This window comes from Silvimonas sp. JCM 19000 (assembly GCF_054652575.1).
Window position 1 is genome coordinate 1 of record NZ_BAAIHC010000003.1, and the last position, 115,343, is coordinate 115,343.

At 60.4% G+C, this 115,343-nt stretch carries 99 protein-coding genes and 1 riboswitch (1 of these 100 running past the window's edge); of the genes, 49 read left to right on the forward strand and 50 right to left on the reverse strand.

The features are described 5' to 3' along the window. Nucleotides 1–346 precede the first annotated feature (346 nt). Nucleotides 347–1,399, reverse strand: coding sequence for an FUSC family protein (locus ACYQ1A_RS03810; RefSeq protein ID WP_062222682.1), 1,053 nt, complete (start codon nt 1,397–1,399; stop codon nt 347–349). Nucleotides 1,400–1,616: 217 nt separating this feature from the next. On the opposite strand from ACYQ1A_RS03810, the gene murB reads away from it, so the two are divergent. After that, nucleotides 1,617–2,630, forward strand: a complete 1,014-nt coding sequence (gene murB / locus ACYQ1A_RS03815; RefSeq protein WP_499360351.1) for a UDP-N-acetylmuramate dehydrogenase — start codon at nt 1,617–1,619, stop codon at nt 2,628–2,630. A gap of 10 nt (nt 2,631–2,640) precedes the next feature. Here the strand turns inward: murB and mpl are convergent, their stop codons facing one another. Beyond that, on the reverse strand, nt 2,641–4,020 hold the full coding sequence (gene mpl / locus ACYQ1A_RS03820) for a UDP-N-acetylmuramate:L-alanyl-gamma-D-glutamyl-meso-diaminopimelate ligase (protein ID WP_499360732.1): 1,380 nt from the start codon (nt 4,018–4,020) through the stop codon (nt 2,641–2,643). A gap of 86 nt (nt 4,021–4,106) precedes the next feature. Here mpl and ACYQ1A_RS03825 point away from each other — a divergent pair, with 86 nt between their 5' ends. Then, a complete protein-coding gene (locus tag ACYQ1A_RS03825; RefSeq protein ID WP_499360354.1) occupies nt 4,107–5,093 on the forward strand; it encodes a GGDEF domain-containing protein in 987 nt (328 codons plus the stop codon). 58 nt (nt 5,094–5,151) lie between these two features. Here the strand turns inward: ACYQ1A_RS03825 and ACYQ1A_RS03830 are convergent, their stop codons facing one another. From ACYQ1A_RS03830 to def, 9 genes are all read right to left on the reverse strand, one after another. Continuing rightward, nucleotides 5,152–6,606, reverse strand: coding sequence for a TrkH family potassium uptake protein (locus tag ACYQ1A_RS03830; protein ID WP_499360356.1), 1,455 nt, complete (start codon nt 6,604–6,606; stop codon nt 5,152–5,154). Further along, entirely contained in the window at nt 6,606–7,985 is a 1,380-nt protein-coding gene (trkA, locus tag ACYQ1A_RS03835) for a Trk system potassium transporter TrkA (RefSeq protein ID WP_499360358.1), read from the reverse strand. The genes ACYQ1A_RS03830 and trkA overlap by 1 nt, the downstream gene beginning before the upstream one ends. 102 nt (nt 7,986–8,087) lie before the next feature. Next, nucleotides 8,088–9,395, reverse strand: coding sequence for a sigma-54-dependent transcriptional regulator (locus ACYQ1A_RS03840; RefSeq protein WP_499360359.1), 1,308 nt, complete (start codon nt 9,393–9,395; stop codon nt 8,088–8,090). After that, entirely contained in the window at nt 9,392–11,527 is a 2,136-nt protein-coding gene (locus ACYQ1A_RS03845) for a sensor histidine kinase (protein ID WP_499360360.1), read from the reverse strand. Before ACYQ1A_RS03845 ends, ACYQ1A_RS03840 begins: the two co-directional genes overlap by 4 nt. Then, the gene (locus ACYQ1A_RS03850) at nt 11,527–12,066 is read right to left on the reverse strand and encodes a DUF4390 domain-containing protein (protein ID WP_499360362.1); all 540 of its coding nucleotides are present in this window, start codon (nt 12,064–12,066) and stop codon (nt 11,527–11,529) included. The genes ACYQ1A_RS03845 and ACYQ1A_RS03850 overlap by 1 nt, the downstream gene beginning before the upstream one ends. 64 nt (nt 12,067–12,130) lie before the next feature. Continuing rightward, nucleotides 12,131–13,405, reverse strand: a complete 1,275-nt coding sequence (gene rsmB, locus ACYQ1A_RS03855; protein ID WP_499360364.1) for a 16S rRNA (cytosine(967)-C(5))-methyltransferase RsmB — start codon at nt 13,403–13,405, stop codon at nt 12,131–12,133. A gap of 2 nt (nt 13,406–13,407) precedes the next feature. After that, nucleotides 13,408–14,274 (reverse strand): zinc metalloprotease HtpX, encoded by an 867-nt coding sequence (htpX, locus tag ACYQ1A_RS03860; RefSeq protein WP_062222671.1) that lies wholly within the window; start codon nt 14,272–14,274, stop codon nt 13,408–13,410. Between the two features lie 201 nt (nt 14,275–14,475). After that, on the reverse strand, nt 14,476–15,402 hold the full coding sequence (fmt, locus tag ACYQ1A_RS03865) for a methionyl-tRNA formyltransferase (protein WP_499360366.1): 927 nt from the start codon (nt 15,400–15,402) through the stop codon (nt 14,476–14,478). A gap of 112 nt (nt 15,403–15,514) precedes the next feature. After that, nucleotides 15,515–16,018: a peptide deformylase gene (gene def, locus ACYQ1A_RS03870; RefSeq protein ID WP_499360368.1), complete on the reverse strand. Its 504-nt coding sequence runs from the start codon at nt 16,016–16,018 to the stop codon at nt 15,515–15,517. A 172-nt stretch (nt 16,019–16,190) separates the two neighbouring features. Between def and ACYQ1A_RS03875 the strand changes: the two genes are divergently transcribed. The 5 genes from ACYQ1A_RS03875 to ACYQ1A_RS03895 all read left to right on the forward strand — a co-directional run bounded on the left by ACYQ1A_RS03875 (nt 16,191) and on the right by ACYQ1A_RS03895 (nt 23,960). After that, on the forward strand, nt 16,191–17,243 hold the full coding sequence (locus ACYQ1A_RS03875) for a LysM peptidoglycan-binding domain-containing protein (RefSeq protein ID WP_499360370.1): 1,053 nt from the start codon (nt 16,191–16,193) through the stop codon (nt 17,241–17,243). A gap of 44 nt (nt 17,244–17,287) precedes the next feature. Continuing rightward, nucleotides 17,288–18,352 carry a DNA-processing protein DprA gene (gene dprA, locus ACYQ1A_RS03880; RefSeq protein WP_499360371.1) on the forward strand — a complete coding sequence of 355 codons (1,065 nt, stop codon included), beginning with the start codon at nt 17,288–17,290 and terminating at the stop codon, nt 18,350–18,352. Nucleotides 18,353–18,424: 72 nt separating this feature from the next. Beyond that, nucleotides 18,425–18,913 carry a DUF494 family protein gene (locus ACYQ1A_RS03885; RefSeq protein ID WP_499360373.1) on the forward strand — a complete coding sequence of 163 codons (489 nt, stop codon included), beginning with the start codon at nt 18,425–18,427 and terminating at the stop codon, nt 18,911–18,913. A 44-nt stretch (nt 18,914–18,957) separates the two neighbouring features. Then, a complete protein-coding gene (topA, locus tag ACYQ1A_RS03890) occupies nt 18,958–21,246 on the forward strand; it encodes a type I DNA topoisomerase (protein ID WP_053939788.1) in 2,289 nt (762 codons plus the stop codon). 95 nt (nt 21,247–21,341) lie between these two features. Next, a complete protein-coding gene (locus ACYQ1A_RS03895; RefSeq protein WP_499360376.1) occupies nt 21,342–23,960 on the forward strand; it encodes a sensor domain-containing phosphodiesterase in 2,619 nt (872 codons plus the stop codon). Nucleotides 23,961–24,687: 727 nt separating this feature from the next. Here the strand turns inward: ACYQ1A_RS03895 and groL are convergent. The 3 genes from groL to ACYQ1A_RS03910 form a co-directional block, all read right to left on the reverse strand. After that, nucleotides 24,688–26,328 carry a chaperonin GroEL gene (gene groL / locus ACYQ1A_RS03900; protein WP_499360378.1) on the reverse strand — a complete coding sequence of 547 codons (1,641 nt, stop codon included), beginning with the start codon at nt 26,326–26,328 and terminating at the stop codon, nt 24,688–24,690. A 65-nt stretch (nt 26,329–26,393) separates the two neighbouring features. Next, entirely contained in the window at nt 26,394–26,684 is a 291-nt protein-coding gene (locus ACYQ1A_RS03905) for a co-chaperone GroES (RefSeq protein WP_499360381.1), read from the reverse strand. Nucleotides 26,685–27,077: 393 nt separating this feature from the next. Next, nucleotides 27,078–27,839 carry an alpha/beta fold hydrolase gene (locus ACYQ1A_RS03910; protein ID WP_499360382.1) on the reverse strand — a complete coding sequence of 254 codons (762 nt, stop codon included), beginning with the start codon at nt 27,837–27,839 and terminating at the stop codon, nt 27,078–27,080. Between the two features lie 124 nt (nt 27,840–27,963). Between ACYQ1A_RS03910 and ACYQ1A_RS03915 the strand changes: the two genes are divergently transcribed. Then, nucleotides 27,964–29,427 (forward strand): HD domain-containing phosphohydrolase, encoded by a 1,464-nt coding sequence (locus tag ACYQ1A_RS03915; protein ID WP_499360384.1) that lies wholly within the window; start codon nt 27,964–27,966, stop codon nt 29,425–29,427. Nucleotides 29,428–29,514: 87 nt separating this feature from the next. On the opposite strand, the gene ACYQ1A_RS03920 is transcribed toward ACYQ1A_RS03915, so the two are convergent. Continuing rightward, the gene (locus ACYQ1A_RS03920; RefSeq protein ID WP_499360385.1) at nt 29,515–29,748 is read right to left on the reverse strand and encodes a hypothetical protein; all 234 of its coding nucleotides are present in this window, start codon (nt 29,746–29,748) and stop codon (nt 29,515–29,517) included. 118 nt (nt 29,749–29,866) lie between these two features. After that, the gene (locus tag ACYQ1A_RS03925) at nt 29,867–30,847 is read right to left on the reverse strand and encodes a helix-turn-helix domain-containing protein (RefSeq protein WP_499360387.1); all 981 of its coding nucleotides are present in this window, start codon (nt 30,845–30,847) and stop codon (nt 29,867–29,869) included. A gap of 265 nt (nt 30,848–31,112) precedes the next feature. Here ACYQ1A_RS03925 and eat point away from each other — a divergent pair, with 265 nt between their 5' ends. The 11 genes from eat to ACYQ1A_RS03980 all read left to right on the forward strand — a co-directional run bounded on the left by eat (nt 31,113) and on the right by ACYQ1A_RS03980 (nt 43,893). Continuing rightward, nucleotides 31,113–32,492, forward strand: coding sequence for an ethanolamine permease (eat, locus tag ACYQ1A_RS03930; protein ID WP_499360389.1), 1,380 nt, complete (start codon nt 31,113–31,115; stop codon nt 32,490–32,492). A gap of 289 nt (nt 32,493–32,781) precedes the next feature. Further along, the gene (locus ACYQ1A_RS03935; protein ID WP_499360391.1) at nt 32,782–34,173 is read left to right on the forward strand and encodes an ethanolamine ammonia-lyase subunit EutB; all 1,392 of its coding nucleotides are present in this window, start codon (nt 32,782–32,784) and stop codon (nt 34,171–34,173) included. Next, nucleotides 34,173–35,030: an ethanolamine ammonia-lyase subunit EutC gene (gene eutC, locus ACYQ1A_RS03940; protein ID WP_499360392.1), complete on the forward strand. Its 858-nt coding sequence runs from the start codon at nt 34,173–34,175 to the stop codon at nt 35,028–35,030. Before ACYQ1A_RS03935 ends, eutC begins: the two co-directional genes overlap by 1 nt. A 144-nt stretch (nt 35,031–35,174) precedes the next feature. Then, on the forward strand, nt 35,175–35,870 hold the full coding sequence (locus tag ACYQ1A_RS03945) for a response regulator transcription factor (RefSeq protein ID WP_499360393.1): 696 nt from the start codon (nt 35,175–35,177) through the stop codon (nt 35,868–35,870). Further along, a complete protein-coding gene (locus ACYQ1A_RS03950) occupies nt 35,867–37,249 on the forward strand; it encodes a HAMP domain-containing sensor histidine kinase (RefSeq protein ID WP_499360394.1) in 1,383 nt (460 codons plus the stop codon). The genes ACYQ1A_RS03945 and ACYQ1A_RS03950 overlap by 4 nt, the downstream gene beginning before the upstream one ends. Before the next feature lie 95 nt (nt 37,250–37,344). Further along, a complete protein-coding gene (locus ACYQ1A_RS03955; RefSeq protein WP_499360396.1) occupies nt 37,345–39,576 on the forward strand; it encodes a TonB-dependent siderophore receptor in 2,232 nt (743 codons plus the stop codon). After that, entirely contained in the window at nt 39,576–40,493 is a 918-nt protein-coding gene (locus ACYQ1A_RS03960; protein ID WP_499360397.1) for an alpha/beta hydrolase, read from the forward strand. Before ACYQ1A_RS03955 ends, ACYQ1A_RS03960 begins: the two co-directional genes overlap by 1 nt. Nucleotides 40,494–40,858: 365 nt before the next feature. Then, nucleotides 40,859–41,599, forward strand: coding sequence for a prolipoprotein diacylglyceryl transferase family protein (locus ACYQ1A_RS03965; RefSeq protein ID WP_499360399.1), 741 nt, complete (start codon nt 40,859–40,861; stop codon nt 41,597–41,599). A gap of 91 nt (nt 41,600–41,690) precedes the next feature. Then, nucleotides 41,691–43,136: a radical SAM protein gene (locus tag ACYQ1A_RS03970; protein ID WP_499360400.1), complete on the forward strand. Its 1,446-nt coding sequence runs from the start codon at nt 41,691–41,693 to the stop codon at nt 43,134–43,136. Further along, complete coding sequence (locus ACYQ1A_RS03975; RefSeq protein WP_499360402.1) at nt 43,129–43,401, forward strand: hypothetical protein; 273 nt, start codon at nt 43,129–43,131, stop codon at nt 43,399–43,401. Before ACYQ1A_RS03970 ends, ACYQ1A_RS03975 begins: the two co-directional genes overlap by 8 nt. Nucleotides 43,402–43,554: 153 nt before the next feature. Further along, a complete protein-coding gene (locus ACYQ1A_RS03980) occupies nt 43,555–43,893 on the forward strand; it encodes a DMT family transporter (RefSeq protein WP_499360404.1) in 339 nt (112 codons plus the stop codon). Nucleotides 43,894–43,945: 52 nt separating this feature from the next. On the opposite strand, the gene ACYQ1A_RS03985 is transcribed toward ACYQ1A_RS03980, so the two are convergent. Then, nucleotides 43,946–44,854 (reverse strand): LysR family transcriptional regulator, encoded by a 909-nt coding sequence (locus ACYQ1A_RS03985; protein WP_499360407.1) that lies wholly within the window; start codon nt 44,852–44,854, stop codon nt 43,946–43,948. 304 nt (nt 44,855–45,158) lie between these two features. On the opposite strand from ACYQ1A_RS03985, the gene ACYQ1A_RS03990 reads away from it, so the two are divergent. Both ACYQ1A_RS03990 and ACYQ1A_RS03995 read left to right on the forward strand, forming a co-directional pair. Continuing rightward, nucleotides 45,159–45,725, forward strand: a complete 567-nt coding sequence (locus ACYQ1A_RS03990) for a UbiX family flavin prenyltransferase (RefSeq protein WP_499360409.1) — start codon at nt 45,159–45,161, stop codon at nt 45,723–45,725. Between the two features lie 54 nt (nt 45,726–45,779). Beyond that, the gene (locus tag ACYQ1A_RS03995) at nt 45,780–46,220 is read left to right on the forward strand and encodes a hypothetical protein (RefSeq protein WP_499360412.1); all 441 of its coding nucleotides are present in this window, start codon (nt 45,780–45,782) and stop codon (nt 46,218–46,220) included. A gap of 4 nt (nt 46,221–46,224) precedes the next feature. Here ACYQ1A_RS03995 and ACYQ1A_RS04000 read toward each other — a convergent pair whose 3' ends face one another. Continuing rightward, complete coding sequence (locus tag ACYQ1A_RS04000) at nt 46,225–47,748, reverse strand: SulP family inorganic anion transporter (protein ID WP_499360413.1); 1,524 nt, start codon at nt 47,746–47,748, stop codon at nt 46,225–46,227. A gap of 142 nt (nt 47,749–47,890) precedes the next feature. Here ACYQ1A_RS04000 and ybiA point away from each other — a divergent pair, with 142 nt between their 5' ends. Further along, complete coding sequence (gene ybiA / locus ACYQ1A_RS04005) at nt 47,891–48,466, forward strand: riboflavin biosynthesis intermediates N-glycosidase (RefSeq protein WP_499360415.1); 576 nt, start codon at nt 47,891–47,893, stop codon at nt 48,464–48,466. 59 nt (nt 48,467–48,525) lie between these two features. Continuing rightward, nucleotides 48,526–49,428, forward strand: a complete 903-nt coding sequence (locus ACYQ1A_RS04010; RefSeq protein WP_499360417.1) for a phytanoyl-CoA dioxygenase family protein — start codon at nt 48,526–48,528, stop codon at nt 49,426–49,428. 52 nt (nt 49,429–49,480) lie between these two features. Here ACYQ1A_RS04010 and ACYQ1A_RS04015 read toward each other — a convergent pair whose 3' ends face one another. After that, nucleotides 49,481–50,221: an SDR family oxidoreductase gene (locus tag ACYQ1A_RS04015; protein WP_499360419.1), complete on the reverse strand. Its 741-nt coding sequence runs from the start codon at nt 50,219–50,221 to the stop codon at nt 49,481–49,483. A gap of 187 nt (nt 50,222–50,408) precedes the next feature. Next, the gene (locus tag ACYQ1A_RS04020) at nt 50,409–51,278 is read right to left on the reverse strand and encodes a LysR family transcriptional regulator (protein ID WP_499360420.1); all 870 of its coding nucleotides are present in this window, start codon (nt 51,276–51,278) and stop codon (nt 50,409–50,411) included. 112 nt (nt 51,279–51,390) lie between these two features. On the opposite strand from ACYQ1A_RS04020, the gene ACYQ1A_RS04025 reads away from it, so the two are divergent. The 5 genes from ACYQ1A_RS04025 (at nt 51,391) to ACYQ1A_RS04045 (ending at nt 56,880) form a co-directional block, all read left to right on the forward strand. Beyond that, nucleotides 51,391–52,824 carry a glycoside hydrolase family 1 protein gene (locus ACYQ1A_RS04025; RefSeq protein WP_499360421.1) on the forward strand — a complete coding sequence of 478 codons (1,434 nt, stop codon included), beginning with the start codon at nt 51,391–51,393 and terminating at the stop codon, nt 52,822–52,824. A gap of 234 nt (nt 52,825–53,058) precedes the next feature. Further along, entirely contained in the window at nt 53,059–53,607 is a 549-nt protein-coding gene (locus ACYQ1A_RS04030) for a hypothetical protein (RefSeq protein WP_499360423.1), read from the forward strand. A gap of 5 nt (nt 53,608–53,612) precedes the next feature. Beyond that, nucleotides 53,613–53,867, forward strand: a complete 255-nt coding sequence (locus ACYQ1A_RS04035; protein ID WP_499360425.1) for a hypothetical protein — start codon at nt 53,613–53,615, stop codon at nt 53,865–53,867. A 156-nt stretch (nt 53,868–54,023) separates the two neighbouring features. Continuing rightward, nucleotides 54,024–54,110, forward strand: a riboswitch (cyclic di-GMP riboswitch). 89 nt (nt 54,111–54,199) lie between these two features. Next, nucleotides 54,200–56,584 (forward strand): hypothetical protein, encoded by a 2,385-nt coding sequence (locus tag ACYQ1A_RS04040; RefSeq protein WP_499360426.1) that lies wholly within the window; start codon nt 54,200–54,202, stop codon nt 56,582–56,584. 83 nt (nt 56,585–56,667) lie between these two features. Next, a complete protein-coding gene (locus tag ACYQ1A_RS04045; protein WP_499360427.1) occupies nt 56,668–56,880 on the forward strand; it encodes a hypothetical protein in 213 nt (70 codons plus the stop codon). 10 nt (nt 56,881–56,890) lie between these two features. On the opposite strand, the gene ACYQ1A_RS04050 is transcribed toward ACYQ1A_RS04045, so the two are convergent. Beyond that, complete coding sequence (locus ACYQ1A_RS04050; RefSeq protein ID WP_499360428.1) at nt 56,891–57,499, reverse strand: glutathione S-transferase; 609 nt, start codon at nt 57,497–57,499, stop codon at nt 56,891–56,893. Between the two features lie 148 nt (nt 57,500–57,647). Here ACYQ1A_RS04050 and ACYQ1A_RS04055 point away from each other — a divergent pair, with 148 nt between their 5' ends. Beyond that, the gene (locus tag ACYQ1A_RS04055) at nt 57,648–58,538 is read left to right on the forward strand and encodes a LysR substrate-binding domain-containing protein (protein ID WP_499360429.1); all 891 of its coding nucleotides are present in this window, start codon (nt 57,648–57,650) and stop codon (nt 58,536–58,538) included. A gap of 136 nt (nt 58,539–58,674) precedes the next feature. Here the strand turns inward: ACYQ1A_RS04055 and ACYQ1A_RS04060 are convergent, their stop codons facing one another. Further along, complete coding sequence (locus ACYQ1A_RS04060) at nt 58,675–59,511, reverse strand: oxidoreductase (RefSeq protein WP_062223602.1); 837 nt, start codon at nt 59,509–59,511, stop codon at nt 58,675–58,677. 159 nt (nt 59,512–59,670) lie between these two features. Between ACYQ1A_RS04060 and ACYQ1A_RS04065 the strand changes: the two genes are divergently transcribed. From ACYQ1A_RS04065 to fusA, 3 genes are all read left to right on the forward strand, one after another. Then, on the forward strand, nt 59,671–60,564 hold the full coding sequence (locus ACYQ1A_RS04065; RefSeq protein ID WP_499360431.1) for an AraC family transcriptional regulator: 894 nt from the start codon (nt 59,671–59,673) through the stop codon (nt 60,562–60,564). A 236-nt stretch (nt 60,565–60,800) separates the two neighbouring features. Continuing rightward, nucleotides 60,801–61,028 (forward strand): hypothetical protein, encoded by a 228-nt coding sequence (locus ACYQ1A_RS04070; RefSeq protein WP_499360432.1) that lies wholly within the window; start codon nt 60,801–60,803, stop codon nt 61,026–61,028. A gap of 464 nt (nt 61,029–61,492) precedes the next feature. Further along, nucleotides 61,493–63,508: an elongation factor G gene (gene fusA, locus ACYQ1A_RS04075; RefSeq protein WP_499360433.1), complete on the forward strand. Its 2,016-nt coding sequence runs from the start codon at nt 61,493–61,495 to the stop codon at nt 63,506–63,508. 103 nt (nt 63,509–63,611) lie between these two features. Here the strand turns inward: fusA and pta are convergent, their stop codons facing one another. Further along, nucleotides 63,612–65,660 carry a phosphate acetyltransferase gene (gene pta / locus ACYQ1A_RS04080; RefSeq protein ID WP_499360435.1) on the reverse strand — a complete coding sequence of 683 codons (2,049 nt, stop codon included), beginning with the start codon at nt 65,658–65,660 and terminating at the stop codon, nt 63,612–63,614. A 919-nt stretch (nt 65,661–66,579) separates the two neighbouring features. On the opposite strand from pta, the gene ACYQ1A_RS04085 reads away from it, so the two are divergent. The 12 genes from ACYQ1A_RS04085 (at nt 66,580) to ACYQ1A_RS04140 (ending at nt 82,821) form a co-directional block, all read left to right on the forward strand. Then, a complete protein-coding gene (locus tag ACYQ1A_RS04085) occupies nt 66,580–69,147 on the forward strand; it encodes a TonB-dependent receptor (protein ID WP_499360437.1) in 2,568 nt (855 codons plus the stop codon). Nucleotides 69,148–69,375: 228 nt separating this feature from the next. Then, nucleotides 69,376–70,041 carry an energy transducer TonB gene (locus ACYQ1A_RS04090; protein WP_499360438.1) on the forward strand — a complete coding sequence of 222 codons (666 nt, stop codon included), beginning with the start codon at nt 69,376–69,378 and terminating at the stop codon, nt 70,039–70,041. 56 nt (nt 70,042–70,097) lie between these two features. After that, a complete protein-coding gene (locus tag ACYQ1A_RS04095) occupies nt 70,098–70,838 on the forward strand; it encodes a MotA/TolQ/ExbB proton channel family protein (RefSeq protein WP_062223458.1) in 741 nt (246 codons plus the stop codon). A 6-nt stretch (nt 70,839–70,844) separates the two neighbouring features. Then, entirely contained in the window at nt 70,845–71,276 is a 432-nt protein-coding gene (locus ACYQ1A_RS04100) for an ExbD/TolR family protein (protein WP_053937218.1), read from the forward strand. A gap of 45 nt (nt 71,277–71,321) precedes the next feature. Continuing rightward, nucleotides 71,322–71,744, forward strand: a complete 423-nt coding sequence (locus ACYQ1A_RS04105; RefSeq protein ID WP_499360440.1) for an ExbD/TolR family protein — start codon at nt 71,322–71,324, stop codon at nt 71,742–71,744. 275 nt (nt 71,745–72,019) lie between these two features. Then, nucleotides 72,020–73,819, forward strand: coding sequence for an ABC transporter substrate-binding protein (locus ACYQ1A_RS04110; RefSeq protein WP_499360441.1), 1,800 nt, complete (start codon nt 72,020–72,022; stop codon nt 73,817–73,819). Between the two features lie 12 nt (nt 73,820–73,831). Beyond that, nucleotides 73,832–74,770 carry an ABC transporter permease gene (locus tag ACYQ1A_RS04115; protein WP_062223452.1) on the forward strand — a complete coding sequence of 313 codons (939 nt, stop codon included), beginning with the start codon at nt 73,832–73,834 and terminating at the stop codon, nt 74,768–74,770. Between the two features lie 14 nt (nt 74,771–74,784). Further along, nucleotides 74,785–75,849 carry an ABC transporter permease gene (locus ACYQ1A_RS04120; RefSeq protein WP_499360442.1) on the forward strand — a complete coding sequence of 355 codons (1,065 nt, stop codon included), beginning with the start codon at nt 74,785–74,787 and terminating at the stop codon, nt 75,847–75,849. 10 nt (nt 75,850–75,859) lie between these two features. Beyond that, entirely contained in the window at nt 75,860–77,560 is a 1,701-nt protein-coding gene (locus ACYQ1A_RS04125) for an ABC transporter ATP-binding protein (RefSeq protein ID WP_499360444.1), read from the forward strand. Nucleotides 77,561–77,660: 100 nt separating this feature from the next. Beyond that, on the forward strand, nt 77,661–79,688 hold the full coding sequence (locus ACYQ1A_RS04130; protein ID WP_499360445.1) for a M13 family metallopeptidase: 2,028 nt from the start codon (nt 77,661–77,663) through the stop codon (nt 79,686–79,688). Between the two features lie 18 nt (nt 79,689–79,706). After that, complete coding sequence (locus ACYQ1A_RS04135; protein ID WP_499360446.1) at nt 79,707–80,630, forward strand: hypothetical protein; 924 nt, start codon at nt 79,707–79,709, stop codon at nt 80,628–80,630. 148 nt (nt 80,631–80,778) lie between these two features. Then, nucleotides 80,779–82,821 carry a M3 family metallopeptidase gene (locus ACYQ1A_RS04140; RefSeq protein ID WP_499360448.1) on the forward strand — a complete coding sequence of 681 codons (2,043 nt, stop codon included), beginning with the start codon at nt 80,779–80,781 and terminating at the stop codon, nt 82,819–82,821. Nucleotides 82,822–82,924: 103 nt separating this feature from the next. Here the strand turns inward: ACYQ1A_RS04140 and rsgA are convergent, their stop codons facing one another. Next, a complete protein-coding gene (gene rsgA / locus ACYQ1A_RS04145) occupies nt 82,925–83,995 on the reverse strand; it encodes a ribosome small subunit-dependent GTPase A (RefSeq protein ID WP_499360450.1) in 1,071 nt (356 codons plus the stop codon). 393 nt (nt 83,996–84,388) lie between these two features. Then, on the reverse strand, nt 84,389–84,607 hold the full coding sequence (locus ACYQ1A_RS04150) for a DUF1653 domain-containing protein (RefSeq protein WP_499360451.1): 219 nt from the start codon (nt 84,605–84,607) through the stop codon (nt 84,389–84,391). Between the two features lie 242 nt (nt 84,608–84,849). Here ACYQ1A_RS04150 and ACYQ1A_RS04155 point away from each other — a divergent pair, with 242 nt between their 5' ends. After that, entirely contained in the window at nt 84,850–85,542 is a 693-nt protein-coding gene (locus ACYQ1A_RS04155) for a type VI secretion system tube protein Hcp (RefSeq protein ID WP_499360452.1), read from the forward strand. Nucleotides 85,543–85,584: 42 nt separating this feature from the next. Here the strand turns inward: ACYQ1A_RS04155 and ACYQ1A_RS04160 are convergent, their stop codons facing one another. The 5 genes from ACYQ1A_RS04160 to ACYQ1A_RS04180 form a co-directional block, all read right to left on the reverse strand. After that, complete coding sequence (locus ACYQ1A_RS04160) at nt 85,585–85,788, reverse strand: hypothetical protein (RefSeq protein ID WP_499360454.1); 204 nt, start codon at nt 85,786–85,788, stop codon at nt 85,585–85,587. A 520-nt stretch (nt 85,789–86,308) separates the two neighbouring features. Then, complete coding sequence (locus ACYQ1A_RS04165; protein ID WP_499360456.1) at nt 86,309–87,751, reverse strand: aminotransferase-like domain-containing protein; 1,443 nt, start codon at nt 87,749–87,751, stop codon at nt 86,309–86,311. Nucleotides 87,752–87,867: 116 nt separating this feature from the next. Then, entirely contained in the window at nt 87,868–88,566 is a 699-nt protein-coding gene (locus ACYQ1A_RS04170; protein ID WP_499360458.1) for a GNAT family N-acetyltransferase, read from the reverse strand. Between the two features lie 98 nt (nt 88,567–88,664). Beyond that, nucleotides 88,665–89,744 (reverse strand): calcium:cation antiporter, encoded by a 1,080-nt coding sequence (locus tag ACYQ1A_RS04175; protein ID WP_499360460.1) that lies wholly within the window; start codon nt 89,742–89,744, stop codon nt 88,665–88,667. Nucleotides 89,745–89,898: 154 nt separating this feature from the next. Next, nucleotides 89,899–91,989, reverse strand: a complete 2,091-nt coding sequence (locus tag ACYQ1A_RS04180) for an ATP-dependent helicase (protein WP_499360462.1) — start codon at nt 91,987–91,989, stop codon at nt 89,899–89,901. Nucleotides 91,990–92,204: 215 nt separating this feature from the next. Between ACYQ1A_RS04180 and ACYQ1A_RS04185 the strand changes: the two genes are divergently transcribed. Further along, complete coding sequence (locus tag ACYQ1A_RS04185) at nt 92,205–93,539, forward strand: DUF6445 family protein (protein ID WP_499360464.1); 1,335 nt, start codon at nt 92,205–92,207, stop codon at nt 93,537–93,539. Nucleotides 93,540–93,587: 48 nt separating this feature from the next. Here the strand turns inward: ACYQ1A_RS04185 and ACYQ1A_RS04190 are convergent, their stop codons facing one another. From ACYQ1A_RS04190 to ACYQ1A_RS04255, 14 genes are all read right to left on the reverse strand, one after another. Continuing rightward, nucleotides 93,588–94,475 carry a tyrosine recombinase XerC gene (locus ACYQ1A_RS04190; RefSeq protein ID WP_499360466.1) on the reverse strand — a complete coding sequence of 296 codons (888 nt, stop codon included), beginning with the start codon at nt 94,473–94,475 and terminating at the stop codon, nt 93,588–93,590. A gap of 5 nt (nt 94,476–94,480) precedes the next feature. Beyond that, on the reverse strand, nt 94,481–95,170 hold the full coding sequence (locus ACYQ1A_RS04195; RefSeq protein WP_499360468.1) for a DUF484 family protein: 690 nt from the start codon (nt 95,168–95,170) through the stop codon (nt 94,481–94,483). A 39-nt stretch (nt 95,171–95,209) separates the two neighbouring features. Further along, nucleotides 95,210–96,040, reverse strand: coding sequence for a diaminopimelate epimerase (dapF, locus tag ACYQ1A_RS04200; RefSeq protein ID WP_062222652.1), 831 nt, complete (start codon nt 96,038–96,040; stop codon nt 95,210–95,212). Nucleotides 96,041–96,107: 67 nt separating this feature from the next. Beyond that, the gene (locus ACYQ1A_RS04205; protein WP_062222650.1) at nt 96,108–96,521 is read right to left on the reverse strand and encodes a CoA-binding protein; all 414 of its coding nucleotides are present in this window, start codon (nt 96,519–96,521) and stop codon (nt 96,108–96,110) included. A gap of 32 nt (nt 96,522–96,553) precedes the next feature. Next, a complete protein-coding gene (locus ACYQ1A_RS04210) occupies nt 96,554–96,937 on the reverse strand; it encodes a Rid family detoxifying hydrolase (RefSeq protein ID WP_062222648.1) in 384 nt (127 codons plus the stop codon). A gap of 90 nt (nt 96,938–97,027) precedes the next feature. After that, nucleotides 97,028–97,744 carry an aspartate/glutamate racemase family protein gene (locus ACYQ1A_RS04215; protein ID WP_062222646.1) on the reverse strand — a complete coding sequence of 239 codons (717 nt, stop codon included), beginning with the start codon at nt 97,742–97,744 and terminating at the stop codon, nt 97,028–97,030. 72 nt (nt 97,745–97,816) lie between these two features. Next, complete coding sequence (hemW, locus tag ACYQ1A_RS04220; protein WP_499360472.1) at nt 97,817–99,010, reverse strand: radical SAM family heme chaperone HemW; 1,194 nt, start codon at nt 99,008–99,010, stop codon at nt 97,817–97,819. A 60-nt stretch (nt 99,011–99,070) separates the two neighbouring features. Continuing rightward, nucleotides 99,071–99,814 (reverse strand): metallophosphoesterase family protein, encoded by a 744-nt coding sequence (locus tag ACYQ1A_RS04225; protein WP_499360474.1) that lies wholly within the window; start codon nt 99,812–99,814, stop codon nt 99,071–99,073. Nucleotides 99,815–99,837: 23 nt separating this feature from the next. Beyond that, nucleotides 99,838–100,059 (reverse strand): hypothetical protein, encoded by a 222-nt coding sequence (locus ACYQ1A_RS04230; RefSeq protein ID WP_053937198.1) that lies wholly within the window; start codon nt 100,057–100,059, stop codon nt 99,838–99,840. 3 nt (nt 100,060–100,062) lie between these two features. Continuing rightward, complete coding sequence (gene rdgB / locus ACYQ1A_RS04235) at nt 100,063–100,656, reverse strand: RdgB/HAM1 family non-canonical purine NTP pyrophosphatase (RefSeq protein ID WP_499360476.1); 594 nt, start codon at nt 100,654–100,656, stop codon at nt 100,063–100,065. Nucleotides 100,657–100,760: 104 nt separating this feature from the next. After that, nucleotides 100,761–101,813 carry a tRNA dihydrouridine(20/20a) synthase DusA gene (gene dusA / locus ACYQ1A_RS04240; RefSeq protein WP_499360478.1) on the reverse strand — a complete coding sequence of 351 codons (1,053 nt, stop codon included), beginning with the start codon at nt 101,811–101,813 and terminating at the stop codon, nt 100,761–100,763. 174 nt (nt 101,814–101,987) lie between these two features. After that, nucleotides 101,988–102,704, reverse strand: coding sequence for a ribonuclease PH (gene rph / locus ACYQ1A_RS04245; RefSeq protein ID WP_499360479.1), 717 nt, complete (start codon nt 102,702–102,704; stop codon nt 101,988–101,990). Nucleotides 102,705–102,804: 100 nt separating this feature from the next. Then, entirely contained in the window at nt 102,805–103,716 is a 912-nt protein-coding gene (locus tag ACYQ1A_RS04250; RefSeq protein ID WP_499360481.1) for a PP2C family protein-serine/threonine phosphatase, read from the reverse strand. Beyond that, nucleotides 103,713–104,681, reverse strand: a complete 969-nt coding sequence (locus tag ACYQ1A_RS04255) for a serine/threonine protein kinase (RefSeq protein ID WP_499360483.1) — start codon at nt 104,679–104,681, stop codon at nt 103,713–103,715. The genes ACYQ1A_RS04250 and ACYQ1A_RS04255 overlap by 4 nt, the downstream gene beginning before the upstream one ends. A gap of 208 nt (nt 104,682–104,889) precedes the next feature. Here ACYQ1A_RS04255 and ACYQ1A_RS04260 point away from each other — a divergent pair, with 208 nt between their 5' ends. Further along, entirely contained in the window at nt 104,890–105,744 is an 855-nt protein-coding gene (locus ACYQ1A_RS04260) for a YicC/YloC family endoribonuclease (RefSeq protein WP_499360485.1), read from the forward strand. Between the two features lie 214 nt (nt 105,745–105,958). Beyond that, nucleotides 105,959–106,876: a DUF2628 domain-containing protein gene (locus tag ACYQ1A_RS04265; RefSeq protein ID WP_499360486.1), complete on the forward strand. Its 918-nt coding sequence runs from the start codon at nt 105,959–105,961 to the stop codon at nt 106,874–106,876. 52 nt (nt 106,877–106,928) lie between these two features. Here ACYQ1A_RS04265 and ACYQ1A_RS04270 read toward each other — a convergent pair whose 3' ends face one another. The 4 genes from ACYQ1A_RS04270 to gmk all read right to left on the reverse strand — a co-directional run bounded on the left by ACYQ1A_RS04270 (nt 106,929) and on the right by gmk (nt 111,384). Beyond that, nucleotides 106,929–107,852, reverse strand: coding sequence for a DMT family transporter (locus ACYQ1A_RS04270; protein ID WP_499360488.1), 924 nt, complete (start codon nt 107,850–107,852; stop codon nt 106,929–106,931). 350 nt (nt 107,853–108,202) lie between these two features. Then, on the reverse strand, nt 108,203–110,404 hold the full coding sequence (locus ACYQ1A_RS04275; protein ID WP_499360490.1) for a RelA/SpoT family protein: 2,202 nt from the start codon (nt 110,402–110,404) through the stop codon (nt 108,203–108,205). Nucleotides 110,405–110,478: 74 nt separating this feature from the next. Further along, nucleotides 110,479–110,685 carry a DNA-directed RNA polymerase subunit omega gene (gene rpoZ / locus ACYQ1A_RS04280; RefSeq protein ID WP_062221929.1) on the reverse strand — a complete coding sequence of 69 codons (207 nt, stop codon included), beginning with the start codon at nt 110,683–110,685 and terminating at the stop codon, nt 110,479–110,481. An 84-nt stretch (nt 110,686–110,769) separates the two neighbouring features. Then, a complete protein-coding gene (gene gmk / locus ACYQ1A_RS04285; protein ID WP_062221938.1) occupies nt 110,770–111,384 on the reverse strand; it encodes a guanylate kinase in 615 nt (204 codons plus the stop codon). A gap of 863 nt (nt 111,385–112,247) precedes the next feature. Between gmk and ACYQ1A_RS04290 the strand changes: the two genes are divergently transcribed. After that, nucleotides 112,248–113,540: a carbohydrate porin gene (locus ACYQ1A_RS04290; protein WP_499360493.1), complete on the forward strand. Its 1,293-nt coding sequence runs from the start codon at nt 112,248–112,250 to the stop codon at nt 113,538–113,540. Between the two features lie 605 nt (nt 113,541–114,145). Here ACYQ1A_RS04290 and ACYQ1A_RS04295 read toward each other — a convergent pair. After that, nucleotides 114,146–115,126 (reverse strand): aldo/keto reductase, encoded by a 981-nt coding sequence (locus ACYQ1A_RS04295; protein WP_062221923.1) that lies wholly within the window; start codon nt 115,124–115,126, stop codon nt 114,146–114,148. 179 nt (nt 115,127–115,305) lie between these two features. After that, nucleotides 115,306–115,343 carry the final stretch of an ABC transporter ATP-binding protein gene (locus ACYQ1A_RS04300; protein WP_499360495.1) on the reverse strand. Its footprint extends 1,093 nt past the window's final position, so only the last 38 of its 1,131 coding nucleotides appear in the window; its start codon lies off the right edge, out of view — the gene reads right to left on this strand; it ends in the stop codon at nt 115,306–115,308.

Consider the following 115,343-nt stretch of genomic DNA (forward strand, 5'->3'; position numbering starts at 1 on the left):
GTAGGTCAAAAACCGAAACGGACCGTCTGTTACTTCAATGGCCCAGCTGCCGCTCCGCGGACGCGACGCTCAGTCGGAGCCCCTGCGGGTCTCCTACCTTCGCGCGCTCAGGAAATGGCGCTGGTTTGCTAGCGCCGCTGCCTCGTTGCTACGCAACATCGGGTGGGCGTGGTTACTGAGCCGTGACAGTGAATAAGCGGTGGGCGTGCTTAACGCTTTGCTGCATAGGGTGGGTCGTGACCCACCACCCAAAGTCATCAAGCAGAACGCCATTGCTGGGCATCGCAATCGCTGCGCCACGTTCCTGACCACACATGGCCCCACTGACTAGTGCGATCGCCATACCCTAAAACTTCATCGGCTTCGGTCGCCGTTGCCGTGCTTCCCATTGTTCGATGCGCGGTAGCAGGCGGATATAGATGGCTGAGCCCAGGCCGCAAATTGCGCAGGCAATGATCGTGTTTTCGATCCGCGCCCAGGCAAACTCGGGCAAGCGCGCTTGTTGCACCAGGCCGAAGTCGAGCAGGATCATCACCAGCGCCGTAATCGGAATCACCGTCACCCAGTAATTCCGCGCTTGCGCCGCGGGTGTAACCGCGCCCATCAGCGTCACGATCAAGGCCAGTGCCCATTCGTTTTGCACGAAGTGGATGACCAGCGCGCCAAACACCACCCCGATCAAGGAACCCACCAGACGCTGGATGAGGCGGTGCACGCTATGGAACACGTCGTAGACCGTCACGATGGTGATGGTCAGCGGAATCCAGTAAAAGCGCATCAAGCCCAGCGACTGGCCCAGCAAGTAGCCGGTGACCACCAGCAGCGTAAAGTACAGCGCAAATGCGCCATTGTTATGCCGGCGCCGCATCAAATGGCGCGCCGCTTCGCGCAGCATCGGCGCAGTCTGGTATTCGGGTTCTTTAAATAGATTGAGCGTTAACAGCACCGCCAGGATGCCGGACAGCCCGCCGACGATGACATAAGTGCCGCACAACGGCGGCAAATGGGGCGCGCTGTCGCCAAACAGGAAAGCCACCAGCCAGTATTTGCCGATAAATTCGACGGACCCGCCCGCGCCCTGCAGCCAGCCTGCGAACAGGGCAAAGCCGCATAACAGCGCCAACGACGCACCTGGCACCGCATGCCCGGCCACGCCCGCGATGCCGGCCAGCAACATGCCCAGCGTCATATAGATAATCGCAGCAATGCGTTCGCTGGTTTCGCCGCCGTAATCGACAAACAAGGTGTAATACGCGGTGACGCCGCCATACACCGCGGGCAGAAACTCGCCGCGTCCGAGGGCAATCAGCAGCGGCAGGCCGACCGCGATGGCGCCGCGGATGACCTTGCGACGATTGATGGGCGTGTTGGCGAGCACGAGCGATGGATGCAACGGCATGACTAGCCTGTAATAAGTGATAAGCGCAAAGAGGCCCGCCAATGTAGTCGAGCTACGGCGGCCGCGCAGCCGTAAATATGCCATTTACTTGGCGTGCCGTCGCGGGGCGTAACGGGGCAGCCGCGTTTGTGCGCGCCATCAAGCGGCATCGGGGCCCACGCGGCACTCCCGCAAGGCTTACCTTATGCGGGATAATCGCGTTTTTCCAGGATACGCCATGCCGCTCGCCACTTCGTCCGACCTGACCGCGCTCAACACTCTGGGCCTGCACGCTCACGCCGATTACCTGTATCGCATGAGCGCGCCGGATGATTTGCTGGCCTTGCTGGCGGATCCGACCTTGCGCCACTTGCCGCGTTACGTGCTGGGCGGCGGCAGCAATCTGGTTTTGCCGGCACGTGTGCCTGGCGTGGTGTTGAAGGTGGAAGTGCCCGGCCGCGCGATCATTGCGCAAGACGCCGAGGCGACCTATGTACGCGCCGGTGGCGGCGAAAACTGGCATGAGTTTGTGCAATGGACCTTGGCGCAAGGCCTGGCCGGGCTGGAGAACCTGTCCTTGATTCCCGGCACCGTGGGTGCAGCACCGATCCAGAACATTGGCGCGTATGGCGTGGAAGTTAAAGACACCCTGCATGCCGTGCATGCGCTCGATCTGACCACGGGCGCGCCACGCGTGTTCAGTCGCGCAGAATGCGCGTTTGCCTATCGTGATAGCGTGTTCAAACACGCTGAGGCCGGGCGCTGGGTGATTGTGGCGGTGGAGTTTCGCTTGCCGCGGCAGGCAAAGTTGCACACAGCCTATGGCGATATCGAACGCGAACTCGCTGTGCTGGGGCTGCAGGCTACGCCGCAACATGTTGCTCAGGCGGTCATCAGCGTGCGGCACAAAAAGTTGCCCGATCCCGCGCAGATCGGCAATGCCGGCAGCTTTTTCAAGAACCCCATCGTGCCAAGCACCCAACGCGATGCCTTGCTGGCGCAATGGCCGGAACTGGTCAGTTATGCCGCAGGGGAGGGCCACGCCAAGCTGGCGGCAGGCTGGCTGATTGAGCGTGCGGGCTGGAAAGGCAAGCGCATCGGCCCGGTTGGCATGTACGAGAAGCAGGCGCTGGTGTTGGTCAATCACGGCGGCGCGGCGCGGGCCGACGTAAATGCAGTAGTGGCGCAGGTACAGCGCGATGTGCAAGACCGGTTTGGCGTGCTGCTCGAAGCCGAACCGGTCTTCTGGTAGCGCGCGCCGACTATTCGCTACGTGATTTGAGCGCAGCCAGCAATTTGCCGTGGATGCCGCCAAAGCCGCCGTTGCTCATCACCAGAATCTGATCGCCTGCTTGCGCATGAGCGATGACGTCGGCCACCAGCGCGTCCAGATCCTGATGGCTGTGCGCTTTGCTACCCAGCGGTGCCAGCGCTTGTGCCGGATCCCAGCCCAGGTTGGCACCGTAGCAAAACACCAGATCGGCATCGACCAGGCTAACGGGCAATTGCGCTTTCATCGTGCCCAGCTTCATGGTGTTGGAGCGCGGCTCCAGCACCGCCAGGATGCGTGCGCTGCCCACTTTGCGCCGCAGGCCAGCCAATGTGGTGGCGATGGCGGTGGGATGGTGGGCAAAATCGTCATAGACCGTGACGCCGTCGATTTCACCTTTGATTTCCATGCGGCGCTTGACGTTAAGGAAGCTCCCCAGCGCGGCAATCGATTCGGCCACCGGCACGCCCACGTGGCGGGCCGCAGCGATGGCGGCCAGCGCGTTCATGCGGTTGTGCTCGCCCAGCAGCGTCCATTCCACCCGGCCTTGTCTGGCGCCATTGAACAGCACATCAAATTGCTGGCCATCGTCGTTATCGGCTTGCCAGCCACTGCCGTCGCCAAAGCGCTCGACTTCGCTCCAGCAACCGCGCTGCAGTACGCGCGCCAGACTGGCTTCCGCGCCATTGACCACCACACGGCCATTGCCCGGCACGGTGCGCACCAGATGGTGGAACTGGGTTTCGATGGCGGCCAGGTCGGCAAAGATATCGGCGTGATCAAATTCAAGATTGTTGAGGATGGCCGTGCGCGGACGGTAGTGGACAAACTTGGAGCGTTTGTCGAAAAAAGCGGTGTCGTATTCGTCGGCTTCAATCACAAAGAAGGGCGACTGGCCGCCGGCTTCCTGGCGCGGCTCGCCCGGCAAGCGCGCAGACACGCCAAAGTTCTCCGGCACGCCGCCAACCAGGAAGCCCGGCGCCAGACCGGCGTAGTCCAGAATCCACGCCAGCATCGACGTAGTCGTGGTCTTGCCGTGCGTGCCCGCCACGGCCAGCACCCAGCGTCCCTGCAGAATATGATCGCGCAGCCATTCCGGACCCGAGGTATAGGGCAGGCCGCGATTAAGGATTTCCTCCATCAGCGGATTGCCGCGCGTAACCACGTTGCCCACCACGTATAGATCGGCGCCCAGGTTGATCTGCTCGGGCGACCAGCCCTCCACCAGTTCAATACCGAGGGCATTGAGCTGATCCGACATCGGCGGATACACCCCGGCATCGCAGCCGGTAACGGTGTGACCCGCGGCGCGTGCCAATGCGGCGATGCCGCCCATGAAAGTACCGCAAATGCCCAGAATGTGGATATGCATGATCTTGTGTTGTGTATTCAAATCAAAGTGGTTCCGCGCTGGTCGCTGCCGGGGCGCTTGCGTACAATCGGGCTTCAAGAAAAAACATGTCAAAAGCCACCATGCCCATCCCGCCCTCGGTCAATCCGGTTGAAATTGCCCGTATTGCCCTGAAGCGACTTGCTGAACGCGGCATGCCGCCCACGCCGGAAAATTACGCGCAATTCTACAACGCGATTGTCACGATTAAGTCGCCCGAAGAAAAAACCAATGATGAATTGCAGCAAGCCTGGCAGATTTTGTGTCGGCTGGACGATGCGGTCAGCGATACGCGGGATACCACCGAGCAATTGCTGAGCTCACTGGCGGAAGGCGGCGACACCATGGCTAACCGGCTGGGCGAGCTGAAACAAACACGCCAGGCCCATCTGACCCGCGCCCAGGCGCCCGAAGAAACGCATAACAAACTCGAAGAATTGCTCGACGATATTATTCATTCGACCAGCAATATTCATTCGACCGTCAAATCCTCGCATATCGACCTGGCCGCTATCCGCGAGTCGGTACGCCATATTGAGGAAGACCTGGCGCATAACCGCAAAATGCTGGAGCTGGACCCGCTCACCGGCTCGCTCAATCGCCAGGGCTTTGATCATCTGTTATCCAACGAATGCAAGCGCGCCCGCCGTAGCGGCGCCCGGCTGACCGTGGTGATTTTTGATCTGGACGATTTCAAATTAATCAACGATCGCCACGGCCATCTGGTCGGCGATCAGGTGTTGGTGCATATGGCCAACCTGGCCAAAGCCGTGTTGCGCGAGACCGATACCCTGGTGCGTTATGGCGGCGAAGAATTTCTGGTCATGCTGCCCGAGACCGATCATCGCGGCGCGCAATATGTAATTGATCGTTTGCGCGTGGTGGCCAACAAATCGCCGTTCATGCACAAGAGCCAGCGCATCGAGGTAACGTTCTCCTCCGGGATTGCCACGCTCAAAGACGATGAGAACGGACGCGCGCTGGTATTACGTGCGGATGAGGCGTTGTATCGGGCCAAACATAGCGGGCGTGGCCGGATTGAAGTGGCGGACTGAGCGCCCCGGATGGTGCTGGCTGATAAAAAAACGGACTCCTGGTGGAGTCCGTTTTTTATTAGCTGCGCCAGAATTGCGGCGTTAACAAAATCAGCACCGAAAAGATTTCCAGCCGACCAATCAGCATCGCCGCCGTGCATACCCAGATTTGCGGCTGGGTAAAGATGGCGAAATTGCCCGATGGCCCGATTTCGCCCAGGCCCGGCCCGGCATTGTTAATGCTGGCAATGACGGCGCTAAAGCTGGTCAGAAAATCCAGCCCGCTAAGCAAGAGCGCAAAGGTAAACACCACCACGCAAATAAAGTAGAGCGCGATAAAACCCAGCACCGAAAAGATCACCGGCGTAGGCACGGCCATGCCATTAACCCGCATCGGGCGCACCGCGTTGGGGTGCAAGAGCGTGGTGAACTGGCGGCCAGCTTCTTTAATCAGGATGAGCGCGCGGAACATCTTGATGCCGCCGCCCACCGAGCCCGCGCAGCAAATAAAGCAGGACAACAGCAGCATCAGCAGCGGCACAAAAATCGGCCAGCTGCCAAAGTCCTGGGTGGCAAAACCGCAGGCAGTGCCGATCGAGACCAGGTTGAAGGCCACATGACGCAACGCGGTCAGGTAATCAGGATAAGTGCCTTGCCATTCCAGATAGCCCGACAAGCCCAGCGCTGCCGCCAGCAACACGGCCAACATCGCGCGTAATTCGCCGTCACGCCAATACGCCAACAAAGAGCGGCGGCTGATGGCCAGATAATGCGTGGCAAAGTTGGTGGCGCCCAGCAGCATGAACAGGATAAGGATGCCTTCGATGGCGGGCGAATCAAAATAAGCGACATTGCTGGTATGCGTGGACAAGCCGCCCAGCGAAATCGCTGCCATGGCGTGGCAGACCGCATCAAACCAGCTCATGCCCGCTGACTTGAGCAGCAGCATGCAGAGGATGGTCAGACCGGCGTAGACCAGCCACAGATTGCGCGCTGTCTCGCGGATGCGCGGCTTAAGGCGCGTGTCCTTGATCGGGCCGGGCGTCTCGGCCTTGAACAATTGCATACCGCCGATGCCCAGCAAGGGCAGGATGGCAACGGCCAACACGATAATCCCCATGCCGCCGATCCAGTTGAGCATATGCCGCCACAGGTTGAGCGACAGCGGCAGGCTGTCGAGATCGCGAATCACGGTGGAGCCGGTGGTGGTCAGGCCGGACATGCCTTCAAAATAGGCATAGGTAAACGGCAGCTGCGTGCTGTACAGCATCAGTGGCACGCAGGCGGCCAGCGGTAGCAACACCCACAGCCCGGTGACCAGCAAAAACCCGTCGCGCGCCGCCAGTTCGCGCCGGAACGGCGAGGTTAGCGCCATCACCGCAATGCTGCTGCCCGCCAGCAAGGCCAGCGCGTGCACAAACGGCATCAAGCCCTGGTCGTGATTGAACCAGGCCAGGGCAATCGGCGCCAGCAAGGTGAACGAGAACAACAGCGCAATGCGCGACAGGATGTGCAGCGTGGGCAGAAAGCGCATCAGAAGAACCCTACCTTGACCGCAAACAAGCGCTCGACATCGCGCGTGTCGTCTTTGTCGTGCACAAACAGAATGCAGCGGTCATTGGCTTCGATCACGGTGTCGTGGTGCACCATGATGACCTTGCCTTCGCGCACGATGGCGGCGAGAAAGGCATGCGCGGGCATACGCAACTCGTCCACGCGCCGACCGATGACGCGCGATACCGATTTATTGCCATGCACCACCAGCTCGACCGCCTCGGCCGCGCCGCGGCGCAATGGCTGCACCGCCGTGATATCGCCCTGGCGCGCTTCTGCCAACAGCGAGCCGATGGTGAGCTGGGCCGGGGACAGCGCGACATCGATGCGGCTGTCCTGCAGCAAATCGACATAACGCGAACGGTTGATGATGGCGATGACCTTGCGCGCCCCCATTTGCCGCGCCAGCAAGCCGGACATGATGTTGTCTTCGTCGTCCGAGGTCAGCGCCAGATAAAGGTCAGTTTGTGCAATCTGTTCCGAATCGAGCAGCGTTTCGCTGGTGGCGTCACCATGCAGCACCAGCGTGCGTGCCAACTCGGTGCCCAGCCATTCCGAGCGTACCGCACTGCTTTCCAGCACCTTGACTTGATAATCTTTCTGCAACGCTTTGGCGAGGCGGAAACCCACGTTGCCGCCGCCGGCAATCAGGATACGTTCGATCGGCCGCTCTTGCGTGTGCAGCGCTTCGATCACCTTGCGCATTTTTTTGGTGGGCGCCAGCACAAAGACTTCGTCGCCAGCATGCAGCACGGTGTCGCCATCGGGACGGATATAGCGGTTGTCGCGATAGACCCCGACCACACGCCGATCTACATCGCCCAGCACGCTATTGAATTCCTGTAGCGATTTGTCGCACATGGGCGCATTGGCCGTTACGCGCACCACCACCATCTGCACCAGCTTCTCGGCAAAATCCAGGACCTGCAAGGCCTCGGGCATCTTGATCAGCCGCACCAGGTAGTCGGTTACGATCTGCGCCGGGGTGATGACCTGGCTGATGGCAAAGCCGACGTCTTCGGACAGCATTTCTTCAAACGCGAGGATTTCGGTATTGCGGATGCGGGCAATGCGGGTGGGCACACGAAATAACTGATAGGCCATTTTGCAGGCCACCATATTCAGCTCATCGGTGGGGGTGACGGCCAGTAATAACTCGGCGTCTTCGGCGCCAGCCTCGCGCAAGACCTGCGGGTTGATGGCCGAGCCCTGAACCGCGCGTAAATCAAGGCGGGAACTCAGCGGTTTGAGATTGGCGGGGTTGTCATCGACGATGGTGACATTGTGGTGTTCAAACACCAGCTGTTCGGCCACGGTAGCGCCGACCCGGCCGGCGCCGAGAATCAGGATATTGGACACGTTGCAGCGTCTCTTGGGCTAGGTGCATGAAAAAACGGGAAGCTGCAATGCAACTTCCCGTTCAGACTAGCACAGCGCCAGCAGGCTGGCGGCCGTGTGCGATCAGTCTTCCTCGATCACTTTGTTCTTTTTGGGCATGGTCACACCCAACTGCTTGAGCTTGCGATACAAGTGCGTGCGTTCCAGCCCGATACGCTCGGCCACGCGGCTCATATTGCCGCCGGAAAGCTCGATCTGGCGCTCGAGATAATACTTTTCGAACTGATCGCGCGCTTCACGCAATGGCAGATTCATATCTACCGCCGACAAGGCCGGGGCCGGGGCAGCAATCTGTGCCGCGACACCATCTACGCCAGGCGAAAACTGCGACAGGATGCGCGACACCGGATTGATATCGATCTCGCCATCGCGGCAAGACAAGGCCAGACTTTTGACCACATTGGTCAGCTCGTCCAGGTTGCCGGGCCAGTCCTGTTGCGCCAGTAATTGCAGCGCGCCATGGCTGAACCGACGCGGACCCAGTTTGTGCTGGGCCACGGTATCGGCCAGGATCGATTCGGCAATCCGTGGAATATCTTCTTTGTGTTCGCGCAAGCCCGGCACCGGCACGATCCACTGCGACAACTGGCGGAACAGCTCGGGGTCAAGATCGCCACTCAGTTGATCGAGCGGACGGCTGCTGGCCGAAACCAGGCGCACTTTCATTTTCTCAAGCTTGCCCAGCACCGATTTCAGGCCCGCCTGCGCCCGCGTATCCAGATAAGCCAGATCGCGCAGGAACAAGGTGCCGCCGGATGCTTTGTTCAGCAGCTCTTGCGGTGCCAGCGCGAATTCTTCATTCGAGAACGGCGCCACAAACGGCTTGCCATCGGGCGTCATATAACGACCACAGAACTCGAAGCCGACGCCGGGTGGGCCGATCAACAGCACCGGGGCGTTTTGCGTTTGCGCGGCCTGCAGCATGCGCGTGAGTTCGCGGATATGTTCGCTCTCGCCCAGTTTGCTCAGGGTGACGACCGGTCGGGGCGCCTCCTGAACCAGGTTGACGGCGCGTTTGACCGTCGCCAGCAACTTGGCAAGGCCAATGGGTTTTTCAAGGAAGTCCAACGCGCCGATCCGCGTGGCTTCTACTGCAGTGTCGATCGTGGCGTGCCCCGACATCATCACCACTGGCATGGTCAGCTGCCCATTGCGGGCCCATTCCTTCAGCAGGGTGACGCCGTCGGTATCCGGCATCCAGATGTCCAGCAATACAAGGCGCGGCTGCGCCTGATTGCGCAGACGCCGGGCCGCCTCGGCGTTTTCCGCCACGGCGACGCTATAACCTTCGTCTTGCAGAATTTCCGATAACAACTCACGAATGCCGATTTCATCATCGACAACCAGAATGTCCTGACTATGCAACTTCAATCCTCCACCAGCGGCAGATCAATACGAACATAGGCGCCGCCACCATCACGGTTTCCCGCCTGAATACGACCGTGGTGCTCATCAATGATTTTTTTAACTATCGCCAGACCTAAGCCTGTGCCCTTTTGTTTTGTCGTTATGTATGGCTCGAACACGCGTGGGAGTATATCGGGTTGAAAGCCGTTTCCACTGTCTTCCACTACGAGTCGGGCAAATTTATCGGTTTTTACCAGCCGAACGCAAATGCGAGGGGCGGTTTTTTCAGGATGAGCGGTCACTGCGGTGACCGCATCCTGCGCGTTCTGTAACAAGTTGTGGATGACCTGGCGCAAATGCGTGGCGTCCCCCAGCACTTCGAGCGCACCTTCTGCGGTGTCTTCCACGCGTACCGGCACTGCAGCGGCTTCATACAGTACCAGTATTTCGTGCAGCAATTCGCGCAGATCCAAGGGCTTCTTCTTGCCGGTGGGTTTGCGCGAGTAATCGCGGAACGCATCCACCATCTGTTTTAGTGCAGAAACCTGCTTAACAATAGTCTGTGTATTGCGTGCCAGCATGTCCTGGCCCGCCGGGTCGAGCTTGTCGGCCAGCTTCAGGCCCAGGCGTTCGGCGGCCAGCTGGATCGGCGTAAGCGGGTTCTTGATTTCGTGTGCCAGCCGCCGTGCCACTTCGCCCCAGGCCGCATCGCGCTGGGCCGAGATCAGATCGGTAATGTCATCAAACACCACCAGGTAACCGCTGGCGGCGCCCTCGGTCACTTTGAGGCGGGTGCCGCGCATTTGCAGAATGCGATTCTGTTCGGCTACTTCCACTTCTTGCTGCCAGTGTTCTTCGGTGCCGGTAAAGCCGGAAATCATTTGCTGGCTAAGCGTGGCCAGCGCGGGATACACACTGGGCCAGCGTTCTAACGGCAGCGTGCGCAATTGCGCCGGGTCGATACTCAGAATGCGCAAAGCGCTCTGGTTGGTCGATGCCAACACCCATTGATCGTTAAACGACAATACCCCGGCCGTTAGCGAACCGAGCATGGCTTCGAGATAGGCATTGGCGGCTTCCTGCTCGGCCTGGTGCTGTTCCAGCGAGGCGCGCGCATCGGCCAGTTGCCGTGTCATACGGTTAAACGAGTGCGTGAGAATGCCGAGCTCATCGCGACTGATCACCGGCTGCCGCTGCGAATAATCGCCCGCCGCAACGGCGCGCGTGGCCTCGGCCAGCACCGAAAGCGGCGCCGCCAGTTTGTCAGATAGATAAATCGCCAAGGCCACGGCACCGAGCAGGGCCATCAACAAGGCCAGCGTCAGTGTCAGGCTATAGATGAGCTTGAGGCCCTGGCGCGATTGCGAGAGCTGTTTGTAATCGGCACGGACCTGTTCGACCAGCTCGGCGTCTTCGGCCAGCGCTTTCGGGATGGGTTGGCGTAGCTGCAGAATCCGTGCGCGCTCGGACAAACCGGTGTCATGCACCGGTATCATCACCCGCATCATCAAGCCCTGATCGCTATCGGTCTCCAGCGTTTTGACCGGCGCCTGCATCGCCTGACGCAGCTGGCTGCGCTCCGGAATAGTCGGAAACAAACCGGCGTTTTCATTACCGATGTGGGCAAGGGTCTGGCCGGTTTCGTCAAACAGGCTGATTTCCTGCACCCCGATCTGATCCCGCAAACGGGTCAGTCGCGATAGCACTGCTGAGCCGTTCTCGTCATGGATTTCCAGCGCAATGACGCGCGCTTTGCGTAGCAGATCGGTTTGCTGGAAATCGATGGCGTTATGGCCCAGGTTAAGGCCGCGATCCAGCGCCTTTTCCACCCGGACGTCAAACCAGGTTTCGATCGAGCGATTCAGAAACTGCACCGACAGCGTATACACCAGCGCTCCGGGTAATACCGCTACCAGCGAAAACATCAAGACCATGCGCAGCGTCAGGCGCGAGCCAAACACTTTGCCTTTGACTGCCTTGAGCAACTGACGCAAACGCAGGCCAACCAGCACGATCATGCTGACCAGCATCAGGCCATTGATCGCCAGCAGACCTTGGTAATAGCGGGCAAACGCCGAGGTATTGCCCGAGGCGGTCGCCAGCAAAAACAGCAGGATGGTGCCCAGCGACCCCAGAATAAGCAGGCTACGCCGCATCAGTGCGTATCCTCCTCGTTATGCAGGCTGAAGTCGGTCCATTGCGATTCCAGCTGCCAGTCGCTATGGCCCAACGCAGTCAGCTGAAAAGTTTTGGGCAACTGCGACATATCCAGGCGCAAGCGCATACGGCCTGCCAGGTCGTCTTTATCGCGTGCCAGCGAGGTGTCTTGCAGCACGCCCCAGTCACGCAACACGCCGAGCGCAGCCAGTGCCTGGTCGAGCGAGCTGAAGCTGCGATAAAAGCTGCCCAGATGCAGCCGGTACTGGCGCGACAAGGCGTGATAGCTCAGGCGGTAAGTCAGCGTGGCGGTGGGGGCAAACCAGTCAGAAAGCTGGCGATACCACGAATAGGTGCGCGGGCGCGTCAGCTGGAATTCATAGACGAAGGGCAGGCTCAAGCCATTGGCGAGCGCGTCTTCAAGGGTGGGGGTAAGGGTGACGATAAAGCGGCCGGACAGCTCGATCTGGTTTTCGCCATAGGCGGCGGCAGTCTGCGTGGCCTTGATGGTGCCGGGCTCAGCCCAGGCCGTCGGCATCCCCGTCACCATCAAAAGCCAGACCAGCAGCAAGCCGCACCACGAACGGGTGCGGCGTGACCACTTAGCGGGCTTTTTGAAAAAGGGCGTAATAAAAACCATCGTGCTCCGGGTTCGGCAAGAGCTGACCGTCGTCGGCTGTTCCCACGTTCACCGGCAGGCGCTGTGCATCGGCGTTACGCGCCGCGAAGGCAGCTGCCTGATCCTTGTTCTCAGCCGGGAATATCGAGCACGTAGCATAGAGGAGTTTGCCGCCCGGAGCCACCAAACCCCACAGCGCATCCAGCATTACGGCTTGTTGTTGCGCAAACTGGACAATATCTTCCGGCCGCCGCAACCATTTGATATCCGGATGACGGCGTGCCACGCCACTGGCCGAGCACGGCACGTCGGCCAGCACGCGATCAAACGGCGTGCCATCCCACCATTCTTTGGGGCGCGAGGCGTCGCCGCGCACCAGTTTTGCCGACAGACCCAGGCGTTGCAGATTGTCGCCCACGCGCGTCAAGCGCTGGGCATCGCTATCAACAGCGGTGAGGTCGAGCGTGGCGGTTTCCAGCAAATGCCCGGTTTTGCCGCCCGGTGCGGAACACGCGTCCAGCACGCGCATGCCGTCGTGCACATCCAGCAACTGAGCGGCATATTGCGCGCCCAGATCTTGCACCGAAACCAGGCCATCAAAAAAGCCAGGCAAGCGATCAACGCCAACGGGATAACGCAGGCGGATGGCGTCTTTGCCGGTTACCGTGGCTTCGAGGCTGGCTTCGGCCAACAGCGCCATATATTGCTCCACGCTGCTGCGATGCCGATTTACGCGCAGGGTGAGCGGCGGATGCTGGTTGCCGGCGTTGAGAATGCTTTCCCAATGCTCGGGCCAGGCTTCACGCATGGCATTGACCCACCATTGCGGATGCGACCACTTGCCATAATCGTTATGGCGCGCTTCGTTCAGGATGGTGTCGCGACGGCGCAAAAAGTTACGCAGGATGGCATTGACCAGGCCTTTGCCCTGGCCCGAGCCGGTATGCGACGCCACTTTGACGGCATGGTCGACCACGCTGTAGGGCGCTGCACGGGTGAACTGCAACTGATACAGGCACACCAGCAACAAGGCTTTGAGCGCCGGTTCATGCACCGGTTTGTTCAGCAGCAATTTGAGCGTGTTATCGAGCAGGCCGAAGTGGCGCAGCGTGCCGTAGCTCAGGTCCTGAATGGCACCGCGTTGTTGCGGGCGCAAATCAGGCATGGCCTTCCAGAGCTCGCTCAGCGCCTCAGTCAGGGTTTGCCCGGCCAGCACGGCGCTCAGCGATTGGGATGCGTATTTTTGCGTTGCGAACATACTTACTCGTGGTTGATCAGGATTTCGCCGCGCGCGATGGCCTGCAAGCGCGCAATGCGCTCTTCGGTGCGCGGATGGGTACGGAACAGATCAGACAATCCACCGCCATGCAGCGGGTTCATGATCATCATCTGCGCCGTGGCAGGATGTGCTTCGGCAACGGGCATCGGAATGCCCGAAGCATAGTATTCGATCTTGCGTAGCGCTTCGGCCAGGGCCAGCGGATCGCCAGAGATCCGCGCGCCGCCTGCGTCAGCGCCAAATTCACGCGCCCGCGAGATGGCCATCTGGATCACCGACGCCGCCAGCGGCGCCAGGATGGCCACCGCAATCCCGACGACGGGATTCACCGAGCGGCCGTTCTCATCGCGCCCGCCAAAGAACATGGCAAAGTTGGCCAGCGCCGAAATTGCCCCGGCCATGGTGGCGCTGATGGTCGAAATCAGAATATCGCGGTGTTTGACGTGCGCCAGTTCATGCGCCATCACACCGCGCAATTCGCGGTGCGACAACATGCGCATGATGCCGGTGGTACATGCCACGGCGGCATTTTCCGGGTTGCGGCCGGTGGCAAAGGCATTGGGTTGGTCCTCTTCAATCACATACACCCGGGGCATGGGCAGATTGGCGTTGGCCGCCAGTTCGCGCACCATTGCTACCAGCTCGGGTGCGGTGTGGTCGTCGACGGGGTGCGCGTTATACATGCGCAACACCATCTTGTCGGAATTCCAGTAGGCAAACAGATTCATGCCGCCGCCAAACAGCAACGCCAGCAACATGCCGCTGCGGCCGCCAATCAAACCACCGATCAGTCCGAACAGCGCCACGATCGCGGCCATCAGCATGGTCGTTTTAATCCAGTTATTCATATGAGCCTCGAGTGCCCGGGGGAGACCGGCGCAAGTTGACAGTGCCTGCCTTTACGCAGTGCGAAGGCGAGCGATTTTTTTCTGGGCTGTCGTACGCTGCGGCGCACCACAGCCTTCAGCATAGATTGCCTTGGTCAGGAAAAATTCAACGATTGCCCATCGGTATGCTGCAATGCGTTGCACTGCAGCAGCGAGTTTGCCTTAGCTGCCCAGTACGCTGCCCAGCGGCAGGGCGTTGCCAGCCAGAAACGCCGCCGCATCCATGCGTTTGCTACCGGCTTTCTGCAATTCGGTTACGGCCAGCGCAGCGTCGCCGCAGGCTACAACTACGCCGTCTTTGCTGGCAGCAAGCACTGTGCCAGGCGTACCGCTGGCGCTGACTGGCGTAGCGCGCCACAGCTTGAGTGGCTCGCCGGCCCAGGTGGTTTGCGCCGAAGGGAAGGGATTGAAGGCGCGGATCATGCGGTCCAGCGTCAGGGCGGGCAGGGTCCAGTCGATTGCCGATTCTTCTTTGCGCAATTTTTCGGCATAGGTCACGCCGTCTACGGGCTGCGGCTGGCGTTGTTGTTGCAGGGCGGGTAGATCGGCCAGTGCGGCGACGATGGCGCTGGCACCGGCTGCGGCCAGTTTGTCGTGCAGGCTGGCGGCGTTGTCAGTCGGCAAAATCGCCACCGGATGCATGCTGAGCATGTCGCCGGTATCCAGCCCCGCGTCCATTTGCATGATGGTGATGCCGGTTTCGGCATCGCCCGCCAGAATGGCACGCTGGATCGGCGCTGCACCACGCCAGCGCGGCAGCAAAGAGCCGTGGATATTCAGGCAACCCAGGCGTGGGATATCCAGCACCGCTTGCGGCAGGATCAGGCCGTAGGCCGCCACCACCATCAAATCAGCGCCGACCGCATGCAAGGGCGCTTGCTGCTCAGCGCTGCGTAACTTCTCGGGTTGATACACCGGCAGATTGTGTTGCAGTGCCACTTGCTTGACCGCCGAGGGGGTCAGCTTCATGCCGCGGCCCGCGGGGCGGTCGGGTTGAGTCAGCACCATGGCGATCTCGTGGCCCGCTTCGATCAGCGCTTTAAGCGCGCTGGCGGCAAATTCGGGCGTACCGGCAAAAATCAGTTTCATGCTGCATGACTCCAGGCAGGGCAGGGTATTTCAGGTTCCGGGCGGGCGGTACGAAATGCAACGGCCGGGCGCGCAGATGAATGCGGCCCGGCCGTTGTATTTTTGATCGCAATCAGACGTTGGCGCGTTGCGATTTTTTCAGCTTCTGCACAATGCGGTTAAGCTTGAGCCGCGACAGTTTTTCTACAAATACTTTGCCTTCCAGATGATCCATTTCGTGCTGGATGCAAACTGCCAGTAAGCCATCGGCAGATAATTTGAATTCTTTACCGTTGCGATCAAGCGCAGAAACGCGAATGTGTTCAGCGCGTTGCACTTCTTCGTAAATACCTGGAACAGAAAGGCAACCCTCTTCCGAATTGCAGCTGCCGTCCATCTCAAGAATCCGGGGGTTGATCAGGACAAGCAAATCATCTTTGCTTTCAGAAATATCAATTGTGATAAGACGTTCATGCACATTGACCTGCGTGGCGGCAAGGCCGATGCCAGGTGCGGCGTACATGGTTTCCGCCATATCATCGATCAGTTGTTGCAGTTTGTCGTCAAACACGGTGACCGGTTTTGCCACCGTGTGTAAACGATCATCGGGATACTGCAGGATATTCAGGATTGCCATGTTTGCTTGCGGCTCAAAAAGTTTGTATGCAGAATCTGCTGCGATTCGAATCAAATATGAAGAAACAACTTACCGCTCAGGGTTTTAATAGTTGTTTCCCCGGAACCGCGATACCTTGCGGCTCCCCGATTTTTCATCCGGCAATACGTTGCCAGATTTGATGGGTTTGACCATGCGTAAAACAATTATATCTCTACTTTTCGCCATCAGCGGTGTCGCTGGTCTGGCGCATGCCGATACGCTGGCGATGCAAGACAACGCACCCGACCGGTATGTGGTGGTCAAGGGCGATACCTTGTGGGCGATTTCGGGGCATTTTCTCAAGCAACCGTGGCGCTGGCCCGAAATCTGGCAACTGAACAAGGAAGAGATCAAAAACCCGCACTGGATCTATCCAGGCGACGTGGTCTTGCTCGACCGCACGGGTGGCACACCGCGTTTGCGTTTGCTTAAAGGCTCAACTGGGGGCGCTCGCAACGAAGTCAAGTTGTCGCCGTCGGGTCGGATTACCCCGCTGGATAACAACGCCGTGCCCAGCATCCCGTTGTTGGCCATCCGTCCCTTCCTTAACAAGCCGCTGGTTATCGAAGAAAACGAGCTGCTGAACGCACCGCGCGTGGCGGCCGGCCCGGATGAGCGTGTGGTATTTGCCGTCGGCGACCGCGTATACGCAGTGAATCTGAACGGCAAGGAAGGCGAAATCTGGCAAGCCTATCGCCCCGGGGCGCCGTTGATTGATCCGGATGATCCCGAGCACAAACGCGTGATCGGGCATCAGGTGGATTATCTGGGCGACCTGCGTCTGGAGAAGAGTGCCGACGTCTCTACCCTGCACGTGTTGTCGTCGAAAGAAGAAATCGGCGAGGGCGCCCGACTGGTGCGCGCCACTGAAGAAACCTATATGAACTACGCGCCGCATGCGCCGGCGCAAAAAGTAACGGGCAAAGTGGTTTCCGCCTACGGCGGTGTGGCCGACGCAGGCCCCTACACCACGCTGGTGATTAACCGTGGTTCGGCCGACGGGCTGGATATCGGTTCGGTCATGGTCACCTGGAAAGCCGGGCGGCCCATCAAGAAAGAAGACAAGAACGAGCCGGATCGCGTTACGCCGCCGGAACAAAGTGGCAACTTGTTCGTCTACCGCGTGTTCCCGCACTTTTCTTACGGACTGTTGATGGATAGCACGTTGCCTGTAAATGTGGCCGATGAGGTGACATCGCCTTGACGCACGACGACGCGGACCTGGCCGCCTGGCTACGGTTCGCGCTTGTGCCCGGTATCGGGTTACGCCGCCAGCTGATTCTGTTGCAAGCCCTGGGCTCGCCGCAGAATGTGCTGGCGGCGTCGTTTGGAACGCTCAGCAAAACGCTGGCCGAACCGGATAAGGCACAAGCCTTTATTGATTTTGCCGCTGGCCCCGAACCGGCGCTGGTGGCGCAGACGCGCGCATGGCTGGCCCAGCAGGGCCACCGCATGGTGTGTCTGGGCGATGACGCCTATCCCCCACAATTCCTGGAATTACCCGACGCACCGCTGTTCTTCTTTTGCAAAGGGCGCGTCGAGCTGTTGGCGCAGCCAGCGCTGGCCATCGTGGGCAGTCGCAATGCCACGCCGGGCGCTATCGAAAATGCTGAGCGCTTTGCCGAAACGCTGAGCGCGTCCGGCATGACCGTGGTCAGCGGCATGGCCGCCGGCATCGATGCCGCGGCGCATCGCGGTGGCTTGCGGGGGCAGGGCAGCACCATCGCCTTTGTCGGCACCGGGCTGGACCGGGTTTATCCCGCCAGCAACCGGCAACTGGCGCACGACATCGCTGCCGCTGGTCTGATCGTTTCTGAATTCATGTTGGGCGAAGGCCCGATCAAAGATCATTTTCCCCGCCGTAATCGCTTGATTGCTGCATTGGCGCGCGGTTGCCTGGTGGTGGAGGCGGCCATGGGCTCGGGGTCTTTGATTACCGCACGCCAGGCCAACGAGATGGGACGCGAGGTGTTTGCCATCCCCGGATCCATCCATTCGCCGCTGGCCAAGGGTTGTCACTATCTAATAAAGCAAGGCGCCAAACTGGTCGAGAGCGCCGAGGACATCATGGGCGAGCTGGCCTGGGACAGCGGCGCAGTACAGACCGCATTAGTGCCTGCCCAGCCCGCACCCGCGCTTGATGCTACCGAGCAGAAAGTACTCCAGGCCGCCGGTTTTGACCCGGTCGACGTCGACACGCTGGGCTTGCGCGTCGGCTTGACGCCGGATCGGCTGTGCGCAATCCTCCTCGCTCTGGAAATGAAAGGCGCCCTGTTTACGCTGCCGGGAAACCGGTATCAGCGACGAGCCTGAACCCACCTGGAACCCGGTCTTGCGGAAAGCAGCAACTTGAATTGATGTTGTGCTGCCTTCAGTTTCCGGGTAGTGATTAAAAAAGACGTCGAGGTTGCTCAGGTTTATATGCTGGAAGTGCTTGCTTATCTTTTTGAACAGTTTTATCAGTCCGAAAGCGAACCGGATGTGTCGCTACTGGCCACCAAACTGGCCAGTGCCGGCTTTGAACAGGATGACATTGCGCAAGCGTTGACCTGGCTGGCCGAGCTGAATCGGGTCGATACCGGGCGCTATGCCGCGCTGGGCGATTTGCCGTTGCGGCATCTGCACCCGGCCGAGCTGGCCCGCTTTGATGAAGAAGCGCTGGCTTACTGGTTATACCTGCAACAAGCCCGTGTACTGGGCAGCGCCGAGCGCGAGCTGGCGCTGGATCTGGTGATGGGCGCGGCGCCTGGCGAAATTTCGCAAGAACGGTTGCAGTTGATTGTATTGATGGTCGTCTGGCGCAAGCGTGATGAACTGTCTAACCTGCTGATCGAAGAAATCCTGTTTGGCCGCGAAGGCTTTGTGCAGCACTAAGCGCACCGCGCGGCCCTGACCCACCCTGAACGTAACGGGAAATCATGCCCGCCAATCTGTTGATTGTAGAGTCGCCCTCCAAGGCGAAAACGCTGAAGAAATATCTGGGCAACGATTTTGAAATCCTTGCGTCGTACGGTCACGTCCGTGGCCTGGTGCGCAAGGATGGCTCGGTCGATACCGAGCATGACTTCAAGATGAAATACCAGGTTATCGACAAGAACAAAAAGCATGTCGATGCCATTTGTGCCGCCGTTAAAGATGCGCAGAACGTGTTTCTGGCAACTGACCCGGATCGCGAAGGTGAAGCGATCTCGTGGCACATCATGGAAATCCTGAAAGGTAAAAAGCTCACCACCAAAGACCGCACTTTCAAGCGCGTGGTGTTTCACGAGATTACCGAATCGGCCGTTAAAAACGCCGTGGCCAACCCGCGCGACATCGACGCCAATATGGTCGATGCGCAGCAGGCGCGTAGCGCGCTGGATTATCTGGTGGGCTTTAACCTGTCGCCGCTGCTGTGGCGCAAGGTGCGTTCCGGCTTGTCCGCCGGCCGCGTACAAAGCCCTGCGCTGCGCCTGATTTGCGAGCGTGAGCTGGAAATCCGCGCCTTTACCGCGCAGGAATACTGGACCATCCATCTCGACAGCCACAAGGCGCGCACCAAATTCAGCGCGCGTCTGTCGCAATGGCAAGGCAAAAAGCTCGATCAGTTTGATATCCCCAGCGAGACCTCGCAGGCCGATATCCTGAAAGCGCTGGAAGGCAAAGATGCCCGCGTTGCCAGCGTCGAGAAGAAAAAGAAATCGCGCAGCCCGGCCGCGCCGTTTACCACCTCCACGCTGCAACAAGAGGCCGTGCGCAAGCTGGGCATGACCACTGACCGCGCCATGCGCACTGCGCAACAGCTGTATGAAGGCGTGGATGTAGGCCAGGGCACGGTGGGTCTGATTACTTATATGCGTACTGACTCGGTGGCTTTGGCCAACGAAGCGCTGGACGAAATCCGCGGTTACATCGAAAGCAGCTTCGACAAGGATTACTTGCCGAACGCGCCGGTGACGTACAAAAACAAGGCCAAAAACGCACAAGAGGCGCACGAGGCCGTACGTCCGACGTCGATTCTGCGTACGCCTGACCAGGTCAAGCCCTACCTGTCGGCCGACCAGTTCAAGCTGTACCAGATGATCTGGAAGCGCACACTGGCGTGCCAGATGACGCCAGCGCGCTTTGATACCGTGGGTGTGGATATTCAGGTGGGCACGGAGGCCGTGTTCCGTGCTTCGGGCCAGACGCTGGTGTTCCCCGGCTTTATTGCCGTGTACCAGGAAGATCAGGATGACGTCGAGTCGGATGACGAAGACGAAGCCCGTCTGCCCGCGCTGGAAGAAGGCGAAGCACTGCCGGTGGATAAACTGAGCGGCGAGCAGCATTTTACCCAGCCGCCACCGCGTTATTCCGAAGCCAGCCTGGTTAAATCGCTGGAAGAATTCGGCATCGGCCGTCCGTCTACCTACGCGTCCATCATCAAGACGCTGAAGGATCGCGAGTACGTTGATCTGGATAAAAAGCGTTTTATCCCGACCGACACCGGCGAAGTGGTCAACAAGTTTCTGACCGACCACTTTACCCAGTACGTGGATTACAACTTCACTGCGCGGCTGGAAGATCAGCTGGATGAAATCTCCAACGGCACGCGCCAATGGATTCCGGTGCTGGATGAGTTCTGGACTCGCTTCCATCAACAAGTGGAAGAAAAACAGGGCTTGTCGCGCAAGGAAGTGACGCAGGAAGAGCTGGACGAAGCCTGCCCCAAATGCGGCAACAAGCTGGCGATTCGTCTGGGCAAGCGCGGTCGCTTTATCGGTTGCACCACCTATCCGGAATGCGATTACACCCGCAATCTGAATGAAGATGCCGATACCGCGCCGACCGAGCCCGAAGTGGTGGAAGGCCGCGTGTGCCCGGAAGACGGCGGCACGCTGATCATCAAGACCGGCCGTTACGGCAAGTTTATCGGTTGCGCCAACTACCCGAAGTGCAAGCACATCGAGCCGTTGGAAAAACCGAAAGACACTGGCGTGGAATGTCCGGTGTGCAACAAAGGCACGTTGACCGAAAAGAAAAGCCGCTACGGCAAGCTGTTCTATTCGTGCTCAACCTACCCCAAGTGCACATATGCAACATGGAATCCGCCCATCGCCGAGACCTGCCCGAAATGCCAGTGGCCGGTGCTGACGCTCAAGACCACCAAGCGTCGCGGCCTGGAAAAAGTGTGCCCGCAGAAGGAATGTGGCTACGCCGAACAGGTTTCTCCGCCGGACGCGAATTGACGCGGTAATTTTTACCCGCCAGACTCGCACCATCGAAATACGGATTAATACAAACGGCACCCTTATCCGGGTGCCGTTTTTATCCAGGTACGCAGATGGTCAAACCAGAATGGCTGGATGTGGATCCCCCCGGGCTGATGCTGGAGCGCGACGCCGGACTGTATCAGGCGTACTTCAACGCATTTGATCGGGTAGTGGGCCAACTCCTGGCCAACGAAGAGGGCGGCGGCATGACCGGCGCCCTTGCCGCTTTAGCCGACGTGACCCGCGCCAGCGTGGTCAGCTTGTATCTCAATACCCCCGACCGTAGCCGCCACGCCCGCTTGATGGCGGTGTGGCGTGATCAAGCCTGTCGCATTGCCGCTAGCACGCCGGAACACCTGCGCGTGATCGATTACCGCAGCTACGCGCTGATGGCCGATACGCTCACGGTAGGGATGGTGCTGAACAAATCGCTGCTCGAACTGCCCCTGGCCGAACAAATGTGGCTGGCGCAACTGGGCGCGCGCCGCTTGCTGTGTATTCCGCTGCTTGATCGCGGCGAGATGTTCGGCTTTTTGTGTTTCCTCGACGAAGACGAGCGCCGCGAGCGCAGCCGCGAAGAACTGCATTTGTTGTCGATGCTGGGCAATCATGTGGCGCAAGCGCTGGTGCGTTTGCGTACTGAAGATGCCCTGGTCGCCAACCAGCAACGCCTGCGCGCCCTGGTCGGTGCCACCGAGGACATGGTGTTCGAGCTGATGCCCGACGCCACCATCGGCCAGGTCTGGTCCAGTCATCCGGCCTTGCCGTCGCCCGACGCGCTGGCCGGCAAAATCCTGTTTGATGTTTTCCCCGCCGCGATGGCTGGCGAGCTGGAACGTGCGCTGACCATGGCGCTATCCACCCGCCGCACCCAGCAATGCAACTGTACGGTGCCCGGCATGACCGGGCCGGTCCATCTGTTGCTGCGCTTGCAGCCGGTGACGCTGGGCGAAGCGCGGGTGGTGGTGCTGGCGCACGACGTAACGACGCTGATGCGTGAGAGCGCCCAGCGCAAAGCCATGGCCGACACGCTGAATCTGCTGGAAGAAGCCGTGGTCGATCTCAGCCCGTGCGGCGATTTGCTGGATACCTCTCCGGCATGGGCGCGCTTGCGTGGCATGGATAGCCGCTTGCTGGCGGGCGAAATCGGCAAATCGTTGCATACCTGGATTTTTCCGGAAGACTCTGCCCGCGTGGCGGTGGCACTGCAGAAGTTGTCTGCGAGCGCGGATGTCACGCATATCCGTTTCCGGCTGGTACAAGCCTGCGGTGATCTGCTCTGGGTGGAGGCGCGGCTGATTGCCCAGCGCGATCATGCGGGCGTGTTGGAAGGGCTGCGCGGGGTATTGCGCGATGTGACCGTGGCGCATATGAACGAGCAGCACATTACGCAACTGGCGTTGTATGACGGTCTGACCCGACTGCCCAATCGCTTGATGCTGGATGAACAGCTGCACCAGGCCATCGAACGGGCGCGCCGCGACAACACCAAAGTGGCACTGGGTTTTCTGGATCTGGATCACTTCAAGCAAATCAACGACGCCTTTGGCCATCGCACCGGCGACCAGTTGCTGTGCGGCGTGGCCAAACAGCTGAAAGAAGCGCTGCGTGAGCAAGATACGCTGGCGCGTTGGGGCGGCGATGAGTTTGTAGTGCTGATTCCCGATCTGCCCGATACCGGCCATCTTAAAGAAATTACCGAACGTATCCGCAACACTGCACGCCAGGGCATGGCGCTGGAAGGGCTGGAAGCGCGCCCGACCATCAGTGCCGGTTTCGCGGTCTTTCCCGACAACGCCACGTCGGGCGAAGAATTGCTGTCGGCGGCCGACCACACCATGTATCACGCCAAGCACGCGGGCCGGAACAACGTGTGTTTCTACGGCGATATCCTGCATCTGAAGTCGATCGGGCGGGAACATGTCGCCATCCAGGCGCGCTTGTCCGACGCCATCCGCCATGGCGCCTTGCAGGTGTTTTACCAGCCTATCGTGAGCGCCCGCACGGGCGAGGTGTATGCGGTTGAGGCTTTGGCGCGCTGGAAAGACGGCAATGGCTGGATCAGCCCCGAGCTGTTTATTCCGATGGCGGAAAAGGTCGGCCTGATTCAGGAATTGTCCAGCGTGGTGGCCGAGCAAGCATTTGCCCAGCTACGCATCTGGCGCAATCACGGCCTATCGCAAAAGCTGATGCTCAATGTGTCGCGCACGCAGCTGTTTACCCCACAATTTGTCAGCGGCCTGATCGAGCGGCTAAACCAGCATCGCTTGCGCCCGGAAGACGTGATTATCGAAATCACCGAATCGGTGGCACTGACGGATTACGCGCGTCAGGTCAAACATCTGCGCCAGTTGATGGCGGCGGGGTTCCAGTTGGCGATTGATGATTTCGGCACGGGCTATTCGTCGCTGTCGCAATTGCATGACATGCCAGCCAGCGTGATCAAGGTGGATGTCTCCTTCGCCCAGCGACTGGACACCGACGCGGGCCGCCGCGTGATGCAGGCCATCGTGCAACTGGCGCAGGGACTGCAGCTCAAGATCATCGTCGAAGGCGTGGAAAGCCTGGAAGTCAGCCATTTTCTGCGCGATCTGGGCGTGGATTTCTTGCAAGGCTTTCACTTCAGCGAACCCGTACCCGCTGGCGTCGCCGAACTGTGGATGCGCTTGGGGCTCGCCAACAAGGCATAGGGTGGGTCATGACCCACCATTCAAAGCCGCCGATGCGCACCTCGCTGGTCGAAGTTTTCGCTTTGCCTGGCGTCCTGGACTCACAAAGCAAAGCCATTTGATGAGAGTCGTCTGGTATCTAATCTCTTGATGGCTTTGCCAGGTGGGTCACGACCCACCCTATAACTGCTCGGATTAGCCAGGCATAGGGTGGGTCATGACCCACCATTCAAAGCCGCCGATGCGCACCTCGCTGGTCGAAGTTTTCGCTTTGCCTGGCGTCCTTGACTCACAAAGCAAAGCCATTTGATGAGAGTCGTCTGGTATCAAATCTCTTGATGGCTTTGCCAGGTGGGTCACGACCCACCCTATAACTGCTCGGATTAGCCAGGCATAGGGTGGGTCATGACCCACCATTCAAGGCCGCCGCTGCGCACATCGCTGGTCGAAGTTTCCGCTTTGCCCGGCGTCCTTGACTCACAAAGCAAAGCCATTCGATGCGAATCGTCTGGTATCAAATCTCTTGATGACTTTGCTTGGTGGGTCACGACCCACCCTATGCATGGTGGATAAATCGCCGGTAGGGTGCGTTACCCGAAGGGCAACGCACATTTCGGGGCCAACGGCCCCGTACGGGGCCAACCCAGCATCCATGGCATACCCCAACGGTCCCCGACCCCAAACGCAAACAAAAAAAAAGGCCTTCCGAAGAAGGCCTTTTTCCATGGTGTTGCCAGAGAAGCCGGACTTAGAAGTCCATGCCGCCCATGCCACCCATACCGCCGCCGCCCGGCATGGCCGGAGCGTCGTCTTTCGGCAGCTCAGCCACCATTGCGTCGGTGGTCAGCAGCAGACCAGCGATCGATGCAGCGTGTTGCAGTGCCGAACGCGTTACCTTGGCCGGATCCAGCACGCCGATGGCAACCAGATCACCGTATTCGCCGGTAGCGGCGTTGTAACCGAAGTTACCGGTGCCTTCCACCACGCGGTTAACCACCACGCTCGGCTCGTCGCCAGCGTTGGCCACGATCTGACGCAGCGGTGCTTCGATGGCTTTCAGCACGATCTTGATACCAGCGTCTTGATCGGCGTTCAGGCCCTTCAGCTCGCCCAGGTTGGCACGGGCACGCAGCAGCGCAACACCGCCGCCAGGCACAATGCCTTCTTCCACTGCAGCACGGGTGGCGTGCAGGGCATCTTCAACGCGGGCTTTCTTCTCTTTCATTTCGACTTCAGTCGCAGCGCCAACCTTGATCACTGCAACGCCGCCGGCCAGCTTGGCCACGCGTTCTTGCAGTTTTTCACGGTCGTAATCGCTGCTGGCTTCTTCGATCTGGCTACGGATCTGGCCAACGCGGGCCTTGATCGTGTCTTCCGAACCTGCGCCGTCGATGATGGTGGTGTTTTCTTTACCCACTTCGATGCGCTTGGCCTGGCCCAGCTCAGCCAGCGTGGTCTTCTCGAGCGTCAGACCCACTTCTTCAGCGATCACGGTACCGCCAGTCAGGATGGCGATATCTTCCAGCATGGCTTTACGACGATCACCAAAGCCCGGTGCCTTGACAGCAACAGTCTTCAGAATGCCGCGGATGTTGTTGACCACCAGGGTAGCCAGCGCTTCGCCATCGACATCTTCAGCGATGATCAGCAGCGGGCGGCCCGACTTGGCCACTTGTTCCAGCACCGGCAGCAGATCACGGATGTTGCTGATTTTCTTGTCGAACAGCAGCACAAACGGATTGTCCAGCAGGGCAATCTGTTTTTCCGGGTTGTTGATGAAGTACGGGCTCAGGTAGCCGCGGTCGAATTGCATACCTTCAACCACTGCCAGTTCGTCTTCGAGGCCGGAACCGTCTTCAATGGTGATGACGCCTTCCTTGCCCACTTTGTCCATTGCTTCAGCAATCTTGGCGCCGACGATTTCGTCGCTGTTGGCCGAGATGGAACCGACTTGCGCGATTTCCTTGCTGGTGGTGGTCGGCTTGGCAATCTTCTTCAGTTCTTCAACCAGAGCGATCACAGCCTTGTCGATACCGCGCTTCAGATCGGTCGGGTTGAAACCGGCGGCCACGTACTTCAGGCCTTCGTTAACAATGCCTTGCGCCAGCACGGTGGCGGTGGTGGTGCCATCGCCTGCGATATCGGAAGTCTTGGAGGCAACTTCTTTAACCAGTTGCGCGCCCATGTTTTCGAACTTGTCTTTCAGTTCGATTTCTTTAGCTACCGACACACCGTCTTTGGTGATGGTCGGGGCGCCAAAGCTGCGCTCCAGCACCACGTTACGGCCTTTCGGGCCCAGCGTTACCTTGACTGCATCGGCGAGGATGTTTACGCCAGCGACCATGCGCGAACGCGCGGAATCACCAAACTTGACTTCTTTAGCTGCCATTATTTATTACTCCTGCAAATCTGGAAGGGAATAGCGGGGTACTACGCGACTGCCACGGCGGGCAATCAGCCTTCGAGTACACCGAAGATGTCTTCTTCGCGAACAACCAGCAGTTCTTCGCCATCAACCTTGACGGTCTGGCCGCTGTATTTGCCGAGGATGACCTTATCGCCAACCTTCACCGACAGTTCACGCACAGAACCGTTGTCCAGCACTTTGCCAGTGCCGATCGCGATAACCTCGCCCAGATCAGGCTTCTCGGCCGCAGCGCCCGGCAACACGATACCGGATGCGGTTTTTTCTTCGGCTTCTACACGCTTGATCACAACGCGGTCATGCAAAGGACGGATCTTCATCGTTCACTCTCCTGTTCAGAAATCCTGAGGCCATGAAATGTTAGAAGGGGCCTGCAAGGCCCCGTTAGCACTCCCGACTAACGAGTGCCAATAATAGTGATGGACTGTAACCTTTTCAAGGCCGGAAAGCGTTTTAGTGCGAGGCGGTAGGGGCGGCGGGAGCGAATACCGTGGCAACGGCCGGGCTCTACCGGATGGCCGAGGCCGTTTCAAAATTAATCAGGGCATAGTACGGCTGCCTTGATGTGTGGCCCGGCGGCTCGGGCCACAGCGGTGCCAATGGGTTGCGGGCTGGTGCAGCAGCGGGATGCTGGCGCTCGATCTCGCTGACCGCCGCGCAAACAAAAAGGCGGACCGCAGCGGTCCGCCTTTGTGGTATCCAGGGGCACTGGTTTATTGCGCCGCCACGCTTTGCACCGCCTCAATAATCACCTTGGCCACTTCTTCCGGATGCGACTGCTGCGGCACATGGCTCGACGGCAGGGTGGTGGTCTTTGCATTCAGCTTTTTGGCGTAATCGCGTTCCAGGTCTGGCTGGATCATGCGGTCGTTGGACGACACGATGTACCAGTTGGGGCGGGTGCTCCAGGCGGCGGCGGTGACTTTTTCGCCAAACGCTTTGGCGGCGATCGGGCCTTGGGTGGCGGCCATCACGTCGGTGCGGCTACGCGGCAGATCCTGGGCAAAGTAGTTGGCCACGCCGTCGGCCGACAGCGACAGATAACCGCTGGCATCGGCTTGCAGATGCTTGATGCCTTCCGGCACCGGGTATTGTTTGCCTTGGTCAGCGGTGGATTGGCCGGCGTCCGGGGCGAAGGCGGCGACGTAGACCAGCGCGGCTACTTTCGGGTCGTTACCGGCCTGGGTGATGACGGTGCCGCCCCAGGAATGGCCCACCAGCACCACGCGGCCGGGGGCGTTGGCGATGGCGCGTTGGGCGGCGGTGACGTCGCCTTGCAGTGAGTCCAGGCTGTTTTGCACCGCGGTCACCTTGATGCCTTTGGCTTGCAGATAAGGGATCACGTGGGACCAATCCGAGCCATCGGCAAATGCGCCGTGTACGATCACGACGGTGGGGGTTTCAGCGGCATGGGCAACGCCAGCAGAGAGGGCAAAAGTGGCAACAGCAGCGGCAATCAGTTTACGAGCAGTCATGATCAATCTCCGAGGTATGGGTTGGTTTGCAGCACAGGACCAAGTATCCGCAGCACGCGGGTGGGCGAACATCGGTCGGATATCCGATGCAGCCCGGCCGCGCGCCATGACCCGGGCGGACTAGATGCAGTCGATCACCTTTGAACCTGCCGCGCTGATCCCGGCGCGCGATGCCATTGCTGCCATCGCGTTTATCGGCGACCTCAGCATGGGCCGCGCCACCGACCAGTCACCCCGTACGGCGTGGCTGGCGATGGCGTTAGCGCGGGTGGCGGGCTGCACCGAAGACGAAATCGTCGCGGTAGAGATTGCCGCCTTGTTGCGCTGGTCCGGCTGCACCGCCAACGCAGCGGGCTTTGAACGCATCCTGGGCGATGACGTGGCCGGGCGCGAAGCGATGATGGCGCTGACCTTGCCCGCGCTGACTGCCGCCGCACAAAGCCAGATGCCCGAGATGGCGCAAATCCATTGCGAAGTCGCCGGTGATATCGCACGCATGCTCGACCTCGGTCCCCTGATCGAAACCGCCTTGCGCCACACCTTTGAGCGTTACGACGGCAGCGGTTTGCCAGGCGTCTTGCGCGGCGATGATGTGCCGCGCGCTACCTATCTGGTGGCGCTGGCAGCTGACCTGGAAATCCTGAGTCGTGCCCATGGTTTGCCGCGTGCCTTGCAATTGATCACCGAGCGCGCGGGCCATGTTTATCCGGCAGGATTGGCGGATTTGCTGATGCGGCATGCGGCGCAATGGCTGGCGCAGCTGGACGGCTTTAGCGCGCAAGGCAAGATGCTGCCGCCGGCGCTGGGCAGCACCACGCAGCCGGTGCCACTGGAATTGGTGGCCGATATTGCGGATCTGAAGCTGCCATGGCTGGCCGGGTATTCGCGCCAGGTGGCGACGCTGGCGCAAGCGGTGGCGCAGCAGATCGGTCTTGAAGCCGCGGTGGCGCAGCGTATCTACCGCGCTGGCTTGATCCACAATATTGGTCGCGCCGCCTTGCCCAATGCCTTATGGAATGCCGCGGGGCCGCTCGCTTATGCCGCATGGGAACGCGTGCGGCTGGTGCCGTACTGGACGCGCCGTGCCGCGCAACACACGGCCGCGCTGGCGGCCGAAGCCGAACTGGCGTCGTACGCGTATGAACGGCTGGATGGCAGCGGTTATTTTCGCTGCGTCAGTGGCGAGGCGATTCCCACCGAACGCCGCATCCTGGCCGCTGCGGTGGCGTGGTGTGCACTGGTGGCGCGGCGGCCCTGGCGCGCCGCGCATTCGGCCACCGAAGCCACCGCATTGCTGCGGGCCGAAGCGCAGGCCGGGCGCCTGGACGGGGTGATCGTCGAGGCGCTGATTGCCCACACCACCGGCAAAACCAGCCCGCCCGCGCGCAAGCCCGCTGCCTTGTTATCCGAGCGCGAAACCGACGTGCTACGCCGCATCAGCCTGGGCGAAAGCAATAAAGAAGTGGCGCGCGCGCTGGTGATCAGCCCCAGCACCGTACGCACGCATATGGAAAGCATCTTTCGCAAACTGGAATGCAGTACGCGCGCCGCGGCCACCTTAAAGGCGTTTACCCTGGGCGTGTTGTAAACGCCGGAGCGTGCGCCAAGCGGGCCGGGACTGAACAAGCAGAAGAGGGGACACGCGCGGCCAGGCTGGCGGCGCGTTGGGGCTGGATTATTTGGTGGCGAGCAATTCGGCGCTGATTTTGCGGTCCGTGGTGTATTTCATGTACAGCTCGCCGCATTCCGGGCAAGTGGCCACGGTTTCCCATTCTTCCATCGCACTGGCCAGACGCCCTTCCAGCGTGGCGCCACAACAGGGCACCCGGTACGAAACCAGCCTGATGCCGCGCTGGCGCAGCTTGAAGTTTTGCTCGAGATACTTGGCTTTGGTTTCTTTGATCGACATGCGGCTGCTCTTTATCGGGGTGACTTCAAAACGCGCAAATAGCGTTTCTGCGCCGCGATTATAAGTGCGTTTGCCGTGCCCCACGGCAGCGATCAGACCAGGTGCGCATTCCCCGGCCTCACGCCAGTAGCTTGAGGGCACTGGAGGGCGAGGCCCCGAACAGCTTTTTGTAGTCGCACGAGAACTGGCTGAAGTTCTTGAACCCCCATGCCGCCGCCACGTCGCCAACCCGTACTTCGGGGCTGGCGTGGGTGAGTTGGCGCCGCACTTCGTTCAGCCGCAGATAGCGCAAATAGGCCATCGGGCTGATACCGAGCACATCTTCAAAACAATATTGCAGGGTACGGCGGCTGACGTAGAGCTGTTCGCACAGCATGGGCACGGTGACGGTCACATCCTGCTGGCTGAGCACCAGTTCATGCGCGTCGCGCACAATGCGGCGGCGGCGCGCCAGGCTGGCGCAGGCTTCGGCCTCGGGGGCGCTGGTGTCGAGCAAAGCCAGCAGGGCGCTGATGACGTGATCGGCTTGCGCGGCCAGCGCAGCCTCGGTTTCGTGCATGGCCAGCAAGCCTTGTATGGTCTGGCGACAGGTTTGCAACGCGGCGTGGTCCACCTGTAATAACTCGGCGCTGGCAAGGCGGCTGGTTTCGATGGTGCAGCGCTGTTGGGCGGCGGCCGCCAGCAAGGTGCTGCGCTGGATGACGATGCCGAGGATTTCATGCGCGTCCGGCGTGGTCAGTTCAAACGGATGATGGCCGGGCCGCGTCATCACGCGGTCGTCGCCCACCGGCCGCCCATTGATGCGCATGCCGCGCGTTTGCGCTTCGATGCCAAACCAGAACGCATCGGGCCGCACGCTACAGGCTTGATGCAGCGCGCAGCTGTTGCGCTCACGAAAAATCTGCACGTCTTGATTGCGCCATTCATCCAGCACGCCGCAAAAACGCCCGGCGGTGATCTGGTCATAGCGCTGCTCCCAATCGGTCAGATTGTGGGCTTGTTCGTCCACATCATGCGCAACGATGGTGCGCCGCGCGGCCGGGTTGGCGCCGATGTGGGCAAAGTCCGGCCGGGCCAGAAACATCGCGTTATGGGTCATGGCTGCTGCGCCTCCCGCTGCAGGCAAGCACAGCAAACGTGGGCCGTGGGCCGGGTTTGTCATGTTTGCCGATTTTCGATAACGGCCGGTTTTTGCCCGACGCTATATTCGTTGCCGAGGGCAATCACAACGTAGACAAGCAAGCGTTGTGCCCGCGTCAGCCGTTGATTTTTAAAGCGTTGTTACAAGGCAGGCAGAGCATCAGGGCGGGTACGGCCGCCTGGCGCTGCCGCATCCAATCCGGGTATCGCACAGGGAGCTTGCAATGGAAGGTTCAGCATCCGGTCTCAGACCCGTTCTGAGCACGTGGCAGTTATGGGGGATCGCCGTCGGGTTGGTGATCTCGGGCGAATATTTTGGCTGGAGTTATGGCTGGGCGTCGGCCGGCACCTTGGGGTTTACCGTCACCGCGTTGTTTATCGCGGCGATGTATGCCACGTTTATTTTCAGCTTTACCGAACTGACCACGTCCATCCCGCATGCGGGCGGTCCGTTTGCCTATAGCAAGCGCGCGTTTGGCGCCACCGGCGGTTATCTGGCGGGCGCGGCCACGCTGATCGAGTTTGTATTTGCGCCCCCGGCCATTGCCCTGGCCATCGGCGCTTATCTCAACGTGCAATTCCCCAGCATCGATCCCAAACATGCGGCGGTGGGCGCATATCTGATCTTTATGGCGCTCAATATCATCGGCGTGCAGGTGGCGGCGACGTTTGAGCTGTGCGTTACCGTGCTGGCCATCTTTGAGCTGCTGGTGTTTATGGGCGTGGTCTCGCCGGGCTTCTCCACCGCCAATTTTGTTAAAGGCGGCTGGTCGGGCGCGGATCATTTCTCGCTGGCGTCCATCCCCGGCATGTTTGCGGCGATTCCGTTTGCCATCTGGTTTTTTCTGGCGATTGAAGGCGTGGCCATGGCGGCGGAAGAAGCCAAAGACCCCAAGCGTTCAATCCCGATTGCCTATATCGCAGGCATTCTGACGCTGGTGGCATTGGCGATTGGCGTGATGTTGTTTGCCGGTGGCGCGGGCGACTGGACCAAGCTCTCCAATATCAATGACCCGTTGCCGCAAGCGATGAAATTGATTGTGGGCGCGCACAGCAACTGGCTGCATATGCTGGTGTGGCTGGGGTTGTTTGGCCTGGTGGCGTCGTTCCACGGCATTATCATCGGCTACTCGCGCCAGATTTTTGCGCTGTCCCGTGAGGGCTTTTTGCCAGGGTATTTTGCCAAAGTGCATCCGCGCTTCAAGACGCCGCATCGCGCGATCATCGCCGGTGGCGTGGTCGGCATTGCGGCCATCTTCAGCGATTCGCTGATCACGCTGGGCGGGCAAACGCTAACGGCCAATATCGTCACGATGTCAGTGTTTGGTGCGATCCTGATGTACATCCTGAGCATGCTCAGTCTGTTTAAACTGCGCCGGACTGAAGCAGGGCTGGCGCGGCCGTTCCGCGCACCGCTGTACCCGTACTTCCCCGCGTTTGCCTTGTTTGGCGCGGTGGTGTGCATGGTGACCATGATCTACTACAACGCGTTGATCTTTGGCTTGTTTGTGCTGTTCCTGGCACTGGGCTACGGCTACTTCTTGATGACCGGCAAACACCGCGCCAACGCGCTGTACGCCGCCACCGTGCCCACGGCACCATAACCAGCCCGCGCTGCATCGGGTGGGGCCAGACCCACCCGATGCCACGCTTGTTGTTAGGGTGGGTCTAGACCCACCCCACAAAGCCGATGAGAGATTTGCTGCATTAGCGTTTTTGTCGGATGGCTTTGGCTGGTGGGTCTAGACCCACCCTATGCCACGTTTGTTAAATAGGGTGGGTCTGGACCCACCGCACAAAGCCAAAGAGAGATTCGCAGCGTTAGCGTTTTTGCCGGATGGCTTTGGCTGGTGGGTCTTGACCCACCCTATGCCAGCGTAGTGAGGGGGTTCAATGCCGCAGTTCAGTCATACCGTGGGCCCGATCACGCATCAGTTTGCGGATCTGCCAGACCTGCTGGCCAAAGCCACGCCGTTGCGCTCGGGCGATCTGCTGGCGGGGGTGGCGGCGCAGAGCGCCGAGCAACGCGTGGTGGCGCAAATGGCCTTGGCCGAGCTGCCGCTGCGCGCCTTCCTCGAGCACGTGCTGGTGCCCTACGAAACCGATGAAATCACCCGCCTGATCATCGACGAACACGACGCCCACGCCTTCGCCGCCATCAGCCATTTAACCGTCGGCGACTTTCGCAACTGGTTGCTGCACGACGCCACCACCAGCGACGTGCTGGCCGCCGCCGCACCGGGCATCACCCCCGAAATGGCCGCCGCCGTCAGCAAGATCATGCGCAACCAGGATCTGATTCTGGTGGCTAAAAAGTGCCGCGTGGTCACCGCGTTTCGCGACACCATCGGGCTGGAGGGGCGCCTCGCCACGCGTTTGCAACCCAATCACCCCACCGACGACGCCAGTGGCATTGCTGCCAGCTTGCTCGATGGTTTGCTCTATGGCTGCGGCGACGCGGTTTTCGGCATCAACCCGGCCACCGACAACGTGCCGCAAGTGATCAACCTGGTCAGCATGATGGCCGAGATCATCAGCCGGTATCAGATCCCCACGCAGTCGTGCGTGCTGACCCACGTCACCAACACCATCGCCGCCATCGAACGCGGCGCGCCGGTGGATCTGGTGTTTCAGTCAATTGCTGGCACCGAGGCCGCCAACCGCAGCTTCGGCATTGATCTGGCGCTGCTGGGCGAGGCGCGTAGCGCGGCTTTGTCGCTGCAACGCGGCACGGTGGGCGATAACGTCATGTATTTCGAAACCGGCCAGGGCAGCGCCTTGTCCGCCAACGCGCATTTTGGCGTCGACCAGCAAACCTGCGAGGCGCGCGCCTATGCCGTGGCGCGCAAGTTCAAGCCGCTGCTGGTCAATACCGTGGTCGGCTTTATCGGCCCCGAATATTTGTACGACGGCAAACAGATTATCCGCGCCGGTCTGGAAGACCATTTCTGCGCCAAATTGCTCGGCCTGCCGATGGGCTGCGACGTGTGTTACACCAACCACGCCGAGGCCGACCAGAACGATATGGACAACCTGCTGACGCTGCTGGCCACGGCTGGCTGCAATTTTGTGATGGGCATACCGGGCTCGGACGACATCATGCTCAATTACCAGACCACCTCATTCCACGATGCTTTGTATGTGCGCCGCGTACTCGGCCTGCGTCCCGCGCCGGAATTTGAAGCGTGGCTGCAGCAAACGCAAATCTTTAGCAATGACGCGCTGTTCCGCCTGCACGATGGCTTGCCCCCGGTGTTTGGCGACGCGCTACGCAGGCTGGCCTGATGATGTCTGATCCCCACTGTGTGAAAGATCCGCTGACCTCGCCGGTCACCGACAATCCGTGGCAAACGTTGCGGCGCTTTACCTCGGCGCGCATTGCGCTGGGCCGCGCCGGCGTCAGCTTGCCCACGCAACCGCAACTGGCGTTTCAGCTCGCGCATGCGCAAGCGCGCGATGCTGTGCATCTGGCGCTGGATGCCGAGGGTTTGCAGCAACAATTGAGGGATGCCAACATCCCCGGCGCGGCCGACAGCCATATCCTGCATAGCGCGGCGGCGGATCGATTGACGTATCTGCAACGGCCCGATTGGGGACGACGGCTAGGCGAAGCATCGCGCCAGGCCTTGCTGGCGGCGACCGCGGACGACGATGCCGCATACGACATCGGCTTTGTCATCGCCGATGGGCTATCCGCGCTGGCCATCGCCAACAACGCCGTGCCGTTTCTGGCCACCTTGCAGCAAAGAATCGCCGCGCGCGGCTGGCGGCAAGCGCCCCTCGCCATCGTGCGCCAGGGCCGGGTGGCGGTGGGCGATGAAGTGGGCAGTTTGCTGCGCACCCGACTGGTGGTGGTGCTGATCGGTGAACGTCCGGGCCTGAGCTCGCCCGATAGCATGGGCCTGTACATCAGCTGGATGCCGCGTGTGGGCATGAGCGATGCCGAGCGCAACTGTATTTCCAATGTCCGTCCCGGCGGTATGCGCTACGACGAAGCCGCGTTCCGCCTTGACTATCTGCTCAACGAATCACTGCAACGCCAGCTCACCGGCGTGCAGCTCAAGGACGAAAGCGCCAGCGCGCCGCTGCTGGAAAACACCGGCGCCGTCCCCGCGCTCAGCCTGTCATTTCTGACTCCCTGAACGCTGGCGGCCGGGCTGGCGGATGTTGCGATGGCCGGATCAGGCGGCTGCCGCATTGCCTGCACGCGCGGCAAATGAGAAGATTCGGCAATTGGGAATCATTATCAATTGCAAACTTCATCTTCTCCATCCCCCGCCCGCGTCTTGTTGATCGAAGACGACAGCGCCCTGCGCGACCATCTGCAGCAGCATCTGCAACGGCGCGGCTTTGCCGTGCGTACCGCCGCGCGGGGCGATGACGGCCTGGCGCTGGCCTTGCAGATTCCGCTCGATCTGGTGTTGCTCGACATCATGCTGCCCGGTGCCAACGGCTTGGCGGTGCTGCAACAACTGCGCGGCCAGCGCGGCACGCCGGTGATGTTGATGTCGGCGCTGGGGGCAGAGCAGGATCGCATTAGCGGCTTTAGCCAGGGCGCCGACGATTATCTACCCAAGCCCTTCAGCCTGGCCGAACTGGACGCGCGGATCGATGCCTTGTTGCGGCGGGTGGCGCTGGATCGGCGCGCCAGCGTGGCCGCGCCTGGCGTGGCGCCAGAACCCTCTGCCGCATTCAGGTTCGACACCACGGCGCAAGACGTGCTGTGCCATGGCCGCGCCGCCGGGCTGACTGGATCGGAATTCCGCCTGCTGCTCACTTTGCATGAACACCTCGGCGAGGCGCTGAGCAAAGCGTTTCTGTACCAGCGCGTGCTGCATCGCGGCTACACCCGGCTGGATCGCGGGCTGGATGTGCATGTCTGCAATGTGCGGCGCAAACTGGCCGCCATCTCGGCCGATCATATGCAGATCCAGGCCGTGCGCGGCCAGGGTTATGTGCTGACCGTGCAAGCCGCCGCATGAAGCTGGGCCGCCATCCTTTGTTATGGAAGCTGGCGCTGTTGCAGGTCGGGTTTTGCTTGCTGCTGGTGTGGCTGGTGTGGGGGTGGGGGACTTCGGTCGAACGCAGCACGTATTTTCTGGAACCGGGCGATCAAGCCGCGCTAGCGCATTACGCGGTCGAGGCCGAACAGATCGCCGCCAGCCACGACCGCAATGCCGTCGAGGCGTGGCGCCAGCAATTGCAACGGCGCGAACACACCTGGGTGGCGGTGCTGGATGCGCGTTTGCAGAGCCTGGGCACACAGCCGCTCACTGATCGCGAAATGAGCCATCTGACCTTTATGCGCAAGTTGACCTGGCCGATGAGCAAACGCCTGGACGCCGAATTGCCCTATGTCAGCATTGCCTTTGCGCAAGCGCCCGCAGCGGGGCGGCTGGTTATCCAGCTACCACAACGCTTGTTACCGCCCGGGCTGACGCCCAGCACCCATCTGTTTACCCACGGCATCGTGCCCGCCGTGCTGGCGCTGGCTTTGGGCCTGGCGCTGTATCGGCATCTGGTGGTGCCGCTCACCGAATTGCGCGAACGCGCCAATGCATTGCGCTCCGGTGATCTGGCGCCGCTGGCGGGCAGCGCCGTGGCCCGGCGGCACGATGAGCTGGGCGAGCTGGCGCGTGCCTACGAACATATGGCCGAGCGTTTGCGCCTGAGCCTGGAGCAACAGCGCCAGTTGCTGCGCACCTTGTCCCATGAAATCCGTACGCCGCTGGTGCGGCTGCAAGTCGCCAGCGAAAGTGATCTCTCCGTGGCCGTCTTGCAGCAACGCGTCAGCAAAGAAGTCGACGATATGCAACGTCTGGTCGAAGACGCGCTGAACCTGGCCTGGCTCGACGCAGAAAAACCGCAACTGAAGGCTGAAAGCGTGGTGGTCGCATCGGTGTGGGAGGCCTTGGCGCAAGACGTGCATTTCGAGACCGGCCGCCCGCTGGCCACGCTGGTGTGCGAGCTTGGCGCTGATTGCACGGTGCATGCGCACCTCGATAGCCTGGCCCAAGCCATCGACAACATCCTGCGCAACGCGGTGCGTCATTCGCCGCCGGACGCCCCGATCCGCCTGAGTGGCCAACGCGAGGGCGCTTGCTGGCATCTGTGCATCGAAGACCAGGGCCCGGGTGTGGCCGAAGCCGATCTGGAACGCATCTTTACGCCGTTCTTGCGACTGGACGGCACGCCCGGCCACGGTTTCGGTCTGGGCTTGAGCATAGCGCGGCGGGCGATCGCCTTGCAGTCCGGGCAGTTGTGGGCGGCCCGGGGTGCGGCCGGTTTGCAAATGCATATGCGCCTGCCCGCCGCCTCGGCTGCCCCCGCGCTGGCTGCGCCCGCTACCAGAAATGTTTAGAAAGTTAATCTGCTTGTGGCGTAGATGAGAATAATTATCATATGCGGTCTTCAGGGCTTGCTGCCGTAAGCCCTCCTGCACTCCGGAGACCGATCATGCGCCGTTTACCCAGCCTTTCCTTACTCAGCCTTAGCCTGTACAGCGTCTTGCCGCTGTACAGCCATGCCGCCGCCGTGGAGGCATCCGCCCCGGCGCAGCTGGAGGAAGTCAAGGTGATCGGCACCGCCGAAGAAGAAAGTAAACAGATGCCGGGCGTATCGGTGATTACTGCCGAAGACATCCAGAAACGCCCGCCGGCCAATGATCTGTCCGAAATCATCCGCACCATGCCCGGCGTCAATCTGACCGGCAATTCCAGCAGCGGCCAGCGCGGCAATAATCGCCAGATTGATATCCGCGGCATGGGCCCGGAAAACACGCTGATCCTGATCGATGGCAAGCCGGTGTCCAGCCGCAATTCGGTGCGCTATGGTTGGCGCGGCGAGCGCGATAGCCGCGGCGATACCAACTGGGTGCCCGCCGAAGAAGTCGAACGCATCGAGGTGATCCGGGGCCCGGCCGCCGCGCGCTATGGCAATGGCGCGGCCGGTGGCGTGATCAACATCATTACCAAAGCGGCCAGCAAAACCACGCAAGGCCAGGTCACGCTGTACCACTCGTTTGCCCAACACAGCGAAGAGGGCGATTCAGAACGCGCCGACTTTGGCCTGAGCGGCCCGATTTCGGACATGCTCAGCTATCGCATCTACGGCAATATCGCCAAGACCGACGCCGACGCCGCCGATATCAACGCGGGCCACGAATCTGCCCGCACCGGTAACCAGGCCGGCACATTGCCCGCCGGGCGCGAAGGGGTACGCAATCGCGATATCAACGCGCAACTGAACCTCAAGATTACGCCGGAGCAATCGTTGCAACTGGATGCCGGTTATAGCCGCCAGGGCAATATCTATACCGGCGATACGCAGAACACCAACACCAATGCCAACGTCACCAAACTGCTGGGTGATGAAACCAATATTCTGTACCGCGATACCTATGCGCTGACGCATCGCGGCAAATACGACTTCGGCACTGAGCTCAGCTATGTGCAGTATGAAAAAACCCGCAACACGCGGGTGGCAGAAGGGCTGGCGGGCGGTACTGAAGGCATCTTCTCGGGCACCGGCTACAACACCGCCGTGCTGCGTAATACCACCGTGCACAGCGAAATCAACGTGCCGTTCAAGGCATGGGTGGAGCAAATGGCCACTGTCGGCGCGGAATGGGTCGATCAGAAACTGGATGACCCCAGCTCCAACACCCAAACCACCACCGCTGGCGGCAGTGTGGCCGGGCTGACCAGTAGCGGCCGCAGCAGCAGTTCCTCCGCAAAAATCGCCTCGGTGTTTGTGGAAGACAACGCTGAACTGCGTCCCGGCACCATGCTGACGCCTGGCCTGCGCTTTGATCACCATGACATCGTCGGCAATAACTGGAGCCCGTCGCTGAATCTGTCGCAAGTATTGAGCGACGATTTCACGCTGAAAGCCGGTATCGCCAAGGCCTACAAAGCGCCCAATCTGTACCAGCTCAACCCCAACTATCTGTTGTACAGCAATGGCCAGGGTTGCTATGGCCAGACCAGTGCTTGCTATCTGCAAGGCAATGCCGACCTGAAAGCCGAGAACAGCATCAACAAGGAACTGGGCATCGAGTACCGCAAGAATGGCGTGGTCGCGGGCATTACGTATTTCCGCAACAATTACAAGAACAAGATCGAAGCGGGGCTGGTGCCGGTGGGTACGGCGGTGGGGGGCACCGGCAGTACCGCCAATGCCAGCATCTTCAAATGGGAAAACGTGCCCAAAGCGCTGGTCGAAGGCCTGGAAGGCACATACACGCAGCCGTTCGGGGATCAGATCAAATGGAGCAATAACTTCACTTACATGATCGTCTCGGAGAACAAACAAACCGGCGACGTGCTGTCGGTGACGCCCAAATACACGCTCAACTCCATGCTGGACTGGCAAGTGCGCGAGAACCTGTCCAGCCAGGCCAGCCTGACGTGGTACGGCAAACAAGTGCCCAAAAAATACGATTACCACGGCAATCCGGTCACCGGCACCGCCACGACTGAGCTGTCGCCGTATGCGCTGGTGGGGCTGAGCGCCACCTACAAATTCAACAAGCATCTCAGCTTGACCGGCGGCATCGATAACCTGTTCGACAAGCGCTTGTGGCGCGCGGGCAATGCGCAGGGCGTCACCAATATTGCGGGTGCGGGCGCCGCCACCTATAACCAGTCCGGCCGCACCTTCTACACCAGCCTGACGGCGGCGCTGTAATGCGCGCGCTCCAGTGGCTGGGGCTGGCGGTGGCGCTGGCCGGTGGCGTGGCGGCCGCCAAACCGTCGCCCGAACAGATGTTGATGAACGCGCCGGTGCTGCGCCAGGCCAGCGCGTATCACTTCAGCAGCTTTGATGTCGATTCGGCCGATGGCCAACGCCATTACCGCATCTGGCTGGGCCAGCCTGGCCGCGTCAACGCGCAAACGCCGGTGCTGTACCTGCTGGATGGCAACGCCGCGATGACGGCGCTGGATGTACCGCTGCTCAACCAGTTGGCGCAGCGGCCCGCGCCGCCGGTGCTGGTGGCGCTGGGTTACGCCACGCCCCAGCGCATCGACCGCAACGGCCGCACCATGGATTACACGCCGCGCGTGGGCAGCGGCGAGCAACACGATCCGCTGACCAATCTGCCCAGCGGCGGCGCGGACGCCTTTCTTGAGCTGCTGCGCACGCGCATCCAGCCGCAGGTTAACCAGCGGCTGCTCCTCACACCGCAACAGACCGCCTTGTGGGGACATTCGTACGGCGGCCTGCTGGTGCTGCATACGCTGTTTACCCAGCCTGGCCTGTTTACGCGTTATGCCGCCGCCAGCCCGTCGCTGTGGTGGCACGACGGTGCGGTGGTCGCCGAATTGCCGGGGCTGGCGCAACGGCTGCACGGCGCCACGCCGAGCCTGCTGCTGATGCGCGGCGACGCCGAACCCGCCAGCCCGACCGCAGCATCCACCCCGGACGTGGCGGCCGATGCTGCGGCAAAAGCGCTGGTGCAATCGTTGCAGCAAGTGGATGGGTTGCAACTGCGCTACCAGACCTTTCCTGGCCTGAGCCACGGGCCGATGCTGCCGGCGTCGCTACGAGCTACGCTGGACTGGATTAGCGCGGCGGCCAATCCAGGCGCTAACCAAGCGTTCTGATATTAGCCGGGCACCGCAGCAAGACCAGCCCAATACCCCAAGCAGCGCCAGGCCGTGGCCTCGCTAACCGGTGAAGCGCCATCGCTGGCTATTTGCGTGAGGTTCAAGCACATCGCCGCAGAGCGGAGCGTGGTCTTGAAGCCAACACCGGCAAGGCGGACAGCCTTCGGTAACGCGCCCTGGCGTATTGCACCACCGGCGCCCAATGTCGTGGTCGCAACCGAGGCTTGCGAGCAACACGCGGTCATCGCCGGTTTCCTTTTGTATCAACAAGAGGTGGACAATGCGGCGGGCGGCATTTGCCGTCCCCGTTCAACGCAGGCGCCCGTTACTTGCTCTCCTTCTACACCCCGTTGGCGCCTGTTATGGCGCATCTGGTTCATACCGTGTTCGAAACGCTGGCGATGATGCTGGGTGCGCGGTTTTATCTGCGTTTGCGCCGGGCCGAAAGCGCTGATGTGGCCTTGTTGCAAGGACGCAATTACGCGGTACTGGCGGGATGTCTGGCAGGCGCGGCCTTGGGCAACAAGCTGGCGTTCTGGTTTGATGAGCCACAACGGTGGCCCGCCGATGGCACGCTGCAGACCTTTTTGCTGGGCGGCCAATCGATAGTGGGCGGGCTGCTCGGCGGGCTGGTGGGTGTTGAAGTCGCCAAGTTGTTCAGCAAAGACCGACGCTCCACCGGCGATCACTTTGTTTATCCCATCCTGCTGGGCATCATGATCGGCCGTATTGGTTGTTATCTGGCCGGGCTGAATGACGACACTTACGGTCTGCCCACCACGCTGTGGTGGGGCATGGACTTTGGCGATGGCATTGCCCGTCATCCCACTCAGCTTTACGAGATCCTGTTCGCGGGCCTGTTGTGGCTGCTGTTACGCCGCTATCAACCCGCCCTGGCGCGCGTGCCGGGCTTGCGTTTCAAGCTGATGCTGGCGACGTATCTGTTGTGGCGATTGCTGGTGGATGGCATCAAGCCGGTGTTCTATCCGTGGGCTTGGGGACTGTCGGGGATACAGTGGATTTGTTTAATCGGCCTGCTGGCGTATGCACCGCTGGTGCTGCGTGCCGTGCTGCAATGGCAGCGCATGGCGGTGCGGATATGAGCCGGACGTCTGCGCAGCGTCGACTTCGCCAGGCGCAAGCCTGGACCGGGCGCTTTAACGCGCCCGCATTCTGATCAGGACTTCTGGCCCTATGGCAAAAAATCGCCCGTACACCTTTTACGACACCACCAGCTCGGTCTGCACCACCTGTTTGCGTCAGGTCGAAGCCAAAATCCTGTTCAAGAACAATCACGTCTATATGGACAAATGGTGTCCGGCGCATGGTACAGAACGGGTGCTGATGTCCGATGACGTGGCCTGGTATCGTGCCTGCCGCGAGGTCTACGTCAAACAGCCGGAAATGCCGCAGCAGTTCAACACGCCCATGCAATACGGCTGCCCCTACGATTGCGGCTTGTGCCCGGACCATATGCAGCATTCCTGTCTGTCGATTATTGAATTGACCGACCAGTGCAATCTGCAATGCCCCACCTGCTATGCCGGTTCGGGTCCGCACGTGGAGCAGCACCACAGTTTTGAAGACATCGTGCGCATGCTCGACGCGGTGGTCGCCAACGAGGGTGAGCCCGACGTGGTGCAGTTGTCGGGCGGCGAACCGACTTTGCATCCGCGTTTTTTCGATATTCTGGACGAGGCACGCCAACGGCCGATCCGCCATCTGATGATCAATACCAACGGCATCAAACTGGCGCGTGACCCGGAATTTTGTGAACGCCTGGCCAGCTATGGCAAAGGCATCGAAATCTATCTGCAGTTTGATTCGTTCAAGCCCGAAGCACTACACGCCTTGCGCGGCGCCGATTTGCGCGGCATCCGCCAACAGGCGCTGGACAATCTCAACCGCTTCAATATCTCCACCACGCTGGTGGTCACGCTGAAAAAAGGGCTGAACGATGATGAGATAGGCGACATCATCCAGTTTGGTCTCAAGCAGCGATGCGTACGCGGCGTCACGCTGCAGCCCATCCAGAATGCTGGCCGCGTGCTGGATTACAACGCGGCACAGCATCGGCTCACGGTCTCGGAAATCCGCCGCCGTATTGCCGAACAATCCGGGCTGTTTACGCTGGATGACGTGATTCCGGTGCCGTGCAATCCCGATACGTTGGCGATGGCCTATGCACTCAAGATCGAGGGCGAGGTCTTGCCGCTTACGCGCTTTGTGGAACCGGCCACGCTGGTGGAGGGCAGCCGCAATACCATCGTGTTTGAACACGACCCGATGCTGAAACAGCAGGTGTTCAAATTGTTCTCGACCAATCATTCGCCCGAATCGCAAGCCAATTGCCTGGCCGATCTGATGTGCTGCTTGCCCAAAGTGCAGGCGCCGGTTGAACTGGGCTATCAGAATGTGTTTCGCGTGCTGATTGTGCAATTTATGGATGCCCAGTCGCTGGATATTCGCGCGCTGAAAAAGAGCTGCGTGCATATTGCCCAGCCCGATGGAAAACTGATTCCGTTCGAGTCTTTCAACCTGTTCTATCGCGGTGGCCGTAAACAACTGCTGGAACAGATCCGCGGCGAAATCAGCCAGCAAACCCGTTATCGCCAGTTGGCATTGGTACACCATGACTGAAGGTCGCGCCTCCACCTTGCAACGGCTGTGTTTCTGGCTGCTGCAGTCGTTCAAGCTGTTCATGTTGCTGATCAGCGCCTTGTTGACGCTCGGCGGCGGCGTGTGTGCCGTGTCGCCGCTTTACTTCCGCAGCACCGATACGGTGATCCCTTTCTTGATCGGCTGCGTGTGTGTCGTGACATTTGGCCTGGGCTGCTACGGCTTGCTGGTTTCGCTCAGGCGAGCATTGCGCGATAAAAAGCAGATGGATGATCCCGATGCCTGAAGCGGCCTGACCCCGGTTGCCGCCGCCGCGGCCGCGCGGCGCCGTCTTGCGAATGTCATATGCTTTCGCTATCGTTTGAGCATTCGGGGTACCGCCACCTTTTCCCGCTTGCCTGCCCGTTCGGTATAAACGTGGCGCTTGCGAGGTGTATGCATGTACTCCGCTCAAACCGCCTGGTGGCTGCTGGCCGCCAGCATCGCCGCCGAATCAATCGGCACGGCTGCCCTGACCTTGTCCGCAGGCTTCAGCCGCATTGCCCCTTCCGTCGTCACTGCCTTGTGCTACGCCAGCGCGATCTGGTTGATGGCGCTGGCCACCAAACGCCTCGAAATGAGTCTGGCCTATGCCGTGTGGGCGGGCGGCAGTGCGGCAATCACCACCCTGATCGGCGTGGTCTGCTTTGGCGATAGCCTGAGCGCGCTCAAAGCGCTGGGGCTCTGCACTGCGATTGCCGGGATTGTGTTGCTGAATCTAAGCGGCAGCGGGGCTTGATTCTGACGTGGCCGCCATGCCGGCACGATGTGATGGCCCTTTGCGCGCGCGATCAACCCTGGGCCGCCTGCTTTGCAAACGGATAGCCGTCTTCGACCAGTTCCATCACCTCTTTCAGATACGAAGCCACGGTCAGTTTGACGATCGATGGGTAGAACGCGTCGATGGCGGGTTGCACCTCAAAGCGCGTGCAATGGCTCAGGTCGCGGCCGCGTAGTTCGGATTCGGGCAGCAAGGTGGCGGCGGACATACCGGCTTGCAGCCAGTGCAGGATTGCTTCGGGTTGGGTGGCATACATGCGCACATCGGGCTGGATATCGGCGTGGCGCATGCGCGCTTGCAACAAATCAAAGGTGCCGAGGCCCTCGGCGCGCTTGAGCAAAACCAGGGGCCAGCGCGCCAGTTCGGCCAGCGTCAGCTGGCCACCGGTCTGGCCGGGCGCAAGCAAGGCGTTATTGGCCACCGCCACCAGTTTGATCGGTGCAAAAGAAATGCAGTCAAAACCCTCCAGATGTTCCGGGCGCTGGATCAGGGCAATATCAATCAGGCCGTTTCTGAGTAGTAATTCCAAATGGCTGGAATCAGAAATAGAAACGCCGATCTGGATGTTTTGATTGCGGGCATGAATAGCCAGAATCAGGTCTTCAAAATAATTCTGGTACAAATGGCTCAAGCCGATATGCAGCGTGCGGTTTTCGGCGCGCGCTAGCAGCGCGGTTTCGCGCGCGGCTTCATCTACGCTACGCAGGATTTCGCAGGCGCGCTTGTACAAAAAATGCCCGGCGGGGGTCAGTTCAATCTTTTGCGTGCCGCGCAGGAACAGGGGCGCGCCTACTTCTTCTTCCAGCTCTTGCAGCCGTTTGCTGAGCGGCGGCTGCGCAATATTCAGCACCCGCGCAGCGCGCGAAATATTGCCTTGCTCCACCACTGCACAAAAATACTTTAGCCGTTTTAGATCCATATTTAATCCCGCCGCAATTGCGCTAAAGCGTGGCTACGAATACCGGCTTTAAATGCCGGCGCTGTTGATCTGGATCAATCCCGAGCGGGGATATCTTTTTGGTTTGGCCGCTCTATCAAAACAGTATTTTTCGATTTTTATTGCCCAGCCTATATTGGCCTCCAGCTAATAAATACCGCTTTATTCCGGAGAACATCATGTTGCCGTCGCCATCCTTGATACACCTTGTTTGCCCATGCCAATTAGCCGCACCCTTGTGCGCAGGGCAGGGCGCTGATGCTGCCGTCGGCGGGGGGGATTGAGCATGGGCCGTCCTCGTATAGTGCTAGGGATTAGCGGTGCCACCGGTTTTCAGTATGGCGTTAAAGCGCTGCAGTTGTTACGCGCCATGGACCTGGAAACGCATCTGGTGTTATCGCGCGGCGCGGAGCTGACGCGGGCGCTGGAGACCGATTACCAGCGCGAAGAGGTGCTGGCGCTGGCGGATGTGGTGCATGCATCCACGGATCTGGGCGCTTCAATTTCCAGTGGCTCGTTCAAGACCATAGGCATGCTGGTGGCGCCGTGTTCGATGCGCTCACTGGCCGCGATTGCGTGGGCGCATTCCGATAATCTGCTGACCCGCGCCGCCGATGTGGTGCTTAAAGACCGCCGCCGCCTGGTGCTGATGGCGCGGGAAACCCCGCTGAATCTGGCGCATCTGGACAATATGCGGCGCGTTACCGAAATGGGCGGCATTATTTTTCCGCCCGTGCCAGCGCTCTACCAACGCCCGACCACGCTGGATGAGGTGATCACCCACAGCGTCGGCCGCGCGCTGGATCTGTTCGGGCTGGAAGTGCCCAAGCTGCCGCGTTGGGGCGAAGCCTGAGGCGGGCGTTTCCTTTGTTTGTATGCACCTGAATGCGCTGAACTGGAGCTGTAGATGCAAGCGATCTCTGACCGTATCACCGCTTTTTTGCATGCCCACCATGTCTTGAACGTGGCGGTGCAGGATGTCGACGGCCTGTGGGCGGCCAGCTGCTTTTATGTGTTTGATGCGGCTGCGGCCAGCCTGATCATCCTTAGCAGCACGCAAACCCGGCACGGCAAGGCCATGCTGCGGCAGCCGCAGATTGCCGGGGCCATCAGCGGGCAGCCGACCGAGCTGAAGGCCATTCAGGGCGTGCAATTTGCAGCGCACGCCGCCTTGTTGGACGGACCGGAGCGCGCCTGCGCGCATGCGCTGTATCTGCAGCGGCATCCGCTGGCGCGCGGGCATACCGATGCCGAGGTGTGGCGGTTAAGCCTGGACCTGCTCAAGTTCACCGATAACAGCGAGCAATTTGGCCACAAGACTGAATGGCGGCGCGCGGACGCGGCCTGATGCCTCAGGCGGCAGTTGCGGCAATCTGGCGCGCTGCGGGCGGCAGGTCCAGCACCACGCCCGCTTTGCTGAGCAGGGCGTGATTGCGCTCGGACAAATGTGCCACGTGCAAGCTGCGGCCGGATTTCTGATAGCGCTGATACAGCGACTCCAGCGCGGCAATCGCCGAGTGATCGGCCAGATGCAAATAGCGGCAATCCAGCGTCACCGTGAGTGGGTCATGCGCAGGATCGAATAGCGACAGAAACTGGCTGGTCGAGGCAAAAAACAGCGTGCCATGTGGTGTGTAGACGCGTTGGCCGTCGGCGCCATCCGCCACATCACGGCGGATTTCGCGCGCGTGTTGCCAGGCAAAGTTGAGTGCCGCAATCAAAATGCCGCACAACACCGCCACCGCCAGGTCGGTAAATACGGTAATGACGGTGACAGCCACAATCACAAATGCATCGCTGCGTGGCACTTTGCCCAACAAGCGCAAAGAACCCCAGGCAAATGTCTGCTGCGCCACCACCAACATCACGCCCACCAGCGCGGCCAAGGGAATGCGCTCGATCCACGGTGACAAAAACAGGATGAACAACAGCACCATCACGCCGCAGACCACGCCCGACAGCCGGGAACGCCCGCCCGAACCGAGGTTGATCATGGTCTGGCCGATCATGGCGCAACCGCCCATGCCGCCAAACAATCCCGACACCACATTCGCCACGCCCAGGGCCAGACATTCGCGATTGGGCTGGCCCTCGGTGGCGGTGATTTCATTGGTCAGATTGAAGGTCAGCAGGGTTTCCAGCAAACCCACCACCGCCATCAGCACGGCATAGGGCAGCACAATCTGCAGGGTTTGCAGCGTGTAGGGCACGGCGGGCAGATGCAAAGTCGGCAGCCCGCCCGCGATATGCGCCATATCGCCCAGCGTGCGCGTCGGGATGCCGGCCAGCGTGCTCAACAGCGCCACCCCCAGGATGGCGGCCAGCGCCGGCGGCACAGCGCGTGTGAGCCGGGGCAAGAGATAAACCGCCGCCATGGTCAGCGCCACCAGCGCCAGCATCAGCAGCAGCGGATTGCCACTCAGCCACGCCATACCTTGCGGCGTCTGGTGTTTGAAGTGTTCCAGCTGCGCCAGCGCGATGATGATGGCCAGACCGTTTACAAAGCCCAGCATCACCGGATGCGGCACCATGGCGATCAGCTTGCCCAGGCGCAGCGCGCCAAACAGCATCATGATCAGGCCGCCCAGCACCACCGTCGCCAACAGATATTGCGGGCCGTGTTGCACCACCAGCGCCACGATGACCACCGCCATCGAACCGGCTGCGCCCGAAATCATCGCCGGGCGGCCGCCAAACAAAGCCGTGATGGTGCAGATAAAAAACGCGCCATACAGGCCCAGCAGCGGGTTAAGTTGCGCCACCAGGGCAAAGGCGATGCATTCCGGCACCAGGGCAAAAGACGAGGTCAGCCCGGCCAGCAAGTTTTGTTTGATGTCTTGCAGACGGTGGGGGGCGACGGGGGCGGAGAGGGACATAAGGCGCTGCGGCAAAAATTGAAGGCGCATGGTACAGCAGGCGGCCGGACCGATCATTGCAGCCAGCAAGCAATGACGCTGATCGGGCAGGTATGATCGCGCCGTGTACAGCCACGATCTGGCCGTGGCGAGTGAGGAACTTATGCAGGATATTCAGTGGCTTGAGGCATTGCAATCACGCTGGAATGCGGGCGAGCGGCCTGAATTCGTGTTCTTTTGGGGGCATCAGCGGCAGGGCCCTGGCGTGAGCGCCAGCTGCTTGAGCCAATGGTATGACGTCGGCTTTGATGTTGACGGACGGCATTACCCCACGGCCGAACATTTTATGATGGCGCAGAAAGCGGCCCTGTTTGGCGATGCCGCGATCGCCGCACAAATCGTTGGTGCCAACACGCCTGCCGAGGTCAAAGCCCTCGGTCGCCAGGTGCGCGGCTTTGATAAGGCGCGCTGGGAACAGCAGCGCTTTGACATCGTGGTGCGCGGCAATCTGGCCAAGTTTTCGCAAAACGCGGATTTGCGCGCCTTTTTGCTTGGCACCGGCGCGCAGGTGCTGGTGGAAGCCAGCCCGGTGGATGCCATCTGGGGCATCGGTCTGGCGGCAGACGCGGTGGCGGCCCACGATCCGGGACGATGGCAGGGGCTTAATCTGCTCGGCTTTGCCTTGATGGCGGTGCGGGCGCGGCTGGCTGATACAAATCTCCCGGCGTCGGGCATCTGACACCGGCCACAAATCCTCTACGATATTTCTCATCCCCCGCACCCTGGATTTTGCCCCGCATGGATACGCTGTACGCCGGATTTGACCTTGCGCCCTTGCGCACCGCCCAGCACTGGCGCGCACTGGCCCCTGATCTGCATGTGGCCGATGCCAGTTTCTGGCAGGACGCCGCCCGCCCGCTGCCGCTGAGTGCAGCGGCACTGGATGATCTGAATGACCTGATCGTGCACGAAGGTTATTTCCACGCCGAGCCTATGGACTGGCAACTGCCAGTGCTCGAGATGGCCAGCGTCATCCACGCCTTGCGCCAGGCGCGCATCCCGCCGGTGTTTGCGTATGTCTATGACGAATTCTGGTTGCTGTTTGCGCGTTTGCAGCCGCTGTGTGCGCGCATCCTGGGCCCGGCTTATGCCGGTATGCCCAACTTCTGGGCCTGGCATATCGACCCCGCCGCGGGCGACAGCGGCTGGCAACCGCACCGTGATCTGGGGCGCAGGGCGCTCTATCCGGATGGTCGGCCCAAGGCCATCACGATCTGGCTGCCACTCACCGACGCCACACCGCTGAATGGCTGCATGTACGTGGTGCCCGCCGACCGCGACCCGGTCTATAACACGGCCGACGAAATGCAGATGCGCTATCAACTGGGCGATATCCGCGCCCTGCCGGCCCGTGCTGGCAGCGTGCTGGCCTGGACCCAGGCCGTACTGCACTGGGGCGCACGCAGCGCCCCGCGTCACAGCCTGCCACGCATCAGCCTGGCGATGGAATTCCAGCGCGGCGACGAGCCCCCGTTTGCCGAGTTCTGCTTCGACCCGCGCCGCATGCCCGATTTTGCCGAGCGTATCCAGCTGATTGCGCGGCAATTGCAGCGCTACCAGCATTTCCACCGCGACGATGCCGGGTTGGCACACATCGCGGCCCATTTGCTGGATGCGCCTGCTGATAACGCCAGCGCCTGAACACATAAAAAAGCCCGCGCGGGGCGGGCGTGTGGTGTAGGCAGGCGCGGGTTCAGGCAAAGCCGCCATTGGCGCGCAGCACTTGCGAATTAACCCAGCGGCCATCCGGCCCGGCCAGAAACGACACCACCGCGGCGATCTCGTCGGGCTGGCCGATGCGTTCCATCGGGTTCATTTTGGCAATGTTGTTGATCACTTCTTCGCTCTTGCCTTTCAGAAACAACTCGGTCGCCACCGGCCCCGGCGCTACTGCGTTGACGGTGATATTGCGGCCGCGCAATTCGTTGGCCAATACGTGGACCAGGCCTTCTACCCCGGCTTTGCTGGCGATATAGGGGCCGTAACCGGGGAAGGATTTCGCCAGCACGCTGGTCGAGAACGCAATGATGCGGCCGCCATCGCCCAGGCGTTTGGCGGCCTGTGCCAGCACCAGAAAAGTCCCGCGCAGATTGGTGGCGATAACGCCATCAAAGGCATCCAGATTGGCCTCGTCGATCGGCGCCATCGGCATGCTGCCCGCGGCATTCACCACCACGTCGATGCGGCCCAAGGTGGCTTGGGTGGTATCAAACAAACGCGCCACATCTTGCTGATTGCCCACATCGCCCTGAATCGCCACCGCCTGGCCCCCGGCAGCCTTGATGTTCGCCACAGTCTCGTCGGCTGCAGCCGTATTGCCGGCGTAATTCACCGCCACTGCAAAACCATCCGCAGCCAGGCGCTCCGCCACCGCCCGGCCTATGCCGCGCGAAGCGCCGGTGACGATGGCGACACGTTGAGGGGATGTAGTCATGTGTTGCTCCTTGGAAGAGGTGGGGATGCGTTGATCCATGAGCGGCATTCTGGCGGATAGGCGCGGGCGGATAAATGCGCGGATCGCGGCAACAGAATTTGCGCCAGGCCAACAATCGGCGCCACGTAGGATCAGTGGGCTTGCGGCTGATCGGACCCGGCCAGCCACGCTTTGGTTGCGCTTGCGCTTAGCCGGCTGCGGCCACCTGCTGCGCCACCACCTGCCAGAACGCCTCCAGCAGGGGCCCGGTCGCTGCGCCGGGCCGCATCAGACCAATTGCCCAGCTTGCGCCGGGGTCGTCCAGCGGCAGCACGGTCACGCCAGGCACATCGACCACGCTGGAGGACGGCACCACCGTCCAGCCCACACCCGCTGCAGCGAGGGTGACGCCGGAGACAAAGTCGCGTACCGCTTGCACATCGCTCACGCGCAGGCCCTGGCCGGCGAGGAAAGTCAGCAGATGCTCGTGGAAGGCGGGCGCCAGCGCATGTTCGATCAGCACCAGGCGCTGCCCGGACAATTGCCGCAGGTGTTCGATGTGGGGCCAATGGGCGGGCAGCACCACCACAAACCGCGCTTGAACCACCGGTAAATATGGCCAGCCCGCCGGGGCGGGCAGGCGACAGAAGCCCAGGTCAAGTTTGCCTTCGCTCAGCGCGCGCACGATGTGGTGGCTGGATAAATCGAACAATTCAATATGCACATCGGGCCGCATTGCCCGGAAGCGCGAGATTGCGGCGGGTACCAATGTTTTGGCGCCCACGCCAAAGCCGATGCGCAAGGTGCCCGCTTCGCCCGCCAATACCGCGCGGGCTTTGCGTTCGAGTTGATCAAACTGCGCCAGGCTCTGCTGCGCTTCGGGCCATAAGGCGGCACCCAGTTCGGTCAGCCGGGTTTCGCGCGCGCTGCGAATAAACAGCGGGCCGCCCAGCGCAATTTCGACACGCTGGATTTGCTTGCTCAAGGCCGACTGCGTCAGGTGCAGCCGTTCGGCAGCACGGCCGAAATGCAGCAATTCGCCCAAGGTGGCAAAGGCGCGTAGATCACGTAATTCCATGATTCCTGCCGGGAATGGATAAGCCGAAAATATATCATTGGCCGGAATAAACAGGCGCGGCGCATGCTGACGGCTATCGTGATATCTAACGTCTTGCCTCAAGGAATACGCCATGCAACATCGCCAGCTCGAAGATTTTCCCGCCGGATTTTTATGGGGCGCGGCTTCGGCGGCTTATCAGGTTGAAGGCGCCTGGAATGTCGACGGCAAAGGCCTCTCAGTCTGGGACGAGTTCACCCGCGAACCCGGCCGCACCTTTAAAGGCAGCAATGGCGAAGTCGCGGTCGACCATTACCATCGTTATGCCGAAGACGTGGCGTTAATGGCGGCCATGGGCATGAAGGCCTATCGCTTTTCGGTGAGCTGGCCGCGTATTTTTCCGCAAGGCCGCGGCACGCCGAATGAGGCCGGACTGGCGTTTTATGAACGTCTGATCGATGCCTTGTTAGCGCACGGCATCGCGCCGGTGCTGACGTTGTATCACTGGGATCTGCCGCAAGCGTTGCAAGACGAATATGGCGGTTGGGAAGATCGCCGCATCATTGCCGATTTCGCAAACTATTGCGTGACCTTGTTTCAGCGGTTTGGCGGCAAGGTCAAATACTGGGTTTCGCTGAATGAGCAAAACTACAATCTGACCAATGCCTACCAATTGGGCACGCATCCGCCAGCGGTACAAAATCGCAAACGCTTTTTCTGCGCCAACCATCATGCATTCCTCGCCAATGCCACGGTGATTGCCGCTTTTCGTCAACACGTGCCGCAGGGCCAGATCGGGCCGAGCTTTGCTTATTCGCCGGCTTATCCGGCATCAAGTCAACCCGAAGATATGTTGGCCTTTGAAAACGCCGAGGAATTTACCAATTACTGGTGGCTGGATACCTATTGCCTGGGCCGCTATCCGCAGGCGGCATTGGCACATTTGCAAGCAGTGGGCGAAGCGCCCGATATCCTGCCGGGCGATGAGGACATCCTGCGCCATGGCTTGCCTGATTTTGTCGGGGTCAATTACTACCAGACGCTGACCTATGCCGAAAACGGGCTGGATGGCGTGACCATGCAACGCATCAATACCACCGGCCAGAAAGGCACCACACCCGCCAGCGGCGTACCCGGTTTATATAAAACGGCGCCCAATCCGCATCTGACCACCACCAATTGGGACTGGAGCATTGATCCCACCGGCCTGCGCATCGGCTTGCGCCGGTTGGCCTCGCGCTATGGCTTGCCCATGATGATTACCGAAAATGGCCTGGGCGAATTCGACCAGCTGCAAAACGGCAAAGTCCACGACCCGTATCGCATTGATTATCTGCAACGCCATATCCACGCCTGCCGCGAAGCGCTCACCGATGGCGTCAATTTGATCGGTTATTGCGCCTGGTCTTTTACCGATATTCTCAGTTGGCTTAACGGCTATCAAAAGCGCTACGGTTTTGTGTATATCGACCGCGATGAGACCGATGCCAAAACCTTGCAACGGATACCCAAAGACAGTTTTTATTGGTATCAGGGCGTTATTGCGAATAATGGCGCGGATGTTTAACGCGTCCACGCGGACCCAATGCCAGCCCCAAACCGGCGGGCATTTTTTTCTGGCTGCCGCCTTTGCCGCCGGTAATCCCGGCTTGTTGCCGCGGCGTAGACCCTCTTTAATAAGATCCAACCACAAGACCTGACCCCGCTGGCATTTTCGTTTTTTCCCGGAGTGTTCCATGCGAGTGCTCATGCCTGATTTCCTGACGCATGCCCGGCTGCACCCACTGCAAGGGGGCCGGCCATGACCGCCCCCGACGCTGTCAAACGCAGCAAAGCCCATCTGTTATTCATGCTGTTGCTGGCTGGCCTGGTCATGCTGGGTGGCCCCTATTTATTGGCGGATCAGGCGTTGATGCCACCGTTGCAGGCGCATGCGTGGGTGGTCTTGGCGATGGGGTATGCCGGCATTGTCATCAAATCCTTGTTCGGCCTGCTGATCGGCGGCGATTTCCGCTACGACAAAGCGGGCTACGACATGTCGATGCTGGCCTTTGGCGGCGTGCTGACTTGCGCCGCCCTGCAGCTGGTGTCGGAGAAAGACTTGTATCCGGGCATGGAAACCCTGTCGTTTCTGAAATTCCTCGGCACGCTGCATATGTCGAAGATGGCGCAGCACACCGCCATGTTGTTCTTTTTGATGGTGCTCAGTTTATGTTCCTGCCTGTTTTGTGCGGCGGGGGTGGCGGATACCGAAAAAGGCAACGCCAATCCGGTGTGGACTGCATTCGGCATGGCATTGGGCCTGGGCGTGCTGGGCGCGTATGCATTGGCGATGATCACCAAGGGGTAGCGGCGATGTGGTTTATTTTGTTGATCATGCTGGTGGGCTTTGCGGTGCCGTTATCGGCCGAAATCCACTTCAAGGGGCGCAACAATCTGCTCACGCGCATGGGCGAACAGATCGTGCATTCCCGCACCGGCCAGCGGGTGCGCCAGCGCGTGGGCATCGGCGCAAGCTGGGTCTACGGCGCAGGCATGCTGCTGGCGGGGACTACCGCCGTGGTGCTGGTGTTACGTGTACTCAACGTGCTGTTGCGCTGGTTTTTCTAGGGCAGCTGCCGGCTTGCACACGCTGCGGCCCGACCGGTGGCGGGTGATCCCGGTAGCGCTCCTGGGTCTCGCATGGCCAGGCCACGGCTACATTAGCTTCCATGCGGATACGCCCGGTTCCGGGGCGCATCTCACACCTTTTAAATACGTCACCAGGGTATTCGAGGGCAAACCTGTCGAAAGGCAGGGACGCAAAACCTCCGGCCTGTCGCGCTTGGGCGCTACGGTAGCGGGGTTGCCAGCGGTAGGGCGCCAGGACGAGCTGATCGTCCGCGCCGCGTAGTCGCCACTGTCTTGCGCCATTGCTCCCGGCCCGATGGAGCAGCGCGGCCATGCAGAAAACCAGTTCCCCGTTTCGTCCCACTGTGCTGGCAGGCTTGATGCCGGGCGCGTGTGCGGCCTTGTTGTTGAGCGCCTGTGGTGGCGATGGCAATAGCGACAGCGCAGCCGGGAGCACGGCCAACACGCAAGCCAGTGCGTCGCTCGCCAGCGGACAAACCACGCTGGCGCTGGATAATGTGGCGCTGCCGGACACCTTGTCGGCGCAAATTGCTTTGCCTTTGTTTCATCTGGCGCCGCTGCTGCTGGATGCCCCGGCGGATGCCGATAGCGCCAGCGGCGACGTGTCGGCCAGTCTGGCGCCGCATCAACAGACCGTTGCCGCCGCCTTGGCCGATGTGAACACGACGCGGCTGACGGTGCAGCAGATGCGCGCTGGCAATTTTATTCATGCCACGCAGAAGTCGACGGCAGATGGTGATGCCACGCCCGCTGCGGCCAGCGCCGCCGCCGTCACTTATACCCCCGCGCAAATCCGCGCCGCCTATGGCATGGCGGCACTGCCGCCGTCCAGCAGCGGTTTGACCACGGCGCAGGCCGCTTTGCTGGGCGCGGGCCAGACCATCTACATCGTTGACGCGCAACATGATCCGAATGCCGCCGCTGAACTGGCGACCTTCAACCAGAAATTTGCCTTGCCGACCTGTACCACCAAAGTCATTGCGCCGACCGCCAGTTTGCCTTTGGCCGGTGCGTCGGCCAGCGCGTGTGAATTCTCGGTGGTGTACACCACGGCCAGTGCCAGCATGACCAGCACCGCGCCCGCTTATAACTCGGGCTGGGCCACCGAAATTGCGCTGGATGTGCAATGGGCGCATGCCATTGCGCCGCTGGCGCGCATCGTCTTGCTGGAAGCGCCGGACGCCTCGCTTAACAGCCTGTTGGGTGCGGTCAAAGTCGCGAATGCGATGGGGCCGGGCGTGGTGTCGATGAGTTTTGGCGCTACCGAAGGCAACTGGACCACTGCGGTGGATAGCGCCTTTAGCGGCAACAAAATGACTTATCTGGCCGCGACCGGCGATTCCGGCGCGGCGGTGTCGTGGCCTGCGGTGTCGAGTAACGTCGTCGCGGTGGGCGGCACTTCGCTGACCTGGTCCGGCAGCGGCACGCGCAGCGAAGCGGCCTGGTCCGGCACGGGGGGCGGCACCAGCGCCTATGTGCCGACACCGGCTTATCAGAACAACAAGGTGCCTGGCATCAGCACGCTGGCGCATCGCACGGTGGCGGATGTGGCGTTTAATGCTGATCCGTATACCGGGCAATATGTGGCGGTGCTGGCACCGGGCGCGAGCACGGCCAGTTGGGTAAGCGCGGGCGGCACCAGCTTGTCGACGCCGCAATGGGCCGGGCTGGTGGCCGTGGCCAATGCGCTGCGGGCGACCGGAGGCAAGGTTGCGCTGGGTACGCCGCACGCGGTGTTATATCAGCAGATTGGCGCGGTGGCGGGCACTTATGCCAGTACGTTTGCCGATATCAGCAAGGGTTCGGATGGCACCTGCAGCACCTGTTCGGCCAAAGCGGGCTACGACAGCGTCTCGGGTCTGGGCACGCCCAATATTGGCAGTTTGCTCAATACCTTGTCCGGCTCGACAGTGGCGACTCCGGCGCCGGTGGTCACGGCCGCCAGCATTAGCGGCACGGTGGGCACGGCGCTGACGTTTACGGTTTCGGCCAGCGGCAGCAATGCGCTGACGTATAGCTTGAGCGGCGCTCCGGCCGGGATGACGGTCAGCAGTAGCGGCACCGTCACGTGGCCGACGCCGCTGGCGGGCACTTATTCCGTCACCGCCAGCGCCAAAGACAGCGTGACCGGTCAGACCGGCAGTGCGGTGTATAGCGTGACCGTCGCCGCCGCGCAGCCGCCGCTGGTCAGCAGCGCCACCATCAGCGGCCGTCCGGGCACGGCGTTGAGTTTTCAGGTGGCGGTGAGCAGCAGCAATCCGGTGAGCTATACGCTGACGGGGGCGCCGACTGGCATGAGTATCTCGGCAGCGGGGGTGATCAGTTGGGCGTCGCCGGTGGTGGGGACCTATGCCGTGACGGTAACGGCCAAAGACAGCAAGACAGCGACCACCGGCAAAGGCGTGTACACCGTACAGATCGCCAATGCCGGACCGGTAATTACAGCGAGTGGCTCCAAAGGCGTAGCGGGCACGGCGCTGACCGGCACCATCGGTCTGGCTGATGCCGGAGCAAGCTGGCTGCAGATTACGATCGACGGCGCGCCGCTGGGCATGACCTTTGCCATGAGCGGCCCGACGCTGACTTATAGCTGGGCCAAGCCGGTGGCAGGCAATTACCCGCTCAAGGTTACGGTGCTGGATAACCGGGGGCTGACCACGCAGGCCACGGTGCTGGTGGCAATCAGCGCGCGCTGATTGCTGGCTGAACGCAAAGATAACGCCCGGTGAGCACCGGGCGTTATGTTCTGTGGCTGATGAACGCGGCAAGGGAGAAACTGATGCGTATGCCCACACACAGCACGCTGCTGGCGCTGCTGCTGGCACTCGCAACCGGCCTGGCGTTTGCACTCACGCCCGAGCCGGTGGCTACGCCGCCGCATCTGCTGCTGCCGGTGGCGGAGCCGCCTGATGCACGTCCGCTTGCGGCGGCGGCGTCCGGCGTGCCCGCACGACAGCGGCAGCGCGCGCATCGCGCTTCAGCCGCCCGATAAACTGCACCGCTCAAACCACTGGAATCGCCTGCAACACGGGGTGTTGTTCCACCGCAGCGGCAAACTGCGCCAGCGCCGGGTAATCTGCCGCGCGCACCACATCCGGCTGCATCTGCTGCATAAAAGTCCAGGCGGTGGCGATGCTGATACTGGCCAGATCCAGCGTGCCGTCAAAGGCGGGGCGCTGCTGCAAAGCCTGTTCCAGGGCGGCGCAGGCCGCGGCCAACTGCAAGCTCACCCGCTCCAGCCAAGGCGCGTGTTGTTTCTCGGCCGGGCGCAATTGTTCTTCGTACACGATCTGTACGGTCTTCTCATTGGCCGCCAGCGCCAGGCCGGTAAGCCGATAAACCTCGACGCTGGCCGCTGCATCGTCTGGCATCAGTCGGGCACCGTGGCCAGACCAACGCATGGCGTAATCAATGATCAGACTGGAATCCATCAGCGTGCGGCCGTCATCCAGGATCAGCGTCGGCGCTTTGACCACCGGGTTGATCTGGCGAAACCGCTCAAAATGGCGGAACACCGATACGCCTTCGTGTTGATACGGCACATCCAGCACGCTCAGGCAGACGGCGGCGCGGCGCACATAGGGTGAATCCAGCATTCCAATCAACTTCATGACAGGGCTCTCGTTAGTTAGTCTTGGTGGTGGCGCGTGCCGCCATTGCGGCGCGCATTGCCAGATAGCATGGCTTGCCGCTAGTGTAGGCGGACTCATCACCCCCCACTAGCCACGATGTTTAACGCAATCCGTCAGGAAAACTAACATGAGCCAATTGCCGCCCCTCACTGCGCTGCGTTGTTTTGAAGCCGCGGCCCGCCTTGGCGGGGTGACGCTGGCGGCCCGCGAACTGCATGTAACGCATTCCGCGGTCAGCCAGCAGATCCGCATTCTGGAAGATTTGATGGGTGTGGCCTTGTTTGTGCGCGAGGCGCGTGGGCTGAAGCTGACCGAAGCAGGGCGTTTGTACGCGCTGGATATTCGCGTGCATTTGCGGGGCCTGGCGCAGGCCACCCGCATGGCGCGGGCCCGGCCGCATCAAACCGAGCTGGTGATCGCCACGCTGCCGTCGTTTGCATTGCATTGGTTGTTGCCGCGCATGGGACGCTTTCGCGAGCGACATCCGTTCTATCGGGTGCGCTTTCAGACCAGCCTGGAGCTACAGGATTTACGCCATGGCATGGCTGATGTCGGCATCCGCATGGGGCAAGGGCATTGGCCGGAACTGGAACAACAAGCCTTGTTTGATGACGATTTGCTGGTAGTGGCATCGCCGTTCTTTAACGGCGGTCAATTGCCAGCCACGCCAGCGGAAGTGGTAAGCAGCAATATCATCCGCAGCCACGATGCACCGTGGGACAACTGGTGCCAGCAAGCGGGCGTCGAGCAGCCTGACGGCGCGCAGGGCTGGTCGGCCAATGATTCCAATATCGTGTTGAGTGCCGTGCGCATGGGCGAGGGCATCGCGCTGGAACGCCGTAGCCTGGTCGCCGATGCGCTGCTGCGTGGCGAGCTGGTGCAATTGACCGCGGTGACGGTGCCGTATCCGTACGCGTATTGGCTGGTATGGCCGGTGCGCGATGTGGCAAACACCAAGCAAGTGCATTTTGCTGAATGGCTGCAAGAAGAAGTCGCAACGTATCTGCAGCAGCCCTAGCGCGAACGGCGGCGCCCGCATCTGGCCCCACCTGGCCCAGCCAGAGAAAACCACCGCAAAGTGAGCGTAACAGCCGCTTTGGGTCGTCTTTACTGGCTTTGCAGGGTGGGGCCAGACGCGGGCACCGCGCGCTACGCTATGCCGGGTAGTCGGTGCTGGCGGCCAGGTCGCGCCAGAGCGCGAGTTCAGCGCTGCGGCTGTCGATCTTGTCTTGCGCAATCTTTACCGCGTCCGAGCCGACCGGAAAACGCATCGGCGGCGTGGCCGCACTGGCCAGTTGCACCACCACTGCGCCTAGTTTGACGGGATCGCCGGGTTGCTTGTGGTTACGCGTGGCATAGCCGCAGGCCAGCTGGGCGGCGAACTCGGCGTAATCGGGCACGGTATGCGTGCCGTAGTGCGCCGAAGTCTCATGCAGAAAATCAGTGCGGAAAGCGCCCGGTTCGATAATGGTGACCTTGATGCCAAACTGTGCGGTTTCCAGCGCCAGCACTTCAGAAAAGCCTTCCACCGCCCATTTGGTCGCGCCATAAATCGAAGCCCCCGGCGGTGCGCGCAAGCCAGCAATCGAAGACAGATTAAAAATATGGCCGCTGCGTTGTTTGCGCATCACCGGCAGCACGGCGCGTGTCATCTCGATCAGGCCGAACACATTGGTGGCAAATTGCTGCTGGATGGCCGCGGCGTCGATTTCTTCAAACACACCTAACTGGCCGTAGCCCGCGTTGTTGACCAACACATCGATGCGACCAAAGCGCGCTACCGCCGCCGCAACCGCATCCGCCATCGCTGCGGTTTGCGTGACGTCGAGCGGCAACGCCAGCAACTGGTCTGCGTTCGCGCCCAGGGTTTGATGCAGTTGCGCCGGATGACGCGCAGTGCCGACCACACGGTCGCCGGCAGCCAGTGCCGCTTTGGCGATTTCGGCCCCAAGGCCACGGTTGGCGCCGGTAATAAACCAGATCTTGCTCATGGGATTGCTCCTTGCGTTGAAGTGCCGCCATGTTGCGCGCTGCCGCTGATAGATCGATAGCCAGATACTGGCAGCCTCTTGCACAATACTGCCAGGCTGACCGCGCGGCGCTTGCATGCGCTGGCCATCACCGGCACGCTGCACGGCAGGAGAACACGCATGACCCCAGACCAGATTCTTGAAGATTTGCGCCGCCTGGCCCTGCGCCACGGCCAGGCGCGACGTACGCCTACGGCGATTGCCAACCTGACCCTGATGCGGGCGGAAGCGCCGACGCCACCCGTGCAGACGGTGTACCAATCCGGCCTGGTGGCGGTCATCCAGGGCCGTAAGCGCGGGCGTTTTGCTGAGGTCGAATTTGAATACCATCCGGGCCAGTATCTGCTGACCACCGTGGATATGCCGGTGGCGGGCGAGATCATCGAAGCCAGCCCGCAGCAGCCGTATCTGTCGATAGGCCTGACGCTGGACCCCGCCGTGTTGGCTGGCTTGTTGCTGGATTTGCCCGACGTTGAATTGCCTGATTCTGGCATCGGCCTTGGCGTTTATCCCATGCATGCCGATTTGCTGGAAAGCCTGCTGCGGCTGCTGCGCTTGCTGGATCGGCCCGCCGAAATCGGCGTGCTGGCGCCCCTGGCTGAGCGTGAAATCCTGTATCGCCTGTTGCTGGATAATCCGGCGTTGCGCCAGTTGGCACAGCGCGACAGTCGCATTGCACAGATCAACCGCGCCATAGGCTGGATCCGCGCCAACTATGCCCAGCCTTTCAGTATCGAAACGCTGGCCGAAGTCAGCATGATGAGCGCGTCCAGCCTGCATCGGCATTTCAAGGCGGTCACGCGGCTGAGCCCGCTGCAGTTTCAGAAGCGCATCCGTTTGCAGATGGCGCGGCAAATGTTGGCGGGGGCCGATAGCAATGCCGCCGGGGTGGGGTTTGCCGTGGGGTATGACAGCCCGTCGCAATTCAGCCGCGAATATCGGCGTTTGTATGGCGAGCCACCGGCGCGAGATACGGCGCGTTTACGGATGCAGCCGCATTTGCAGGCGGTTTGATCCCGGTTGCAGGGATACCGTGTTTGTACGGGCAGCTGCATAGGGTGGGTCTGCATCCACCTTTCAAAGCCATAACCACGAGCTGCGATGTTGGCATGCCACTTTGAGTGGTGGGTCGCGACCCACCCTATCGGATCTCTGCCCAGGAGAGATCCTGGGCGGCAGCCCGGCCGCACCTGGGTATCATCCGCTTTGCCGCGCCGTGCGGCCTTTATCCACTGCCCGGGATTTCCATCATGTCGATTTCTGCACTCGGTTCTGGCCTGGCTGGCATGCAAGCCTACCAAAGCATGGCAAATGGCAGCGCGGGCAAGGTGGCCAGCAGCAGTACCACGGGCGACACCGATGCGATGGCCAGCGGGCTGATCGGCGGCGTCGAAGCCAAGGACGGCTTTGCCGCAGCGGCCAAAGTGGTCAAATCGGCCAATGAAATGATCGGCACGCTGATCAATACCACCGCCTGATCCTGCGCGCCCGACCAGGCGGGCCGTCCCTCTCTGCTTGATCCGCGCCGCACTCGCGCGCCTTCACCTCGCACTATCCCGAAACATACCGTTGGTCGGCCGTCGGCTATTTTTGTAATGATCGCTAAATTAATGCTTGAAAATTGGCCAGGCGCCAACCATCATTAGCGCAACCGTTGCTCTCGGCAGCGGGACCCTCGTTGATTACAGGACATCCGGCAATGCGTACCTACGACAAACTGATCGCCACTATTTGCTCTGGCCAGAAGAGCGCGAGCTTGCGCGCCTCTTCTGGTCGGCCCATGGGCGACGCGTTGCAAGTAACGCCTGCCCGCGCAAGCCACCGCTATCTATAGCGCGACCGCGCCGCATTCCGGACGGCCGCAGCCCGTGCCATCCGGATGAGCCTCAAGAGCCCCGTTTGGCACATGCCCTGCGGGGCTTTTTGCTGGATAAACCAAATCATGGAAAACGACAGACTACGTAACATCGGCATCATTGCGCACGTGGATGCAGGCAAAACCACGACCACCGAACGCATACTTTATTACACCGGTGAAAACCACCGCGTGGGTGAGGTGCACGACGGCGCGGCGACGATGGACTTTGATCCGCAAGAACAAGCACGCGGCATCACCATCAACAGCGCGGCCACCACGGTGTTCTGGCAAGACCATCAGATCAACGTGATCGACACCCCGGGCCACATCGATTTCAACATCGAAGTGAACCGTTCGTTGCGCGTGCTCGATGGCGCGGTGGTGGTGTTTGATGGCGTGGCCGGGGTCGAACCGCAGACCGAAACCAACTGGCGTCTGGCCGATAAATATGCCGTGCCGCGCATGGCGTTTATCAACAAGCTGGACCGCACCGGCGCTGATTTTTATCGCGTGCTGGACATGATCCGCGAGCGCCTGGGCGTGACGCCGCTGGCTTTGCAATTGCCGATCGGTAGCGAAGGCGAGTTCTCGGGACTGGTTGATCTGATTGATCAGGTGGCGCTGACCTGGCCGGCTGGCGACACGCCGGGCAAGGTAGAACGCAAGCCCATCCCGGATGACTTGCTGGCGGCAACCCGAACCTGGCGTGAAAAGCTGATCGAAACCGTGGTCGAGCAAGACGATGCCTTGATGGGCGCGTGGCTGGACGGTGTTGAGCCTGATGTAACGCAACTGCGTGCGGCCATCCGCAAAGGCACGATTGCAGGCGCCTTTGTGCCTGTGGTCACCGGCTCCGCCTTCAAGAACAAAGGCGTGGAGCCGCTGCTGGATGCGGTGGTGGCGTATCTGCCTTCGCCGCAAGACGTGCCGGTACGGGCGGAAGAACCCATCGAAGCCGATCCGCAAGGGCCGTTGGCTGCCTTGGCGTTCAAGGTAATCCACGATGATCATGGCGCGCTGACGTTTGTGCGGGTTTATCGTGGCACGCTCAAAACCGGCGACGTGGTCAGCAATGGCGACGAGCGCGAACGGATTGCGCGGCTGTACGAAATGCATGCCGATCGCAAGGTCGAGAAAGCCGAAGCCACGGCCGGCGCGATTGTTGCCATTGCCGGGCTAAAGCATACGGTGACCGGCGATACGTTGAGCGCGCAGGGCCATCCTTTGGTGTTGGAGCGGATTGAAGCGCCCGAGCCGGTGATCGACGTGGCAGTAGAACCGCGCACGACGGCGGATCAGCAAAACATGCTGAAGGGGCTGCAAGCGTTGTTATCTGAAGACCCGAGCCTGCGTTTGCGCCAGGACACCGAAGCCGGTCAGACCATATTGTCGGGCATGGGCGAGCTGCAGCTGGAAGTGGCGCTGGAAAAACTGCGCACGCGTTTCCGCGTGGATGTGCAGATAGGCCAGCCGCAAGTGGCAATGCGCGAAACCGTCGGCGCCACCGCGGAAGTGGTTTATATGCACAAGAAGCAATCGGGCGGCCCCGGCCAGTTTGCCGAGGTTGAGCTGAAGCTGGAACCGCTGCCGCGGGGCGAAGGCCTGGTGTTTGTTTCGGCCATTGCCGGTGGCGCGATCCCGCGGGAGTTCATCCCGGCCGTGGAGCAGGGCGTCAAGCGCGCAGCACGTTCCGGCGTGGTAGCGGGTTTTCCGGTGGTGGATGTGCGGGTGACCCTGGTTGATGGGCGCTTTCATGCCAACGATTCGTCGCCACTGGCGTTTGAACTGGCGGGCTTCTCGGCCTTCCGGCAAGCGCAGCAACAAGCGCGGCCACAGTTGCTGGAGCCGGTGATGGCGGTAGAAGTGGTGACGCCACCCGATTATCTGGGCGATGTCATCGGCGATATCAACCGTCGCCGTGGCCAGGTGACCGAGCAGACCAGCCGCGGCAGCAGCACGGTGCTGCACGCCGAGGTGCCGCTGAAGGCCATGTTTGGTTATATCGGCCATTTGCGGGCAATGAGCTCGGGCCGCGCCAGCTTCAGCATGCAGTTTGATCACTATGCGGTGGTCAATGCAGCGGCGACGGTGGCAGCGTGAACTGTGCTGCTTTTTGCGGCATGTGACCATTTGCGTGCGCTAAAGTGACAAAAAACGGCCAAACAAGTGTTTGGCCGTTTTTCTTATGGAACCGTCAGCCGTGTCAGGATGGCACCACCGTTTGGGCCTGGATGGCGGTGAGGGCGATGGTAAACACGATGTCATCGACCAGTGCACCGCGTGACAAATCGTTAACCGGCTTGCGCAAACCCTGCAACATCGGGCCGACGCTGACCACATGGGCGCTGCGTTGTACCGCCTTGTACGTGGTGTTGCCCGTATTCAGATCCGGAAAGATAAACACCGTGGCCTGGCCGGCCACCTTGCTGCCGGGGGCTTTTTGCGCGGCGACGTCGGCGACGGAGGCGGCGTCGTATTGCAGCGGGCCATCGAGCACCAGGTCCGGATACAACTCATGCGCCAGTTCGGTGGCTTCGCGCACTTTGTCCACATCCACCCCCGAGCCGGATTTGCCGGTGGAATAGCTGATCATCGCCACTTTGGGCGCAATGCCGAAGGCCGCAGCGCTGTCTGCGCTCTGGCGCGCGATTTCGGCCAGTTGGGTGGCATTGGGGTTGGGATTGATGGCGCAATCGCCGTATACCAGAACCTGATCAGGCATCAGCATAAAAAACACCGATGACACGATGGACGAGCCCGGCGCCGTTTTGATCAACTGCAGGGCAGGGCGCACGGTACTGGCGGTGGTGTGGATGGCGCCGGAGACCAGGCCGTCTACTTCGTCCACTGCCAGCATCATGGTACCCAGCGTAACGGTATCGCTCAGTTGCGCTACCGCCATCGGCTCGGTCAGGCCTTTGCTCTTGCGCAGTTCGACCATGGGCGCCACGTAGCGCGGCAGGATTGCTTCGGGATCAAGAATTTCCAGCGTCGCCGGCAGCGTAACGCCCTGCGCGGCGGCGACCGCTTCGATGGTGGCACGCTTGCCCAACAGCACGCAGTGCGCAATGCCTTTTTCTTCGCAAATGATGGCGGCGCGGATGGTGCGTGGCTCTTCGCCTTCGGGCAGCACGATGCGCTTGGGCTGCGAGCGGGCTTTCTGGATTAATTGATAACGGAAGGCCGGGGGTGACATGCGCGTGGTGGCGGGCAGTTGTACTGCATCCATCAAGCGCGTGGTATCGAGTTGTTCCGCCACGGTATCGAGCACGGCATTCATTCGCTCATGGTCATCTGCCGCCACGGCGGGCGGCACCAGCGTAATGCGCGCGGCGGTGTTGTAGCTATCGGTGTTGGTACGCAGCACCGGGATGCCGCTATTGAGCGCCAGTTGCGCCAGGCTCAGCACGCGCGGATCGGGCGCGCTGGAATGTGTCAGCAGCAAACCGGCCAGCGGGATGCCGTTGCTGGCCGCCAGAGCGGTGGCCAGCATGATGTCGTCGCGGTCGCCCGCGCTGATGACCAATGCGCCGGGCTTGAGCCGTTCCACCACCTCTGAAACCGAACGCGCGGCGATGACGGTTTCCATCACCCGGCGCGTGGCCAGCTCCCCTTCGATCAGGATTTCGGCGTCCAGATGACGTGCGACATCAAGCGTGCGCGGCGCCATCAGGCTCGGTTCATATTTAATAACGCCCCACAGCGGCACGCCGTCGAGCTCGTATTGCGCCGAGGCCGCATCAAAACCTTCCGTCGCCTTATTAAAGATAACCCCGGCAACATTGCGACCTTCGTTATGCAACTGCCGACAAGCCACGCGTGCTTCGGCCGCCGCGCCGGGCTGGCTGGCATTTGCCACCAGAATGATTTCGGCCTGCAGACTGCGGGCGATATCGTCGTTCAGGCGCGCGGTAATCGGGGTGCCGGCGTCCACATGCAAACCTTCCACGATCAAGACATCGGCGCCCTTGGCCGCGCTCATGCACAGGCTGACGATGTCTTCGAGCAATTCATCAATCTGCCCCGACACCACGCGCGTAATCACCTGCGCGGTGGAAAGCGATTGCGGGCTGTCGATCAGGCAGATGTCGCGTGCAAAGTGCGTGGAGCGCTCAACAGCGCCGTGGTCTTGCGCTACCGGTTTAACAAAGCCCACCTTCAGGCCCTGATGCTGCAATGCGCGCACCACGCCCAGAGAGACCGAGGTAAGGCCGACGTTCTGGCGGGACGGAGCGATCAAAAAGGTTTGCATGATGGATTGTTCCTGAACACGCCGGGGTATCCGGCGAATTATAGATAGCGATTATGTCGCAGGCAGGCTGGATATTACCCGCGTAGACCGGCGCCATTGTGTGGCGAGGTATTTGAGAAAACCTTGATCCAGATGGGGGGCGAGGCGAGTGTATTCGGCAGACCGGCGCTACATCAAAAATCGCCCCGTTTTATGTCAGCACGCACCGTTTTCGCGCCCGCCGTATTAAGCACGGATTCGCTGGGTTACAGCCGGAAACGATTTAACTGCCGCGTACAAGCTTTTGTAATCCCGCCCGCTTGAACAAGCTGACAGGTCGGTCAGTCTTGTTGCAACAAAAGCACAAAAATGGTGCAACAAATTTGCCAAAAATGGCATGTTGTCCTAATTTGGTGCGTCTTATTAGAAATCAAACGATCATTTGCAGTTTATTTTGCGTAAATCTTACAATTAATAACACGATTCGTAATATCTTATATGCCAAATGAATTGCTTAGTTGCAGACAAAATGTCTAAAAGATATTAGCGAACGCAATTGTCAACCCCCAAATAGCCATAAATTTCGCACCATACAAGTGCAATCTTCGGCCCCTTGTTCTAGCGCAACATTAAATAAATGTTCCTATGTTGCATGGTTAAGCATTTGAATATTAAGGGGTAATGGTCATTAAACTGACCTTTTAGACGGTAAAAACCAGCCCGTTTTGTATCGGCTTTGGCGCCCAAGTGTTCCGTATCCGCAACATGTTTAGCCGTCATCAAGCATTAATTTTGTTGTGTAGCAAAAGATTCTGCAATTATGCCAACGCTTACACGGCAGACGGAACGGCAATGCCGGCAACGCAGGCCAACAGCCTGTTGTTGATCCGTTTGTAAGGATTAATGGGCTTCCATTTTTACCAAAAGTCAGGGGGCAGTGATGACTCACTCAAGAAAGAAACTGGTTGTGGCAATTGCCATGATTGGTGCGACTTATGCGTCTGCCGTACATGCAGCGGACGATGACGCGACTGCTGTAGAACGCGTCGAAGTAACGGGTTCCAACATTAAACGATTGAAGAACCAGGGCGCTCTGCCGGTGACTTCGATCAAGACTGAAGATCTGACCAAGCAGGGTTACACCACCGCGGAATCCGTGGTGCAAAGCCTTGCCGCCAACACCTCTTCGTTTACCAGCACCACTGCGGTGGGTGCGGACACCGGTGGCGCAGCATTCGCTGACTTGCGCGGTCTGGGTCAGCAATACACGCTGGTACTGCTGGACGGTCGCCGTCTGGCCAACCAGGCAATCGACGGCACGTCGGTTGACCTGAACGCAATCCCGCTTTCCACCATCGACCATATCGATATCCTGCGTGATGGCGCTTCCGCCATTTACGGTACCGATGCGATCGGCGGCGTTATCAACTTCGTAACCAAAAAAGCGGTTACGGGTGTGACCCTGGAAGCCAGCGGCCTGCTGCCGCAGCACGCCATGGGCAAGCAAGGCGAGTTCTCGATCACTGCCGGTAAGGGCAGCCTGGCCGACGACGGCTGGAACGTTTACGGCACGATCGGTTTCCAGAAAACCCAGCAAGTGATGACCACTGACCGCGGCTTCGCCATGTCGAGCCTGCCGGTTAACGGCACCAGTAACAGCACTTCGCCTGCTAACTACCTGTACAACGGCACGCTGTACAACAGCTCCGCGCCGGGTTGCGTAGGTGGCACGGGTCTGATCCCCAACGTGAACAATCCCGGTGCCTGCCGCGAGCAGACTTCGCTGTTCACCCAGATTCAGCCGGAAGTGAAGCAATGGACGTGGACGGCCAAAGGCACCAAGCAATTCGGTGACGACACCTCCGCTTCGTTGCAATACGTAGGCACCCGCACCACCACCGACACCCTGGTTGCTCCGACCCCGCTGGCCGGCGCACTGACCATGTCGGGCACCAACCCCAACTACCCGGCGGGTCTCGATGGTTCCACCATCGACATCTACGGTCGTTCGGTACCGTTGGGCGATCGCGGCGATGAGTATGTTTCCACCACCCAACGTCTGTTGGCTTCGGTCGACGGTGAGGCTTATGGCTGGAACTACCGTGGCGGCATTTCGTACTCGCAGAACGAAGTGACCCATGATCTGACCAGCGGCTACCTGAGCAGCACGCTGCTGCAGGAAGCGGTTGACGCCGGCACCATCAACCCGTTCTCGACCAGCAGCGCTGGCTGGAGCTCGGTGGCCATGACCGGTCGTATTGAAGACGACAAGTACACCACCGCAGGCGTCGACTTCAACGTGAACCGTCAGCTGTTCAACCTGCCGGCTGGCGCGGTTAGCGTGTCGTTCGGTGGCGAAGCGCGCCACGACAAGCTGAGCTCGTCGTTCACCGGTCTGACCACTGAAGCCCTGAGCTCGGGTCTGGAAGATTCGCAAGACACCAGCGGCAGCCGCAACGTGCAAGCGCTGACGGCCGAAATGGAGTTCCCGATCCTCAAGTCGCTGACTGCTGACATCGCGATCCGTGATGACCACTACAGCGACGTCGGCAACACGTTCAACCCGAAAGTCTCGCTGCTGTGGACCCCGACCAAGGAACTGCTGTTCCGTGCTGGTGCCAGCACCGGTTTCCGTGCTCCTTCGCTGTACAACATGTACATGCCGAACCAGACCACGTACACCTCGGCCAGCTCGCTGAACGATCCGCTGCGTTGCCCGGGCGGTACGCCGGCTAACGGCGGTAACGGCGCAGATTGCGATACGCAGTTCATGAAGCAGCTGGGTGGTAACACTCAACTGACGCCGGAAAAATCGTCCACCATCACCTTCGGTATCGGCCTCGAGCCGACCCCGTCGCTGACGATGAACGCCGATTTCTACTGGACCTTCATCAAGCACACCATTGGCGTGCTGTCTGAAAACACGATTTTCGACAACGCCGACAAGTATGCTGACCTGTTTATCCGTAACGCCGACGGCAGCCTGGACTACATCAGCGACCACTACCAGAACCTGGGTAACACCAGCATTCGCGGTGTGGACTTGAACGTGGCTTATCGCTTCCCGCAATCCGCTCTGGGTAACTTCTCGCTGAGCGTTGATGGTTCGTACATCAACAAGTTTGACTATCAGCATGAAGAAGGCGGCGAGTACTTCCACGGTGTGGGCACGTTCGCTGACTACAACAACGCGCCGATCTTCCGCTACAAGCAAAATGCGCAGTTGAAGTGGTCCAAGAACAACTGGAGCTCCATCATCGGTACCACGTTCCAGACTGGCTACCACGACGAAGATCCGAGCCACGACGTAGCAACCTACACGCTGTGGAACACCTCGGTGTCGTATGTGTGGCAGAAGAGCCTGACGTTGACCGCTTCTATCCGCAACGTGTTCGACAAGAAGCCGCCGTACTCCAACGAAGACGTGACGTTCCAGCAAGGTTACGATCCGCGTTATACCGACTCGATCGGCCGCGCTTACTACCTGCAAGCCAGCTACAAAATGTAATTTCGTAATGTAGCTGACACGCCCGGCCCGCTAATACAGGTGCCGGGCGTGCCTTCTGGAATTTCTGATTGCTTACCCCTCAGGAAAGTCTGTTTGGTGAGAATTAGGACTGCTGGAAATCCCTTAGTGACAAGGCATGCATATTGCTTGTCTGATAGGCCTTCGCTCTGACAGGCCGCTGTTTTGTCGAGGGTATTTTTCAGTGAACTACACAGGTTGGGCCTTATCATGGCTAGTACGATGAAAGGATTTGGGTACAACGCCAAATCCAGAAGGGCCACTGGGTTGGTAGGCGTGATCATATTTCACGTCCTGTTGATCTATGCGTTGGTCTCCGGACTTGCGCAGAACGTGGTCAAAGCTGTTCAGCAAAAGGTGGAAGTCTCGATTATCAGTGAGCCGCCTCCGCCGCCTCCACCGCCGCCGCCTCCCAAGATTGAAAAGGTAGTCGAAAAGCAGGTACCCAAGCCGCAGCCGGTTAAACCGCCGCCGCCGGCCTATGTCCCGCCGATTGAAAACCCGCATCCTCAGGCCGAAAACGCGCCTGTGGTGACCAGTCAGGCTGCGCCGCCGCCCCCCGAACCCGCTGCACCCCCTGCGCCGCCCGCTGCACCCGCGGCACCGGCCGGGCCAGTCTCCGGGAACGCCAACTGCTCTGAAAAGCCGTCGCCAGAATATCCGGCGAAAGCTCAGGATGACGGCGTCGAGGGCACGGTAATGGTGACATTCAGATCGGATGCGCAAGGCAAGGTGACTTTGCAGGATATTTCCTTTAAGGGCATTCCTGCGCGCTATCGCAATCTGTTCAAGGCTGCAGTCATGGACTCTTTGCCGGGCTATAGCTGCTCGCCGAACAAATTGATGTCCCGTGAAATCGGCTTCCGCCCTGAATAATTGATTATTTGATTCCGCCCGATTCCCACAAGGAATCAAGTTAAAGAGGTTATCCAATGACTTTCCGTATTAGCTCCAAAGTGTCCCGCGCCGTTGCTGCTGTCGCTGGTCTGATCGCTGTGCCGGCCTTCGCGGCCGAAGCTGGCTCCAACCCCTACGGCATCGATGCGCTGTGGGCCAACGGCGACATCGTTGCCCGTTCCACCCTGTGCATTCTGCTGATCATGTCGGCTGCCACCTGGTATGTCGGCATCGTCAAGCTGCTGGAACAACGCCGTCTGATCAAGCAAGGCAATGAACTGCTGGCCCTGCAAGGTCTGGAACTGCAACAACACGCCGCCAACGAAGACGACGAAGGCATGTACAGCCACATCGCCAAGTCCGGCGTTGAAGCTGCGCGTGAACACAAAGGCGAGCTGAGCGCCCGCGTTGACCTGAACACCTGGGTTGGCATGGCGATTGGTGATGCGCTGGATAGCGCCAGCCACCACATGCAAGGTGGTCTGTCGGTGATTGCTACCGTCGGTTCGACCGCCCCGTTCGTGGGTCTGTTCGGTACCGTTTGGGGTATCTACCACGCGCTGACGGCCATTGGTATCGCCGGTCAGGCTTCCATCGACAAAGTGGCTGGCCCGGTGGGTGAGTCGCTGATCATGACCGCTATCGGTCTGGCTGTAGCCGTGCCTGCGGTGCTGGGTTACAACTGGCTGGTGCGTCGTAACAAGCTGGTGCTGGATCAGGTTCGCGTGGTTGCTGGCCGTCTGCACGCCAGCCTGCTGAACAACCCGGTACGGTAAGCGGACATGGCCCGTTACCAGAGACTCAGCCGCGGAGGCGCGGACGACGATCAGGTGATGTCGGCCATCAACACCACGCCGCTGGTCGACGTGATGCTGGTGTTGCTGATCATCTTTCTGATCACAATTCCGGTGGTTACCCAATCCATTGATGTGAAGCTGCCCAAGCAGTCCAATATCCCCACTCAGACCAAACCTGAGAACGTGGTGCTGGCTGTGGACAAGAAGGGCGTCACTTACTGGAACGTCACCCCGGTTTCCGATGAAGAACTGGCGAAGCGCCTTGATGCTGCGGCCAAGAAAGACCCGCAGCCCGAGGTGCATATCCGTGGCGACGCTGCCGCACGTTATGGTCCGCTGGGCCGCATCGTGCTGGCGGTGCAACGTGCGGGCATCGTCAAGATTGCCTTCATTACCGAACCACCTGCCAACAATTGATCGTTGCGGCGCAGCTTGTCTGCGCCGCCCAATGGAGAACACACCATGGCCATGAATGTAGGCGGATCGGGTGATGACGATCTGATGATGGAAATCAACACCACGCCGTTGATCGACGTGATGCTGGTTTTGCTGATCATGCTGATCATCACCATTCCTATCCAGACGCACGCCGTCAAACTGGATATGCCCACCAACAACAACTCGGCCAATAACGAAAAGCCGGTGGTGGTTGAGCTGGACATCAACCCGCAGAACGAAATTCGCTGGAATGGCGAAATCGTGGGCGGCCAGGCTGATCTGGAACAGCGTCTTAAAGGCATTGCCACGATGAACCCGCAGCCCGAGTTTCATATTCGCCCTGACAAAGACGCGACGTATGACCCGGTTGCAATGGTGCTGGCCGCTTCGCAACGCCTGGGCGTGAAGAAGATCGGCATTGTGGGCGGCGAGCAATTCATCCAGTGATGAAGACGCGCCCACCGCGCTAGCAGGTCCGTGCCTGAGTGGATAGCCCACTCAGGCATTTTTTCAGGCCGCAGTTGGGGTTTGCCGCTGTTTTTGCTTAAAAAACAGGCAAGCGCCCGCGCGGTGTGTTGTGCAAAACCGCGCCACAAGAAGCGCGTCTGGCGCGCTGTCCGGCCGCGCCGTAGCGGTCCGACCCGACCGCTGCAGCCACGTCAGACAGGCCGCGTATGCGCCGCAGGTGATCCCGGCGGCCCGGTATGAAGGAAGGGGGCAATATGAATATGTACAAGGTGGCGATCGCCGCGTTGCTGAGTGCCGTCGCCATGACTGCGCACTCTGCGGCTGACCCCAACAAAGTGCTGCGCACGTCGATGAATGCGCCAGAAACGGGCCTCGACCCGGCCAGGATTTCGGACGTGCCTTCGATCACGCTGATCGAAAACATGTTTGAACCGCTGCTCTCGTATGACTACGTGGCACGCCCGGCCAAACTGGTGCCCAATACGCTGACCGCCATGCCTGAAGTCAGCAGCGACGGCCGCACTTTTACGTTTCATTTGCTGCACGGTGTGTACTTTGCGCCTGACCCGGTATTCAAGGGCCAGAAGCGCGAGCTGACCGCCGCTGATTACGTTTATTCCTTTAAACGTCTGGTCGACCCCGCCACCAGTTCGCCCAACAACTATCTGGTTTCCGGCAAGTTTGTCGGGCTGGATGAACTGGTCGAAAAATCAAAAAAAGCCGGCAAGTTTGATTACGACAGCACGGTCGAGGGCCTGAAGGCGCTGGATCGCTACACGCTGCAGATCAAGCTCAAAGGCGAAGACCCCAGCCTGCTGTTTGTGCTGACCATGCCGCAAACCGGCGCCGTGGCGCGTGAAGTCATCCAGGCGTATGGCACCGACATCATGGCGCATCCGGTCGGTACCGGCCCCTACATGCTGCAAGAGTGGAAGCAGGGCCTGAAAACCACGCTGGTGGCCAACCCCAATTTCCATCATGTCGTTTACGACTTCCATCCTGAAGCTGGCGATGAAGAAGGCGAGCGCGTGGCGCGCGAAATGAACGGCAAGACCATGCCGCAGATCGGCAAGATCGAATACAACATCTACACCGAAGAACAGCCGATGTGGCTGTCCTTCAAGAGCCAGCAGCTGGATGAGCTGTATGGCGTGCCGCAGCCGCTGATTCGGGGCGTGCTGGTAAGCGATCCGCATAATCCGCGTCGTGTGGCACTCAAGCCCGAGTACCGCAAGCTGGGCATCAAGCTCACCCGCAACTTGCAGACCGAAGTCACCTATCACACCTTCAATATGAAAGACCCGGTGCTGGGTGGGCTGAGCAAAGACAAGATCGCGCTGCGCCGTGCCATTGCCATGTCGTTTGATGAAGACCAGATCATCCGCGACATCCGCCGCAATCAGGCCGTGCGCGTGCAATACCTGATTCCGGAAGGCGTGGTGGGGCATAACCCGAACTTCCGTATCGCATATCCGTTTAACCGTCCGCTGGCCAATGCCTTGCTGGATCAGTTTGGTTACAAGATCGGCGCTGACGGTTATCGCACCTTGCCCAATGGCCAGGCGTTTTCGGTCGATTTCATGACCGACCAGGGCGCGATCGGGCGCCAGTGGAACGAGTACTGGCAAGAGGCGTTTGACTCGATCAAGATCCGCGTCAAATTCCGTGTCACGCCGTTCAACGATGCCATCAAGGCGCTGCGTAGCTGCCAGTACGGCATGTATGGCTATGCCTGGCTGGCGGATTATCCCGACGGCGAAGACTTTGTGATGCTGAACTACAGCAAGAACATTGGGGGCGAAAACGCGGCGTGCTACGCCTCGCCGCGCTACGACGCGCTGTACGAAAAAGCGCGCTACCTGAAGGACGGCCCGGAACGTAGCCAGTTGTACGACCAGATGAACAAGGTGATGGCCGAAGACACGCCGTGGATACCGGATAACACCCGTTTCCACAACCGGCTGATGCAGCCGTGGGTGCTGGGCGACATGATCCACCCGATTTTCAATTCGTCCTGGAAGTTCATGGACATCGCGCCGCACGCTGGCCAATAAAGGAGCGCAACCATGTTCGCGTATATCGTGCGCCGTGTACTGCAAATGATCCCCACGCTGTTCGGGGTGATGTTGCTGGTATTTACCCTGTTCAACCTGTTTGGCGGCGACCCGTCGCTGATCCTGGCGGGCAAGCATCTGACGCCGGAAACCCTGGCCAATATCCGGGCACAACTGGGGCTGGATCTCAGCCGCGGCCAGCAGTTCTGGATCTTTATCAAGCAGGTGCTGACGCTGGACTTTGGCACTTCGTGGAATACGCAGCAGCCGGTGGGTGACGTGATCGGCTCGCGCATCAGCGCCTCGCTTACCCTGACCGGCACGCTGCTGGTGGTGGACTTGCTGATTGCCTTGCCGCTGGCCGCGTTGGTGGCTTATTTCCGCGGTGGCGTCACCGATCGCATCGTCACCATTTGCTGCACGGTGGCCATGTCGATTTCGGCACTGGTCTACATCATTGCTGGCCAGTACTGGCTGGCCTACAAATTTGGCTGGTTTCCGGTCAGCGGCTGGAGCAATTCGTTCTGGGTCAATCTGCTGATCTACGTGCCGCTGCCCATGTTGATGGGCTTGATGGTTTCGCTGGGCCCGGATATCCGCTTCTATCGTTCGTTCTTTGTCGAAGAAATGAACCACGATTACGTCCGCACGGCGCGGGCCAAAGGCCTGAGCGAGCAACGCATCATGCTCAAACACGTGCTGCGCAATGCGCTGATTCCGGTGGTCACCACGGTCATGATGTCGCTGCCGTATTTGCTGATTGGTGCGTTGGTGCTGGAAACCTTCTTCAGCATCCCCGGCATGGGCAATGCGGTGGTACTGGCGATGCATAACAGCGACTTTCCGGTGATCAAGGCCATTACGATTTATGTCGCGCTGGCCACCATGATCTTTAACTTGCTGGCGGATCTGGTCTACAAGCTGATCGACCCGCGCGTGCAGCTCAAATAATCCGGCGGAACATCATGACAACGACTGTACAAAATGCGCCGGTGGTCCAGGCCGAGCCCAAAGTGAATACCGGTTTCTGGGCGCAGGGCTGGCGGCGGCTCAAGCGCGACAAAGTGGCGCTGATTTCGCTGTGGATTGTGGCGATCTATCTGCTGATCGCCGTAGGCGGCTGGCTGGGTCTGATCGGTGATGGCTGGCGCGAGCAGATTGCCGAGCCGTATGCCCCGCCGTCCTGGGTCAAGGCCGAGGGGGTGGATACCCTGCCGGCAGAAAAACACATCAGAAAGCCCGGCCAGAGCGATCAACTGGTGTACATGACAGCGCAAGAAGATCCGCTGGGCCCGGCGTTGGCAGAGGCGCAAAAGAATGTGGCGCAATACACCAGCGCGGTAAAAACCCGGCGTGAGTCGCTGCCGTTTGGCGCGGATTTGCGTGGCCGCGATGTCATCACCAAAACCATCAAGGGCACGTCCACTTCGGTCTTTGTCGGCGTGTTTGCCGCGATCAGCACCTTGCTGATCGGCACTGTGCTGGGCGCTTTCTCCGGCTACTTTGGCGGCAAGGTCGATGACTTTCTGAACTGGTTCTACAACGTGTTCACCTCAGTACCGGACATGTTGCTGCTGCTGTCGTTCTCGGCCGTGGCCGGGCCGGGCCTCAAGACCATTATTTGTGTGATGGCCTTGACCAGCTGGACCGGTACCTATCGCCTGGTGCGCGCGGAATACCTCAAGCTGAAAAGCCGCGAATACGTGCAGGCCGCCAGCGCCATCGGTGCCAGCGACTGGCGTCGCATGTTTATCCACATCCTGCCGAATATCTCGCATCTGCTGCTGGTGCAGTTCTCGCTGCTGACCGTGGCCATGATCAAGTACGAGGCCATTCTGTCCTTTCTTGGTTTTGGCGTGGGCGTCACCGAGGTCAGCCTGGGCTCGATGCTGGCGGAAGCACCGGCCGAGCTGGTGCAAGGCGTGTGGTGGCAAATGATCGCCGTCACGCTGGCGATGTCGGTGCTGGTCACCGCTTTCAGTTTGTTGATCGATGGTCTGCGCGATGCGCTTGACCCGAAAGCCCGCTAAGGAGCATCCGATGACTGCATCCCAAGACCTGCTCCTGCAAATCCGCAATCTCAAGGTGACGTTCCGCCAGGATGACGGCGGCACCTTCGAAGCCCTGAAAGGCATCAACTTCGATATCCCGCGCAACCGCACCGTGGCCCTGGTGGGCGAATCCGGTTCGGGTAAGTCGGTGACCTCGATGGCCATCATGCAGTTACTGCCGCCACGCCAGACGATCATCGATCCGGCCAGCCAGGTGACGTTTGAAGGCCGCGATCTGCTGGCGCTCGAAGGCGCCGAGTTGCGCAAGATGCGCGGCAAAGATATCGCCATGATTTTTCAGGAGCCGATGAGCTCGCTGAACCCGGTGTTTACCGTGGGTGACCAGATCGCGGAAACGCTGATGCTGCACGCTGGTCTCAACCGCCGCGATGCCTTCAAGCGCACGGTCGAATTGTTGACCGAAGTGGGCTTGCCCGAGCCGGAAAAGCGCGTCAAAGCCTATCCGCATGAATTGTCGGGCGGCCAGCAGCAACGCGTGATGATCGCCATGGCGATTGCCTGCGAACCCAAATTGTTGATCGCCGATGAGCCAACCACCGCGCTGGATGTGACCATCCAGAAACAGATTCTGCAATTGCTGGCCGATCTGCAGAAAAAGCACGGCATGTCGGTGCTGTTTATTACGCACGATCTGGGTCTGGTGGGCGAGTTTGCCGATGACGTGGTGGTGATGCGCCACGGCGAAATCCGCGAAGCCGGTACGGTGGAACAGATCTTCAACGCGCCCGCCAATCCGTATACCAAAGCGCTGCTCAACTGCCGGCCGCATCTGGACAGCCGCCCGCTGCGCCTGGCGGTCATCGATGATTTCATGCAGCCCGGCGGCTACGTCAAACCGGGTGAGCGCGTGCGCGGCTATGAGGCCAGCGACGAAATCATTCTGGACGTGCAGCATCTGGCCAAATCGTTTGATATCCGCCAGGGCCTGTTTGGCAAACGCCAGTTTCATGCGGTCAAAGACGTGTCGTTCCAGCTGCCGCGCGGCAAGACGCTGGGCATTGTGGGCGAATCGGGCTCGGGCAAGACTACGGTCGGTCTGACGCTGGTGCGTTTGCATCAGGCCACGGGCGGCAAGGCGCTGTTCCACGGCAAGGATTTGCTGGCGATGTCGGCGCGCGAATTCCACGAATACAAACGCCGCATCCAGATTATTTTCCAGAATCCGTATGCCTCGCTGAACCCGCGCTTTACCGTCGAGCAAATCCTGACCGAACCAATGATGTTGCACGGCATCGGCCGCGTGCAGATCGAGCGCGTCAAGATGGCCCAGGCGCTGCTGGATCGGGTGGGTTTGCCCGCGCGTTCCTTGTCGCGCTATCCGCATGAGTTTTCCGGTGGCCAACGCCAGCGGATTGCCATTGCACGTTGCCTGACGCTCAAGCCGGAAGTGCTGATTTGCGATGAATCGGTGTCCGCACTGGATGTGTCGGTGCAGGCGCAAGTGCTGAACCTGCTGCAAGAGCTGCAGGATGAATACCAGTTGTCGTACCTGTTTATCTCGCATGATCTGGCGGTGGTTAAACATATCTCCGACCAGGTGCTGGTGATGAACAAGGGCGAAGTGGTGGAGCAGGGTGATTCGGACGCAATCTATCGCGCCCCGTCGGCCAGTTACACCCGTAAATTGCTTGATTCGATTCCGACCGGCTGGCAGCCACAGCCCGCCTGAGTCATCCCCCGCGGCCCGCGCCCGCCGGAACTTTCATCGGCGGGGGCGGGCCTCAGCGTTTGCAGTTTTGCCTACCCCCACCCAGAGCAAGGAACCGTCGATGAAATTGTTCCGTCTGGCAGCGCTCAGCGTTGCCGTTTCTCTCAGTCTGTCTGCCCATGCCGCCGTCACCGAAGCCTTGACCGCCGGTGTCGACAAGAGCCAGTTCGATACCAGCGTGCGTCCGCAAGACAATGTCTTTGATTACGTGAATGGCAACTGGGTAAAGAACACCCCGATTCCGGCGGATCAATCCGCCATTGGCGCCTTCTACACCCTGCGCGATGAGAGCGAAGCCCGCTCGAAGACGCTGCTGGAAACCGCCATGGCCAGCGCGCAAGCGCCGGGTTCGGACGAACAGAAGATCGCCGATCTGTATCGCAGCTATATGGACGAAGCACGGCTGGAAAAACTGGGTGCGGCGCCGGTCAAACCGGCACTGGCGCAAATCGACCAGATTGCCAACCTGCATGAACTGTTTGCCACGCTGGGCAAGCTGCAATACGTGTCGATCGACCTGCCGCTGAATATCAGCGTGGGCCAGGATCCGGATGACGCACGCCGGTATGAAGTCAGCATCAATCAGGGCGGGCTGGGCTTGCCGGACCGCGATTACTATCTGAGCGACGATGCCCGCTTTGCCAAAGCGCGCGAGGCTTATGTCGTCTATCTGACCCGGTTGTTTAGCCTGGCGGGCGAAAAGACCCCGGCCGAGCAGGCTAAAACCGTGATGGCGCTGGAAACCGCCATCGCCCAGGTGCAGTGGACCAACGTGGAAAACCGCGATCCGATCAAAACGCACAATCCGCGCAACCGCGCTGCCTTGCCCAAGACCGCACCGGACTTTGACTGGAATACCTGGCTGGATAACGCGGGCCTGACCTCGCTGGCGCAAGTTGATATCAGCCAGCCGAACTACACCGAAGCGCTGGGCCAGTTGCTGAAAAAACAGCCGCTGAGCACCTGGCAAAGCTATCTGAAGGCGCGCACGCTGGATGCCGCTGCACCGCTGCTGTCCAAAGAGTTTGTCCAGGCCCACTTTGCCTTGCATGGCACCGCGTTGACGGGCACCACCGAACAACGCGCACGCTGGAAGCGCGGCGTGTCGGCGGTGAATGGCTCGCTGGGCGATGCGCTGGGCAAGCCGTGGGCGGCCGCGTACTTTCCGCCGGAATCCAAAGCCCGGATGGAAGCACTGGTGGGCAATCTGCTGAAGGCCTATCAGCAAAGCATTGAAACGGTAAGCTGGATGTCGCCACCGACGCGCGTGCAGGCGCAGAAAAAGCTGGCGGCCTACACCACCAAAATCGGTTATCCGAGCAAATGGCGCGATTACAGCGCGCTTGAAATCAAAGCCGATGATCTGTTCGGCAATATGACGCGCTCGGCCGCCTATCGCTACCAGTACGACCTGAACCGCCTGGGCAAGCCGGTGGATCGCACCGAGTGGGGCATGTACCCGCAAACCGTTAACGCCTATTACAACCCGGCGATGAACGAAATCGTGTTCCCGGCCGCCATCCTGCAAGCGCCGTTCTTTAATGCCAAAGCGGACGATGCGGCCAACTATGGCGGCATTGGTGCCGTAATCGGCCACGAAATCAGCCACGGTTTTGATGACCAGGGCAGCCAGTACGATGGCGACGGCAATCTCAAAAACTGGTGGACGCCGGCTGACCGCACCGCGTTTGAAGCGCTGACCAGCAAGCTGGTGGCACAGTACGACGCCTACGAGCCGCTGCCGGGCAAACATGTAAACGGCAAGCTGACGCTCGGCGAGAATATTGCGGACCTGTCTGGCCTGCAAATTGCCTATAAAGCCTATCACCTGTCGCTGAATGGCAAGCCTGCGCCGGTGATTGATGGCCTGACCGGCGATGAGCGCTTCTTCCTTGCTTTTGCGCAAATCTGGCGCGGCAAGATGCGCGATGCGGCGCTGCTGAAGCAAGTGGCGACTGATCCGCATTCGCCCATGGCGTTCCGTGCCATCGGCGCGTCGATGAACAGCGATGGCTTTGCCGAAACCTTTGGCACCAAGCCGGGCGACAAGATGTACAAGGCACCGCAAGACCGTATCCACATGTGGTAAGCACCGGCAGGAGCAGGCATGGACTTTGAAGGTTTGATTGCACAAGGCTGGAAAGACCATGCCCGCAACCCGGCGGAGGTCGCGCGCAGTATTAGTGAGGCCCAGCCCGCCACGCCGGAGCAGGCCGCCGCGTTGTTACGCTTGGGCAATCATGTGCTGGGCGAGCATCTGAATGACTGGGAAGGCGCGCTGGGTCTGGCCGAGCGCGTGGCTGCCGGGTTTGCCGATGACTTTGCCGAAGACGGCACTGAAATTCCTGGCATCGCCGAAATGCTGCAGTTCTTGATTGTGGCGCAGACGCTGGATGGTGACCGCATGGCGGCGCTCAGCAATCAACATCGTTTGCACGCGCTGTCGCCCAGCCAGGCCAGCCTGCGCCAGCTCAAACTGAGTGGCCAGTTGCCCGGCCCGCTGGTGCGCGCGGGGCGCTTTGAAGAAGGCGCAGCCATTTACCGCGGCCTGTTACTGCCGGCCCGCCAGCAGAACGACAGCGGCGTGCAGCGCCATATCGCCATCGTCAGCAACAACCTGGCGACTGCCCTGCTGGAACTGCCGACGCGTACGCCGCAGCAAGCGGCTTTGATGCAGGAAGCCGCGCAGGTGGCGCTGGAGTTCTGGTTACGTTGCGGCACCTGGGTCAATCACGAGCGCGCACTGTATCTGCAAGCGCTGGTGGCCAATGCCGTCAATCAGGCGCAACAAGCGTTGCAGTACGCCGATCAGGCACTGGCGCTGATTGCGGCACATGGCGCCGAGCCGGTCGACCAGGCGTTTATCTTGCTGGCGCGGGCCCATGCTTTGCGCGTCTTGGGCAATCCCGAAGGCTACGGCCACGCGCTGGCCGATGCGCAAACGCTGGCTGATGCTTTTGACGATGTCGATCTCAAAACCTGGTATGCCGAAGAAAAGGCTCGCGCCGTCGGGGCGCCGCTCGCGGTTTGAGCCGCTGGCACATTGTCTGTTTGAGTACACAGCGGAGCGCCGCACTTTGACCCGTCCTACCCGGGCTGGCACAGTCGTCGCTTGTTTATTTGTTATCTGAACGTAACCGACGCCGGTTGCGTTTGTTTCGCCCAAAAGGCCGCGCATCATGACCGATCTGAACAATCCCTTGCTGCAAGCGTGGAATACGCCGTGGCAGATTCCGCCGTTTGCCGAAATCCAGCCGGCGCACTTTGCGCCCGCGTTTGCGGTGCTGTTTGCCGAGCATCTGGCTGAAGTCGACGCCTTGGCCGCGCAGAGCGAGGCCCCGACTTTTGAAAACACCGTCGCTGCGTTTGATCGCGCTGGCCGCAAACTGCAAGCGGTGCGTTTTACCTTTGAGAACCTGACCGCCTCTGAGTCTCCGGCTGAACTGCAAGCCGTCGAGCGCGAGATGGCGCCGTTGCTGGCGCAGCATTACAGCCAGGTCTCGATGCATGCCGGTTTCTTCGCCCGCCTCAACGCGGTGTATCAGCAAGCCGATCAGCTTGATCTGTCGGAAGAACAGCGCCGTTTGCTGAAAGCCTTCCACAAGGATTTCGTGCGCACCGGCGCTTTGTTGCAGGGTGCGGATCGCGCCCGCTTTGCCGCCATCGTGTCGCGGCTGGCCGATCTGCAAACGCAATTCGGTCAGAACGTATTGGCGGATGAAGCTGAATTCAAACTGGCGCTGCATGGCGAAGCCGATATGGCCGGTCTGCCGGACTGGTTGCGCCAGGCCGCCCACAGCGCCGCGCAAGAACGTGGTGTCGACGGCCATGTGATTACGCTGTCGCGCTCGTCGGTGGTGCCCTTCCTGACCTTCTCCACCCGCCGCGATCTGCGCGAAGCCGCCTGGCGCGGCTGGACCACACGCGGCGAGCATCCCGAACGCAATAACACCCCGATCGCGCGCGAAATCCTGACCCTGCGCATCGAACAAGCGCGTTTGCTCGGCTATGACAGCTTTGCTGATTACGCGCTGGCCAACCGGATGGCGGGCAAGCCCTCGGCCGTGTACGAATTGCTGCGCCAGGTGTGGGAGCCCGCCAAAGCACGCTGGGCCGAAGAACGTGCCGCCCTGGTCGAACAAGCCGCCGCGCTGGGCGAGCCGACCGATATCCAGCAATGGGACTGGTTTTACCTGGCCGAAAAAGTCCGCGCTGCACGCTTTGCGCTGGAAGACGCGGAGGTCAAACCGTATTTCAGCCTCGACGCCATGCTCGAAGCCGTCTTCGATTGCGCACATCGCTTGTTCGGCCTGAGTTTCCACGAGCGTCACGACGTTGCGCTGTATCACCCGGACGCCCGCTTCTGGGAAGTCAGCCGCAATGGCGCGGTGATGGGCTTGTTTATCGGCGACAACTACGCGCGGCCGAACAAACAAGGCGGCGCATGGATGCATACCTTCCGCGTGCAGCACCGCAATGGCAGCGAGTCGCTGCCTATCGTCATCAACAACAACAACTTTGCCAAAGGCGGCGATGGCCCGACTTTGCTGAGTTTTGATGACGTGCGCACGCTGTTCCATGAATTTGGCCACGGCCTGCACGGCCTGCTGTCGAACGTCACCTACGCACGCTTGTCCGGTACCGATGTGCCGCAAGACTATGTCGAGCTGCCGTCGCAATTGCTGGAAAACTGGGCGCTGGTCCCCGAGGTGCTGGCCCAGCACGCCCGCCATTGGCAAACCGGCGAGCCCATCCCGGCCGCGTTGGTGGAGCGCATCCGCGCTTCGCAAACGTTTAATCAGGGCTTCGAGACCGTGCGCTACACCGCCAGCACCTTGATCGACCTGGCGCTGCATTTGCAGGAAGACCCCAGCCAGATCGATATTGGCGTATTTGAAGCGGAAGAACGTGAGCGCCTGGGCGTGCCGCATGAAGCCGGTATGAATCACCGCCTGCCGCACTTCCGCCACATCTTTACCGGCGACGCTTATGCCGCCGGTTACTACGTGTATATGTGGGCTGAGGTGCTGGAGGCCGAGGCGTTTGATGCCTTTGACGAAACCGGCGACGCCTTTAACCCGGCGCTGGCAGAAAAGCTGTATCGCTATATCTACAGCGCGGGCGACAGTCGTGAACAGCGCGCGGCATTTGCCGCCTTCCGTGGGCGCGAGCCGCAAGCCGGGCCGATGCTGCGTAAGCGCGGATTGTTGACCGCCGCCTGATCTGCGCCAGGCCCTGCCTGGGCCAGAAACCCGGCGCCACGCCTGCTGCGTGCCGCCGGGTTTTGTTTTTGCTGCGCCGCTGGCGGCGCGCCCATGTCGGTGCTTACATGCGCTTGGCCCGCGCCCGGGCGTGGCCCGCCTTGCCGATGGCCTTCCATTTCTGCCCCGCCTCCTGCCGTTGCAATACCGTCATCTGGCTGCGCCGGATCTCGCGCAGCAGCTTGTGATAATTGCGCAGCCGATCCGCATCCACCGCATCGCGCACCGCGCAGCCCGGTTCGTCCTGATGCTGGCAATCACGAAAGCGGCACAGCGGCGCCAGTGCATCGATATCGGCAAAACTGGCGCTGACATCGTCGACATCCGCATCCGCACGCCAGGTGCGCAAACCGGGCGTATCAATCACGCAGGCGCCGCCAGGCAAACGATGCAAAGAACGCGCGGTGGTGGTGTGTCGACCGCGGCTATCGCCTGCACGCACTGCGCCGGTGATCTGGCTGCTGGTGTCGAGCAGGGTATTGGTCAGCGTGGATTTGCCGGCGCCGCTGGAACCCAACAGGACGAGGGTCTGCCCATCACCCAGCCACGGCGCCAACTCAGCCCGTGCCTGACCGGACAAACCATTCAAGGCGACCAGGGGCACTGACGCGGGCAGACGGGCGCGCAATTCGGCAATGCGCTCCGGCACCTGTTGGCCAATATCTGCCTTGCTGAGCACCACCACCGCCTGTACCCCGGCCGCGTGGGTCAAGGCCAGATAGCGCTCCAGCCGACGCGGGTTGTAGTCGTGATCCAGGCCCATGACCAACAAAGCGGTATCGACATTGCTGACCAAAGGCTGGCGACTGCCATCGCTGGCGCGCCGCGCTAACTGGCTGAGCGGCGGTACCCGGGCGGCAATCCAGATTTCGGTCAGGGCATTGGTTTGCGCCAACGCCCAGTCCCCTACCGCCAACGGCGTTCCTGCGCGCTGCAAATCGGCCGCCAGCCACGGCAGGATGCGCGCGTGATGCTCGGTCAGGCCGTCGTGCACGGTCAGTTGGTCGCGCTGGATTTCAATCACGCGTGCCAGATGGACGTCGGGCAGGGCGGCTTCAGGCAGGGCGTAAACATGGTTAATCAAACTCTGGCTCAGGCCGATGGCCTGCAAACGAGCGTATTCAATCGCAATCATGATGTGCGTCATTCCACGTTTATGCGCTCGCACAGTGGCGAGCGAACACTACGCCAGACGTGGCAAAGGCATCACGTGGGCATAGCAGCAAAAGTGAGAAGTCGGCAGGCCGCGACCAGGCGCTGCGTCCGCAATCAAGTTGCGAGCGGCACCGCGCTGTGAGGAATCAGTGCGTGTGGGTAACGCGCGTTTGCTTATGCCAGCAAGGCCACAAACAAAAAAACGAGCGCCCGATCAGGCAGCGGCCGACAGGAGGGTGTGATCAGCTTGAGCCATGGCAATCTCCTGTGGACGTGGGGGAAAAGAGCGGCCAGTCTGCGCGGCGCTGACGAAGTGCGTCAAGGATGCGTACGCAGACCGGCGTATTTTTGCGACAGTGAGAATGGGCCGCGCTCAACGCATCAGTGCGCGAAAACGCGGCGAACCGTCGGGCAAATCGCCATGAAACATATCCGCTGGCCGCACCCACAGCGCCCGCGCGTGGGGCCACAAATGCTCGTAAACCGTCATAGCCTCGCCTGTTTCAGAATGAGTGGCCGTACCCAGTTCGCGGTAAAAACCGCCTTTGTAGTGTTGGTGGGTGGCAAGTTGGCGTGCTTCGGATTCGGTCATGACAGACGGCCCGCAAAGGTCAAAACGCGCATCATGGCGGCTGCTGCGCGGCGCCGCAAGCATGGCTTATACGTCGCGTCATAGCAGTTGGTGACTAAAACACAAGCTGTTGATTTATATCAATTATTAAGAATGTTCTGCTACTCCGCTCGTCTTTCCAGAATACAGAAATACGCTGTCTAAAACGGTCAGCTGCGTACGCTGCAAAGGTTGTGCCCGTAACCAACCTGTGGAGTGCAGTCATGAAAATCTCGACCTTGATCGGCGGTACCGCTTTTGCAATGTGCATGAGCGGCGCGTGGGCTAACAGCTTTTATCTGAGCATCAGCGGCGTACAAGGCAACGCGGCGCTGGCCAAACCGCCAGCCGATGCACCCAGCGGCTTGTTTGGCATCAGCAGCTTTGCGTGGGGCGTTACCAACAACGTCAGCACCGGCGTGGGTGGCGGTGGCAGCGCCGGCAAAGCCAGCGGCGCCAAATTAAGCTGGAGCCAAAGCCTGGGCAGCTCGTTTATTGATCTGCTCAAAGATAGCGTCAGCGGCAAACACGTGCCCGAAGCCAACCTCTACATCCTGGGCGCGGGTGAGGCCAAAAATACGCCGTTGTTCGAGATGTCGTTTGACGATGTGCTCATCTCGTCGCTGCAATTAACTGGCGCGAATGGTGCGGCGGCGGTGGCCGGGGCGTTTGCGTGGAATGTGGTCACCATCAAACAATGGACGCAAAACCCGGACGGCAGCATCGGCGACCCGCGCAGCGTCACCTGGAACCTCAGCAAAAACACCATCACCGGCAATAGCGATGTGCTGGCGTCCTTCTTCGCCTTCGAAGCCGCCGCCCCGGTGCCGGAGCCCGAAACCTGGGCTTTGATCGGGCTGGGCGCTGTGGCGCTGACGGCGCGGCAATGGCGACGCAGCAAGGCATTGACGGCATAAGCCAGAAGACGCGTTGCCCCTGCGGGGGCAACGTTTTCAACATTACGATCCGTCAGCCAAACGCTTGATTACCTTGATATGGCGCTTGATGATCCGCTCGGCCAATTCCTCGCACGTGGGTAATACGCCCGGTTGTGAGCCGAGAACAGGGGGATTCTCTGCACGATATTCGTGCGCATTTGCAGAAGTGATTTTGGGTCTATTGGATACGGGCTTAAGCCCATAATCGGCGGCAGTTTTTTTCATGTTGGTGTATCGGGGAAATGCTGGAGCCCAAGTCTTGCATGTACTTGCCGCTTAGCCCTGAGAATTCCGCGGCACTTTGCCGTCGCAGTGCATTCCGTCTTTATGCGATCAGCAAGAAAACCTGGTTCGATCTACCCCACCACAACCACGCCCACCCGCCGTTGCGCAGCAACAAGGCAACGCCACAGGCACGCCAGCGGCATCTCCTGAGCGCGAGAAGGTAGGAGACCGGGTTTATGGGCTCCGACTGAACGTCGCGTCCGCGGAGCGGCAGCTGCAAATCCTGGTTATGCAGACGGTTAGTCTCGGCTTTTGACCTTATCCCTTCTGCGCAGCTTTATCGCGCGGAGGGTCGCCTTTCTTTTGGTTACTTTGCTTTGGCGAGACAAAGAAAAGTGACGTGCTCCCGGGCACCCCCGGGTATCAAAAATGCGCCGCAGGCTAAGCGGTTAAGGTCTGTTCGGCATATGCCGAACGTCAAAAATGCGCCGCAGGCAAAGACTTTGCCTGGTTTTCCCAATTACGCGGCCACCCGCCCCATCCGATCCACAATCCGCGCCAACGCCCGGATCGCCCGCTCCACCTCGGGCGTATACGGCAGCCCCACGCTCAGCCGGATAAAGTGATCAAACCGTGTCGAATTGGAAAACATCATCCCCGGCGCAATGCGGATGCCCTGATCCAGCCCGCGCTCAAACACCTCGCGTGAGGAAATCTGGTCGGGCAGTTCCACCCACAGCCCCAGCCCGCCAGAAGGCACGCTCAGCCGCGTTTCTTCCGGAAAATACGCCGCGACTGCATCGGCCAGTTGCAAGCGCTGGGTGCGCAGATGCTGACGCAGGCGGCGCAGATGGCGCTCGTACGCGGGTGTGGCCATATAGTCGGCCAGCACCAGTTGGTTAAGCGCCTCGTTGGGCCGCGTCTGTGCGTATTTCAGCATCTGGCAGCGCGCCAGCCATTTGCCCGGCGCAATCCAGCCCAGGCGCATGCCCGGCGACACCACCTTGTGCAGCGAGGCGCAATGGATGACGTTGCCGCTTTTGTCCCAGGCTTTAAGCGCGCGCAGCGGCACGTCGTCGTTGGTGAGCGACGAATAGGTGTCATCTTCGATCAGCGCAATGTCGCGCTGCTCGCACCACGCCACCAGCGCTTGCTTGGTGGTATCGGGCATGATGCTGCCCAAGGGATTCTGGAAGTTGGGGACCACCACCACGGCTTTCAGATCGGGATAGGTTTCCGCCGCGCGTTGCAATGCTTCCAGCGACATGCCGGTTTGCGGGCTGGTGGGGATTTCCAACGCGCGCATGCCCAGCGTTTCCAGAATCTGCAGCAAGCCAAAGAAAGTGGGCGACTCTACCGCAATCACATCGCCCGGTTGCGCCACTGCGCGCAAGGCCAGGTTGAGCGCCTCGACGCAGCCGTGTGCCACGATAATGTCATCGGCAGTGAGCTGCATGCCGTGCGTGAGCGCGCGCTGCGCCAGTGTGCGGCGGAACGACATCTCACCGTTGTGCGGCGCGTTCTCGCCAAACAGCATCGGCTTTTGCCGCAGCACGCGTTGGGCGGTGCGGCTGAGTGCCTCGTTGGGATACAGCGCCGGCGCACCGCAGGCACCGCCCAGGTTGATCTGTACCTCTGCTTGCAGGCTACGCGCGGTGACGGCGGAAACACGTTCGTGGATACCCACGTATTGCGCTGGATCGGCAATTTGTTGGGTCGGCTCGATGGCCGGCGCTAATGCGCGAGTGCGGGCGCGTACAAAATAGCCTGAGCGCGGTCGCGCTTCGAGCACGCCTTGTTGTTCCAGTTCGCGGCAGGCTTGCAACGCCGTCGACAAGCTCACGCCGTGACGTGACATCAGCGTGCGCACGCTGGGCATGCGTGCACCCACCGCGAGAGTGCCGTTGTCGATGGCGTTGAGATAGTGGTTCGCCAGTTGGCGATAGAGCGGGAGAGGGTCCATGCGGCTCATTATCAGTCGCCGTCAGCTCACCACACACATACAGATAATTTGAGATTGGACCGGAACAGATGGCGTATTCCATCGGCATTACGCCATCTGTTGCGGCTGGCGCGCGGTTAGCGCATCTGCAAGCGGCTGCGCTGCTGGCCCTGCGCATCAAAATTGGCGTCATCCAGCCAGCGCTCAAACTCGGTCTGCAGGGCGGGCCATTCGCTGTCGATAATCGAATACCAATCGGTATCGCGATTGCGGCCTTTGTTGACGGTGGCCTGGCGGAAAGTGCCCTCGAAGGTAAAACCCAGTCGCTCGGCCGCGGCTTTGGAAGGCAGATTAAGGCTGTTGCACTTCCATTCATAGCGCCGATAGCCCAGCGCGAACGCGTTGCGCATAAACAGGAACATCGCCGCCGTCGCCAGCTTGCTGCGTTGGAGCGCGGGCGCAAAACTGAGCCAGCCGATTTCGATACTGCCCGCGTCCGGCGCGATGCGCAGATAAGCCGCCATGCCCAATGCCTTGCCGCTGGCGGCGTCGACAATGGCGTAATACTGCGGATCGCGCGCGGTCTCGCGGCTGCGCACGCAATCGACAAAAGCGGCTTGATCGGCGAAGGGGCCGACGGTCAGGTAGGTCCAGGTTTTGCCTTGCGGGTCAGCCAGAAACGCCTGCCACAAACTATCGGCGTGCTGTGCGGCGTTGAGCGGTTCCAGCCTGCAGCCGTAGCCGCTGATGAGTTCATGCGGCGGATGCACCGGCGGCTTCCAGTCAGGGACGGCAACGCCGAGTGGTTGACCGAATTCGTTGGTGTACGTGGGCATGCAGGCACCGGCAGCAATGAGAGAGCGGCCAGTCTAGCAGCGGCACGGCGGGCTGCATCGGTACAGATGGGCCCGCCTGGCCGTGATACAGCTGCCGCTCAGACGCCGATGGCCGCCAACATCAAGAAGGCGGCAAACAACACAAAATGCGTCAGGCCTTCGATGGCATTGGTTTCGCCGTCATGCAGGTTGATGGCCGCCGCCAGCAAGGTCAGCAGTGCCATCACCGTTTGCACGGGCGTCAGCGCCATAAAGATCGGTTCGCCGCGGATCAGCGCCAGGCCCTCGATCACCGGCACGGTCAGAATCACGGTCGATAGCGAGGCACCGAGCGCAATGTTCACCACGCCTTGCATGCGGTTGCCCAAGGCGGCGCGCAAGGCGGTCAGGATTTCCGGGCTGGCCGAAATCACCGCCACCACCAGCGCCGCGGTAATCGGCGGCACGCCCGTGCCTTTAAGCCCTGAATCCAGCAGCACCGCCATCGCTTCAGCCAGCACGCCTATCAACACCAGACCTGCAATCATGATCGCGGCCGAGGCTTTGACATTGCCGTGCTCGCCTTCTTCTTCGGCGTGGCCGTGTTTGCTGCCGTATTTGTAATTGAAGAAATACGAGTGTTTGCCGGTTTGCAGGCGCAAGAACATCGCGTACATCACCACCATCACGATGATGGTAAACACCGACCATGCGCGCCAGTGCGGCTCGGGGATGAACTCGGGCACGATCATCGACACGCCCATGGCCGTCAGGATCATCACCACATAGGTATTGCCGGAATCCAGGTTGTACGGTTGCTCGCCGTGCTTAAGCCCGCCGAGGATGGCGGCCAGACCCAGAATGCCGTTGATATCGAGCATCACCGCCGAATACACCGTGTCGCGCATCAGCGTGGGCGAGGGCGCGTGGCTGAGCATGATGGCCAGGATGACCACCTCCACCAGCACCGCCGACAGCGTCAGAATCATCGTGCCGTAGGGTTCGCCGACTTTTTCGGCCAGTACTTCGGCGTGGTGCGCCACGCGCAAGGCGGCCAGCAAGATGGCGCCAATCAACACCACCGCGCCAATCAATGCGGGCGTCTGGCCCATATTTAGTAGCGTGTGTTCCAGCGGATACGCCACCAGCGCGACAATCAGCGCCAGTAGCAGAAACTTCTCTTGTTTCAGGGCAAGCATGGATGCGAGTTTTCCGGACGATAGACAGGGTGATGGCCGCTGGTTGCGGCTCTGCACAGCAGTGTAGGGGGCGGCCTGTTACCCGGCAAATGCGACGTGTTACGTGCGCGGCCCGCCCGGTCAGCAGCCGGGCCCGGCTCTTGGTCCCACATAGTTAGTCCCACATATCGCGCATGCTGCTTTTCAGATCCACCAGCGCCTGCCGGCCCTGCGGCGTTTTCTCGGCGTTGTATTCCGGAATCGGCCAGGCTTTGCGGCCAAACAAGGGCGTCAGGCTTTCCGGGATAAACCGCGTCCGCCCGGCAAACACATGCTGATCGCCATAACGGCTTTGCTGACCGATATAAAAACGCTGCGGCACGATGATTTCGAGATGATCTTTGGCCCGCGTCATCGCCACATAGGCCAGGCGCCGTTCTTCTTCGATTTCGGCCTCGCTGCCGGTGGCCAGGTCGGACGGCAAACACCCATCGACCGCGTTGAGCAGATATACCGCGTTCCATTCCTGGCCTTTGGCGGAATGGATGGTCGACAGGATCAGATAATCCTCGTCGATCAGCGGCGGGCCGGCTTCATCGCTGGTGGCGTCGGGCGGATCGAGCGTCAGTTCGGTCAGAAAGCGTTGGCGGCTGGGGTAGGTGGCGGCGATGCGCGCCAGTTGGTCGATATCGCCCTGGCGAATCGCGGCATCTTCGTAGTTGTGCGCCAGCAACGGCGCATACCAGGCGCAGACGCTGTCAAATTCAGCGGGCCACGGCGTGCCGCCGGGCAAGGTGGCCTGCGCCAGTTGCTGAAAGCGCGCCCAATGTTCGCTGGCCGCGCCCGGCACATCCAGATGCAGAATGCCGTCCAGCACGTCTTGCATGCTGGCTAGCGCATCGAGCATGTTCGACGCGGTTTTGGGGCCGACACCGGGCAGCATTTGCAGCACGCGAAAACCACAAACGCGATCGCGCGGGTTTTCCAGCCAGCGCAGCACCGAGATCACATCCTTGACGTGGCTGGACGCCAGAAACTTGAGGCCGCCAAACTTAACGAACGGCACATTGCGCCGCGTCAGTTCGATCTCCAGCCGCGCGCTGTGATGCGAGGCGCGAAACAGCACCGCCTGGTTTTTAAGCGAGATGCCGGCTTCGCGCCGGTCCAGGATTTGCTGCGCCACGTACGCGGCCTGATCGACCTCATCGCCTACCGTCACCAGCAGTGGTTTCTCGGCGCTTTCGCGCTTGCTCCACAGCGTTTTGCTGAACAGTTCGTTGGAGAGGCCGATCACCGCATTGGCGGCTTCGAGGATGGGTTGGGTGGAACGGTAATTCTGTTCCAGCTTGATCACCTGCGCGGGCGGCGAAAACTGTTCAGGAAAATCCAGAATATTGCGCACCGTCGCGCCGCGGAAGGCGTAGATCGATTGCGCATCGTCGCCCACCACGGTCAGGCCGCGGCCATCGGGCTTGAGCGCCAGCAGCACGGTGGCTTGCAGCGGATTGGTGTCTTGATATTCATCGACCAGGATATGGTCAAAGCGCGTGCCCAGTTCCTCGGCAATCTGCGGCACTGCCACCATGCGCGCCCAATACAACAGCAGATCGTCGTAATCGAGCACGTTTTGCGCTTGCTTGGCTTCGACGTAACCGCGAAACAGGCGCTTGAGTTCGTTTTCCCACTCGACGGCCCAGCTGAAACTGCGTTGCAGCACATCGGCCAGCGGCGCGCGCGTGTTGATGACGGCGGAGTAGATGGCGAGGCAAGTGGCCTTGGCCGGAAAGCGTTTTTCTTTGCTGGCCAGGCCCAGTTCGTTGCGTACCAGGTTCATCAGATCGGCCGCGTCTTCGCGATCATGGATGGTAAAGCTCACATCCAGCCCGATCTGCGGCGCGTATTCGCGCAGCAAGCGCGCGCCGATGCCATGGAAAGTGCCCGCCCAATTCAGTTTGATTTGCGCCAGCCGCGCGTGCGTATTGCCGATCTGGCGCACGATGCGCTCGGCCCGGCGCGCCATTTCTTCGGCGCCGCGACGCGAGAAGGTGAGCAGCAAAATTGAATCGGGCGCCGCGCCTTCGATCAGCAAATGCGCCACGCGATGCGCCAGCGTGTTGGTTTTGCCCGAGCCTGCCCCCGCGATCACCAGCAGCGGGCCGTTGCCTTTTTCTGCCGCGGCGGGGCCGGTGCCAAACTCGGCGGCACTGCGTTGTGCCGGGTTCAGGCGATCCAGATAGTGGGGAGCGAGCGTAGCGGTATCAGACACGGCGATAGACATTATCGTAAGCGGCAACGGCGCATTATAGAACGCTTGTTCTCTGATCGGCGCACCATCGGGCGGGCGACGCGGCATTGCTGACATTGCGGCGCGCTGGTTACAAAAAACGCGCCACGTCGGGTGCTTTGTGGATGGACTGGTGCGTCCAGTCTTAGCAGAATGGGCGTTTTGCAGAACAGCGCCTTACGGCACAAGGTCATCACATGGGTGAGAAGAAACGCAAACTGGCCGCAGGCAATGTCGCGGTCGCCACCGGCCCCGCAGAGCGCGCGCAACAAGTGGTGGTACAAGGTTTGCAGGTGCATCGCCAAGGGCGGCTGGCCGATGCGCTGGCGCTTTATCAAAAAGCGCTGACCATCAAGCCCGACCACGCCGAAGCCATCCATTACCAAGGCCTGGCGCTGGCTAGCATGGGCCAGGGCGCAGTGGGCGCAGCTTTGTTGCAGAAGTCGCTGGCGCTGGCACCCGACCATGCCGAATTCCATTTCAATACCGCGCAGTTTCTGCGCCCGCATGACCCGTTTGCTGCGGCCACGCATTTCTATCGCGCCCATGAAATCGCCCCAGCCGACCCCCTGTATGCGCTGGGCTACGCCGAACATTTGCTGACCAAACCCGACGCCCCGGCCGCGCTCGAGGTGTTGCTGAGCACCGCGCGGCTGGCGATGGAAGACTTTGCCCTGGCCGAGCGTATTGTGGCGCTGGCGTACGAGCTGGACCAGGTCGAAATCGCCAGCGAATTTGCCGCCCGCGCGCGCACGCTGAAGCCCGAAGACGAAGGCAAATTCCGCGTCGGTTTTGCGCGCCCGCAAGCGGGCGTCAAGCCGGTGGAGACCACCTTGTCGGCGGCTGATTTAAAAGCCGATATGGATGACGCACAGCTGGCGCAGTTTGTGGCCGAGCGCGATCTGCATGTGATTGATAACGTCATGGCGGACCCCGTGGCATGGCGTGAACACGCGCTGGCGCAAGAATTCCATGCCCAGGTTTATGCCGGGCAAAACTATCCTGGCGTGCAAACCGAAGGCCAGCCGGCCGAAGCCACCATGCAGTTGTTGGCCAATGTGCTGGGCCGCACCGTCAAATGGTCGTCGCCGGATAACGGTGCGTTTCGAGTCAGCTTTGCGGAATCGGAAGCGCGCACCGATATCCACATCGATAACGAAGCCGAAGATGGCAGCCGCTGCTACGCCGCCGTGCTGTATCTGAACGCGCCCGAGCATTGCCATGGCGGCACCATGTTCTGGCGGCATCAGGAAACCGGCTGGCAAAAGCGCCCGCTGGATAGTGAACTGGCCGCAGCGGGCTACGCGGGGCTGGCCGATTTCCATGCGCGCTGCTTATCCAACGACCGCAGCCAGCCGTTTAACGAACTGGCCGCCCGCCGCGCCACGTGGACGCCCACCGCTGAGCTGCCGATGCAATCCAACCGGCTGGTGACGTATCGCGGCGATTACTATCACTCGCTGAGCAATGTGTTTGGCTCGACCATGCAGGATGGGCGACTGGTGCAGCTGTTTTTCTTTGATGTGGTTTGATGGCTGCGCCGGGTTCGACGCAAATTTGAGCAACGTTGCCTTGGGTGGCTACGGTTTGCGTTTGGCGCGCGGGTGGGTGCTGTCGTAGGTTTTGGCCAGCACTTGCCAGTCCAGATGCGTATAGACCTGGGTGGTCGATAGATTCTGGTGCCCCAGCAATTCCTGCACCGCGCGCAGATCGCCCGAGCTTTGCAGCAAATGGGTGGCGCAACTGTGGCGTAGTTTGTGCGGGAATAACGGTTCGGTCAGCCCCAGCCGTTCTTCCCACGTTTTAAGTCGCGCGCGCACGGCGCGGGTGGTCAGACCTTTACCCAGCTTGCTGACAAACACGGTGGTGCAATCGGGCGACGCCCATAGCCCGCGATAGCTCAGCCAGTGCTGCAGCGCCTCGATTGCTTTGCTGCCGATGGGCACCTGGCGGGTTTTATTGCCCTTGCCGGTTACGCGGGCCAGGCCGCTGCGCAAGTCCAGATCCGGCAAGCTGATGCTCACCAGCTCCGACACCCGCAAGCCCGAGGAATACGCCAGCTCGCAAATGGCCTTGTCGCGCGCTGAAATTGTGTCGTCGTCGGGCAGATGGTCGAGCAAACCGGCGGCGCTGTCGGTGCTCATGGTTTTGGGCAGGCGCTGGCGCTTTTTGGGTGAGCGTACGCTGGCGGCCGGATTGGCGGCCCATCCCAGATCGCGCGTCATCAGCTTGAAGAACGTACGCCACGCCGATAGCGCGCGGCCTATCGTATAAGCGGACAGATTGCGCGACGCCAATTGCCGCACAAAGGCGCGGATTTCCAGCGGGCCGAGCTTGGATAGCTCGCGCTCGCCCGCCAGTTCGATCAGCAACTGCAAATCGCGCGCATACGCCTGGCGCGTGTGCGCACTGGCGCCGCGTTCACCGCTCAGGTAGCGATCAAAGCGGGCCAGCAGATCGGCGTGCATGCTGCTTATTCGGCCACGGGCAGCGTGGTGCTGACCGGCGCGGTGTGCGGTACCACGCGGCGCACTGCGGCGGACACCAGCTCGGACAGGCGCTGCAAATACAGCGTGCCCATATCGGGGTAAAAGCGCTCGGCGTCCGGGCTGGCCATCACCATAATGCCGAACGGTTCTTCGCCGGTTTTAAGCGCAAACAGCGCAAACGAACGCAACTCGACGCCTTCGTCTTCAAACCAGGCCGTCACTTCATCCGTCACATACGGGCCGCAATACGGCGACACCAGATTGGCGGCCAGCTTGTGCACGGCTTCGGCCACCGGGGCAAATTCGCGCAGATGGCGGTCGGACGTGGGCAGCCACAAACGTAATGCCACATGCGGCACCAGAAAGCGTTCTTTCAGATGGTATTCCAGCGTGCCGATAATGCTGCCGAGGTCATCGGCCTGCATCAGGCTTACCGTCAGGCCATGCAGCATGTCCGAGATGACGTCGTTTTCTTCACCAAATTGCAGCAGCTCGCCCAGACGTACTTCCAGCGCGCGGTTTTTGTCGCGCAGCGTTTGCAACTGGCGCTCGGCCAGCGAGACCGCCTGGCCATGGTGGCTGTGCGGCACAAAAATATCGGCGACTTCGTCGGCGTAATCATCAAAAAAACCCGGGTTGCTTTGCAACCACGTCATTACCTCATGCGCTTGCATGGTGTGTTCCTGGTTAGGTCTGCGCGCTGGGGCGCTTGTTCAGATTTCTACAGTGCCCTGGAAAACCGTGACGGCCGAGCCGGTCATCAGCACCGGCTGGCCGGGGCCGCGCCAGGTGATATCGACGTTGCCGCCGCGAGTGGTGACGGTGACGGTTGCATCCAGCAGCCCACGGCGGATACCGCTCACCACCGCCGCGCAAGCGCCAGTGCCGCACGCGATGGTTTCGCCCACACCGCGTTCATACACCCGCAAACGCACGGCATTGCGCGACAGAATCTGCATAAAGCCGGCGTTAACGCGCGCCGGAAACCGCGGGTGGTATTCAATCAACGGGCCCTGGCGTTCGACCACGCCATCGTCGATATCGGCCAGCACTTGCACTGCATGCGGGTTGCCCATCGACACCACGCTGACGCTGACGGTTTCGTCGCCCACTTGCAGCGGATGTTCGATCTGGTCTTCGTCGGCCACAAACGGAATCTGGCGCGGGGCAAAGCGCGGTTCGCCCATATCGACGGTAACCAGGCCATTGGCCTCCAGCCTGGGCTTGATGATGCCGGTGGCCACTTCCACCGAAATTTCGGTTTTGTCGGTCAGGCCGCGCTCGGTGACATAACGCACAAAACAGCGCGCGCCGTTGCCGCATTGCTCCACTTCGCCACCGTCGTTATTAAAGATGCGATAGCGGAAATCATGGGCCGGGTCGGTTGGCTTTTCCACCAGCAAAAGCTGGTCAAAGCCGATGCCAAAATGGCGATCGCCCAGCTGCCGGATTTGCTCCGGGGTGAGCGTAAACGGCTGGTTGATGCCATCGAGCACGATAAAGTCGTTGCCGAGGCCCTGCATTTTGGTAAACGAAAGCGTCATGGCTGGGTAACGTCGCCTGAAAATAAGAACAATCTGTATGGACTATGCCGTGTCTTGCGCGCGACGGCTAGGCAAGCAGCCGGGCATAGTCGATCTTGATACACCGATCCATCACCACCACCAGCCCGGCATCCTGGGCGCGTTGCGCCGCGGCTTCGTTAACAATGCCCAGCTGGATCCAGATCGCCGGGGCCTTGATGGCGATGGCTTCGTCCACCACCGCGTCGATTTCTTCGGCGCGCCGGAACACGTTAACCAGATCCACCGGGCCGGGAATGCTGGCCAGATCGGGGTACGCTTTCTCGCCCAGTACCTCGGCCACCAGCGGCCGCACCGGCACAATCTGATAACCCGCGCGTTGCATTACTTGCGACACGCCATAGCTGGGGCGATCGGGCTTGGGCGACAGACCCACCACGGCAATACGGCGCACGCGCTGCAACAGCGCGCGGATTTCGGCATCGGACGGATTGCGGAACATGGTGGGCTCCGGGGATGAGTTAACGCGGCAAATTAACGGCTGAGCACCAGCACGGCATCGGCTTCTACCACAGCGCCTTTGGGCAATGCGGCGGCCTGGATGGCGGCGCGGGCGGGGAAGGGCTCGCTGAAATACTCGGTCATGATTTCGTTAAGGCGGGCAAAGTTGGCCAGGTCGGTGACAAACACGCCCAGTTTGACGATATCGGACAAATCGCCACCGGCCGCTTGCGCCACTGCGCGCAGGTTTTTGAACACTTGATGCGCTTGCGCTTCAAAGCCCTCGACCAGCACATTGCTGACCGGGTCCAGCCCGATCTGGCCCGACAAATACACGGTATCGCCCACGCGCACGGCTTGCGAATACGGGCCGACGGCTTTGGGGGCGGCGTCGCTATGGATGATGGTCTTGCTCATGGGGGCTCCGGCTCAGTCGTTAGGATTGCGAGGTGGAAAGGCAAGCGGGCAGTTTACCTGCCGCTCGGCATGGATGGAAACGCCTGCTGGCTATGCCAGCGCGGTGGGCCCGCTGACTTCACGCAACATCCAGCGCGCGGCGTATTCGGCGTGCAGCTGCGCGGTATCAAACAGCGGTAGCGCGCTATCGGCCTGAGTCAGCAACAAACCGATTTCGGTGCAGCCGAGGATGATGCCTTCCGCGCCTTGCAAAGTCAGCGTGGCGATCTCTTGTTGATAGATAGCGCGCGAGGTGGGCTCGACGATGCCTTTGACCAGCTCGTCATAGATGATGCGATGCACGACATCGCGGCCGTCTTCATCCGGCACCAGAATCTGCAGGCCATTTTCGCGCAATGGCTTGTGCAGAAAATCCTGTTCCATCGTATAGCGCGTGCCCAGCAAACCCAGTTTGACCAGCCCGGCTTGCGCCACGGCGGCGGCGGTGCAATCGGCGATATGCAACAGCGGGATATCGATGGCGGCTTCGATGATCGGCGCCACTTTGTGCATGGTGTTGGCGCAAATCACCAGGCCTTCGGCACCGGCCGCTTGCAGTTTGACGGCGGCCGCCGCCAGCAACGCGCCCGCTTCATCCCATGCGCCAGCGCGCTGCAAGGCTTCGATCTCGGCAAAATCCACCGAGTGCAGCAGCAGTCGCGCACTGTGCACACCGCCCAGGCGCTGGCCGACAATGCGATTGATGGTCTGGTAATAGCTGACCGTGGATTCCCAACTCATACCGCCCAGAAGGCCTAGCGTGCGCATAAAGACGTGGTCCGTGTGGATGACGGCTTATCCTGCCACGGAAACGCGCGTTTGGGCACGCCAGCGCTGCGCTCAATCGGGTAGGAAGCGCTCCAGCAAGGTATTGAGAAAACGCTGGCCACGCAGGGTGGGGCGGATGCGGTGGAGGTCGTTGGGGTCGCGCTCCAGCAAGCCATCCGCCGTGGCGCGTTCGATTTCGTGGATCACGCGCGTTAACGGCAGGCCGGTGCGTTGGGTAAACAGATCCAGATCAAAGCCATCCACCAGGCGCAGCGCGTTGAGCATGAACTCAAATGGCAGTTGCTCCAGCGTCACTTGTTCTTCGGTTTGCACTGCGTTGCCCGCGGCCATTTGCGCCAGATATTCGCCGGGCTGCTTGTAGCGCATCTGGCGAATGATGCGATCGTGAAAACTGATCTTGCCGTGCGCGCCCGCGCCGATGCCGATGTAATCGCCAAATTTCCAGTAATTAAGGTTGTGTTTAGCCTGGCGGCCCGGGCGGCAAAAGGCGCTGGTCTCGTAATGTTCAAAGCCGGCGTTAGCCAGATGCTGCTCGATGGCTTCCTGCATATCGGCGGCGGTGTCGTCGTCGGGCAAGGCCGGGGGATAGCGATGGAACAGCGTGTTGGGTTCCAGCGTTAAGTGGTAGGCCGATAAATGCGTGGGGCCCGCGGCAATGGCGGTATCGATATCGCTGAGCGCTTGCGCCAGCGTTTGCTGCGGCAGCGCATACATGATGTCGAGGTTGAAGTTATCGAAATGACGCTTGGCGATTTCGATGGCCTTATGGGCTTCGTCATCGTTATGGATGCGGCCCAATGCCTGCAGATGGCCCGCATTAAAGCTCTGGATGCCGATCGAAAGCCGGTTGATGCCGGCAGCGCGATATCCGGCGAATTTGTCCGCCTCAAACGTGCCGGGGTTGGCTTCCATGGTGATTTCAGCATCAGGCTGCAAGCGTACGCGCGCCCGGATGCCTGCCAGCAATTGCTCCATTGCTTCTGCCGAGAACAGGCTGGGCGTGCCGCCGCCCATAAAAATGGTGCTGACCTGGCGACCCCAGGTCAGCGGCAGACAGGTTTCCAGATCGCGTAATAGCGCGTCGATGTATTGCGCCTCCGGCACGCCTTCGCGCAACGTGTGCGAATTGAAATCGCAGTACGGGCATTTTTTAACGCACCACGGAAAGTGGATATACAGCGCTAACGGCGGCAGCGCGGTCATCTGCCAGGTGCTGCTGGAAACGGGCATCGAAATGGATTGCATGGGGCGGGTTCTGCTTTTGCGGTACAGCGGGTGAAAGAGGGGCGGAGGATTCCAGCGCGATCACAGCGGCGGCATATAGCCGGTCAGCAAGGCGTGCGCCCAGTCGGGACGATTACGCGCGCTGGCAGCGGCCGCCGCTTTGGCGTGGTCATACGGCACCGCCAGTAATTCGGCGTGCCAGGCTTTATCGATACATTCGCAGATGGCATAGCGCGCATGCGGGCTGCCGTTTTCAATCAGATGAAAATGCGGCTGGTCGTCGTCATACGCGGGCAAGCCCACGCTGCCCGGGTTAACAATCAGCTGGCCGCTTGCTGTGCTGACCACCCGTGGCACATGGGTATGGCCACAAGCGATCAGACGCGCGTCGGTGTCGCCGAGCCGCGCTGTGATTTCGGCCGCAGTTGCCAGGCGCACGCCGCCCGGTTCGACTGTTTCCAGCAAATAATGCAGATCGCTGTCTGGCGTGCCGTGGCAGAGCAACACTTGCGGTCCCAGCCTTGCGGTCTGCGGCAAGCCCGCCATCCACTTCAATACTGCGGCGTTAAGTTGGCTATGGGCATAGACATCAGACGGGCCCCGCCGGGCCGGATCAAAATCCAGCAACTGGCGCTCATGATTGCCCGCCAGATGGATCCACGGCTGGCGCATCAAAAATTCTGCGGTTTCCAGCGGCCAGAGCGGACCGGACAAACTATCGCCCAGGTTAACCACCGTGCTGACGCCGCGCCGGTGCACGTCGCGCAACACGGCTTCCAGCGCCGGCAGATTGCCGTGGATATCCGAAACCAGTGCGAACTTCATGTTTGCCTCCTGCCGGACGACAGTCAGCGGCCCGCCCACGGGTTGGCCAGCCGGTCGACCATCTGGTGCAGGAGTTCGCGCATCTGGTTCTCGGAGACTTCCATCAACAGCCCGTCTTCGAGCGCATCCTGCATTTGCTGAGCGATTTCATCGAGGTTTTCGTTCATCACCTTCACTTTCTCGGTGCACGACACCACGCTGCCATCATCGCGCCGATAAATCGCCCAACGCTTTTCATCACTCATCGCTTAAAAACCTTCCTGACGCAATTTTTCAATCAGCACGGCCAAGGCCCTGCCTCGATGCGAGATGGGGCCTTTTTCATCGACGGACAACTGGGCCACGGTGCGATCGAGTTCGGGAATATAAAACAGCGGGTCGTAACCAAAGCCGCCTTCGCCGCGCGGCGCATTCAGCAGCACGCCATGCAGGCTGCCGTCGGCGATCACCGGTTGCGGATCGTCGGCGTGGCGCACCAGCACCAGCGCGGCGTAATACCAGGCTCGCCGATCGGACTGCCCGGCCATATCGGCCAGCACTTTTTTGTTATTAGCCGCATCGGATTTGGGTTCGCCGGCATAACGCGCCGACAACACGCCGGGCGCGCCGCCCAACGCCGCCACGCAAATGCCGGAATCGTCGGCCAGCGCGGGCAAGCCGGTGATGCGCGCGGCGTGGCGCGCCTTGGTCAGCGCGTTTTCGATAAAGGTGAAATACGGTTCTTCGGCCTCGGGCACGCCGAGTTCGCCTTGCGGCACGATCTCGAGTTCGAGCGGTGCGAACAAACGTTGGAATTCACGGACTTTGCCCGCGTTATTGCTGGCGAGAACGATGCGTTGCATAGGTGGGATGAATCCAGTGTGGCGGGGCCGAAAGGAAAAAAGCGCGAAAGCCGCAGGCGGCATTTTCGCGCTTTATCGGGGCGGGTGTCACCAGGCGGGGCGGCTTAATCGGCCAGCGGCGCGGTCGCGGCGTGGGCGCTGGCCTCTGCGGGCTGGGGCTCGCGCGGCGCCACTTCACGCATCGCTTGCTCAATCAAACGCCAGTCCGCGTTCTTCAGCAATTTGGCGTCGGACAACATGCGCCGCCAGTTACGCGCGCCATACACGCCCTGATACAGACCCAGCACATGGCGGGTGATAAAGCGCAACGGCGTGCCCGCTTTGAGTTCGGCTTCGATAAACGGACGCAGCGCCAACATGGCCTGATCACGCGTAATCGCGGAAGGCGCGGCACCGTAATACAGCTTATCCACCTGCGCCAGGCTAAACGGATTGTGATACGCCTCGCGCCCTATCATCACGCCATCCACATGCTGCAAATGCGCCAGACCAGCTTCATGGCTGGTGATGCCGCCGTTGATGATGATTTCCAGAGCAGGAAAATCGCGTTTGAGCTGATACACAAAATCGTATTTGAGCGGCGGTACTTCGCGATTTTCTTTGGGCGACAGGCCCTTAAGAATGGCGTTGCGCGCATGCACGATAAACGTCTGGCAGCCGGCCTCGGCCACTTGCCCGACAAAATCGCGCACGTAGCTGTATTCCTCAACCTGATCAATGCCGATGCGGTGTTTGACGGTGACATCGATATTGCGCACCGCGTCGCGCATGGCTTTGACGCCATCGGACACCAGCGTGGGCTCGGCCATCAAGCACGCGCCAAAGCTACCGGACTGCACCCGCTCGGACGGGCAACCGACGTTAAGGTTGACCTCGTCATAGCCCCAGTCTTCGGCAATGCGCGCGCAGCGCGCCAGATCAGCAGGATCGGACCCGCCCAGCTGCAGCGCCAGCGGGTTTTCGATATCGTCAAAACGCAAATGCCGCATCTTGTCGCCATGGATGATGGCGCCGGTGTTTACCATCTCGGTGTACAGCCAGGCGTGTTGCGACAGCGTGCGGGCAAAGTAGCGATAGTAGCGGTCGGTCCAGTCGAGCATCGGTGCGATGCAGTAGCGGCGGGACGGTGTAACCGGTTGTTTTGCTGCGGAATTCAAACGAGGTCCTTGCGTGCCCGGACCAGCCGGGGCGGAAAGCGGAAAGGGCGGTATTGTCTTATCCACGGGGTGGGGCGGTCAAACCGGCCGGTTAAAAGGCCGGACCCGAACGCCTCAGTGGAAGCGGATGCGCGCAGCAAAACAGCGGCCGGTGGCTCGCCCGCTCGTCGATGCTCAACCCGCCAGCGCGGTCTTCTGCAGCGCAATCAATTCCTTGATGCCTTTCTCTGCCAGATCCAGCAGCGCGTTCATTTCAGCGCGGCTGAACGGTACGCCTTCGGCGGTGCCCTGGATTTCGACAAAGTGGCCGGAGCCGGTCATCACCACGTTCATATCGGTTTCGCAGGCGGAGTCTTCCGGGTAGTCCAGGTCCAGCACCGGGGTGTCGCCCACTACGCCGACCGAGATGGCGGCGATATGTTCACGGATCGGGCTCTCCGTCAGTTTGCCGTCGGCGATCAGGCCATTGATGGCATCGGTCAGCGCCACAAAGGCGCCGGTGATGCTGGCGGTGCGGGTGCCGCCGTCGGCCTGGATCACGTCACAGTCGATCACGATCTGGCGTTCGCCCAGCTTGGCCAGATCAACCACGGCGCGCAGGCTGCGGCCGATCAGGCGCTGGATTTCCTGGGTGCGGCCCGATTGTTTGCCCTGCGCGGCTTCGCGACGCATGCGGCTGTGGGTGGAACGCGGCAGCATGCCGTATTCCGCCGTCACCCAGCCCTGGCCTTTGCCTTTAAGAAAGCTGGGGACCACTTCTTCGACCGAGGCGGTGCAGATCACTTTGGTCTCACCAAACTCAACCAGCACGCTGCCCTCGGCATGGCGGGTAAATTGGCGGGTGATGCGCACGGGGCGCAATTGGTCGGCGGGACGGTTGGATGCACGCATGATGCTGGCCTTATTGCTGGGGAAGCCGGCGATTATACGCGCTGCGGATGCTGAAGATGCTGGCCGTGCCGGGCAGGGCGCCCGGCACTTTGTACTCGCATTATTTGCTGTAGCGAGAAATGGCCGACTGGATTTCGGCAATCGCCTTTTCGATGTCGTCTTCGGTAATTTCCTCAGACTTTTTCAGATGCATCGGGTCGACGTGGGTGGCGATGGTCGATTGCTCGAGTTTTTGCGTCGAGATAAAACTGGTGCTGGAGACGCCCGCATCGTCTTCTTCATGCCAGTTGATCGCCAGCGCGGTCAGGTTGTCGCCGAATTTGCCCCCTGTCAGTTCGGCGCGGTCCATCAATTGCGGCACGGCAAACAACACCGGAAAAGCGCTGAGAAATTGCGTCATGTCTTCTTCTGACACGCTGGCCCAGAAGCCGTCGGTACACAGCAGCACCACGTCGGCATCGGACAAGGCGATCTTGCCGCCGACGTCGATTTCCGGCGGATACGAGCCGCCCAGGCAACTGTAGATCTTGTTTTTTTCCGGGTGTACGGCGGCTTCTTCGGCGGTGATCTTGCCGTCATCCAGCAGTTTGCGCACTTTGGAATGGTCGACGGTCTGCGCCAGAATCCGGCGCTGGCGCATCAGATACAAACGCGAATCACCGGCGTGCGCCCAATACGCAATTCCGTCCTGAATCACACAAGCCACGCAGGTGGTGCGGGGGATTTCCACCAGTTGATGATTGGCCGCATAGTGATAAATGGCTTCATGCGCGCGCAAAAACGCGTCGGTTAAAAACTGCGACGGGTTGGATAAAGCGGGTTGGGCTTTTTTCTGGAATTGATCAGTGACCAGTTCGACCGCAATCTGCGCGGCGACTTCACCATGCAAATGCCCACCCATGCCATCGGCCAGCACCAGTAATAGCGCATCGCGGCTATAGGAATAGCCAACGCGATCCTGATTGTATTTACGGCCGCCGGTGCGGCTGTCCTGGTAGACGCTGAATTTCATTCGCTTACCCGTGCGGGCTTGGTGGTCAAGGTTTGCCAGGTGCGGCGCAACTGGTTGATCAAAGTACGTTTGCGCGCGGGCGGCGAGCCCGGTTGCAGCAATTGCTTTTGAACCTGATGCACGCTTTGCGGGCGCAAATCCTGGTCCATCTTTAAACAACGGTCGATCAGGTTCAGCAGTTCGGGTGAATAACGATCCCCATAACGCTCCGTCAGATTAACCAGTTTGTCTTCCTTGAGCCGTTGGTCGGCGGCGGGCGGCGCGGTGCCCGCCAGGCAGGCATACATGGTGGCGCCCACGCCGTAGATATCGGTCCACGGGCCGAGCGGTTCTTTTTTGCCGTATTGCTCGGGCGCGGCAAAGCCCGGCGTATACATCGGGGCCAGCTTGGAATGTTCGGCCGTTAATGCCTGGCGTGCCGAGCCAAAGTCCAGCAATACCGGTGAGCCGTCTTTGCGGATATAGATATTGGCGGGCTTGATATCCAGATGCAGCAGCTTGTTTAAATGGACTTCGCGCAGGCCATTTAACAGGTGATAGAACACGTGCCGGATCAGTTTTTCGTCAACGCCTTCGCGGTCATGCTTGAGCTGGATTTCTTTTTGCAAGGTGCGGCCACGTTCGTATTCCATGACCATATACACGGTGTCATTGCCGCGAAAGAAATTGCGCACTCGCACGATATTGGGATGCGAGATATGCGCCAGCGTCTTGCCTTCTTCAAAGAAGCATTTAAGGCCGTGCCGAAACAGCGCCAGGTTTTCTTCGCTGGTCGCTTGTACTTGCGTGCCTTCCCGTCGCAATACCAGCGAATTAGGCAAGTACTCCTTGATGGCGACGGGATAGTCGTTCTCGTCGTGCGCCAGATACACAATACTGAAACCGCCAGCGGACAACAGCTTGGCAATCGTATAGTTCTGTAACTGGTAGCCGCGAGCCAGCGGTTGATTACTGGGCGTTGTCATCCGGGGGATTGGTTATACTCATGCTCTGCCGCGCATTGTGAGTGGCCCCCTATCTAAAGTAAATAGCGATGCTTACGAGAATTGGCGCGGCGGCGGCCGCATCAGGCTGACCGGTCATTCCGTGGGTGACCGCCCCTGATTGTGTCGTGATCCGACAACACCCGGCCTCGTGGGTATCGCGCCAAAAGGATTTGAAATGATCTTCAGCATGACCGGTTTTTCTGTGGCGCAACGCGAATTGCCCGCCGGTACCCTGACCGTCGAATTGCGCGCGGTCAACCATCGTTTTCTCGACCTGACCGTGCGCTGCCCGGAAGAATTCCGCGCTTTTGAAGGCGCCATGCGCGAGAAAATTACCGGTGGCGTGGCGCGCGGCAAGGTGGAGTGCCGCGTTGGTTTTAACGCCAACGCAGGCAGTGTGGGCGAGCTGAAACTGGACCAGGCTTTGCTGCAAGGGCTGATCGCCGCTGCCCAGGCCGCCAAGGCGCTGGCACCGGAAAGTGGCGATCTCAAACTGGGTGAATTGCTGCGCTGGCCGGGCGTGCTGACGCAATCGGCGCCGCAAGCAGAAGAACTGGGCGAAGCCTGTTTGAGCTTGTTGGGTGAAGTGATCAAGGACTTTACCGCCAGCCGCGGCCGCGAAGGCGAGAAGCTCAAAGCGCATTTACTGGAACGCGTTGCGGGCATGGAACAGATCGTGGCCGAGGTAAAACCGCGCGTGCCGCAACTGGTAGAAGACTACGAAAGCCGCCTCAAGACGCGCTTTCTGGAAGCTATGGGCACTTTGGACGACGACCGCGTGCGCCAGGAAATCGTGATGTTTGCGCAGAAGATAGACGTGGACGAAGAACTGTCGCGCCTGACCGCCCACGTGGAAGAAGTCCGCCGCATTCTGGACAAGGGCGGCGCCGTGGGTAAGCGTCTTGATTTTTTGATGCAGGAACTGAATCGCGAAGCCAATACGCTGGGTTCCAAATCGGTGTCGGTGGATACCAGCCGGGCGTCGATGGCGCTCAAGGTGTTGATTGAACAGATGCGCGAGCAAATCCAGAACCTGGAATAAGCGGCAGCCGCCGCACCATAAACCCCGCTGCGGCGGGGTTTTTTTATGGCCCGCTCGCGCAAAGGGCACGGCCATCGCCGACCAGCGTGTTGTAAATTCTGCATTACAAAAGCTTACTGGTTTGATACACGCAAATAAGCTCGGACATAATGTTTCCCACTAAAAAACATGCCCGCACGGCGCGCCAGACGCCAGGGCTTAAGGGAAGCAGCAAGTGAACGTTGAATGTCCGCAATGCGACAAAGTGAACGATACAACGGCGGACCGTTGCTATAGCTGTGGTGCCGTGCTGCGCCCGCTCACCGGCCACGAAGCGCAACAGGTCTTGTACCAGGCACTGCTGGGGCCGAGAAACCAGGATTACTATCTGGCCGAATTTATCAATTTCGACGAACAAGGCCGCGTGGGCCTGAGCTGGAACTGGGCGGCCTTGCTGGTTTCGATGTACTGGTTGCTCTATCGCAAAATGTGGCTGTGGGCCGCAGTGGCGATGGTGGTGCCGACCCTGTTGGTGACGCTGGGCTTGCTGATCCTGGTGATGTTCAGCCAGACCATAGGCATCGCCGTTATCACGGCGGTGGTGCTGGCCTTGCTGTTCGGGCCGCCTCTGGTGGCCAATGCTTTGTATTACCGGCATTGCCGCAAGCTGATCGACGAGGTCAAGACGCGGCAGCCGGATTACCTGTTGCAGATTGAAGAACTGGAACAGCGTGGTGGCGTCGCCAGTCGGCCGATCATGGCACTGGGTATCCTGGTGGCGGTGATCGTGCCGCGCATGGTGCAGGCGGTGATCGCGCCCGCTTATGACAACATCAATGGCCGGGCCAGCGTTGATGCGGCGCTGGAGTATGAACAGGCCGCAGCCACGGCGGTGGGCAAATATTATCGCCAGCATCATGAGGTGCCGCCGTCGCTCCAGGCGGCGGGCTTTGATGCTGCAATGCCAGAGGAAGTGTCCGACCTGCATCTGGATACCGCCAACGGCCAACTGGAATTGCGCTTTGGCATGGTGCGGCCGGTGACAGGCCTGCGGCTAATTCTTAGCCCGGTGGCCAATGCCAGATACGACGTCACCTGGCGCTGCCTCAGCCCCGATATCCCGCGCAAGATGTTGCCGCCGCAATGCCGCTAGCGCGCACGGCACAGGCGCAAAAAAGGCGTCCGCTCGCGGACGCCTCTGGTTTTTAGCGCAATGCCGGTCGCGGCAAACTCAAGCGCGGCAACATGCCGTTGCTGAGCGCCACGCCCGCCAACACATTGGCGAGGCCGGCCAGATGCCACCATTGCACGTGTTCGCCCAGTAGCAACATCGCCAGCACCGCGCCGAAAGCCGGAATCAGATGCATAAAGCTGCTGGCGCGCGCGGCACCGAGTTGGGCCACCGCAATGTTGTAAAACAGATAGGCCAGTACCGACGGAAAAATACCGAGGAACAGCACGATGCTGGCACTGTGCACGCTCAAAGCAGGCACGCCCTGATGCGCCCATTCCCACAGCACGGCGGGTGCCAGCATCACGGTGCCGACCAGGATAGTGGCAAACAGCATGGCAATCTTGTCGATGCCGGTGGGTACTTTGCGCAGCGTGAGCGTGTAGAGCGCCCAACATGCCACGGCGGCAAACACCCACAAGTCGCCGGGGTTCAGATTAAGGCTAAGTAATTGCGCCGGTGCGCCGTGAGTCAGGATTACAGCCACGCCGCAGAATGACAGCGCGCTGCCTATGCATTGCATCCAGCTCATGCTCTGGCCCAGAAACATGCGGCCAGCCAGCAATACCATGATCGGCACAAACGCGTTCAGCATCACCGCATTAGTGGCGGTGGTATGCGCCACGCCGCGATAAATCAGCGTATTGCATAGGGTGACCCCCAGCAGCCCCAGCACCAGCACAGTGCGCCAATGTTGCTTGAGTTGCGGCCATGCCCCACGCAGACGCGGCAAAGCCAGCGGTGCAAGGCACAGCAAAGCGAGTATCCAGCGACCAAAAGAGAGGGAGAGGGGAGAGAGTTCGCCGTTAATGGCGCGGCCGGCAACAAAGTTACCCGCCCAGAACAAGGCGGCAGCCGTGGCCAAAGGCACTGGCCGTGCAGCAAATTTGAAAGTCATGATCATTTCCGGTAGGAAATTGGCGATAGTCCTCGGCGGCTTGTGGCCATGAGGCGTGAGCGGAGTTACCCGCATGCCATAAAGCAAACGACATGCCCGGAGTGTAGAAATGGCGATGGATTAGGTCAATGCCATTGTCCTAAATGGTGACGAATGGCGTGGCGCAGCCCCACAGCGGCGCTGTAGCCGCGAGCGCTGACCCGCCGCATGCCAGTTGCTGCCCGCTCGGATGCAGCGGCGGCATAGGGTGGGGCAAGCCCCACCACTCAAAGTGGCCAGAGCAGAAATCTACGGATCGCGATGGAAGAGGAGTGAGCCGGGCAAGGTGCCTGGCCCGGCGCGGCACAAGATCAGACTTTCTCGTTACCGCGCATACGCTGGATGCGGAACACCACTGGCAACTGGCGCAAGCTACGCATCACGCGCGCCAGATGCGCGCGGTTGGCGACTTGCAGCACAAACTGGATGTGCATAAAGCGGTCGCCTTCGCTCTCGGCATGCTGGGTCACCACCGAAACGATATTGGCTTCGGCCTCGGCAATGGCCGAGGTGATTTGCGCCAGCGCGCCACGGGCGTTTTCGGTCAGCACACGTACCGGCACGTCAAACAGGCGGTTGGATTCCGGATCCCATTCCACGTCGATAAACTTGTCGGCGTCGATGCGGCCACGGCCGGAAATCTGCGGACAGTCATGCGTGTGGATGACCAGCCCCTGATCTTTTTTGACCAGGCCGATGATGGGGTCGCCCGGGATTGGCGCACAGCAACGGGCAAACTGGATGGCCATGCCTTCGGTGCCACGGATGGTCACCGACGTCATCTTGCGCCCGCCCGAACCCGGCACTTCGTCTTGCCACTGGCCTGACAACTGCAGCAGACGTTTGGCCACCACCACGGCCAGACGCTGGCCCAGGCCGATATCCGCCAGCACTTCTTCGCGCGTGCGGGCGCTGCTTTCTTTCAGATAGCGGTCCCACACCTCTTCGCCCAGCGGCTTGAATTGCGTGTGCAGCGTGGCAAATGCCTGCGCCAGCAAGCGCTCGCCCAGATGCACCGATTCTTCAAAACGCATGGTCTTGAGGAAATGGCGGATATGCGAACGCGCCTTGCCCGTCGTTACAAAGGTCAGCCACGACGGATTGGGCTTGGCGTGGGCGGCGGTCACAATCTCGACCTGGTCGCCGCTTTTCAGACGGCTGCGCAACGGCACCAGCTCGTGATTGATCTTGGCGGCGATACAACGATTGCCGATGTCGGTATGCACGGCATAAGCAAAATCGACGCAAGTCGCGCCTGCCGGCATGCTCAGAATCTTGCCCTTGGGCGTAAACACATACACCTGATCCGGGAACAGATCGACCTTGATGTGTTCGAGGAATTCGACCGCATCACCCGATTCGCTCTGCAGTTCCAGCAGCGACTGCAACCATTGGTGCGTCTTTTGCTGCACTTCAGAGAAGCCATCGTCGCCGCTCTTGTACATCCAGTGCGAGGCCACACCGGCATCGGCAATGCGATGCATGTCTTGCGTGCGGATCTGGATTTCAATCGGGATGCCATACGGGCCAAACAGCGTGGTATGCAGGCTTTGATAGCCGTTGGCCTTGGGGATGGCGATGTAATCTTTGAACTTGCCCGGAATCGGCTTGTACAGCGCATGCAGCGCGCCGATGGCCAGATAACACGACGACACGTCTTTCACGATGACGCGAAAGCCATAGATATCCAGCACTTCAGAAAAGCTGAGGTGCTTTTCCTGCATCTTGCGATAGATGCTGTACAGGTTTTTTTCGCGGCCAGACACGCTGGCTTCCAGCCCGGAATCGGCCAGCTTGGTGCGCAGGCCTTCAAGAATTTTGGTCACCACTTCGCGGCGGTTACCGCGCGCGGCTTTGAGCGCCTTGGACAAGACTTCGTAGCGATGCGGATACAGATACTTGAACGACAGATCGTCCAGTTCCAGGTACACCGCATTCAGGCCGATACGGTTGGCAATCGGCGCGTAGATTTCCATGGTTTCGCGGGCAATGCGTTTTTGCTTGTCCGCGCGCATGGCATCCATGGTGCGCATATTGTGCAGCCGGTCGGCCAGCTTGATCAGGATGACGCGCAGGTCGCGCGCCATGGCCAGCAGCATTTTGCGGAAGTTCTCCGCTTGCGCGACTTCCTTGCTCTGGAATTCAAGCTTGTCGATCTTGCTCATGCCATCGACCAGTTCGGCCACGTGCTTGCCAAACTTTTCGGTGAGCTCGAGCTTGGTGATGCCGCTGTCTTCCATCACATCGTGCAGCAGCGCGGCGGCTAAGGCCTGCGCATCCAGATGCCACGACGTCAGGATGGTGGCCACGGCCAGCGGATGCGAGATGTACGGCTCGCCGCTTTGCCGGCTCTGGCCGCGGTGGGCGGCCTCGGAAAACTTGAAGGCGGCCGCCAGAAACATCCGGTCGTCCGCCTTCAAATAAGCCGTGTCCTCACTCAGAAAGTGATTGGCAGCCGTAATCACCGCTGGCGCTTTCATGGCCAGGTCGGGTACATCTGCAGCAGCGAGCATCGTTTCCATAGCGGACAGTTTGGGGCGGGCAAGCCTGATTAACAGACCCGCGCGCCCCGGCTATGTCATGACAATCAGGAACGACGGTTCAGGACTTCACGGCCCACGATGCCGGCTGCCACTTCACGCAGCGCCAGTACGGTGGGTTTGTCACGGCCCGGGGCGTCCACTTGCGGGGTGGAGCCATTGGCGATCTGGCGAGCGCGATAAGCGGCCACCAGCGTCAGATCAAAGCGGTTTTCGATGCGGTGCAGGCAATCATCGACGGTAATGCGAGCCATTGGGTATCTCCAGATTCCAGAAAAACTGAAACGGCCAGCACGAATCCGTGATGGCCGTTGAGGTCAGCATTGTAGCAGAAGGGGTCAGGCTTTGAGCGCCTCGACCAGCGCGGCATGCCGAATGGCCTGACGTTCGCCGCGCAGGCGTTCGGCGCGCACCACGCTGATGATGTCACGCACGGCGTCATCGATGTGTTCATTGATGATGACGTATTGCGCTTCGCTGACATGGCCCATTTCTTCGCGGGCCTTGGCCATGCGCAGCTGGATCACTTCTTCCGTGTCTTTGCCGCGCGCGCGCAGGCGTTGTTCCAGCGTAGCAATCGATGGCGGCAGTACAAAGATGCCAACTGATTCCGGGAACAGCTTTTGTACTTGCTGCGCGCCTTGCCAATCGATTTCGAGCAGGATGTCGCGGCCGTTCTCGATGACTGATTCGATCCAGGCGCGCGATGTGCCGTAGTAGTTGCCGTAAACCTCGGCCCACTCCAGAAAGTCGCCCGACGCAATCATGCTTTCGAACTTGGCGCGGTCAACAAAGTAATAGTCTTTGCCTTCGACTTCGCCCGCGCGCGCCGGGCGCGAGGTGTACGAAATGGAAAGCTGGATTTGCTGGTCTGCCGCAAGCAGCGCCGCAACCAGCGTGGTCTTGCCCGCGCCGGAAGGGGCGGTCACGACATAAATGGTGCCTTTTGCCATGGAAAAAAATCCGTCTGAAAACTGGGTAGCAGGGTAGCACAAAACCAGGTGCCGTTCAGATGCAGCGAAAAGCGGCCATCACGCGGCAACGTCGCGCTCCATGGGGGCCACTTATATATATGTCATATAGGCGATATCTGGCCCGGTTTCTGCCCTCACGCGCTCATTGCCGGGATCAAAGAAACGCGCCGCAGCGATTTTGTGAGCATCGACTGACGCCCTTGCAGGTATCAACGGACGGATTTGGGGGATGAGTGTTTGATTTATGCAACATAAATAAAACGCGGATACAAACGACGTTTTTTCGTAGTGCAGTGCAACAAACTACGCAAAACACCCTCATTTCAGCGGTTTTCTGCACAAGTCTTGTGCAATTGTCCCTAAACCCCGCCAAAACGCATACAGCAAACACCGTACGCAAAAACCCCGACAGGTGTTCTACTGATTTCGACCCCTTCCCCCGCTGCTTATCGTTCAACGCACAGTTTCGGGGAAGGAAACGCCAGCGGCGCACGAATCCCGAGCGATTTTCGATTCAGGCAGGTTTAAGGAATTTTGCCGATGACAAATTGCTCAGCGTCAGGCCGACATTGGGTTTAACCCACCCGCCTCGATACTGACCGCTCAGACACTGAACAAACAAAGGCCCCACGGCAGTGCCGTGAGGCCAGAAATAGAATCCTGTCGTTGCCGACATCCCTCAAACAGGCAAATGACAACGCCAGGATTGAACTGACGGCTGGCTTATCTTGTAATTTCGCCAGCTCGAAGTACCCGATTAGCAAGCGTCGTGGCAGCGAAGCGAGCTATCTGAAGCCCCCGCATAGACGGGTTTTCCACTCGAGAAAAGAGAGAGTAACAAAATGGCATACAAGTTCCGCATTACTCAGATCGCCGCTGCAGCGATGCTGGTAGCCGGCGCAATGTCCTTCGCGGACGACGTGGTTCCTACCGCCGTTCAATCTGCCATCGGCAGCGTGACCTCCACGGGCTACTTCCGTGCAGGCTGGGGCGTCGCCGGCAAGGGCGGCACGGCCGAATGTTTTGGCGTGGGCTACGCCAAGTTCCGTCTGGGTAACGAATGTGATGCCTACGCCGAAATCGGCCTGGACATCCCGGTGTTCAACCAGTCGAACGGCGCTCAGTGGGTTGCCCACACCATGATCCAGGCGGATGCTCCGTACTCGGATTGGGGCAGCAACAAGACCAACTTCGCACAAAACTACATCAGCGTTTCGCACTTCGGTGACGGCGCGCTGAAAGACGCTGTGCTGTGGGTTGGCCGTCGTTACTACGATCGTCCTGACCTGCACATGCTCGATTACAAGTACCTGGTCGGTGACGGCGACGGTGCTGGTATCGAAAACGTAGCCCTGGGCAACAGCGGCGCGCTGTTCAGCTACGCTTTGATGCGTCCGATCGACACCGCTCACACCAACCGCACCTGGCTGGAAAACCTGTTCAAGGTTTCCAACGTTGTGGCTGGCCCGGGCGCGTTCACCTTCAACGCCGGCGCAACTTTCGGCGACAAGGCTGACGACACCGCCAACTCGGCTGGTGTGATCACCCCGACGGCTGCTGCCAAGAACGGCTGGTACCTGTCCGCTGCCTTCGATCACCCGGTTGCTGACCTCGGCTCCAACCGTGTTGGTCTGCAATACGGCCGTGGCGCCAACGCAACGGGTAACTTCTCGCAAGTGAACACCTCTGCGACCACCGACGACAGCACCACCCAGGTCTTCGACAACATCACGCTTGAGCCGAAGAACAGCAACTGGACCCTGATGGCCCACGCTGTTTATCGTAAAGACAAGTATGAAACCGCTGGCGATGACACCTGGTGGGCAATCGGCGCGCGTCCGCAGTATCACTTCACCGACATCTTCGGTTTCGCCACTGAAGTGGGCTACGAGTCGTTCAAGCCGGACCAAGGTTCGACCCAGACTCTGGGCAAGGTGACGTTTGCACTGACCGCAGCTGCTGGCCGTGGCGCTTATGCCCGTCCGGAACTGCGTCTGTTCTACACCTACGCCAAGTGGAACGATGCGGCCAAGAACGGCGCAATGAACACCTTCAACACTGACGGCACTGCTAGCGTTTACAACGGCGCTACGTCCGGCAGCTCGATCGGCGTTCAAGCAGAAGCATGGTGGTAAGTCGCAGGGCCTGATTGTGTCGGCATAGCCGGGCGGCAACGCCTGGCTGAACGATACGATTCCCGTCTACGGGACAAGCCACTGCACTCAAAACAACAGCCGCGTGACCCTGGTCATCCGGCTGTTGTTCCAGGTGGGGTTGGTTTGTGAGTAGCGCCGCCGGTTAAACAGAAAACCGGGGGTGGAGGTAAGCAGTAATCGACGTGAAGAGTATGACTCTCTGCCTTATTTCGCCAGCATGCGGTTTGCGTGCTGGAGGCGGGTTACCGGGTTGGTAATGCAGCGAAAAGCATAAAAGCACTTAAGTGAGGGGACTCCTGGCCCCTCACTTTTTTTTTGTGGTGAGGGGGGCGTTGTAGCGGGGCCATTTTGCGTCCCGGCGGTGCTCGGCGTCCTCACGTACTTATGTACGCTCCGGCCCCTCCGCTCCGGCGGTACGCAAACTGACCCCACTTCAACGCCCCCGACACGGCTTTGTTGATTCGGGGCAATGCGCTTCGCTGTTGCCGGGGCCAGGTCAAAAGCTGTTGTCTCATAGGGTGGGTCAAGACCCACCACTCAAAGCCACCAACAAGAACACCATCGCCACCTACGTCCCACCACTCTCACCAGCGCTGATGCACATGCGGCTTGATATGCGTGTCGTAAATCCGTTTGACGGCGGTCATTTGTTCTTCTGAAAGCGGGGGCAAGGCTGCGGCGGCGGCGTTGCTTTGGGCCTGGGTGGGATTCTTGGCGCCGGGGATGGCCACGGTGATGGCGTCGAACATCAGTATCCAGCGCAGCGCCAGTTGTGCCAGCGGAACATTGCCGGTAACCGCGCGCAGTTCTTCTACCGCTTGCAGACCCACCTCGTACGGGACGCCGCTAAAGGTCTCGCCGACATCAAATGCCTCGCCGTGGCGGTTGAAGTTGCGGTGGTCTTCGCGCGCAAAGGTGCTGTGGGCGCTGAGCTTGCCGGTGAGCAGGCCGCTGGCCAGCGGCACGCGCGCGATGATGGCCACTTGCTGGGCTTTGGCGCGTTCAAAAAAGTATTCGGTAGGACGCTGGCGGAACATGTTGAAGATGATCTGCACGCTGCTGATCGGATACTCCAGCGCCTTGAGCGCTTCTTCGACCTTCTCTACCGACACACCATAAGCCTTGAGCTTGCCTTTGCTGACCAGCTTGTCCAGCGACTCAAACAGTTCGGGGTGGTAGTAGACCTCGGTGGGCGGGCAGTGCAGTTGCAGTAGATCGAGGGCGTCGACTTCCAGGTTGCGCAGCGAGGCATCCACGTAGCCTTCGATCGCAGCCGGGGTGTAACCGGCGGCCACGTGCGGATTGATTTTGCGGCCCGCTTTGGTGGCAACCACGATGCCCTCGCGGCCGCGGCTTTTGAGTACCCGCGCAATCAGCCGTTCCGAACGGCCATCGCCATACACATCAGCGGTATCCAGAAACGTCACGCCCGCATCCAGCGCCGCGTTAAGTGCGGCTTCGGCGTCGTGGTCCGACACGTCGCCCCAACTGCCGCCGATGGCCCAGGCGCCAAAACCAATCTCACTGACAGACCAACCGGTTTTACCAAATTGACGTTGTTGCATGCTGTATTCCCGAAGAGAGCGGCGACGCCGCGCGATGGGCTTCAGTGTAGGCGGGCAGGGCGCGCTTGCACATGCAACAGGCGGCTGCGGGATGTACGAAACGGCTGCGCCAGGCCAAGAAAAAACCGGCGCGTCGCACACGGCGAGGCACCGGTTTTTATTGCCGACAAGCCGGACTATCAGGCGTGCACGCGCTTGGCCGCGATCATATTGCCCG

Coding starts and splice junctions, on each gene's coding strand:
- ACYQ1A_RS03935 (WP_499360391.1), top strand. CDS start 32,782: ATGCCGCAGTTCAGTCATACCGTGGGCCCGATCACGCATCAGTTTGCG.
- murB (WP_499360351.1), top strand. CDS start 1,617: ATGCCGCTCGCCACTTCGTCCGACCTGACCGCGCTCAACACTCTGGGC.
- gmk (WP_062221938.1), bottom strand. CDS start 111,384: ATGGCAAAAGGCACCATTTATGTCGTGACCGCCCCTTCCGGCGCGGGC.
- ACYQ1A_RS03895 (WP_499360376.1), top strand. CDS start 21,342: ATGGTCAAACCAGAATGGCTGGATGTGGATCCCCCCGGGCTGATGCTG.
- ACYQ1A_RS04130 (WP_499360445.1), top strand. CDS start 77,661: ATGAAATTGTTCCGTCTGGCAGCGCTCAGCGTTGCCGTTTCTCTCAGT.
- ACYQ1A_RS04010 (WP_499360417.1), top strand. CDS start 48,526: ATGGATACGCTGTACGCCGGATTTGACCTTGCGCCCTTGCGCACCGCC.
- ACYQ1A_RS04055 (WP_499360429.1), top strand. CDS start 57,648: ATGAGCCAATTGCCGCCCCTCACTGCGCTGCGTTGTTTTGAAGCCGCG.
- rdgB (WP_499360476.1), bottom strand. CDS start 100,656: ATGCAACGCATCGTTCTCGCCAGCAATAACGCGGGCAAAGTCCGTGAA.
- ACYQ1A_RS04195 (WP_499360468.1), bottom strand. CDS start 95,170: ATGCAAGCGCATGAGGTAATGACGTGGTTGCAAAGCAACCCGGGTTTT.
- ACYQ1A_RS04040 (WP_499360426.1), top strand. CDS start 54,200: ATGCAGAAAACCAGTTCCCCGTTTCGTCCCACTGTGCTGGCAGGCTTG.
- ACYQ1A_RS04025 (WP_499360421.1), top strand. CDS start 51,391: ATGCAACATCGCCAGCTCGAAGATTTTCCCGCCGGATTTTTATGGGGC.
- ACYQ1A_RS03950 (WP_499360394.1), top strand. CDS start 35,867: ATGAAGCTGGGCCGCCATCCTTTGTTATGGAAGCTGGCGCTGTTGCAG.
- ACYQ1A_RS03825 (WP_499360354.1), top strand. CDS start 4,107: ATGTCAAAAGCCACCATGCCCATCCCGCCCTCGGTCAATCCGGTTGAA.
- ACYQ1A_RS03960 (WP_499360397.1), top strand. CDS start 39,576: ATGCGCGCGCTCCAGTGGCTGGGGCTGGCGGTGGCGCTGGCCGGTGGC.
- eutC (WP_499360392.1), top strand. CDS start 34,173: ATGATGTCTGATCCCCACTGTGTGAAAGATCCGCTGACCTCGCCGGTC.
- ACYQ1A_RS03985 (WP_499360407.1), bottom strand. CDS start 44,854: ATGGATCTAAAACGGCTAAAGTATTTTTGTGCAGTGGTGGAGCAAGGC.
- ACYQ1A_RS04270 (WP_499360488.1), bottom strand. CDS start 107,852: ATGACTTTCAAATTTGCTGCACGGCCAGTGCCTTTGGCCACGGCTGCC.
- dapF (WP_062222652.1), bottom strand. CDS start 96,040: ATGACGCTTTCGTTTACCAAAATGCAGGGCCTCGGCAACGACTTTATC.
- pta (WP_499360435.1), bottom strand. CDS start 65,660: ATGCAAACCTTTTTGATCGCTCCGTCCCGCCAGAACGTCGGCCTTACC.
- ACYQ1A_RS04125 (WP_499360444.1), top strand. CDS start 75,860: ATGACTGCATCCCAAGACCTGCTCCTGCAAATCCGCAATCTCAAGGTG.
- ACYQ1A_RS04230 (WP_053937198.1), bottom strand. CDS start 100,059: ATGAGTGATGAAAAGCGTTGGGCGATTTATCGGCGCGATGATGGCAGC.
- rsgA (WP_499360450.1), bottom strand. CDS start 83,995: ATGATTGCGATTGAATACGCTCGTTTGCAGGCCATCGGCCTGAGCCAG.
- ACYQ1A_RS04035 (WP_499360425.1), top strand. CDS start 53,613: ATGTGGTTTATTTTGTTGATCATGCTGGTGGGCTTTGCGGTGCCGTTA.
- ACYQ1A_RS04185 (WP_499360464.1), top strand. CDS start 92,205: ATGGGTGAGAAGAAACGCAAACTGGCCGCAGGCAATGTCGCGGTCGCC.
- topA (WP_053939788.1), top strand. CDS start 18,958: ATGCCCGCCAATCTGTTGATTGTAGAGTCGCCCTCCAAGGCGAAAACG.
- ACYQ1A_RS04215 (WP_062222646.1), bottom strand. CDS start 97,744: ATGCGCACGCTAGGCCTTCTGGGCGGTATGAGTTGGGAATCCACGGTC.
- ACYQ1A_RS04165 (WP_499360456.1), bottom strand. CDS start 87,751: ATGGACCCTCTCCCGCTCTATCGCCAACTGGCGAACCACTATCTCAAC.
- ACYQ1A_RS04160 (WP_499360454.1), bottom strand. CDS start 85,788: ATGAAAAAAACTGCCGCCGATTATGGGCTTAAGCCCGTATCCAATAGA.
- ACYQ1A_RS04140 (WP_499360448.1), top strand. CDS start 80,779: ATGACCGATCTGAACAATCCCTTGCTGCAAGCGTGGAATACGCCGTGG.
- ACYQ1A_RS04170 (WP_499360458.1), bottom strand. CDS start 88,566: ATGCCCACGTACACCAACGAATTCGGTCAACCACTCGGCGTTGCCGTC.
- ACYQ1A_RS04020 (WP_499360420.1), bottom strand. CDS start 51,278: ATGGAATTACGTGATCTACGCGCCTTTGCCACCTTGGGCGAATTGCTG.
- ACYQ1A_RS03965 (WP_499360399.1), top strand. CDS start 40,859: ATGGCGCATCTGGTTCATACCGTGTTCGAAACGCTGGCGATGATGCTG.
- ACYQ1A_RS04085 (WP_499360437.1), top strand. CDS start 66,580: ATGACTCACTCAAGAAAGAAACTGGTTGTGGCAATTGCCATGATTGGT.
- rph (WP_499360479.1), bottom strand. CDS start 102,704: ATGCGTGCATCCAACCGTCCCGCCGACCAATTGCGCCCCGTGCGCATC.
- ACYQ1A_RS04105 (WP_499360440.1), top strand. CDS start 71,322: ATGGCCATGAATGTAGGCGGATCGGGTGATGACGATCTGATGATGGAA.
- ACYQ1A_RS04100 (WP_053937218.1), top strand. CDS start 70,845: ATGGCCCGTTACCAGAGACTCAGCCGCGGAGGCGCGGACGACGATCAG.
- ACYQ1A_RS04135 (WP_499360446.1), top strand. CDS start 79,707: ATGGACTTTGAAGGTTTGATTGCACAAGGCTGGAAAGACCATGCCCGC.
- ACYQ1A_RS03830 (WP_499360356.1), bottom strand. CDS start 6,606: ATGCGCTTTCTGCCCACGCTGCACATCCTGTCGCGCATTGCGCTGTTG.
- rpoZ (WP_062221929.1), bottom strand. CDS start 110,685: ATGGCTCGCATTACCGTCGATGATTGCCTGCACCGCATCGAAAACCGC.
- ACYQ1A_RS04290 (WP_499360493.1), top strand. CDS start 112,248: ATGGCATACAAGTTCCGCATTACTCAGATCGCCGCTGCAGCGATGCTG.
- ACYQ1A_RS04000 (WP_499360413.1), bottom strand. CDS start 47,748: ATGTCCCTCTCCGCCCCCGTCGCCCCCCACCGTCTGCAAGACATCAAA.
- ACYQ1A_RS03875 (WP_499360370.1), top strand. CDS start 16,191: ATGCGTAAAACAATTATATCTCTACTTTTCGCCATCAGCGGTGTCGCT.
- ACYQ1A_RS03810 (WP_062222682.1), bottom strand. CDS start 1,399: ATGCCGTTGCATCCATCGCTCGTGCTCGCCAACACGCCCATCAATCGT.
- hemW (WP_499360472.1), bottom strand. CDS start 99,010: ATGCAATCCATTTCGATGCCCGTTTCCAGCAGCACCTGGCAGATGACC.
- ACYQ1A_RS03905 (WP_499360381.1), bottom strand. CDS start 26,684: ATGAAGATCCGTCCTTTGCATGACCGCGTTGTGATCAAGCGTGTAGAA.
- ACYQ1A_RS04175 (WP_499360460.1), bottom strand. CDS start 89,744: ATGCTTGCCCTGAAACAAGAGAAGTTTCTGCTACTGGCGCTGATTGTC.
- ACYQ1A_RS04255 (WP_499360483.1), bottom strand. CDS start 104,681: ATGACAACGCCCAGTAATCAACCGCTGGCTCGCGGCTACCAGTTACAG.
- ACYQ1A_RS04225 (WP_499360474.1), bottom strand. CDS start 99,814: ATGAAGTTCGCACTGGTTTCGGATATCCACGGCAATCTGCCGGCGCTG.
- ACYQ1A_RS04115 (WP_062223452.1), top strand. CDS start 73,832: ATGTTCGCGTATATCGTGCGCCGTGTACTGCAAATGATCCCCACGCTG.
- ACYQ1A_RS03970 (WP_499360400.1), top strand. CDS start 41,691: ATGGCAAAAAATCGCCCGTACACCTTTTACGACACCACCAGCTCGGTC.
- ACYQ1A_RS03850 (WP_499360362.1), bottom strand. CDS start 12,066: ATGCCGACGGCCTGGGCTGAGCCCGGCACCATCAAGGCCACGCAGACT.
- ACYQ1A_RS04095 (WP_062223458.1), top strand. CDS start 70,098: ATGACTTTCCGTATTAGCTCCAAAGTGTCCCGCGCCGTTGCTGCTGTC.
- ACYQ1A_RS04015 (WP_499360419.1), bottom strand. CDS start 50,221: ATGACTACATCCCCTCAACGTGTCGCCATCGTCACCGGCGCTTCGCGC.
- ACYQ1A_RS04110 (WP_499360441.1), top strand. CDS start 72,020: ATGAATATGTACAAGGTGGCGATCGCCGCGTTGCTGAGTGCCGTCGCC.
- fusA (WP_499360433.1), top strand. CDS start 61,493: ATGGAAAACGACAGACTACGTAACATCGGCATCATTGCGCACGTGGAT.
- groL (WP_499360378.1), bottom strand. CDS start 26,328: ATGGCAGCTAAAGAAGTCAAGTTTGGTGATTCCGCGCGTTCGCGCATG.
- ACYQ1A_RS04260 (WP_499360485.1), top strand. CDS start 104,890: ATGACCGGTTTTTCTGTGGCGCAACGCGAATTGCCCGCCGGTACCCTG.
- ACYQ1A_RS03920 (WP_499360385.1), bottom strand. CDS start 29,748: ATGTCGATCAAAGAAACCAAAGCCAAGTATCTCGAGCAAAACTTCAAG.
- htpX (WP_062222671.1), bottom strand. CDS start 14,274: ATGAATAACTGGATTAAAACGACCATGCTGATGGCCGCGATCGTGGCG.
- ACYQ1A_RS04295 (WP_062221923.1), bottom strand. CDS start 115,126: ATGCAACAACGTCAATTTGGTAAAACCGGTTGGTCTGTCAGTGAGATT.
- def (WP_499360368.1), bottom strand. CDS start 16,018: ATGGCAATCCTGAATATCCTGCAGTATCCCGATGATCGTTTACACACG.
- mpl (WP_499360732.1), bottom strand. CDS start 4,020: ATGCATATCCACATTCTGGGCATTTGCGGTACTTTCATGGGCGGCATC.
- ACYQ1A_RS04120 (WP_499360442.1), top strand. CDS start 74,785: ATGACAACGACTGTACAAAATGCGCCGGTGGTCCAGGCCGAGCCCAAA.
- ACYQ1A_RS04150 (WP_499360451.1), bottom strand. CDS start 84,607: ATGACCGAATCCGAAGCACGCCAACTTGCCACCCACCAACACTACAAA.
- ybiA (WP_499360415.1), top strand. CDS start 47,891: ATGCAGGATATTCAGTGGCTTGAGGCATTGCAATCACGCTGGAATGCG.
- ACYQ1A_RS04210 (WP_062222648.1), bottom strand. CDS start 96,937: ATGAGCAAGACCATCATCCATAGCGACGCCGCCCCCAAAGCCGTCGGC.
- ACYQ1A_RS04190 (WP_499360466.1), bottom strand. CDS start 94,475: ATGCACGCCGATCTGCTGGCCCGCTTTGATCGCTACCTGAGCGGTGAA.
- ACYQ1A_RS03845 (WP_499360360.1), bottom strand. CDS start 11,527: ATGCGGCGTAGCCTGCTTATTCTGGGGTCGCTGGGCACCATCCTGCTG.
- ACYQ1A_RS04070 (WP_499360432.1), top strand. CDS start 60,801: ATGTCGATTTCTGCACTCGGTTCTGGCCTGGCTGGCATGCAAGCCTAC.
- ACYQ1A_RS04155 (WP_499360452.1), top strand. CDS start 84,850: ATGAAAATCTCGACCTTGATCGGCGGTACCGCTTTTGCAATGTGCATG.
- ACYQ1A_RS04090 (WP_499360438.1), top strand. CDS start 69,376: ATGGCTAGTACGATGAAAGGATTTGGGTACAACGCCAAATCCAGAAGG.
- ACYQ1A_RS03955 (WP_499360396.1), top strand. CDS start 37,345: ATGCGCCGTTTACCCAGCCTTTCCTTACTCAGCCTTAGCCTGTACAGC.
- ACYQ1A_RS03915 (WP_499360384.1), top strand. CDS start 27,964: ATGCAGTCGATCACCTTTGAACCTGCCGCGCTGATCCCGGCGCGCGAT.
- ACYQ1A_RS03995 (WP_499360412.1), top strand. CDS start 45,780: ATGCAAGCGATCTCTGACCGTATCACCGCTTTTTTGCATGCCCACCAT.
- ACYQ1A_RS04060 (WP_062223602.1), bottom strand. CDS start 59,511: ATGAGCAAGATCTGGTTTATTACCGGCGCCAACCGTGGCCTTGGGGCC.
- ACYQ1A_RS04030 (WP_499360423.1), top strand. CDS start 53,059: ATGACCGCCCCCGACGCTGTCAAACGCAGCAAAGCCCATCTGTTATTC.
- ACYQ1A_RS04205 (WP_062222650.1), bottom strand. CDS start 96,521: ATGTTCCGCAATCCGTCCGATGCCGAAATCCGCGCGCTGTTGCAGCGC.
- ACYQ1A_RS03990 (WP_499360409.1), top strand. CDS start 45,159: ATGGGCCGTCCTCGTATAGTGCTAGGGATTAGCGGTGCCACCGGTTTT.
- ACYQ1A_RS04065 (WP_499360431.1), top strand. CDS start 59,671: ATGACCCCAGACCAGATTCTTGAAGATTTGCGCCGCCTGGCCCTGCGC.
- ACYQ1A_RS04045 (WP_499360427.1), top strand. CDS start 56,668: ATGCGTATGCCCACACACAGCACGCTGCTGGCGCTGCTGCTGGCACTC.
- ACYQ1A_RS03925 (WP_499360387.1), bottom strand. CDS start 30,847: ATGACCCATAACGCGATGTTTCTGGCCCGGCCGGACTTTGCCCACATC.
- ACYQ1A_RS03910 (WP_499360382.1), bottom strand. CDS start 27,839: ATGACTGCTCGTAAACTGATTGCCGCTGCTGTTGCCACTTTTGCCCTC.
- rsmB (WP_499360364.1), bottom strand. CDS start 13,405: ATGTTCGCAACGCAAAAATACGCATCCCAATCGCTGAGCGCCGTGCTG.
- ACYQ1A_RS03980 (WP_499360404.1), top strand. CDS start 43,555: ATGTACTCCGCTCAAACCGCCTGGTGGCTGCTGGCCGCCAGCATCGCC.
- ACYQ1A_RS03975 (WP_499360402.1), top strand. CDS start 43,129: ATGACTGAAGGTCGCGCCTCCACCTTGCAACGGCTGTGTTTCTGGCTG.
- eat (WP_499360389.1), top strand. CDS start 31,113: ATGGAAGGTTCAGCATCCGGTCTCAGACCCGTTCTGAGCACGTGGCAG.
- ACYQ1A_RS04275 (WP_499360490.1), bottom strand. CDS start 110,404: ATGCTCGCTGCTGCAGATGTACCCGACCTGGCCATGAAAGCGCCAGCG.
- ACYQ1A_RS04250 (WP_499360481.1), bottom strand. CDS start 103,716: ATGAAATTCAGCGTCTACCAGGACAGCCGCACCGGCGGCCGTAAATAC.
- ACYQ1A_RS04050 (WP_499360428.1), bottom strand. CDS start 57,499: ATGAAGTTGATTGGAATGCTGGATTCACCCTATGTGCGCCGCGCCGCC.
- fmt (WP_499360366.1), bottom strand. CDS start 15,402: ATGAAACTGATTTTTGCCGGTACGCCCGAATTTGCCGCCAGCGCGCTT.